The organism is Streptomyces sp. NPDC088746 (genome assembly GCF_044751065.1).
Taxonomy (GTDB): Bacteria; Actinomycetota; Actinomycetes; order Streptomycetales; family Streptomycetaceae; genus Streptomyces.
Window position 1 is genome coordinate 283,252 of sequence record NZ_JBIVLA010000007.1, and the last position, 113,825, is coordinate 397,076.

Here is a 113,825-nt window from a genome sequence, read left to right on the forward strand (position 1 = left end):
CCCGGTTTCTCGGGGCATGTGACCCTGGAGCTGTCGAATCTGGCGACTTTGCCGATAAAGCTCTGGCCGGGAATGAAGATCGGGCAGCTGTGTATGTTCCGGCTGACGTCGTCCTCCGAGTTCCCGTACGGTTCCGAGCGGTACGGATCGCGTTATCAGGGCCAGCGAGGGCCGACCGCCTCGCGTTCTTTCATGAATTTCCATCGGACACAGGTGTGATACGGCATGGCTGGTGAAGTGCGGGAGAATCTGACGTACGAGGTCTTCGGACACGCCGTACGTGAGCTGGCCCAGGCGGTGGCCGACGACGGTTACGAGCCCGATGTCGTGCTGAGCATCGCGCGGGGCGGGGTCTTCGTCGCGGGTGGTCTGGCGTATGCCCTGGACTGCAAGAACATTCACCTGGTGAACGTCGAGTTCTACACCGGGGTCGGGACCACCCTGGAAATGCCGGTGATGCTCGCGCCCGTGCCGAATGCCATCGACTTCACGCGGAAGAAGGTGCTCATCGCCGACGATGTCGCCGACACCGGAAAGACGCTGAAGCTGGTCCGTGACTTCTGCATCGAGCATGTGGCCGAGGTGCGCAGCGCCGTCATCTACGAGAAGCCGCAGTCGCTCGTGAAATGCGAGTACGTGTGGAAGAAGACCGATCAGTGGATCAACTTCCCGTGGAGCGTCGAGAAGCCCGTCGTGCGTCGTGAGGGCCAGGTCCTCGACTCCTAGGACCCCGGCCACAGGAGACAGACGTGGGAAGGGCCCCGGTGCGTCGCACCGGGGCCCTTCCTGCGCGTCGGCTCAGATCGTTCCGAGCTTGATGATCGAGAGCAGTGCGATCAGCTGGATCGCGGAGGCGCCCAGCGCCTTCGGCCACGGCAGGTCGTGCGACTTGCTCACCATCGAGGTGAACAGCGCTCCGGCGGCCAGCCAGGTGATCCAGCCGAGGATCTGGACCAGGGAGTTCTCGCCGCCGAGGAACAGGGCGAAGATCAGGCGCGGTGCGTCCGTGATCGACATGATGAGCATCGACAGGCCCACGGTCGGCTGCCAGGAGCCCGTGCCGCCCAGCTGGCGGGCCAGGGTGTGCGTGACCGCGCCGAGGACGAGTCCGCCGATGACGAAGCCGACGCCCGTGAAGATCACGTACGGGGCGGCCGTGGAGACCTCCGCGTGGATCGCCTCGTCGCGGGCCTGGTCGAAGCCGAAGAGCGCGAGCAGGCCGTAGACGAACGTGACGACGATCGCGGTGCCCCAGACGGGGTAGTCGCGCATCTGCCAGAACGTCGGCCCCGGCCGCATCACGATGCCGCTCAGCAGCTGCTTCCAGTGGAGCCTGGGCCCCGAGGGATGCGCGGCGGCCTGGCCGGCCTGGTAGGTGTTGCCGTCGCCGTACGGGTCCTCGTTGATGCTGAACGCCTGGGTGTGCCCCGGGGCGTTGGCATACGGGTCCTGCTGCGAGGGCTGTTGGTACGGGTCGCCGAAGTACTCCGGCTCGCCGTGCCCGCCTGCGTGCCCGCGTCCACCCCCGTGTCCGTCGCCGCCGTGCCCGCCGCCGTACGGGGCGCCCTGGGGGCCTCCGTACGGTGCGCCGTTGCCTCCTGCCGGGGGCCACGACTGCCCGCCGTACGGCGGCGGTGATGCCTGCGCGCCGTACGGCGGTTGCTGCTGCGGGTGTTGTTGCGGTGTGCGGTTGTCCCGGCCGCGTCCGATCCTGAATCCAGCCACACCTCGAACGTACCTGGTCCGTGTGGGTGCGGTGTGAGGGCCGGGGGAACATGGGGCCCATTGCGGCCTAGCTGTGACATCCCCTAGGGGGACCCCGGGGGGCCCGCACCACCCGTGAGGGGCCCGGCAGCACCCCTGGAACGCCGGAGCGGCCGGTCCTGCCCCCGAGGCAGGTCCGGCCGCTTCCGTGGAGGGAGACAGCTACTGGACGGGTTCCGGTTCCGGCTGGTCGGCCGTCTCCGCGTCGCCCGCCGGGTCGGTGGGTGTCTTCACCGAGTCGAGGAGCAGCTGGGAGACGTCGACGACCTGGATCGACTCCTTGGCCTTGCCGTCGTTCTTCTTGCCGTTGACCGAGTCGGTCAGCATGACGAGGCAGAACGGGCAGGCGGTGGAGACGATGTCCGGGTTGAGGGAGAGGGCTTCGTCGACGCGCTCGTTGTTGATGCGCTTGCCGATCCGCTCCTCCATCCACATCCGGGCACCGCCGGCGCCGCAGCAGAAGCCGCGCTCCTTGTGGCGGTGCATCTCCTCGTTCCGCAGACCCGGGACCTTCGCGATGATCTCGCGCGGAGGCGTGTAGATCTTGTTGTGGCGGCCCAGGTAGCAGGGGTCGTGGTACGTGATCAGACCCTCGACAGGCGTCACCGGGATCAGCTTGCCCTCGTCCACCAGGTGCTGGAGCAGCTGCGTGTGGTGGATGACCTCGTACTCGCCGCCGAGCTGCGGGTACTCGTTGGCGATGGTGTTGAAGCAGTGCGGGCAGGTCGCGACGATCTTCTTCGACGACTTCGGCTTCTTCGTCTCCGGCTCGTCCTCGTCCTCGCCGAACGCCATGTTCAGCATCGCGACGTTCTCCTGGCCGAGCTGTTGGAACAGCGGCTCGTTGCCGAGGCGGCGGGCGGAGTCACCGGTGCACTTCTCGTCGCCGCCCATGATCGCGAACTTGACGCCCGCGATGTGCAGGAGCTCCGCGAATGCCTTCGTCGTCTTCTTGGCCCGGTCCTCCAGGGCGCCCGCGCAACCGACCCAGTACAGGTAGTCGATCTCGCTGAGGTCCTCGACGTCCTTGCCGACGATCGGGACCTCGAAGTCGACCTCCTTGGTCCACTCGACGCGCTGCTTCTTGGCGAGCCCCCAGGGGTTGCCCTTCTTCTCCAGGTTCTTGAGCATCGTGCCCGCCTCGGACGGGAACGCGGACTCGATCATCACCTGGTAGCGGCGCATGTCGACGATGTGGTCGATGTGCTCGATGTCGACCGGGCACTGCTCCACGCACGCACCGCAGGTGGTGCAGGACCACAGCACGTCCGGGTCGATGACGCCGTTCTCCTCGGCGGTGCCGACGAGCGGGCGCTCGGCCTCCGCGAGGGCGGCCGCGGGAACGTCCTTGAGCTGCTCCTCGGTGGCCTTCTCGTTGCCCTCCATGTCCTTGCCGCCGCCGGCCAGCAGATACGGGGCCTTGGCGTGCGCGTGGTCGCGCAGGGACATGATCAGGAGCTTCGGGGAGAGCGGCTTGCCGGTGTTCCAGGCGGGGCACTGCGACTGGCAGCGGCCGCACTCGGTGCACGTGGAGAAGTCGAGGATGCCCTTCCAGGAGAACTGCTCGACCTGGGAGACACCGAAGGTGTCGTCCTCGCCCGGGTCCTCCCAGTCGATCTCCTTGCCGCCCGTGGTCATCGGCTGCAGCGCGCCGAGCGCGACCGCTCCGTCGGCGTTCCGCTTGAGCCAGATGTTCGGGAAGCCGAGGAAGCGGTGCCAGGCGACACCCATGTTGGTGTTGAGCGAGACCGTGATCATCCAGATCAGCGACACGCCGATCTTCACCATGGCGGTGAAGTAGATGAGGTTCTGGAGGGTGCCGAGCGCGAGTCCCTTGAAGGCGAGCACGAGCGGGTACGAGACGAAGTACGCGGCCTCGTAGCCCTCGACGTGGTGGATCGCGCCTTCGAGACCGCGCAGGGTCAGGATCGCCAGGCCGATGACGAGGATGACGTACTCGACGAAGTACGCCTGCCAGGCCTTGGAACCGGCGAAGCGGGACTTGCGGCCGGCCCGCGAGGGCAGGTTCAGCAGTCGGATGGCCATCAGCGTCACGATGCCGAGCACCGTCATGATGCCGATGAACTCGATGTACAGCTCGAACGGCAGCCAGCTGCCGACGATCGGCAGCACCCAGTCGGCCTGGAAGAGCTGTCCGTACGCCTGGAGCAGCGTCGGCGGCAGTGTCAGGAAGCCGATCGCGACGAACCAGTGGGCGAAGCCCACGATCCCCCACCGGTTCATCCGGGTGTGGCCGAGGAATTCCTTGACCAGGGTGATCGTGCGCTGCTTGGGGTCGTCGGTGCGGCTGCCTGCCGGCACCGGCTGTCCGAGACGGACGAACCGGTAGATCTGCGCGACGGCTCGGGCGATGAGCGCAACGCCGACGACAGTCAGCACCAGCGACACGATGATCGCGGCGAGTTGCATTTGGGGACTCCTCGGGCCTGCGAGGGTGGGATCCAGCGCGTACAAGTGATTACTAAGCAGTAACTTAATCAGTCTGTGCTGACACTATCCACTTATTCCGCCACGCTGTAGCCGGACAGGCGGTGATCTGTGTCGCTCAGGTGAGCCTTCCCGGGACGTCGCAGTCCGCGGAGCGCCGCACCCAGGGGGATGCGTACGGACTGCGCCAGGATCGCCAGGTCGAGCCCTGTCCCATGATGCTCTGCGTAGTGCGCGTCCAGGAGGGCGGGTTCGTCCCAGGGCATCCCTGAACGGGCGCGTACCTGGGCCAGCCCGGTCAGGCCGGGCCGGACGCTCTGCCGCCAGTGACCTGCGGCGGGCCCCAGGAGGGCGGCCTCGCCGGGGGTGAGGGGCGCCGGGCCGACCAGGGAGAGCTCCCCCCGTACGACGTGGGGCAGCCGGGACAGCAGGTCGAGCCGGAGCCGCCGGGTGCGCAGCGAGCGCAGCTCGAACGGGTGACCGTCCAGACCCACCCGGATCTCGCGCCTCAGTACGCCTCCCCCTTGGCGGGGCGGCCGGACGGCCAGAGCCAGCGCGGTGAGGGCGAGTGCGGGAACCGTCAGGAGCAGCAGCACCGAGCCGAGTGTCAGGTCCAGGGACCGTTTGGCCGTGAGGGCCGACAGGGGCCCGATGATCCGCCCGGCGGCCATGGATGTCAGGGCACCGGCGGCGCGCCGGGCCGTCACGGTTGCGACGGCGATCCCGGGGAAGGGGCCGGTGGCGGGCCTGGGCACCCCGGCCGCCGACGGGGCAGGGTGACGTCTCCTTCGTTCCGCAGTCTGCTTCGCGTTCCGCATGGCACCTGCCCGGAGTCGATGACGGGACGGTATGACCGTCTCGATGCATTTTGTGACAGAACGATCCCACGGTGCGATGGTGGGTGGGGTGTGTGTGACGTGCCGCGCACTGCGGTGTCGCGGTTCCAGGCGACGGCGGCGAGCTTCTTTCACCACCCGAACGCGGAAAATGCCTGCTCAGAGCGGTCGCGAGCACATAAGTTGAGCGTAAGTGGCTCAGGTCCTTTGACTCCGGGGTGCGTGTCATGCATGCTTGAGTCAGATCCACTCAAGTAGTCAGTTGGAGGAATTGAAATGGCACGTGCGGTCGGCATCGACCTGGGCACGACTAACTCCGTCGTCAGCGTTCTCGAAGGCGGCGAGCCCACCGTCATCACCAACGCCGAAGGCGCCAGGACCACGCCGTCCGTCGTCGCCTTCGCGAAGAACGGCGAGGTGCTGGTCGGCGAGGTGGCCAAGCGCCAGGCGGTCACCAACGTCGACAGGACGATCCGTTCGGTCAAGCGCCACATGGGCACTGACTGGAAGATCGAGCTCGACGGCAAGAACTTCAACCCGCAGCAGATGAGCGCCTTCATCCTGCAGAAGCTGAAGCGCGACGCCGAGTCGTACCTGGGCGAGAAGGTCACCGACGCGGTGATCACCGTCCCGGCGTACTTCAACGACTCGGAGCGCCAGGCGACCAAGGAGGCCGGCGAGATCGCGGGCCTGAACGTCCTGCGCATCGTCAACGAGCCGACCGCCGCCGCCCTGGCGTACGGGCTCGACAAGGACGACCAGACAATCCTCGTCTTCGACCTCGGTGGCGGCACCTTCGACGTGTCCCTCCTGGAGATCGGCGACGGCGTCGTCGAGGTGAAGGCCACCAACGGTGACAACCACCTCGGTGGTGACGACTGGGACCAGCGGGTCGTCGACTACCTGGTGAAGCAGTTCGCCAACGGGCACGGCGTGGACCTGTCCAAGGACAAGATGGCTCTCCAGCGTCTCCGCGAGGCCGCGGAGAAGGCGAAGATCGAGCTCTCGTCCTCGACCGAGACCACGATCAACCTGCCCTACATCACGGCGTCCGCCGAGGGCCCGCTGCACCTGGACGAGAAGCTCACGCGCTCGCAGTTCCAGCAGCTGACCGCGGACCTCCTGGACCGTTGCAAGAACCCGTTCCACAACGTCATCAAGGACGCGGGCATCCAGCTCTCCGAGATCGACCACGTCGTTCTCGTCGGTGGCTCGACCCGTATGCCGGCCGTCGCCGAGCTCGTCAAGGAGCTCACGGGCGGCCAGGACGCCAACAAGGGTGTGAACCCGGACGAGGTCGTCGCCATCGGCGCCTCGCTCCAGGCCGGTGTCCTCAAGGGCGAGGTCAAGGACGTCCTGCTCCTCGACGTGACCCCGCTGTCCCTCGGCATCGAGACCAAGGGAGGGATCATGACGAAGCTCATCGAGCGCAACACCACGATCCCGACCAAGCGTTCCGAGATCTTCACGACGGCCGAGGACAACCAGCCGTCCGTGCAGATCCAGGTCTACCAGGGCGAGCGCGAGATCGCGGCGTACAACAAGAAGCTCGGGATGTTCGAGCTCACCGGTCTGCCGCCGGCCCCGCGTGGTGTGCCGCAGATCGAGGTCGCCTTCGACATCGACGCCAACGGCATCATGCACGTCGCCGCCAAGGACCTCGGCACCGGCAAGGAGCAGAAGATGACCGTCACCGGTGGCTCCTCGCTGCCGAAGGACGAGGTCAACCGGATGCGCGAAGAGGCCGAGCAGTACGCCGACGAGGACCACCGCCGTCGCGAGGCCGCCGAGTCGCGCAACCAGGGCGAGCAGCTCGTCTACCAGACGGAGAAGTTCCTCAAGGACAACGAGGACAAGGTCCCCGGCGACGTGAAGACGGAGGTGGAGACCGCGCTCACCGAGCTGAAGGAGAAGCTCAAGGGCGAGGACACCGCCGAGATCCGCACCGCCACCGAGAAGGTCGCGGCCGTCTCCCAGAAGCTGGGCCAGGCGATGTACGCCAACGCCTCCGAGGGTGCGACGCCGGGCGCCGAGGCGCCGGGCGACGACCAGGCCAAGGCCGACGACGACGTCGTCGACGCCGAGATCGTGGACGACGAGAAGGACACGAAGGGCGGTGCGGCGTGACCGAGGAGACTCCGGGCTTCGACGAGAAGCCTGACGTCCCCTCCGGCGCCGATGCCGACGACGCCGAGCCGAAGGCCGCCACCCCCTCCGAGGAGGAGGCGGCGGCCCCGGCCGGGGACGTACAGCAGACAGCGGCCCTGACGGCCCAGCTGGACCAGGTCCGTACGGCGCTCAACGAGCGCACGGGCGACCTCCAGCGGCTCCAGGCCGAGTACCAGAACTACCGCCGTCGGGTCGAGCGTGACCGGGTCACGGTCAAGGAGGTCGCCGCGGCGGGTCTCCTGACCGACCTCCTGCCCGTGCTCGACGACATCGGCCGGGCGCGGGAGCACGGCGAGCTCGTCGGCGGCTTCAAGGCCGTGGCCGAGTCGGTGGAGACGGTCGTCGCGAAGATCGGCCTCCAGCAGTTCGGCAAGGAGGGCGAGCCCTTCGACCCGACGATCCACGAGGCCCTGATGCACTCGTACGCGCCGGACGTCACCGAGACGACCTGCGTGGCGATCCTGCAGCCCGGGTATCGCATCGGGGAGCGCACCATCCGCCCCGCGCGGGTGGCCGTGGCCGAACCGCAGCCGGGCGCCACGCCCGCGGCGGCGAAGGAAGAGAAGGCAGACGACGAGGAGAGCGGTGGCACCGAAGAGGTCTGACATTCCGTCCGACCACAGCGGTGAACACCGACGGGGCGTGGGGGCGGCCCCCCGGCCCGCCCCCACGGCCGATCGTCCGGAAGGAGGGACGTCGATGAGCACGAAGGACTTCGTCGAGAAGGACTACTACAAGGTTCTCGGCGTCCCCAAGGACGCCACCGACGCCGAGGTCAAGAAGGCGTACCGGAAGCTCGCCCGCGAGTACCACCCGGACGCCAACAAGGGTGACGCCAAGGCCGAGGAGCGCTTCAAGGAGATCTCCGAGGCGAACGACGTCCTCGGCGACCCCAAGAAGCGCAAGGAGTACGACGAGGCGCGCGCCCTCTTCGGCAACGGAGGCTTCCGGGCGGGTCCCGGCGGTGCGGGCGGCAACTTCAACTTCGACCTGGGCGACCTCTTCGGGGGCGCCCCCGGCGGTGGCCAGGGTGCCGGCGCCGGCGGCTTCGGCGGAGGCGGCGGTGGCGGCCTGGGCGATGTCTTCGGCGGCCTGTTCAACCGCGGTGGCGCGGGCACCCGCGTCCAGCCGCGCCGTGGCCAGGACATCGAGTCCGAGGTGACGCTCAGCTTCACCGAGGCGGTCGACGGGGCCACGGTCCCGCTGCGGATGTCCAGCCAGGCACCCTGCAAGGCGTGCTCGGGCACCGGCGACAAGAACGGCACCCCGAGGGTCTGCCCGACCTGCGTCGGCACCGGTCAGGTGTCGCGCGGCACCGGCGGCGGATTCTCCCTGACCGATCCCTGCGTGGACTGCAAGGGCCGGGGCCTCATCGCCCAGGACCCCTGCGACGTCTGCAAGGGCAGCGGCCGGGCGAAGTCGGCCCGCACGATGCAGGTCAGGATCCCCGCGGGGGTCTCGAACGGCCAGCGGATCCGGCTGCGCGGCAAGGGCAGCCCGGGCGAGCGCGGCGGTCCGGCCGGCGACCTCTACGTCGTCGTCCACGTCGACGCCCACCCGGTATTCGGCCGCAAGGGCGACAACCTCACCGTCACCGTGCCCGTCACCTTCCCGGAGGCGGCGCTCGGCGGCGAGGTGAAGGTCCCCACCCTCGGCGGGCCTCCGGTCACCCTGAAACTCCCGGCCGGCACGCCCAACGGACGTACGATGCGGGCCCGGGGCAAGGGCGCCGTACGCAAGGACGGCACCCGCGGCGACCTCCTGGTCACCGTCGAGGTGGCCGTGCCCACGGACCTCGGCGCGGACGCCCAGGACGCGCTGGAGGCCTACCGGAAGTCGACCGCGGGGGAGGACCCGCGGGCGGAGCTGTTCCAGGCTGCGAAGGGAGCTTGAGATGGACGGCCGTCGACGCAATCCGTACCAGCTGACCGACGAATCGCCGGTCTACGTGATCTCGATCGCGGCCCAGCTCTCGGGCCTGCACCCGCAGACACTGCGCCAGTACGACCGCCTCGGCCTGGTCTCGCCCGACCGCACGGCCGGGCGCGGCCGGCGCTACTCGGCCCGTGACATCGAACTGCTGCGCACCGTGCAGCAGTTGTCGCAGGACGAGGGCATCAATCTCGCGGGCATCAAGCGCATCATCGAGCTGGAGAACCAGGTCGCCGCGCTCCAGCAGCGCGTCGCCGAGCTCTCGGCGGCGGTGGACGGCGCGGCCGTGGCCATGCAGCAGCGCGAAGCCCAGGTGCACGCCTCCTACCGGCGTGATCTGGTGCCGTACCAGGATGTGCAGCAGACGAGCGCACTGGTGGTCTGGCGGCCGAAGAGGCCGAAGGACTGAGCCGGCCGGGAAGGGTCCGCCCCTGAGTCTCACGACTCGGAGGCGGGCCCTTCCCGCGTGCCCGTGGCGTCGTCCACGGCACCGGACCGCACGATGCCGGACCGCACGATCAGGACCCCGAGATGGGTCCGGCTGGTGGCGCCCAGGGCCTGCATCAGCCTGGCGATGTGCGAGCGGCAGGTGCGGACGCTGATGCCCAGCTTGCGGGCCACCGCGTCGTCGACGTGGCCCTCGCTGAGGAGCCGGGCGATGCTCTGCTGGACGGCCGTGACCTGGATCCCCGGGGTGGTCGTGGGGAGCTGCCGGGTGAGCGGGACGGCCTGGGCCCAGAGGACCTCGTAGACCTGGACGAGGTAGCGGACGAGGGCGGGGTGCCGGATCTCCAGCGCCACGTCGTGCTCGGGGCCGGCCGGTATGTAGGCGATGCTGCGGTCGAAGATGATGAGCCGTTCGACGCTCTCCTCCACGGTACGGATCTGGAGGCAGTCGGGCGGCACCTGTGCCACGTACTCCTTGACCCGTGCGTTGTAGCGCGCCGGATGCTGGTAGATGTGCCGCAGGCGGGCTCCTCCCGCGATGGCCGCACGGGCGTTGTCCAGGCCCTGCCGCATGTTGTGCTCCAGCCGGTTGCCCCCGGGCTGCGCCGTGAGTACCTCCTCCCGCGCGCGGAGGGAGGCTTCCTGGAGTGCCGACACGATCACCGGTCGCCCTTCGAGCACGGTGATCGCCAGATTGGGGTCCTCGTCCGCGACGGACGCCAGCGGGGTGAGCGCCTGGCTCAGTGCGGTGCTCAGCTGTATCCGCTCGTCGATCTCGCGGGTGATGGGCTGGAGCAGGTGGGCCAGTGCGGCGGACGGCGGGACGGGGCGCAGCCAGGCGTCGTCGGCCGTGTCGGGGTGGACGAGGGCCATGTCGATCAGGCACGGCGCCGGTGCCAGGGCCGCGCGGGAGACGCCGCCCGCGCGGAGCGCCTCCTCGTACAGCTGGATCGCCGGGGCGCACAGCTCTCGGGGGCCGTGCGAATGCGCCGGGTTTGTCTCAGCAGACTCCATTTGATGACCCCTCACTTTGTGCAGTGCAGAAAGATGACGGTGGCGGAAGCGGCGCCGGCGGGGGAGTGTGGACAGGCCGGGCGAGGGGGGAACTCGCCCGGCTCGACGACGGCGTGGCCGCGCTCTCCCTCAGGGCGCGGACAGGTCCTCCGGGTTCCGGGGCGGGGAGCCGTGGACCTCGCACGCTCAGGAGTCCTGGTCCAGGATTCCCGAACGTGCGATCAGGTAGCCGAGTTGGGCGCGGCTCGTGCTTCCGAGGGTGGCCGACAGCTTGGCGACGTGGGCACGGCAGGTGCGGACGTTCATGCCGAGACGGCGGGCGATGGAGTCGTCCACGTGGCCTTCGACGAGGAGTTGTGCGATGGAGCGCTGGACCCCGCTGATCCCCTCGGGGGTCGGCTCGTACTTGATCTCCTCCAGGAGCGGCGCGGCCCTGGTCCAGAGCTGTTCGAAGACCTTGGCGAGGTACTCGACCAGGCCGGGGTGCCGTAGTTCCAGGGCGACCATGCGGTCGTCCTGGGCGGGGATGAAGGCGACGGTGCGGTCGAAGACGATCAGGCGTTCGATGAGCTCTTCGAGGGTGCGGATCTCCACGTGGTCGCCGGCCATGCGTTCGGCGTAGGCCAGCGTGCTCTGGCTGTGGCGCGCGGTGTGCTGGTACAGGGTGCGGATCCTGATGCCGCGGTCCACGACGGACAGACCGCGCTCCAGTGACCTGCTGAGGATGTCCTCGGGCCTCCCGCCTCCCGGCTGGACGGTGAGGACTTCGGACCGGCACTCGGCGGTCGCGAGATCGAGGGAGGCGTTGATCCGGTTGACGCCCTCCAGCACGGTGATGGCGTGGTTGGCGGACGGGCCCTGTGCGCTGATGTCCATGAAGGGCTCGAAGCACTCGGCCAGCGCCAGCGAATGCCTGCGGCGTTCCTGGATTTCGCGTTCTATGGGATGCAGGTGCTGCGCCAGGGCCGCCGACGGTGCGACGGGCCGGAGCCAGTCGGCGGCGTCGGGATCGGGGTGCAGCAGTGCGAACTCGATCAGGCAGGGCGCCGGCTCCACTTCGGCGCGGGCGATGCGTCCGGTGCGCAGCGCTATGGCGTAAAGGCGTGCTCCGTCATCACATAGTTCGGCAATCCCGTGAGGATGTGTCGGTTTTGTGGTACTTGCGGCCATATCTCCACCCCCCAGGTTCCTGAACTTGCAGGAACATGATGCATCGACGCAGTGGTGTTCGAGTGCCCAGGTGAGACATCGTCTTCAGTGCGGGGGAGAAGAATCCACAAGTGAGGACGAAGCCGACTATGTACAAGCGAATGCTTCGCTCGGCGCTTGCCGCCTCGTTCGTCGCGGCCATGGGTTTGGGGCTGTCGAGCGCAGGCGACATCGGCTGGAGCAGCGAGGCGACTGCTGCGCCCAGCGACATCGGCTGGAACGTGCAGGCAGCCGCGCCGGAGGACATCGGGTGGGTTGCTCCCGCGAGCGGCCAGGGGGACATCGGCTGGGTCGCACCCGCGAGTGGTCAGGGAGACATCGGCTGGGTCGCACCCGCGAGCGGGCAGGGAGACATCGGCTGGTCCGCCCCGGCCGACATCGGCTGGTCCGCTCCGACCGGCACCGCGGCATGACCACTCCACCGGACGACCGCACCTTCCGGCGGGAGATGGCCACGGCATATCGCTCAGGGTGGCATTTCATCGATCTGCTCACGGCACTTACCCGCCAGGGCGATTCGTTGATGGTCACCCTGTTCGGAGAGCCGATTGTCGTCGTGATGGAAACGGATGACGATATCCGCGCCTATCGCTGTCTTCGCCGGCCACGCGGAGCGCCGCAACCGGTTCGCTGTGCCGTGAGGTACGGCATGATTTTCGTAAATCTCGATCAGCGTGACCATGAACTGTTCGAGCAAGAAGCCATTTCCGCCACCCCCCGCAGTGCCTGAACGATTCCCCCGTCGTTCCATATCGTTCCGGCACTTCCCCCACACAGCGGCGCCATCGTGACCTGAACACGATGGCGCCGTTGTGCTGCCCGGAATCATTTCGGCATTCCTAGGCGTTTCCGAGCGCCCTGTCGACGGCGATCTCGATGACGACCCGCTCCGGGTTGTGCCGCGGGGTGCGCTCGTAGCGCTCCGCGTAGCGGCGTACCGCGTCCTGGACCTCCTCGGGCTCCGTCCGGAGCACCGCCCGGCCCTCCAGGGTCGCCCAGCGGCGGCCCTCCATCTGGCAGACCGCGACCCGCGCGCCCTCGGGGCCCGCCGCCCGGACGTGGGCGGCCTTTCTGGTGTTCCCGCCGGTGATGACGCGGGCGAGCCGCGTCCGAGGGTCGTAGGTCACGCCCACGGGCACCACATGTGGTGTGCCGTCCGGGCGGAGCGTGGTCAGGGTGCACACATGGCGTTCCCGCCAGAAGGCGAGGTATCCGGGACCGGGGTTGCGTACGTCAGGCATGCGGTCAGCCTAGAGAGGGGGTATGCGGAGGGGGAGGGAAGGCGCGTTTCGGCCTTGAGTGGAATAGACTCAACTTTGTACCCGTTGTTCGAGTCATAGTTCCGTAAGCACCAGCACGAGGAGGAGACAGCGCCCGTGGACGCCGAGCTGACCAACAAGAGCCGGGACGCCCTGAACGCGGCCACCAGCAGGGCCGTCAAGGACGGTCATCCCGATCTGACCCCCGGGCACCTGCTGCTTGCGCTGCTCGCGGGCGAGGACAACGCGAACATCACCGACCTGCTGGCCGCCGTCGACGCCGACCAGGTGGCCGTACGCGAGGAGGCCGAGCGGCTCCTGGGCTCGCTGCCCAGCGTGACCGGCTCGACCGTCGCACCGCCGCAGCCGAGCCGCGACATGCTCGCCGTCATCGCCGACGCCGACCAGCGCGCCAAGGAGCTCGGCGACGACTATCTCTCCACGGAGCACCTGCTGATCGCCCTCGCGGCGAAGGGCGGCCGCGCCGGTGAGATCCTCGACGGGCAGGGAGCCAGTGCGAAGAGGCTGCTGGACGCATTCGAGAAGAGCAGGGGAGGGCGCCGGGTGACCACTCCCGACCCCGAGGGCCAGTACAAGGCGCTGGAGAAGTTCGGTACGGACTTCACGGCCGCCGCCCGCGAGGGCAAGCTCGACCCGGTCATCGGCCGTGACCAGGAGATCCGCCGTGTCGTGCAGGTGCTGTCGCGCCGTACGAAGAACAACCCGGTGCTCATCGGCGAGCCCGGCGTCGGCAAGACGGCCGTCGTCGAGGGCCTCGCCCAGCGCATCGTCAAGGGCGACGTCCCGGAGTCCCTGCGGAACAAGCGGCTCGTCTCCCTGGACCTCGGCGCGATGGTCGCGGGCGCCAAGTACCGCGGCGAGTTCGAGGAACGCCTCAAGACCGTCCTCTCCGAGATCAAGGAGAGCGACGGGCAGGTCATCACCTTCATCGACGAGCTGCACACCGTCGTCGGCGCGGGCGCCGGCGGCGACTCCGCGATGGACGCGGGCAACATGCTCAAGCCGATGCTCGCCCGGGGCGAGCTCCGCATGGTCGGCGCCACCACGCTGGACGAATACCGCGAGCGCATCGAGAAGGACCCCGCTCTGGAGCGCCGCTTCCAGCAGGTCATGGTCGCCGAGCCGTCCGTCGAGGACACCATCGCCATCCTGCGTGGCCTCAAGGGCCGCTACGAGGCGCACCACAAGGTCCAGATCGCCGACTCCTCGCTGGTGGCCGCCGCGACGCTCTCGGACCGCTACATCACCTCCCGCTTCCTCCCCGACAAGGCCATCGACCTCGTCGACGAGGCGGCCTCCCGGCTCCGCATGGAGATCGACTCCTCCCCCCTGGAGATCGACGAGCTCCAGCGGTCCGTCGACCGTCTGCACATGGAGGAGCTGGCGCTCAAGAACGAGAGCGACGAGGGCTCCAAGCAGCGCCTGGAGAAGATCCGCCGCGACCTCGCCGACAAGGAGGAGGAGCTCCGCGGCCTCACCGCCCGCTGGGAGAAGGAGAAGCAGGGCCTGAACCGCGTCGGTGAGCTCAAGGAGCGCCTCGACGAGCTGCGCGGCCAGGCCGAACGCGCCCAGCGCGACGGCGACTTCGACACCGCCTCCAAGCTGCTGTACGGGGAGATCCCCGGCCTGGAGCGGGAGCTGGCCGAGGCCGACGAGGCCGAGCAGGAGGCCGCCCAGGACAAGGACACCATGGTCAAGGAGGAGGTCGGCCCGGACGACATCGCCGACGTAGTCGGAGCCTGGACCGGGATCCCGGCCGGACGCCTCCTGGAGGGCGAGACCCAGAAGCTGCTGCGGATGGAGTCGGAGCTGGGCAGGCGGCTGATCGGCCAGACCGAGGCCGTGCGCTCCGTGTCGGACGCCGTACGCCGCACGCGCGCGGGGATCGCCGACCCCGACCGCCCGACCGGCTCGTTCCTCTTCCTCGGCCCGACCGGGGTCGGCAAGACGGAGCTGGCCAAGGCGCTCGCGGACTTCCTGTTCGACGACGAGCGGGCCATGATCCGCATCGACATGAGCGAGTACGGCGAGAAGCACAGCGTCGCCCGGCTCGTCGGGGCCCCGCCCGGCTACGTCGGCTACGAGGAGGGCGGCCAGCTCACCGAGGCGGTCCGCCGCCGTCCGTACAGCGTCGTGCTGCTGGACGAGGTCGAGAAGGCCCACCCCGAGGTCTTCGACATCCTGCTCCAGGTGCTCGACGACGGCCGGCTCACCGACGGCCAGGGCCGGACGGTGGACTTCCGCAACACCATCCTGATCCTCACGTCGAACCTCGGCAGCCAGTTCCTGGTCGATCCCCTGATCGAGCCCGAGGTGAAGAAGGAGCGGGTCCTGGGCGTCGTGCGGGCCTCGTTCAAGCCGGAGTTCCTCAACCGGCTCGACGACCTGGTGGTCTTCTCCGCCCTGTCCGGAGACGAGCTGGCCCACATCGCGGGGCTCCAGGTGGCCCGTCTCGCCGGCCGGCTGGCCGACCGGCGGATCCAGCTCGACGTCACCCCGGACGCCCTGGCCTGGCTGGCCCAGGAGGGCAACGACCCGGCGTACGGCGCCCGGCCGCTGCGCCGGCTCATCCAGACCGCGATCGGCGACCGGCTCGCGAAGGAGATCCTGGCGGGCGAGGTCAAGGACGGCGACACGGTCCGGGTGGACCGGGCCGGCGACGGACTGACCGTGGGCACCACGACCGCGGCGAAGACGCTGTAGGCGGTAGCCGGCGACCTGTGTCCCCGGCCGGAGGACCTCGTGTCCCCGGCCGGGGACACACGTGTGTACGGCCCTGTCCGCATTGATGTGTGCATCCGGCACGCATCATCGGTGGAACCGCCCGCCAAATTGAGCCGAAAATTTCCATTCCGTGGCTGAATGGGGGACGCGATAGGGTCCGGACCTCGCTTTTTGTACCGCGGCGATACATATCTGTGCGCTCGGGCGGAACCGGCGGGCCGGCCGTGCGGACGATCGTGTTCCGCGCAATATCAGGACACTCCGGGCCCATTTACTTTGCGACGGGGGTGGCCGGTCCGAATTCCGAAGCCGGTAAGGTACGCGCATGACGGAGCGGATACCCGGTGAGCAGAGTGCGGAGCCGAAGGATTGCACGAGTGACAGCCTCATTCGGCTGAGCGAATTTCGTACGCTGTGGGCGGCTTTTGCTCAGTCGGTGCTGGGTGACCAGCTGGCGCGGGTGGCGCTCTCGCTGCTGGTGTTCGAACGCACCGAGTCGGCCGGCTGGACCGCGGCGACCTACGCCCTGACGAGTCTGCCCGCGCTGCTGTCCGGGGTCCTCCTCACCGGTCTCGCCGACCGTTTCCCCCGGCGCACGGTCATGATCAGCTGCGATCTGGTGCGCGCCGTCCTCATGGGCCTCATGGCCCTGCCCGGTACCCCCTTGCCGCTGCTCGCAGGGCTCCTGGTGCTGGCCCAGCTCGCCGAGGCACCTTTCGGGGCGTCGCAGGGCGCCCTCCTGCCGGCCGTCCTGGGCGAGCGCCTGTACGAGCGGGGGCAGCGGGTGATGCTGATCACCCATCAGGCCGGACAGCTGGTCGGCTTCGCCGTCGGCGGGGTGCTCGTCGTCTGGCTGGGCAGCCATGTCTCCCTCGGGCTGAACGCGGTGACGTTCCTGATCTCCGCGGCCCTGATCAGGCTGGGTGTGAAGGCCAGGCCGGTGGACAAGGAGGCCGACGCCCCGCCGAAGCGGATGCACACCCAGGTGGGGAAGGCCGCCGCACTGATCTGGTCGGACCCCCGGCTGCGGTCGCTGGTCGCGCTCGGCTGGCTGGCCGGGTTCATCGTGCTGCCGGAGGGCCTGGCCGCCCCCTTCGCCGAGGAGGCCGGCGCCGGCGCCGCGTCGGTGGGGCTCCTGCTCGCCGCGCATCCCACCGGCATGGTCCTGGGCGCGGCGTTCCTGGGGCGCGCGGGCTTCGACGTGGAGCGGCGCCGTCGGCTGCTCGGGCCGCTGGCGGTGGGCGCGAACCTTCCGCTGGTCGTCTACTGGGCGGGGCCCGGTGTGGGCGTGGCCCTGCTGGTCCTGCTGGTGTCGGGCCTCTGTTCCGCCTACCAGATCACCGCGGGTGCGACCTTCGTGCTGCTCACCCCGGCCGATCAGCGCGGTCAGGCACTGGGCCTGGCCAGGTCGGGGCTGACCGCCATGCAGGGGATCGGCGTCGCGGCGGGCGGCCTGGCCGCGGAGCTGTCGGGGTCCTCGGCGCAGACGATCGGAGGGGCGGGCCTCGTCGGCACGCTCTGCGCGGTCCTGGTCGCGGTTTCCTGGTCGCGTGCCAGGGGAACGAGCGCGGGGACGATTCCCCTGAGCGCGTAGGACCACCGGCCGCGATGGCGGCTAGGGTCGAAGCCAGGAAACCACGTGCGATCCACAGGAGTACCCAGCGATGTCTATCGACCCGTCCTCGATCCCTAACTTCGGGGGCCAGCCCGAACCGCAGACGTCAGGCCCCGAGGGCCCCGTGGTCCCCGACCAGGACCTCGTCAAGCAGCTCCTCGAGCAGATGGAGCTGAAGTTCGTCGTCGACGACGAGGGCGACCTCGCCGCGCCGTGGGAAGACTTCCGGACGTACTTCATGTTCCGCGGCGAGGAGGAGCAGCAGGTCTTCTCCGTCCGGACCTTCTACGACCGCCCCCACGCCCTGGACCAGCGGCCCGTTCTCCTCGACGCGATCGACGACTGGAACCGCCGCACCCTGTGGCCCAAGGTCTACACGCACGCCCACGAGGGCGAGGAGGGCACCGCAGCCTCCGTGCGGCTGGTCGGTGAGGCGCAGATGCTCATCGGCACCGGTGTCAGCCTGGAGCACTTCGTCTCCTCGACGGTCAGCTGGGTGCGGGCCTCGATCGAGTTCGACAAGTGGCTCGTGGAGCGTCTCGGCCTGGAGCCCGCCGAGAAGAAGGACGCGGGCGAGGAGCCCACGGAGGCCTGATCCGGCCCGACCGCGGAGGCCCGGTCCGGAGCGCGGCCCACACGGCCGGCGCCCGGACCGGGCCTTTGTCATGGGCGGTCAGGAGACCCGGAGGCTCTTCAGCCGGGTGACCGCCTCGGTGAGCACGTCCGTGCGCTTGCAGAACGCGAAGCGTACGAAGGGGGCGCCCTGCTCGCGGTGGTCGTAGAAGACCGCGTTCGGCACGGCGACGACCCCGCAGCGTCCGGGGAGCGCCCGGCAGAAGGCGAAGCCGTCGCCCCCGTCGCCGAGTGGGCGGATGTCGGCGCTGACGAAGTACGTTCCGGCGGGCCTGTAGACCTCGAAGCCGGCCTCGGCGAGGCCGTCGGCGAGCAGGTCGCGCTTGGCGCGCAGGTCGGTGCGGAGCCCGTCGAAGTAGCTGTCGGGCAGCCGCAGGGCCTCGGCGACGGCGTACTGGAAGGGACCGCCGGAGACGAACGTCAGGAACTGCTTGGCGGAGCGGACCGCGGTGACGAGTTCCGGGCTCGCGGTGATCCAGCCGATCTTCCAGCCCGTCAGCGAGAACGTCTTGCCCGCGCTGCTGATGCTGACCGTGCGCTCCCGCATGCCGGGGAAGGACGCGAGGGGGATGTGCTCGCCCTCGAAGACGAGGTGCTCGTAGACCTCGTCGGTGACGACCAGGAGGTCCCGTTCGCACGCGAGTGCGGCGACGGCCGCGAGCTCGTCACGGGTCAGGACGGTGCCGGTCGGGTTGTGCGGGGTGTTGAGCAGGATCAGCCGGGTGCGGGGCGTGACGGCCGCGCGCAGCTCGTCGAGGTCGAGCCGGTAGGCACCCTCGTGCGGCCTGAGCGTGACGGGGACGCGGGTACCGCCCGCCATGGCGATGCAGGCGGCGTACGAGTCGTAGTACGGCTCCAGAGCGACGACCTCGTCGCCGGGCTCCAGGAGGGCCAGCAGGGAGGCGGCCACCGCCTCCGTGGCGCCCGTCGTGACCAGGACCTCGGCATCGGGGTCGTACTCCAGTCCGTAGTGCCGCAGCTGGTGCTCCGCGACCGCGGAGCGCAGCTCGGGGACGCCGGGGCCCGGTGGGTACTGGTTGCCGTGGCCGGCGCGCAGGGCGCGGACGGCGGCTTCGCGGATCTCCTCGGGGCCGTCGGTGTCGGGAAAGCCCTGACCGAGGTTGATCGCCCCGGTCCGTACGGCCAGCGCCGACATCTCCGCGAAGATCGTTGTGCCGAACTCGGTGAGGCGGCGGTTGAGCAGCGGTCGTCCCTGTGTCATGGGCGCCATCCTGTGCCGAAGCTCTGGAGTTGCTCAAGTCTGCTTTGGCCGCGGCGGGGCGCGGGAATCCAACGGTCAGTCGAGAAGCGGGGACCTCGCTTCGGGGGACAGAAGGATGTGAGGTCGGTGGAGACGTTCTTCTTCATCGTGTTCCTGGTGATCGTGGTGGTGGGCATCGCCGCCCTCGCCTCGGGATCCGGGGGCCGCAGGAAAGCGCCGTCGTCGCGCGCCGGGCGCAGTGGGCGCCGTAGCCCGGACAGCGGCTCGGGGGACAGCTCCGGAGGGAGCTCGGGCAGCTGGTGGGCCGGGGACAGCGGCGGCGGTGACTCCGGCGGGCATTCCTGCGGCGGCGGCAGCAGCTGCGGCGGTGGTGGCGGGGGCTGCGGCGGTGGCGGCGGCAACTGAGACGGGTTCGCCCGCCCCGTACGGGGGGCGGGGCGGGTGCGCCTGAGGTGTCCGGTGGGACCGAACTCCCGCCGGACACCTTTTTGTTGGGCACGCGGGAACAGGTGAACCGTCCTGCCCCCTGAGGGATGGAAACCACGGCAAGTTGGGTAAAAACGCTGTGAGTGCGACGTACTTCGTGATTGCATCGATGTAGAGAACATTCAGCCCCCGGGCCCCAGTTGGGCGTTCCCCAGTTGGGCCGGATCGGGCTCCTCCTCCCCCGCGTGCGCCGGCACGGGGGTGCCTCCTGTCCGTGTATCCCTGTGCGTTTTGCGGAGCCGATCCATGCTCACCACCCTCCAGACCGCCTACTCCGATACCCGAGCCGCCGATCTGGCATGGACGCTCGGGCGGGAACCGCTGCCCGCCCTCGCCGTACTCGACCTCGAACTAGCGGGCGCGAAGGTGCAGTTGAGGCTGCTCGGCGCCTCTCATCAGGTGCTGCTGGAGGAGGAGCGCCGTACGTGCTCCGAGACCGTGGCCTGTCTGCCGGGCAGCAGCACGCCGCTGCCGCTGGGTGTCGCCGAGAGTCTGGGTGACTGGGACTACGAATTCGCGGCGCGCGTCGAGACGCTCTCGGAGGGGTCGTTCGCCGGGCGTGCGCAGGAGCTGCTCGCGCTGGTGGCCGACCATCCGCACGGACTGGCGGGGACGTTTCCCGGCAGCCCGTACGCCTTCACCGCGATGCTCGCGCAGCGGACGGAGGGTCAGGTTCACTGGCGGACCTGGCACGCGTATCCGCAGGAGGGGCAGTTGGTGGTCACCCGGTCGCGGGTGGGGGCGCGGGTGCCCGCAGGGGTGTCGTGACGGGAGTGCGCGGGTCCGGCCGGCGTGGTGTGCGGCGCGTCCGGAGCGCGACACTTGCACCCGTGTGGGTGACAAGCGGCGACCTCCCCGTCACGTAGCGTTCATTTCATGATCGACCAGCAGATGTCGCTGCGAGGGGGCGCGGCAGGAATCCCCGTGCGGCCGAGGACCGGCCGGTTCCTGGTGCTGGCCGTGGTCTTCATCTGTGCCGCGTGCGGTCTGGTGTACGAGCTGGAACTGGTCGCGCTGGCCTCGTACCTGATCGGTGACTCGGTCACTCAGGCGTCGGTCGTGCTCTCCGTGATGGTGTTCGCGATGGGCATCGGCTCGCTGCTCGCGAAACGTTTACGCGGCCGTGCCGCCGTGGGGTTCGGGCTGATCGAGGCCGCGCTGGCGCTCGTCGGCGGCACGTCGGCGCTGATCCTGTACGCCTCCTTCGCCTGGCTCGGGGAGTCGCGCTACGCGCTGGTCGGTTTCTCGCTCGCGATCGGGATCCTGATCGGCGCGGAGATCCCGCTGCTGATGACGCTGATCCAGCGGGTCGACCGTCAGGACGCGGGCGGGGCGGTCGCGGACCTCTTCGCCGCCGACTACGTGGGCGCGCTGGTCGGCGGGCTGGCCTTCCCGTTCCTGCTGCTGCCGATGATGGGCCAGCTGACCGGGGCGCTGTTCACCGGCGCGGTCAACGCGGCGGCGGGCGGAGCACTGGTGCTGTGGGTGTTCCGGCGCGACCTGGGGACCAGGGCGCGCTGGCTGCTGATCCTGGTCAACTGCGCGGTGATCGCCCTGCTGGCCACGGCCTCCGTCCTGGTCGACGACTTCGAGCGCGCGGCACGGCGCGCGGTGTACGGGGACGAGGTGCGGGTCGCCGTGCAGACCGAGGTACAGGAGATCGTCCTCACGGGGCCGGGGCGGGGCGCCCTCGACCTCTACCTGGACGGCCGGCTCCGGGTCAGCTCCCGGGACGAGCGCCGCTATCACGAGGCACTGGTGCACCCCGCGATGAAGGGCGCCCACCGGCGGGTGCTGATCCTGGGCGGCGGCGACGGGCTGGCGGCCCGCGAGGTGCTGCGCTACCCGGATGTCGCCTCGGTCGTGGTGGTCGAGCTCGATCCGGCCGTCACCCGGTTGGCCCGTACGGACCCGGCGCTCTCCCGGCTGAACGGGCACGCGTACGACGATCCCCGGCTGACGCCGGTCGCCGGGGACGCCTTCACGTGGCTGCGCACCGCACGCGAGCGCTACGACGTGGTGATCTCGGACCTCCCCGACCCGGGGATCACGGCGAGCACGAAGCTCTACGCGGCCGAGTTCTACGGGCTGGTCGTCGGGGCACTGGAGCCCGGCGGCCGGCTGGTGGTGCACGCGGGCCCGCCGGGCAGCAGACCGACGACGTTCTGGACGGTGGAGGCGTCGGTACGGGCCGGCGGACTCACGACCCGGCCCTACCGCGTCGACGGGCGTCTCATCGGGTTCGCGGCGGGGCCGGACCGGGCCGCGGCGAGCGGGGCGGAGGCACCGCGGGACTGGGGGTTCGTGCTGGCCGCCCGGCAGGAGGCGGGCCCGCTCGGGCTGGACCCGGGGGCGCCCGCCCTGCGGACGCTGGGGGAGCGGGAGCTGCTGGCCGGCCGGCGCTCGGCGGAGCGGGTGAGGCAGTACGGGGTGCTGCCGTCGACGCTGGTCCACCCGCGGTACTGGGAGGAACCGTGAGCACGGTGGTGCGGCGCGGTCCGCGCGGTGTCCGGGGTGGAAGCGCTGACGGGACGGCCGGGGCTGAGTAGGCTCGGTCGGTATGGAGCATGAGGTGTTCGTTCCGGTTCCGGTTCCGGCCCTGCGGCGGACGCTGGGTGATCCCGCCCGCGTCGCGCGCTGCGTGCCAGGACTCCAGCAGGATGCCGACGCGTCGGCGGGGCCGCTGGCGGGCCGGCTGAAATTCCGGGCCGACGGCCACACGATCACGTACCGCGGGGCGCTGACGCTGCTGCCTTCGGGCGGGGGTGACTCCTTCTCCGTGACCGGGGAGGGCGTGGAGGCCCGGGGCACGGGTTCGGCGAAGCTCGCCCTGACCGTCGGCCTCAAGGCGACGGACGGCGGCACGACGATCGGATTCACCGGCACGGTGAGCGGTGACGGCCGCATCGTTGACCTGGACACGGCCGCGGCGCTCGCTGCCGCGCAGCGGCTGCTGGACCGCTTCACGCAGCAGCTGGTGACGGAGACCCTGGCGACGCGGGGCGGGGCGGGTGAGTCCGGCGAGTCGTCCGGGGAGCCCGGAGCGGCGTCTGCCGAGGGGGCGTCACCCGAGGCCGCTGCTCCCGAGCCGTCCGCCGAATCGCACGCTCCCGAGTCGTCCGCCGAATCGCAGGCCCCCGAGTCGCCGTCCGCTTCTTCTGAGCCGTCTCCCGAGCCGACGCCCGCCGACCAGGGGTCCGTCTTCGACGCGCCCGTGCCGCCGCCGTCGCTCGACCCGTCCGCGGAGATCGAGTTCACCGTGCCGGACGAGCCGCCCGCCGAGGCCGCGCACGCCCGCCGCACGATGATCGGCCGCAGCACGGAGGAGGTCGACCACGCCCCGCCGCGTGGCCGGTACGCACCCGTCCCGGCGCCCGAGGCGGGTGCCGCGGGCATCACGCTCCGCTGGGCCGCCCCGGCAGCCGCCCTGGCGATCGCCTCGGCCGTGGTGGTGGGCAGGGCACTGCGGCGCAGGCGGCCGTGAGGAGCCGCCCCGCGCCAGTAGTGTCGGGGGGTGAGCAGAGTTGCGAAGAACGCCCGGCTGACCGCCGGCGACGTCGAATTGACCGTTGACCCCGTGAACGGCTGCCGGATCAGCAGCCTGCGGATCGGGGACACCGAACTGCTGCGCCAGGGCGAGCGGTACGGCTGCTTCCCCATGGTGCCGTGGTGCGGCCGCACCGAGAACGGCCTGTTCCGCAACGGTGGTGAGCCGCACCAGCTGCCGCTCAACTCGCCACCGCACGCCATCCACGGAACCGGCCGCGACACCTCCTGGCGGCCGGCCCGGGAGGGCGACACGGAAGCCGCCTTCTTCTACGACCTGGCCGACCCATGGCCGTACGAGGGCCGGGTGACGCAGTCCTTCGAGCTGACCGAGGAATCGCTGACGCTGAGCCTCGGCATCGAGACGTACGGGGACTCCTTCCCGGCGCAGGCCGGGTGGCACCCCTGGTTCCTCCGGAACCTCGGCGGCCAGGACGTGCGGATCGACTTCGACGCGGCCTGGCAGGAGGAGCGCGGCGAGAACCACCTGCCGACCGGCCGCCGGATCGACCCCCGGCCCGGGCCGTGGGACGACTGCTTCGGGATGCCCGCGGGCGTCGACGTGAAGCTCACCTGGCCGGGGCAGCTGGAGCTGACCGTCAAGAGCCGGGACGAGTGGGTGGTGATCTACGACGAGCAGGCGGAGGCGGTCTGCGTGGAGCCGCAGTCCGGGCCGCCGAACGGGCTCAACACGGCCCCCCGGCTGGTCACCCCGATCGAGCCCCTGGAGATCACGACGACCTGGAGCTGGGCGCGGCTCTGACCCTCCGCGGCAGCCCTTACCCTCGTTGACATGACTGACGTACGCGCTGAGCTGCTCCAGCAGATCAAGGACAAGGCCGTGGTGCACGGCAAAGTGACCCTCTCCTCGGGTCTGGAAGCCGACTGGTACATCGACCTGCGCCGGATCACGCTGGACGGCAAGGCCGCGCCGCTCGTCGGGCAGGTGATGCTCGATGCCACCGCCGAGCTGGACTACGACTGCGTCGGCGGTCTGACGCTGGGCGCCGACCCGGTGGCCACCTCGATGCTGCACGCCTCGGCGGCGCGCGGGAAGAGCCTGGACGCGTTCGTCGTCCGCAAGGCGCAGAAGGCCCACGGGATGCAGCGCCGCATCGAGGGCACGGACGTCAAGGGCCGTCGCTGCCTGGTCGTCGAGGACACCTCGACGACCGGCGGTTCGCCGCTGACCGCCGTCGAAGCCGTGCGTGAGGCCGGCGGCGAGGTCGTGGCCGTCGCCGTGATCGTCGAGCGCGGGGCCGCTCCGGCGATCGCCGAGGCGGGTCTGCCGTACGTACATGTCTACTCGGTGGCTGACCTCGACCTGGGCTGACCTGGGGCTTTCTTGGGGCGCTCCCCGTTTCACGTGAAACGGGGAGCGGCTGTTCGACGGGCAGCGTGGAGCCGAGGCGAGAGTCTGGGAAGATGTGGGCGACGATGACGTCGCCCCCAGGTCAGGGACCCAGCACTGCACACCCGCACATCCCAAGGAGCGGACAGATGCCCATCGCAACCCCCGAGGTCTACGCCGAGATGCTCGACCGGGCGAAGGCAGGCAAGTTCGCCTACCCGGCCATCAATGTGACGTCGACCCAGACCTTGCACGCTGCACTGCGCGGCTTCGCGGAGGCGGAGAGCGACGGCATCGTCCAGATCTCCACCGGTGGTGCCGAATTCCTGGGCGGCCAGTACAACAAGGACATGGTGACGGGCGCCGTAGCCCTGGCCGAGTTCGCGCACATCGTCGCCGCCAAGTACGACATCACGGTCGCGCTGCACACCGACCACTGCCCCAAGGACAAGCTGGACGGTTACGTCCGTCCGCTGCTCGACGTCTCCGCGGAGCGCGTCGCCAAGGGTCTGAACCCGCTGTTCCAGTCGCACATGTGGGACGGCTCGGCCGAGACCCTCGCCGACAACCTGTCCATCGGCCAGGAGCTGCTGGCCAAGGCCGCCGCCGCCAAGATCATCCTTGAGGTCGAGATCACCCCGACCGGCGGCGAGGAGGACGGCGTCACGCACGAGATCAACGACGAGCTGTACACGACCGTCGACGACGCGCTGCGTACGGCCGAGGCGCTCGGCCTGGGCGAGAAGGGCCGCTACCTGCTGGCAGCGTCCTTCGGCAACGTCCACGGCGTCTACAAGCCGGGCAACGTCGTCCTGCGGCCGGAGCTCCTCAAGGACCTCCAGCAGGGTGTCTCCGCGAAGTACGGCAAGCCGGCCGGCAGCCAGCCGTTCGACTTCGTCTTCCACGGCGGCTCGGGCTCGACGGCCGAGGAGATCGCCACCGCGCTGGAGAACGGCGTCGTGAAGATGAACCTCGACACCGACACCCAGTACGCCTTCACCCGCCCGGTCGCGGACCACATGTTCCGCAACTACGACGGTGTCCTCAAGGTCGACGGCGAGGTCGGCAACAAGAAGACCTACGACCCGCGCACCTGGGGCAAGGCCGCCGAGGCGGGCATGGCCGTGCGCGTCACCGAGGCCTGCGCCAACCTGCGGTCCTCGGGCACGAAGCTGAAGTAGCACGGTTCGTACGGGCGGGCCCGGTTTCCCTTCGGGGGAGCCGGGCCCGTCGCGTGTCCGCTGCGCGGGGCGCTTCCCCTGCCCGCCCCTTCCCGAACCGGGGCTCCGCCCCGGGCCCCGCTCCTCGAACGCCGGAGGGGCTGGAGCGTGAGGGCTCGGGCGGGCTGGAGGCGGGGGCTCAGCGTGGGGCGTGGGGCTCGGAAGGACGGGGGCGTCGGCATGGGGCGTGGGGCTCGGAAGGACGGGGGCGTCGGCGTGGGCGCAGGGGTGGCCGGGGGGTCGGGTAGCGGTGATGCTGCTCGTATGACTGACACGGACGGCGCGGACGGCGACGGGATCCGGGTCGCCTCGCCCGTGGGCCGGTGGGTCGTCCTGACCACGGTGCTCGGGTCCAGCATGGCTCTGCTCGACTCCACGGTCATCAATGTGGCCCTCCCCCGCATCGGCGAGGACCTCGGCACCGACATGGCCGCCCTGCAGTGGACCGTCAACGCCTACATGCTCACCCTGGCGGGGCTGATCCTGCTCGGAGGTGCGCTCGGGGACCGGTTCGGACGGCGGCGGGTGTTCGTCCTCGGGGCGGTCTGGTTCGCCGTGGCCTCGCTGCTGTGCGGGATCGCGCCGAACGCGGAGGTGCTGGTCGCCTCGCGGGCGTTGCAGGGGGTCGGGGGCGCGCTCCTCACCCCCGGTTCCCTGGCCATCATCCAGGCGAGCTTCCACCCCGACGACCGGGCCCGTGCCGTGGGGCTCTGGTCCGGGCTCGGCGGGGTCGGTGCGGCGGTCGGGCCGTTCCTCGGGGGATGGCTGGTGGACGGGCCGGGGTGGCGGTGGGTGTTCCTGCTCAACCTGCCGCTCGCCGCCGTCTGTGTGCCCGTGGCCCTGCGCCACGTACCGGAGTCCCGGGACCCGGACGCCCACGGCCGGTTCGACGTGCTCGGTGCCGCCCTCGCCGCGCTGTCCCTCGCCCTGGTCACCTACGCGCTGATCGAGGTGCCCGAGCAGGGCGCGTCCGTCACCGTGATCGGCGCGGCGCTCGGGGGTGTGGTTCTCGGCGCGGCCTTCGTACGGCTGGAGCGGCGCCGGGCCGACCCCATGGTGCCGCCGTCGATCTTCGCGTCACGGCAGTTCACGGCCGTCAACATCGTCACGTTCTGTGTGTACGCGGCCCTGGGCGGGTTCTTCTTCCTCTCCGCGATCCAGCTCCAGGTGGTCGCCGGCTACTCGGCGCTCGGCGCGGGCACCGCGCTCCTGCCCACCACGGTGCTGATGCTGCTCTTCTCCGCGTCGGCGGGCGACCTCGGCCGGCGTATCGGGCCCCGCATCCCGCTCACCGTCGGCCCGCTGGTGGCGGCCGCCGGGATCCTCCTGATGCTGCGGGTCGGCCCCGGCGCCTCCTACCCGCTGGACGTCCTGCCCGCCGTGCTGGTGCTGGGCCTCGGCATGGTCACCCTGGTGGCGCCCCTCACCGCGACCGTCCTGGCCGCCGTGGAAACCGGCCGGGCCGGGCTCGCCAGCGGCGTCAACAACGCGGCGGCGCGGGCGGCCGGGCTGCTCGCGGTGGCCGCGCTCCCGCTGCTGGCCGGGATGGGCCCGGAGGCGTACCGCGACGCGGGGGAGTTCGCCTCGACGTTCCGGCGGGCCATGCCGATGTGCGCCGGTCTGCTGGTGGCCGGTTCGGTGATCGCCTGGTGGGCCGTGCGGAAGGCTCCCGAGGCCCGGCCGGAGCCCCGGCCGGCGTGTTCGACGCACTGCGGGGTCTCGGCCCCGCCCTTGGAGCCGGAACCCCGGCCCAGGCACACTTGAACCATGTCCATCCACGAGAACCTTCTCGGGGGCCCTGCCCCGACCCACCTGCCCGACGACCCGGAGCCGCGCGAGCTGCTCGCGAGCGGCACGGCGCCCGCCGATGTCGCGGCGAAGTACCCCACCTCCTCGCTGGCCTGGGCGCAGCTCGCCGACGAGGCGTACGAGGGCGGCCGGGTCGTCGAGTCGTACGCGTACGCGCGCACCGGCTACCACCGCGGCCTCGACGCCCTGCGCCGCGCGGGCTGGAAGGGCCACGGCCCCGTCCCGTTCGAGCACGAGCCGAACCGCGGCTTTCTGCGAGCCCTGCACGCCCTCGCGCGCGCCGCGCAGGCGATCGGTGAGCAGGAGGAGTACGAGCGCTGCTCCTCGTTCCTGCGCGACTCCTCGCAGACCGCCGCCGACATCCTGGGCTGAGACGACGCCTTCCTCCGGGGCCCCGCGGGCAGCTGCCCGCGGGGCCCCGGCGCGTCCCGCGGAAGGCCGTTAGGATGCCGGGCAGGGGACCGGAGCTCCACCACCTCAGAGGAAGGGGCGGACCGCTACCCGGAAGCTCGTGTCGAGGAGACAGAAATGTCGACGAACCACCCCGACCCCGAAGCCACCGGTGCGGACAACCCGCACCTGGACTTCGCGGGAACGACTCCGTACGAGGACTACGTCCAGGCGGATGTCCTGACCCACCTCCAGCACCTGCGCTCGGACGATCCCGGCGAGATGGTCTTCCTGGTCACCACCCAGGTCATGGAGCTGTGGTTCACGGTCATCGTCCATGAGTGGGAGACGGCGGCGCACGCCCTGCGCGAGGACCGCATACCGGTCGCCCGTGACGCCCTGAAGCGTTCGCTGCGGGAGCTGGAGGCGCTGAACGCCTCCTGGAAGCCGCTCGCCGGCCTCACCCCCGCCCAGTTCAACTCCTACCGCGGGTCCCTCGGCGAGGGGTCCGGCTTCCAGTCGGCGATGTACCGCCGGATGGAATTCCTGCTGGGCGACAAGTCCGCCTCCATGCTCGTGCCGCACCGGGGCGCGCCCCGCGTCCACGCCGAGCTGGAGAAGGCGCTCCACGAACCCGGTCTGTACGACGAGACGCTCGCCCTGCTCGCCCGGCGTGGATACGCCGTGCCGCAGTCGGTGCTGGAGCGCGACCTCTCGCAGAAGTACGAGCCGTCCCCCGCGGTCGAGGCCGTCTGGGCGGAGATCTACGCGGACGCCGACCAGAACGCCGAGCTGGTACGGCTGGGCGAGGTGCTGACCGACGTCGGCGAGCTGGTGTGGCGCTGGCGCAACGACCATCTGACCGCCACCCGGCGGGCGATGGGTTCGAAGACCGGAACCGGCGGATCGGCCGGGGTCGCCTGGCTGGAGAAGCGGGCCACCAAGAGCGTGTTCCCCGAGCTGTGGACGGCGCGCAGCCATGTCTGACCTCAAGGAGCGCGCCGAGGCGCTCGACGCCGCCGACGGACTGGCCGCCCTGCGCGAGCTGTTCACCCTCGACGACACCGTCTACCTCGACGGCAACTCGCTGGGGGCGCTGCCCCGCCACGTCCCCGCGCGGATGCAGGACGTCATCACCCGTGAGTGGGGCTCCCTGCGCATCCGCTCCTGGGACGAGAGCGGCTGGTGGACCGCGCCCGAGCGGATCGGCGACCGGATCGCCCCGCTGGTCGGGGCGGCCGCGGGACAGATCGTGGTGGGCGACTCCACCAGCGTGAACGTCTTCAAGGCGGTCGTCGCGGCGGCCCGCCTCGCGGGAGAGGGCCGCGACGAGATCCTCGTCGACGCGACGACCTTCCCCACCGACGGGTACATCGCCGCTTCGGCGGCCCGGATGACGGGCCACCGTGTCGTCCCGGTCGCCCCGTCCGGCGTACCGGCCGCGCTGGGCCCCCGTACGGCGGCGGTCCTCCTCAACCACGCCGACTACCGCACGGGCCGGCTGCACGACCTGCCCGGCCTCACCGCCGCAGTCCACGAGGCGGGGGCCGTCGCCGTGTGGGACCTGTGCCACACCGCAGGCGCGCTGCCCGTGGGTCTCGACGCGCACGGCGTCGACCTGGCCGTCGGCTGCACGTACAAGTACCTCAACGGCGGGCCCGGTTCGCCGGCCTACCTGTACGTCGCCGAACGCCATCAGGCGGCCTTCGACTCGCCCCTGCCCGGGTGGACCTCGCACGCGGACCCGTTCGCGATGACTCCCGGATACACCCCCGCGGACGGTTCCGTACGGGGCAGGGTCGGCACCCCGGACATCCTGTCCATGCTGGCCCTGGAGGCTTCGCTGGACGTGTGGGAGGGCGTCGAGGTGGAGGCCGTGCGGGCCAAGTCCCTGGCGCTGACGGACTTCTTCCTGGAGTGCGTCGCCGCCTACGTCCCCGAGGGCCGGGTCACGCCGGTCACCCCGGCCGCCCACGCGGAGCGCGGCAGCCAGGTCTCCCTGCGGTGCGAGAACGCGGACGAGACGGAAGCGGTGATGCGCGGGCTCATCGAGCGTGGCGTGGTCGGCGATCTGCGCCGCCCGGACGTCCTGCGCTTCGGTTTCACCCCGTTGTACGTCGGTTTCGCCGACGCGGAGCGGGCGGCGCGGATCCTCGCCGAAGTGCTGGCGGGCTGACCCTCCGCCGCCGTGCGGGTCCACACTCCGGGCCCGTACGGCGGCGGTTCGTCGTACTGGTACCGTCCCCGCAGGTCAGTCCAGTTGGGCACGGGCCCAGGACGGTTGGAGCAGCATGTCGGATTCTGCCGCGCGTGATCGTGACGCCGCCGAGACCGAGTCGGCGTTCGCCCATCCGGTGGTCGCCCCGGACGGGTCCGCGGCCTACGGGAGCCACCCCGACCAGGTGATCGACTTCTTCGCGCCGCGGGACGGCCGTGCCGGTGCGCCGCTCGTGGTCCTGCTGCACGGCGGTGCCTGGCGGGCGCCGTACGACCGGCAGCACGTGTCGCCGTTCGCGGACTTCCTCGCACGGCGCGGCTTCGCGGTGGCCAACGTGGAGTACAGGCGCGGCGGCGAGATCCCGCGGCAGGGCACGGCGGGTCCGGTCGCCGGGCGCTGGCCCGAGACCTTCGACGACGTGGCCGCGGCGATGGACGCCCTGCCGGCACTGGCCGCCCGGGAGCTGCCGGCGGCGGATCTGCGCAAGACCGTGGTCACCGGGCACTCGGCCGGCGGGCAGCTCGCCCTGTGGGCGGCCGCCCGGCACGTGCTCCCGGAGGGGTCGCCATGGCGGCTGCCCGCCGCGCCGCCACTGCGCGGGGTCGTCGCGCTGGCGCCGATCGGGGACTTCGCGAGCGCGGTGGAGCTCGATGTCTGCTCGGGTGCGCTGCACCAGCTTCTTGGCGGCGTGGACGACTTCGAGGCGCGGAGCGCGCACGTGGATCCGGCCCTGCTGCTGCCGACGGGGATCGCGACCGCCGTCGTTCAGGGGGTGGACGACATCACCGTGCCGCAGGCCGTGACGGAGGCGTTCGTGGACGCCGCGGCGAAGGCCGGGGAGATGGTGGGAATGACGCTGCTGGACGGGGTGGGGCACTTCCCGCTGATCGACCCGTCGGCGGACGCCTGCGCCGTGGTGGCCGAGGAGATCGCCCAGCTGGCCTGGTAGTACTTGCGACGGACGGCGAAGGATCCGTATCACTGCTGACGACCGGGGCCCGGGGCGGCGCCTACCGTGTGAGCGTGACCGAGACGAAGACCAGAAGCCCGGAATTCCGGCTGGCCGCAGGGGCGATAGGCGGCCTGCGGCAGGACCTGTTCCACCACGGGTTCGATTACCGTCCCCTGCCCCCTCTTGGCACCGGCGGTCCCGTGATCAGGAGGCTGCCGGAGGCGATCCGTACGCGGGCGGTCTGGGCACCGCACGCGGTGGTCGGGGTGGTCGCGCTGATCTGCGTGCTGGCCGGCACCTTCGAGGCGAACACCTACTCGGTGTTCGGTATCGGAACCGTCATCACCGCCGGCGTTCCGGCCGCCGCCCTGCTGATGACGCTGGTCCGCCCCGTCCTCGGGTTCTGGGTGTCGATCGTGAGCACCCCGCTCGTGGCCGCCGCGGGCCAGGGGGACTGGCCGTGGGGTCCGAACGCCTTCGTGTGTCACCTGGGCGTGCTGATCGTCGTCGCGGCGAGGACCCGGCCGCGTACCGCCGCCTGGATGTGGCTGATCACCTTGTTCGCCGGGTCCTTCCTGGGCAACTTCGCCGGCCCCTACTCCTCCACCACCGCGCCCATGGCCGTCGCCTCCGCGTTCGCCCTGCTCCTCGTCACCGTGGTGCAGGTGCGCCGCGAGGCCGAGCGGGAGGTGACCGTGCAGCGCACCGTCACGGCCGTCGAGCGCGACCGGCGCACGCTCCTGGAGGAGCGCACCACCATCGCCCGTGAGCTGCACGACGTCGTCGCCCACCACATGTCCGTCGTCGCCATCCAGGCCGAGGCCGCCCCGTACCGGGTGGAGAATCCGCCGCCCGAGCTGGAGCAGGCGTTCGTGACCATCCGGGAGAACGCCGTCGCCGCGCTCACCGAGCTGCGTCGCGTCCTCGGCGTCGTACGGGCGGAGGACTACGAGGCGCCGGACGCCCCGCAGCCCACGCTCGCCGAGCTCGACCGGCTGCTGGACAACGTCCGGGAGACGGGCCTGGAGACGGAGAAGACCGTCACCGGCGCGGTGCGGGAGCTTCCGCCGGGCGTCGAGCTGTCGGCGTACCGGATCGTCCAGGAGGCACTGAGCAACACGCTCCGGCACGCGCCGGGCGCCACCGCCCAGGTGGAGATCGGCTATGTGCTCGGCGGGCTCGGGGTGCGGGTCGTCAACGGCCCCGCGCGGGGGCTGGTCAAGCCGTCGCCGGGTGCCGGGCACGGGATCACGGGGATGCGGGAGCGGGTCGCGATGCTGAACGGGGAGATGACAGCGGGGGCGTACGGGGACGGCGGTTACGAGGTCGCCGTGTTCCTGCCCGTACCGGCGCAGCGCTCCGGCGCGGAGGACGGTGAGGGCGCGTGAACGAGTCGCCCATCCGGGTCCTGATCGTCGACGACCAGATGATGGTCCGCGAGGGCTTCTCCGTGCTGCTCAACGCCATGCCGGGCATCGAGGTCGTCGGTGAGGCCGTCGACGGGCGGCAGGCCGTCTCGCAGGTCGCCGCGCTACGGCCCGACGTGGTCCTGATGGACATCCGGATGCCCGAGCTCAACGGCATCGAGGCGACCCGGGAGATCGTCGCCGCCGACGCGGACGCCAAGGTGCTCGTCCTGACCACCTTCGACCTCGACGAGTACGTCTACCAGGCCCTCCGGGCCGGCGCATCCGGCTTCCTCCTGAAGGACGCGTCGGCGCGGCAGCTCGCCGAGGGCGTACGGGTGGTGGCCTCGGGCGAGGCGCTGCTCGCTCCGACGGTGACCCGGCGGCTGATCACCGAGTTCTCGAAGATCGCCGAGGCGCCGAGACCGCCCGCCATGGCCAGGATCGGTGACCTCACCGAGCGGGAGACGGAGGTGCTCGTGCTGATCGCCCAGGGGCTGTCCAACCTGGAGATCGCCTCGCACCTGGTGGTCGCCGAGTCGACCATCAAGACGCACGTCAGCCGCATCCTGGTGAAGCTGGGGCTGCGGGACCGCACCCAGGCGGCCGTGTTCGCGTACGAGGCGAGGCTGGTCACGCCCGGATAGCGTCTGCTCATGCACGTGTCCTTCGACCCCTGGTCCCCGGCGTTCGTCGCCGACCCGTACCCCGCCTACGCCGCGTTGCGCGCCACCGGCCGGGCGCACTACTTCGAGCCGACGCGGCAGTGGCTCGTCCCGCACTACTCCGACGTGTCCGGGCTGCTGCGCGACCGGCGGCTGGGGCGGACCTATCTGCACCGGTTCAGCCACGACGAGTTCGGCGTCACCGCCCCGCCCGCGGAGCACGAACCGTTCCACACGCTCAACGGGCACGGAATCCTCGACCTGGAGGCCCCCGACCACACCCGGATCCGGCGGCTGGTCGCCAAGGCGTTCACGCCCCGGCGGGTCGAGGCGCTCGCCCCGGCCGTGGAGCGGCTGGCCGCCGGGCTCGTCGACGACTTCGTCGGGGCGGGCGGCGGTGATCTGCTGAGCGCGGTCGCCGAGCCGCTGCCGGTGGCCGTCATCGGCGAGATGCTCGGGGTCCCGGAAACCGACCGGCCCCTGCTGCGGCCCTGGTCGGCCGCGATCTGCGGGATGTTCGAGCTGAACCCGCCGGAGGAGACCGCGCGGGCCGCCGTGCGGGCGTCGGTCGAGTTCTCCGGCTATCTGCGTGAGCTGATCGCCGCGCGGCGTGCGGACCCGGGGACCGATCTGATCTCCGGACTCATCGCCGCCCACGACGACGAGGACCGGCTGACCGAGCAGGAGATCGTCTCCACCTGCGTGCTGCTGCTCAACGCCGGTCACGAGGCGACCGTCAACGCCACCGCCAACAGCTGGTGGATGCTCTTCCGGCACCCCGAGCAGCTGGCATCCCTGCGCGGTGACCACAGCCTGCTGCCGACGGCGGTGGAGGAACTGCTGCGCTACGACACCCCGGTGCCCATGTTCGCGCGGTGGGTCCTGGACGACATCGAGGTGGACGGCACCGTCATCCCGCGCGGTGCGCAGGTCGCGCTGCTCTTCGCGTCGGCCAACCGTGACCCGGAGCGCTTCGCGGACGCGGAGACGCTGGACCTGTCCCGGCGGGACAACCCGCACATCTCCTTCGGCGCGGGCATCCACTACTGCCTGGGCGCCCCGCTGGCCCGCCTCGAACTGACCGCCTCGTTCGCTGAGTTGCTGCGCAAGGCGCCTGGCATGCGGCTGACCGCGGAGCCGGAGTGGAAGCCGGGCTACGTCATCCGGGGGCTCCGGGAGCTACTGGTCGAGATCTGAGGGGAGCGGGCCCGAGAGCCGTATGCGATCCGGGTGGTGCGGGTTCGCCCAGGCGTGGAGGCCCCATGCGGACAGCGCGAGGACTGCCGCCGTGCACACGCCGGCGACGAGGGCCCGGGACCGCAGCGACCGGGGTCCGCGCAGCAGACGCAGGGTCAGCAGCCAGGTGAGCGGCGGGATCAGGGCGCCGGCGAGCAGGACGAGGGGCAGCTCCGTCCAGAGGACGGAGAGGTCCCTGCCGTGTCCCTCCAAGCCGGTGCCCATGTGCAGCCCTGTACGCGGTGACGAGCCCCAGACGTACAGGGCGGTCGCCGCCCCGAGGGCCGCCGACGCACACCCGCCGTACCCTGCCGCGTCACGTTGCTCCATACGCGTCCAGACGTGCGCGCACCACGGCCGGTTCCCTACGTGGTCCGCAGGTCCCGCCGCCGGAAGCCTTCCAGACCGAGCAGGATCAGGGCGGCGGCGATCAGCGTGAGTACGGCCATGGGCGTCCAGCTCATGGGGGCCGCGGGCAGCTGCGGCACATGGCCGAAGGGCGACACGTTGTTCATCCAGTGCGGGAACCGCAGCAGTTGGCCCAGGTAGCCGACCACGAAGGCGTACACCGGTACGGCCCAGGCCGCCGGTGCCGCCCGGGGCAGCCAGCCGAAGAGGACGGCCGCGACTCCGACCGTGACCCAGAGCGCCGGAGCGTACGCCAGCGCGGCGCCCACCAGCTTCAGGATCAGCCCGGAGTCGCCGGCCGAGGCGGCCCCCGCGACGCCGATGCCGAGCCCCGCGAGGAGCAGCATGACCGTGCCGCCCGCCAGCGCGACGGCGAAGTGGCTGCCCGCCCAGCGGGCGCGGGACAGGCCGGTCGCGAGCAGGGGCTCCACCCGGCCGGCGTTCTCCTCGGACCTCGGCCGCAGGGCGGCCGTCACCACGTACACGGCGGCGACGACGGCGAGGACCACCATGACCATCGAGGCGAAGGACTCGGCCATGGACGTGCCACCGATGTCCTCGAGGGCCTCGTGGAGCTGGTCGACGTTCTTCAGCATGTCGTCCGCGTCGCCGAGGATCGATCCGTACATCACGCCCATCAGGAACAGTCCGGCGCCGAAGCCGGCGAGCACGGAGCGGTGCAGCCGCAGCGCGAAGCCCAGCGGCCGGGTCAGGGACCTGGACGCGACCGGGCTGCCGAGCCGCGCGGCACGCAGCCCGGCTCCCACGTCCCGCCGGGTGGACAGGACGAATCCGGCGCCGGAACACAGGGAGGCGAGGGCCGCGCAGAGCAGCAGCGGCCACCAGCGGTCGTCCACGTACGGGTAGGTGCGCTGGACCCAGCCGACGGGGGAGAGCCAGGAGAGCGCGTCGTCACCGCCCGCGTCACCGGCGGCCCGCAGGACGTACGCGAGGCCGATGACCGCCATGGCCATGCCGGAGGCGCCCCGGGTGTGCGCGGTGATCTGTACGGTGACCGCCGCGACGCCCGCGAAGACGACGCCCACGGCCGCGTGCGAGAAGCCGTAGAGCAGGGAGCCGCCGGAGTCGATGGAGTCGATACCCATCGAGCCGAGACCGACGGCCAGCAGCAGCGCGAGCGCGAGGTTGGCGAGCACCGCGACGGACAGGGCGGCGGCCAGGTGGGCGTGCCGGCCGACGACGGTGGAGCGGACCAGCTCGGCGCGGTTGGTCTCCTCCTCGTCCCGGGTGTGGCGGGTGATGATCAGGACGCTCATGAGGCCGACGAGCACGGCCGTGAAGCCGAGCAGCTGGTGGCTCGTCATCGAGCCGAAGGTGTAGTCGTCGAGATAGCGCCCGGGCCCTGTCATGGCCAGTCCGGCCGGGCTCTTCATGGTGGTGACGACGGAGGCGCGGTCCGCCGGATCGGCGTACAGCGTCGTGTAGTTGCTCGCCGTGGAGGCCGTGCCGACGAACAGGGCGAGGATCCAGACGGGCAGCCGGACACGGTCCCTGCGCAGGTTGAACCGGATCAGGGTGCGGGTGCCGGCCAGTGCGCCGCCGCTGTGCGTGAGGGGCCGGGCGGGTGCGGGTGCCCGGGTGGCGGCGGCGGTCATCGGCTGCCCCCGTCGGGGTGGCCGCCCACGGCGAGCTCGTCGCCGTAGTGGCGGAGCATGAGCTCCTCGAGGGTCGGCGGATGGCTGGTCAGGCTGCGTACGCCGCACTCGGCGAGCCTGCTCACGGCGTCGTGGAGGTGGCCGCCGTCCACGGCGAACCGCACCCGGCTTCCCGTCCCGTCGTCGCCGACCTCCACGGAGTGCACCCCGGGCAGGCCGTCGAGCCCGGTGGCGGGCCGGTCCGTCTCGGCCTCGACCGTCGTACGCGTCAGATGCCGCAGCTCGCTCAGAGACCCGGACTGCACGGTCCTGCCCAGCCGGACGATGCTGATCCGGTCGGCCAGTTTCTCCACCTGGGCCAGGATGTGGCTGGAGAGCAGCACGGTCCTGCCCGCGGACTTCGCCTGAAGGATCACGTCCTGGAAGACCACCTCCATCAGGGGGTCGAGGCCGGAGGTCGGCTCGTCCAGGAGCAGCAGCTCCGCGTCGGAGGCCAGCGCGGCGACGATGGCCACCTTCTGGCGGTTGCCCTTCGAGTAGGCGCGGCCCTTCTTCGTCGGGTCGAGGTCGAAGCGCTCGATCAGCTCGTCGCGGCGCCGCTCGTCGGCCCCGCCGCGCAGACGCGAGAGCAGGTCGATGGCCTCGCCGCCCGTGAGTCCCGGCCACAGCTCCACGTCGCCGGGCACGTAGGCGAGGCGCCGGTGCAGCTCCACGGCGTCGTGCCACGGATCCTTCCCGAGCAGCTGGGCCGCGCCCGAATCGGCACGGAGCAGGCCCAGCAGGACCCGGATGGTGGTGGACTTCCCGGCGCCGTTGGGCCCCAGGAAGCCGTGAACCTCGCCGGTTTCGACGGTGAGGTCGAGGCCGTCCAGCGCGTGTGTCCGTCCGAACGACTTGTGCAGTCCGGACACGGTGATTGCCTTCGTCATGTTTCTGAAAGTACGCTGATTTCACAAAGTTGTGAAGTTAAGGAAGCGTATAAAGTTGGGCCGTGACCGGAGAAGGGGAGGCGGCGGAAGCTATGACCAGCGGGACCGGCGAGTCCGGGAGGACGGAGGACGGCGCGGGCGGGCGTGACGAGCACGCGGTGTCCCGTTTCGTCGAGCGCTTCGCGGCGGATATGACCGAGGCGGGGATGCAGCGGATGGCCGCGCGCGTCTTCGCGGCGCTCCTCGCGGACGACGACGCCTCCATGACCTCGGCGGACCTCGGGCGGCAGTTGCAGATCAGCCCCGCCGCCGTTTCGGGCGCGATCAACTACCTCACCCAGGTCAGCATGGTCGGCCGCGAGCGGGACCCCGGCTCACGCCGCGACCGTTACCGCCTGCACGACGAGATCTGGTACGCCACCTTCGCCAACCGTGACCAGGTGTTGACCCGCTGGGAGCGCACGCTGAGGGACGGCGCGCGCTCCCTCGGCGAGGACACCCCGGCGGGTGCGCGCCTCGCGGAGACGGCGGAGTTCTTCGAGTTCATGCAGACGGAGCTGGTCGGCGTCCTGGACCGTTGGCGGGAGAGCCGCACGTCCTCGGGGTGAGGCCCGGGGCGGGTCTCAGGCCTCCGCCGCCGGGAGCACCAGCCCCCAGGCGCCCGCCCGTACGGTCCATGTGCGGGTCCTGACGGGGCCCGCCACCTGTATGTCCGCCCGGTAGCGGAAGTCGGGCCCGGAGACCGTGACCGCCTTGGCCTCCGCCGTGCGGGTCGTGCCGGAGGCCGTGCGGATGACCACGTCGGCCAGACCTCCGTCACCCTGGGCGGTCACGGAGACGCCCTCGACCGGCCGGTCCAGGTCGTTCAGCAGGACCCCGTCCGCCTCGACTCTCAGCCGGTGGGACCGGGAGGGGCCCGAGGGCGAGGGCGGGGCGGGGCGGACCAGCGAGGCCACGAGGGTGCGGCAGGTGTCCCACACCGTGTGGGGCGGGCCGGGTGAGGGCCAGGCCGCGGGGATGCGCAGCTCGCCGAGGACGACCCCGTCGCTGTCGTCGACGAGCAGGTCCAGCCGGCGCACGGCACCGTCGAGCGCGGTACGCGCGGCCGCGACCGCGCCCCGGGGCACGCCGAGCGCGTGGGCGAGTTCCAGCGTGTGCGCCGCGCCGACCGGGATCAGGGAGAGCGCGCTCTCGGCCAGCTCCCGCTCACGGTGGAGCTGGGACACCGCCCGCAGCAGCGCGTGATCGTCGCCGACGACGACCGGGCGCCTGGATCCCCGCCGGTGCAGGGCTCTGGCGAACTCGTCGGGGCCGTCCGCGAAGCAGATCTTGGCGTGCGCGCCGGCGCTCAGCACATCCTTCGCGATGCGCACGGACTCGCCGTCGTAGCGGCGGGCAAGGGGGTCGATGAGCACGAGTAGCTGGTGGTCGCCGTCGCCGGGGGGCTCTGCAGCCGACACCTCGGTCCTTCCTCGGGTAGCATCTTGGTGCAAGAGCCCCTTGCGCTATTGCGCCAGGGGCTTCGTCTATTCCGGGGCACCCGGTTCGACGGCTCAGGCTTTGCCGTACATCGTCGTGCGGCAGGTACGACCTTTACGTACGCCCCCTGACCTTGGACATGCCCCGCCCGGAAGGGGTGTACGCCTGTGCCCGCACTTGTGCTGCTCGGTGCTCAGTGGGGTGACGAGGGCAAGGGGAAGGCCACCGACCTCCTCGGTGGATCCGTTGACTATGTGGTGCGTTACCAGGGCGGCAACAATGCCGGCCACACGGTTGTCGTAGGCGACCAGAAGTACGCACTGCATCTCCTCCCCTCCGGAATCCTTTCGCCGGGGTGTACCCCGGTCATCGGTAACGGTGTCGTCGTCGACCCGGCGGTCCTGCTCTCCGAGCTGAGCGGTCTGAACGAGCGTGGCGTCGACACGTCCAAGCTCCTGATCAGCGGCAACGCTCATTTGATCACTCCGTACAACGTCACCGTCGACAAGGTGACGGAACGCTTCCTCGGCAAGCGCAAGATCGGCACGACCGGGCGCGGTATCGGCCCGACGTACGCCGACAAGATCAACCGCGTGGGCATCCGCGTCCAGGACCTCTACGACGAGTCGATCCTGGAGCAGAAGGTCGAGGCGGCGCTGGAGCAGAAGAACCAGCTCCTCGCCAAGGTCTTCAACCGGCGCGCGATCGAGGCCGACAAGATCGTCGAGGAGATGCTCCAGTACGCGGAGCAGATCAAGCCGTACGTCGCCGACACGACGCTGATCCTGAACAACGCCATCGACGAGGGCAAGGTCGTCCTCTTCGAGGGCGGTCAGGGCACTCTGCTGGACGTCGACCACGGCACGTACCCCTTCGTCACCTCGTCGAACCCGACCGCGGGCGGCGCCTGCACCGGTTCCGGCGTGGGCCCGACGAAGATCAGCCGGGTCATCGGCATCCTCAAGGCCTACACCACCCGCGTCGGTGCCGGACCCTTCCCGACCGAACTTCTCGACGAGGACGGCGAGGCGCTGCGCCGGATCGGCGGCGAGCGCGGTGTCACCACCGGCCGTGACCGCCGCTGCGGCTGGTTCGACGCCCCGATCGCGCGGTACGCGACCCGGGTCAACGGCCTCACCGACTTCTTCCTCACCAAGCTGGACGTGCTGACCGGCTGGGAGCAGATCCCGGTGTGCGTGGCGTACGAGATCGACGGCAAGCGCGTCGAGGAGCTCCCGTACAGCCAGACCGACTTCCACCACGCGAAGCCGGTCTACGAGATGCTGCCGGGCTGGTCCGAGGACATCACGAAGGCCAAGACCTTCGGCGACCTGCCGAAGAACGCGCAGGCTTACGTGAAGGCGCTGGAGGAGATGTCCGGCGCCCCGATCTCCGCGATCGGTGTCGGCCCCGGCCGTACCGAGACCATCGAGATCAACTCCTTCCTGTAGGAGACCTCAGCGCGACGGCCGGACCTTCCCCCGTGGAAGGTCCGGCCGTCGCCGTTGCCAGGGGTGGAGGGCGCCCGTCAGGGGAGCTGCCGGAGGAACGCGAGCACGAACAGCGCCCCGGCGGCGGAGCAGAGGAGCACCGCCGGCAGCACCCAGCCGGGCCTGCGCTCCCCGCGCAGCGGCGCCGTCAGCCGCTTCTGCAGCCGGGCCACGCCGTGGAGCGCGGCGACCGTGGCCACGGCGCAGGGGACGGCGACGGCGAAGTGCGCGAGCCAGGCCCCCGCCCTGCCCGGGCCGCCCCAGGAGTGGTCGTAGGGGCCCTGGTCCACGAACCCGTAGAACAGCCCCCGGGCCACCGCCATCAGGAGCACGCCGGTCAGGACCAGGGAGAGCGCGCCCAGCAGCACGGTCGCGACGGCGTGCCCGGCCGCCCGTACGGCTCCCGGGCGCGGTGTGCCGGGTCCCGCGCCGGCCCGCAGCAGGGAGCGCGCGGACCCGCCGCGGCCCGCGGTGGCCGCGGCGAGCGCCGCCGCCCCGCGGGGCAGCAGGGCGACCGCGTCCCAGGCGCTGAGCGCGACGCGGCGTGCGGTGGGGGTCATCCGTCGGGTGTTCATGGGCGCGGACGCTAGGAGCGGGGCAGGCCGCGCCGCCAGATACCGGGGTGCTGTCCCCGCCCCCTACCCCGGTACTGCTCAGCCCTCCCCGCAGAGCCGCATCCCCTTCGGGGTCGCGCAGGGCAGGTGGCCGTTGGTGCGCATGATCTCCTCGCCGTAGTGGTCGAGGTAGTTCAGGAATCCGGCCACCAGGGATTCCGCGGGCGGTGATCCGTAGGTGTAGGCGTACTCGATCTCCCGGTACGGATAGCCGGTGCTCCCGATCGCGTCGACGGACGGGGTCGTGCCGTCGATCGCCAGCCGGTGCGCGCCCTGGGGCACTTCGCCGTTCCGCAGTTCGGTGTAGCCGATCGCGCCGTCCAGCTCGGCGACTTCGGACAGGACCTGGTCCGTGCCGTCGAGTTCGCACCGCATGACCGGGGCGTCGGCGTAGTCCTTGGTGGTGCAGTCGCGCGAGGAGGTGGCGAGCTCGTTGGTGTTCAGGACGCGGCGCTGGAAGACCTCGCGGGTACCGGAGTTGGCGTCCCGGCTGACGAGGCGGATCTCCAGGTCGGGGCCGCCTTCGACGATCTCGTTCCAGTTGCGGATCTCACCGCGGTAGATCCCTCTGATCTGGTCGAGGGACAGATCCTTCACCGGCACCGTGTCGTTGACCACGAGCGAGAACAACGAGATCGCGACGGGCTTCCCGTGCAGCTTGGTGAGCGCGGCGGGCCTGGGACCGTCGGACAGGGCGATCATGGCAGGCGATCCTGCCGATCCGGCCTTCGCGCCCAGGGCGTCGAGCTTCCGCACCCCGGCGTTGCTGCCATGGATGTCGAGGCGGATCTCGGCGCCCTCGCACTCGTCCTCGTACTTCTCCTCCAGCTCCTCCAGGACCGGCTCGAACGCCGTGGAGCCGGTGAGCGTGAGGGTGCCCACGGCACAGTCCATCGGGGGAGGGGAGTCGTCCCGTACGACGATGATGCCGGCGAGGGCGATGACACAGGCGGTGAGGGCCACGGTGATGAGCCTGGCCCCCCGCCCGAAGATCGGGGGCTTCTCGTCGGGGCGGGCCGCCTTGTTCCGCTCCACCTTTCCGTCCCGGATGCTCCCGGTGACGGTGACGGTGATGGGGCCGCCCACGTTCGAACCCGTGAGGAGGACCAGGAGCTTGAAGTGCTCGTTGCGGTTGAGCGGGACGCGGGGCAGCCAGATGAGGGAGCCGCTGTGCTGGACGGCGTCGTCCGGCGTGAAGGTGTCCATCAGGTGGTCGGCGCCCGGCGCGTGGGTCACGGCGATACCGCGTACGGTGCGGCCCGAGAATTCGACGGTGAGGCCCGGGTGTACGGCGCGCTGCGGGTAGTCGTCCTCGCCGATCGACTGCGAGCCGTCGTTCTCGATGCGCAGCAGGACCAGGGTGGCGTCGGCCATGCCCGGGGTCTCGTTGAACAGGCCGACCCGGACGTTGACCCGGCCCTGACTGACTCCGCTGCCTATCGGGGTGTCCATCTGCACGCGGTAGCCGATGCGCTTGCGGCGCGGGACACGGCGTTCGTACCAGAGCACACCCGCCGAGGTCAGGATGCCCAGCAGGGCGGTGAGGACGGCGACGACGTTCTCGGGGGTGAACAACGAATCCATGTCGCTCGCGCTCCGTCGTGGGTGCGGTGTGCCGGACGGCGTCACCGTACGGCCGGGGGCCGTGGGGTAGGAGAGCCTCCGGATTGCTTCCGGTGAAGTTCGCCTTCTGTTCAACAAGTCTGCGCCGGGGCGGAATTGAAGGCCCCCCGGCCTGAAGGGCGAGTTCTGGTCTAGACCTTGACAGGTCCAGACCATCGACGCTTGAGTGACCTCAACCCCCCATGGCGGCGCTCGCTCAGTGCGGGCGCCGCGACGAAGGAGTGATCACGTGTTCAAACGTGTCATGAGCCTGATCGCCGCGCTGGGCGCGGTCGTCGCGACGTTCGTCTTCCTCCCGGCCTCCACGGCATCGGCCGCCGCCTGCGCCCCGGCCTGGAGCTCCTCCTCCGTCTACACGGGCGGTGGAGCGGCCTCGTACAACGGGCACAACTGGTCCGCGAAGTGGTGGACCCAGAACGAGCGACCCGGTACGGCCGACGTCTGGGCCGACCAGGGCAGTTGCGGGTCCGGCGGCACGGAGGAGCCGAACCCCACGGGCTTCGTCGTGAGCGAGTCCCAGTTCAACCAGATGTTCCCGAACCGGAACTCCTTCTACACCTACAGCGGCCTCACCGCCGCGCTGAGCGCATACCCCGGCTTCGCCAACACCGGCAGCGACACGGTCAAGAAGCAGGAGGCGGCGGCGTTCCTCGCCAACGTCAGCCACGAGACCGGTGGCCTGGTGCACATCGTGGAGCAGAACACGGCGAACTACCCGCACTACTGCGACACCAGCCAGTCCTACGGCTGCCCGGCCGGCCAGGCCGCCTACTACGGCCGTGGCCCGATCCAGCTCAGCTGGAACTTCAACTACAAGGCCGCCGGTGACGCGCTCGGCATCGACCTGCTCGGCAACCCCTGGCAGGTGGAGCAGAACGCGTCCGTCGCCTGGAAGACCGGTCTCTGGTACTGGAACACCCAGTCCGGCCCCGGCACCATGACCCCGCACAACGCCATCGTCAACGGCGCCGGCTTCGGCGAGACGATCCGCTCGATCAACGGCAGCATCGAGTGCAACGGCGGCAACCCCGCCCAGGTGCAGAGCCGCATCGACAAGTACCAGGCGTTCGTCCAGATCCTCGGTACCACGCCCGGCTCGAACCTGAGCTGCTGAACCCGGCCCCACCCCGGGGAGCGGGGGCGTGTCCGGCAGCGGCCGGGCACGCCCCCGATTCGTGCTCCGGGACCGGTGGTTGGCAGGATCACCGACCATGGACACGGACAGCGACGCCACACCTCCAACGACCACCGAGGGGCGTCTCGCCCTGATCGACGGCGTTCTCGCCCTGCCGTATCCCGCGGGGGAGGAGAGCGAGGACAACGGCGTGCGCAGCAGCGGGCCCGGACACCACCTGCTGATCCTGCGGGCGAGCCAGGACTTCTGGGACGACCGGTCACCCGAGCTCGTCGAACCTGCCGAGCAGGAGATCGAGGACGAGTTCAGCGTCCTGGCGACCGCGCTGAGCGGGCGGTGGGGCGAGCCGGAGACCGTCGACCTCTGGCCGTACCTGGAGGGGGACGAGGACGGCGTGCGCGCCGCCGTCCCCGAGCCGATGGGGCAGCTCTGCAATCTGGCGGGCAGCATGCAGGTCTGGCGTGTGCCCGGCGGTACGCGGTGGCTCGGCCTCTCCGTGGGGCAGGCCGATCCGGAATTCCCCATCTGGCTGCTGGCCGCCGTGGGGGAGACGTCGATCCTTCCGGGGTGAGCGACGGGCGCGCTGCGGCCCACCGCGTCAGAGCGACGGGCGCGCTGTGGCCACCGCGTCAGAGCGACGGGCGCGCTGCGGACCACCGCGTCAGAGCAGCGGCGGTTTCACGGACATCAGCAGGTGCTGGTGCGTGGCCGCCCCGGTGCCCTCCCCTCCGGTGATCATGGCGCGCTGTCCCGGCCCCATCAGCTCCATCCGGACGGTCGCGTCCTCGAAGGAGGACAGGGCGTCCATCAGATACGCGGGGTTGAAGGCCACCGTCATCTCCGTGTCGCAGGGCGAGGCCGTCGGCAGCCGTTGCGAGGCCACGTCGTCCTCGAACCCCGCCTGCAGCAGCACCGAGCCCTCCGGCCCGGCGGAGAAGGACATCTGGAGCGGGCTGCCCCCGTCCGCGACCACGGCGACCCGCTTGACGGCCTCCACCAGGCGGGCCCGGTCCAGGACCACGAGCGCGGGGTCCGTCAGCGCGAACAACTTGTCGTGGCGCGGCAGTCTGCCGTCCAGCAGACGCACCGTCGTACGCGTCCCGGCGTGCTCGAACCCGACCGACCCTCCGTCCACGGCGACATCGACCTGCCCGGACCTGCCGAGCGACCGGGCGATCTCGGCCAGCCGGCGGGCCGACACCACGACATCGGCCGTCACGTCGGGCCCCGTCGCCTTGAACGGCAGGGTGCGCACCGCGAAGCGGTACCGGTCCGTCGCCGCCAGCGTCATCGTGGAGCCGTCGAGCCCGAGGCGGATCCCGGTGAGCGTCGGCAGGGTGTCGTCGCGCCCCGAGGCCACCGCGACCTGTGCGACCGCCGAGGCGAACTCCCCGGCGTCGACCGCCCCGCGCACCTCCGGCAGGGACGGCAGGGCGGGGTAGTCGTCGAGGGGCAGGACCGAGAGGCCGAAGCGGGAGCCGTCCCCCGTGACTGTGAGGCGAGAACCCTCGACGGCGCACTCCACGGGCCCCTCGGGCAGCACCTTGCAGATGTCGAGCAGCCGCCGCCCCATGACCAGCACCTTCCCCGGGCGGACCGTGTGCGCCTCCGTCTCGACGCGTGCGGAGGCCTCGAAGTCCAGTCCGGACACGCGGAGTCGGCCGGCGTCAGCTTCGAGGAGGAGCCCGCCGAGGACGGGAACGGGGGAACGCGCGGGCAGCACCCGCGCCGCCCGGGAGACGGCATCGGTCAGTGCACCACGTTCCATGCGGAATTCCACAGCAGGGGCCCTCTCCGGCGTACGACACGGTCGAGAACCACGCTAGGCGGCACCACTGACAGGCCCCGCGGACCGACGACAGCGACCACCCCCGTGAGCCGCTGCCGCCGTGCCTTCCGGACGTCCCCCGACGTCCTCAGGCCCCCGGATCCGGGACGTCCTGACGTCCCCCGACGTCCCCCGAACGTCCCGGAACACGCTGGGGACTCTAGGTGGGCGGGACGGCGTGCGGGGAGATTCAGATCGCACTGTGTGGCCTCCGACGGGTATCAAACCGCACAGCCGGACCGGTACTCTGCACTCCGGTTTCGGGGAGGAACGGAGGACACGTGCGTGCGCGTGAACGGGCCGACGACGTACTGCTGATGTACCGGCTGGCGCGGACCGGCGGGTCGCCGGAGCTGCTGCGCCGGCTGGCCCAGCGGGCCGAGGGCTGGGCCGGGATCCTGGACGGGGGCGGCACGGTGCTCCAGGCCGTCGCCGGGAACGCCCGGTGGCCCGGACACGAGGCCGCCGGACTCGCCGCCCGGGCGGCGCGGGAACTGACGGCCCGGAGCGCCGGTTCGTACGCCCTCGACACCGACGAGTGCTCCGCGCTGCTGCTTCCCCTCGACCGGACACCCGAAACCGACGGCGCGGTCCTCGCCCTCGTCGCGCCCAAGCCGCTGCCCGGCGGACTGTCCACGCTCATGGCCGACGCGGTGATGCCGCTGGCGCTGTCCTGGGCGTCGGAGAGCGTCGAGCGCAAACGGCGGCGCGTGGACCTCGCGGAGTCCCGGGGCCGCGAGGCCGTGCTGCATCTGCTGATGACGGGCCAGCTCTCCATCGCCCACCAGGTGGCGGGCGCCCTGCGGCCCAAGCTCCCCGATCCCGTACGCGTCTGCGTCGTCGAGTGCTCCGGCGGACAGCGGGACGAGGTGGCCCGGATCTGTACGGACGTCTCCGGCGGCCGTACCTGGATCGTGCGCTGCCCGGTCTACGCCCGGCATCTGATCCTGATCGTGCCGGCGGACGAGGAAACGGAGGCGGAGGGGCCGGAGAGCGGGCGCACACTCGGTCTCGCCGTCGCCGGGCTCGTGGACGACTGCGTCGTGGGCGTCAGCGAGGAAGTGCGGCTGCCCGACACGGCGACCGCCTACCAGCAGGCCTTCCACGCCCTCGCCGTCGCCCGCGGGCTCCCCGGACGCCATGCCAGATTCGGCGCCGCCCCGGAGCCCGCGCTGGTGGCGGGCGCCGCCGGTGCGCGGTGGGCCGACGCCCTGCTCGCACCCCTCCTCGCCCATCTGCCGCGCCGCTCGCAGGACCCGGGCAGCCAGGAGCTGTCGGCGACCGTCGCGTCCTGGCTGGCCTTCTCCTCCCACGCCACACAGCACCTGAAGATCCACCGCAACACCCTGGCCGCCCGCCTCAGGCTCGTCGGTGAACTCCTCGACCTGGACCTGAACCAGGTGTCGGACCAGGCCGCCGTCGACCTGGCGCTGCGGATCAGGGCCACTCCGGCCCTGCACCCGAAGCACCGCTCCGGCCCCGAGGGGTCCGCGGCGCCCGAGGACCTCGACACCGTCCTGCGCGCCCCGGGAATACAGGACTGGGCCGCCCAGCAGCTGCGGATCCTCGCCCAGGCCGGACCCATGGCCGAGGAGACCCTGCGGACGTGGCTGCGCTGCGAGGCCCAACTGACCCCGACGGCCGCCGAACTGGGTATCTCCGTGCCCGGCGCGCGCAAACGCCTCACCCGGCTCGAGGCGTTGCTGTGCCGGTCGCTGCTCCAGACACCCAGCGCGCGGTACGACCTGTGGCTCGCGTTCCGGGCGGTCGACCTCGCGGCGTGAGCCGGGCCGTCCGCCACGTGGGGTGAGCCGGACCGTCGACCTCGCGGCGTGAGCCGGGCGGTCCGCCGCGTGGGGTGAGCCGGATCGGTCCCGTACCGCTCAGCCTGTTTTCGTGTACGTCAGGCTCTGGCCGGTGGCGGTGATCTCGCGGCGCAGGGAGCCGTCCGGCAGGAGCGTCAGGACGGTGGGCTCCCCCGGGGTGCACGACGACCGCGGTTCGCCCTCGGTGACCCGGGAGGGACCGACGCGGACGGGCCCGCCGGAGGAGGGCTCGCTCACCAGGTCGGCCTGGAACACGCAGCGGTAGGTGCCGCCGGTGTCGAGCGGGCCCTCGGCGGTGAGGGACAGGACCGTGTCTCCCACCTCGCCCTGCTGTACGACGAGTCGGCGGGCGGACGCTCCCACGCCGCCCTCGACGGTCCCGGACCAGGTGCCCAGGAAACCGGCCGGGACGGCGCCGTCGTCGGTGCCGTCCCCGCCGGTGCCGTCGGAGTCCGTCTCGTCGGAGTTCGTGCCGTCCGGGCTCCTGCCGCCCGCTGTGGAGCCGTCGGCGGAAGGGGAGACGCTGCCGGTCGGGGAAGCCGTGGGGTCGCCGTCCCCGCTCCGCATGAAGGCGTAGACCCCCCATCCCGCCCCCACCGCGACGATCAGGGCGACGGCCACCAGCAGCAGGGTGGAGCCCGCCCCGCGGCGCTCGGGTGCGGGCGGGACGAAGCCGCCCGGCGGGCCGTACGGGGGCGTGGGCCCGTACCCGTAGGCGGGGGTGGGCTGTTGCGGGTAGCCGTACGACGCCGGCCGCGGCACCGGGGCGGGCGGCCCGACCGCTGTGGGGAGCCCGTGCGTGGCGCCGGGAGGCCGTACCGGCGGCGGTGGAGCGGGCCTGGTGGGGGCGGCGGGCGGCACGGGCGCGGGCGGCACGGGCGGCGCCGCTCGCGGGCCCTGCGTGGGGCCCTCCTCCGGGTCCTCGGAGTCCAGCAGCTCCACGGCGTGCCGGCCCAGCTGGGCGATCAGCGCGCCCGGAAGCCACGGTTCCGCCGTGTCCGTGTCGCCGAGCCGCTCCAGGACGCTGTCCGTGGAGGGCCGCGCGGCCGGATCCTTCGCCAGGCAGTCCCGGATGAGCTCGACCAGGTCGACGGGTACGCCGGTGAGGTCGGGATCCTCCTGCGCGATCCGGAACATCAGCGCGTGGGCCCCGCTGTCCGCCACACCGAACGGCAGCCGTCCGGTGGCCGCGTACGCCAGCACGGAGCCGAGGCAGAACACGTCGCACGCGGGCGTCACGCGCTCGCCCCGCACCTGCTCGGGCGACATGAATCCGGGGGAGCCGATCATCGCGCCGGTGCGGGTCAGGCCGCCGTCGGTCACGGTCTCCAGGGCCCGGGCGATCCCGAAGTCGATGACCCTGGGGCCGTCGATCGTGACCAGGACGTTGGACGGCTTCAGGTCACGGTGGATCAGCCCGGCCCGGTGGATGTCCTGGAGGGCGCTCGCGAGCCCGGCGCCCAGGATGCGGACGGAGCGCTCGGGAAGCGGACCGTACGCCCCCGATTCGGCCACCGGGGCGCCCGGAAGGCCCGAGACGATGCGGTGGAGCGAGGGGCCCGCGACGTAACCGGTGGCCACCCACGGCACCGCCGCGTCCACTCCGGCGTCGAGCACCGGCGCGGTCCAGGAACCTCCGACCCGCCGGGCTGCCTGTACCTCCGCACGGAAACGGTCGCGGAAGTGCTGCAGTTCGGCGAGCTCGGGGCGGACCAGTTTGATGGCGACGGTGCGGCCCCGGTCCGAGCGGGCCAGGAACACCTGGCCCATCCCGCCGGCGCCGAGGCGCCCCAACAGGCGGTAACCGCCGATGCGTTGTGGATCGCCGGAGCCCAGCTTCTCCATGGTGCGCTTCCTCCCCCGTACGGCCGTGGCGGGCCGTGGGTCGAGAATAGCGGCGCGGGTGTCCGTGGGCCGCCCCTCAGCCCGCGGAGGATTCCCGCCGCCGGCCGGCCGGGGACGACAGGGTGTCCATGGCGTCCGAGAGCCGCTCCAGCACCTGGACGGTCCGCGCGAACTCCTCCTCGCCCAGCGCCTCGGCCAGCCGCCCCGCGAACTCCGCGTGGGCGGGGGTGATCCGGCTCACCGCCGTCCGGCCCTCCTCGGTGGGCCGGAGCAGCTTGGCCCTCCGGTGGGCCGGGTTCGGGACGTATTCGGCGAGGCCCCGCACGACCAGCAGGTCGGCGATCCGCTGCACGCTCTGCCGGGTGATCCCCATCGCGCGGGCGATGCCCGACACGGGAAGCGGCTCGGCCAGGACCGCGCCGAGGACCTGCCACCGGGCCGCCGTGAGCCCGGCGGGCCCGGCCAGCTCCTCGGCGACGGACAGGAACCGGCCGTTGAGCCGGAAGACCCCGAGCGCGGTGCGGCTGAGGAGGGAGGGGATGCCGACGTCGCTGTCGGCCGTACCGCTCATCCGTTCAGCTCCTCGTAGGCGCTCGCGTCCGAGTCGTGGAAGAGCCGGTACCAGGCGTCCAGCTTCTTCGGTCCGAACACCCCGAGCAGCTCGAAGATCTCGCGGGCGAAAGCGATCGGCTCGGTCGGCCCCGCCGTGACGAGAGCGCCGCGCGACGCCCCGGCGGGGTCCGTCACCGCGTCGGCCTCCACGTAGTGCGCGCCGCCCGCGTATCCCGTGGCGGCGAGATAGAAGGAGACGGCGCTCGTGTGGGAGCGGTCGTCGAGCAGCCCCTCGCGGGCCAGCCCCGCGGTCGCCCCGCAGATGGCCGCCACGGGCACGCCGGCGTCCAGGAAGTCCCGTGCCGCGCGGGCGAAGGGGGCGAGCGCGTCGCCGGTGTCCCAGAGCGAGGCGCCGGTGAGGATCAGCAGCTCGCTGTCGCCGGGCGCCAGGCCGGCGAGCGCCAGGTCGGGCTGGACGCGCATCCCGCCCATGGTGGTGACGGGCGCGGTGGTGAGGCCGACGGTCCGCACGGTGTGGCCGTGGTCGGTGAGCCGGGCCGTGGCGAAGCCGGGCTCCCAGTCGGCGAAAGTGTCGTAGACGGCCAGGTGGACGCTCGTGCCGGTCATGGTGACCTCCGTCGGGAGACTGGCGGGAACCTTGTGCATACGAACTCTATGACAGAAGGCTGTCATGAGGACAGTATGCTGTCAATTGATCGGCCGGTCGCGGCCGGGAACCCGACACCCTGCCGAGCCGTGCGGCCCACGCCATACACAGTGGCCATGGAGGACGCCCCGCACCGCCGCATACGCTCGCCGCATGAGCACCGATGCCCCTCGCGCCCCGTACGTCGACTCCGCAGCGGGCGCGGCCGTGAAGGCCGCCGACCGCGCGCACGTGTTCCACTCCTGGTCCGCCCAGGGCCTGATCGACCCGCTCGCCGTCGCCGGCGCCGAGGGGGCGTACTTCTGGGACTACGACGGCAACCGCTACCTGGACTTCACCAGCGGTCTCGTCTTCACCAACATCGGCTACCAGCACCCCACCGTCGTCGCGGCGATCCAGGAACAGGCGGGCAGGCTCGCCACCTTCGCCCCCGCCTTCGCCGTCGAGGCGCGTTCGGAGGCGGCACGCCTCATCGCCGAGCGCACCCCCGGCGACCTGGACAAGATCTTCTTCACCAACGGCGGTGCCGAAGCCGTCGAGAACGCCGTCCGCATGGCCCGGCTGCACACCGGGCGCCACAAGGTGTTCTCCGCCTTCCGCTCGTACCACGGAGCCACCGCCACGGCGATCAATCTCACCGGCGACCCGCGCCGCTGGGCGTCCGACACCGGTTCGGCGGGCGTCGTCCGTTTCTGGGCGCCGTTCCTCTACCGGTCCCCGTTCTACGCGCGGACCGAGGCCGAGGAGTGCGCCCGCGCGCTCCAGCACCTCGAGGACACGCTCGCCTTCGAGGGCCCGGCGACCGTCGCGGCCGTCGTCCTGGAGACGATTCCCGGCACGGCGGGCATCATGACGCCGCCGCCCGGCTATCTCGCGGGCGTCCGCGAGATCTGCGACCGGTACGGGATCGTGTTCGTGCTGGACGAGGTGATGGCCGGTTTCGGGCGCACCGGGAAGTGGTTCGCCGCGGACCACGACGGCGTCGTACCGGACCTGATCACGTTCGCGAAGGGTGTCAACTCCGGTTACGTGCCGCTCGGCGGCGTCGCGATCAGCGCCGAGATCGCCGCCACCTTCGAGACCCGGCCCTACCCCGGCGGGCTCACCTACTCCGGCCACCCGCTGGCCTGCGCCGCTGCCGTCGCGACGATCAACGTCATGGAGGACGAGAAGGTCGTCGAGAGCGCGGCACACCTCGGTGAGCACGTGCTCGGCCCCGGTCTGCGCGAGCTCGCCGAGCGCCATCCGTCCGTCGGCGAGGTGCGGGGACTGGGCGCCTTCTGGGCGCTGGAGCTGGTCCGCGACAGGGAGACCCGCGAGCCCCTGGTCCCGTACAACGCGACCGGTGAGGCCAACGCCCCGATGGCGGCCTTCGGCGCGGCCTGCAGGAAGCACGGTCTCTGGCCCTTCATCAACATGAACCGCACCCACGTCGTCCCCGCGTGCAACATCACCGAGGCCGAGGCGAAGGAGGGCCTCGCGGCCCTGGACGCGGCCCTCTCGGTCGCCGACGAGCACACGCTGTAGAGCGGACGCGTGCACGGTGTGAGCGGCCCGTACGTGGCGCCGTCCCCCGTCCGACGGTCGGTCTAAGGTGACCCAAGCCGAGAACGGGAGGGGCGCCATGGGTGCGAGCGGAGGTGTGACCCGCAGTACGCTGCGGCAGCAGATCGCCGACGCACTGCGTGACGAGGTGCTCGCCGGGCGTCTGCGGCCGCGGGTGGAGTTCACCGTCAAACAGATCGCCGAGCAGTACGGGGTGTCCGCGACGCCCGTCCGGGAAGCGCTCTTCGATCTCTCCGCGCAGGGACTGCTCGAATCCGACCAGCACCGCGGCTTCCGCGTCCGCGAGTTCTCCGTCGCCGACTACCGGGCGATGGTGGAGGCGCGCGCGCTGGTCATAGACGGGGTGTTCCGGCGGATCTTCGACGGCTCCGGTTCGGCGCCCGCCGTGATCGGCGCGCACCGGGCCGCTCTCGTCTCCGTACGCCGCCGGGGCGAGGAGGCGGCACGGGCGGCGCGCAGCGGCGACCTCGACATCCTCATCGGCTACGACCTGCGGTTCTGGCGGGAGCTCGGCGCCGTCATCGGCAACGCCTACATCAGCGACTTCCTGCAACGCCTGCGGATGCAGGCCTGGGCCTTCGCAGTCCCGTACCTGCGCGGGGACGGCGACGTGTCCGACCGGCTGTGGAACGGCCATCAGGAGCTGGTGGAGGCGATCGCCGCCGCCGACGGGCCGGCGGTACGCGCGGTGCTGGACGCCTACTACACCCACGGGCTGGACTGGGCGGACCGGCTGGCCGCCGACGACCCCCCGCACCCGGACCACAGCTGAGCGCGGTCCGCTCCGACGCGGACCGCGGCCGGCCCGCACCCTGTGCGCGGGGTCGCGGCCGCATTACGCTGTCCCGACCATCGCACGAACCCGTTGGAGAGCGAGACTTCGTGGCCTGTGACCTGTGGCTGGTCCCCCTCGTCGATGTGCTGTGCCACAGCCCCGACAATCCGTTCGCCGAAGAGATCGCCGTCTACGACAAGGCGTTGACCGAGGCGGGGCTGCCGCCCGTGCCGGTCTACGCCTACATGCCAGGACTCACCGGGGACGTCGCCCCGGTCGCGGGCTTCGACTACGACGCCCTGCACTTCCTGCGCCGCGCCTACCTGCTCCAGCTGAGCGGCCTCGCCGTCACGCCCGTGGACGAACTGGGCGGGGACTACGAGCAGTTGCTGGAGATGTTCGAGCAGAGCGCACAGGAGTCCCACCTGGTCTGGCACTACGACCACGCGGGAGCGTATGTCCCGGTGGACTTCCCCCGGCCGCTCGCCGACGACCAGCTCCTGGAGGGCGGCGGACCGCTGGGCTCCTCCCACGGGCTGCTGCGCGAGCTGGAGTTCGTGGCCCCGTCGATCGGCATCGACCCGGCCAACCCGCCGGCCGCCCCCCTTCCGCCCGCCGGTCCCACCTCACTGGAGGAGCCGGCCGCTCCGGTCCCGTACGACGAGAGCCCCTTCGCCCGGGAGCGGCACGTCTGGCTGGGCCTGCACGCGGCGGCCACCCGCAGCCTCGCGCAGGGCTCGATGATCATCTTCAGCTGACCGGCGCCGGCCGCCCTGCCCGCCTCGGCGGGGCGGCTCCGGAACCGGCGGGGTGCCCGCGGCTTCAGCGGGTGGCTCCGGCTTCAGCGGGGTGGCTCCGGCGGCCGCTGGCGCGGCATGTTCGGCCGGACCGCCGCAGGCATGGTGAGCCGGCCGGGTGGGAACCCCGGCTCGGGGCGGCCGCCGGGTCCGCCCGTCACGAGCGACTGCATGCCCATGGGCGCGGGCCCGGCCCGGAACTCCACCATCCAGTCCGCCGTCTCCATGCGGACGAGTTCGGTGATGTCCTCGGAGAACCGCCGCAGCACTCCCAGGCACCGCTCCGCGGCCTCGCTGGCGGTGCCCTCCGTCGGCCCGAGCACCTCGCGGACGCACTCGGAGGACCAGTCGAACTGGAGCACCTGCAGGCGCCGCTGCACGGCCTGTGCCGTCGCGAGGTTCCTTATCCAGCCGGAGGTCAGGCCGAAGTACCGGTCGCACGCCATGCACGCGGCGCCCAGCAGCAGCGACAGGTAGCCCCAGCCGGCCGACCCGTGCAGCTCCCCGGTCAGATCGAGCAGCGGGAGGGCCGCGCCCGCTACCACCCCGGCCGCCGTGCCGAGCCGGAGCAGCCTGGCCGTGCGCCGCTTGCGGACCCGGTCACGCAGATACCAGTCGGCGGTCTCCATGGCACCGGCCTCGACCCACCGGTAGAGCTCGTCGAGCCGCTCGGCGGGTTCACCCCAGTCGCCGAGGGGGAAGGCGCGGCCGGTCAGGTCCCGGGGGCTCGAACCGTAGCGTGAACCGGACCGTTCGGTTCCGGTGCCTGCACCGGATCCCGCGCCGGACTCCTTGCGGGGCGGCCCCTCGGGCTGCATCTCCGGCTGACTCACCGGGGCACTCCTCTGCACTCTGCGTTCGGCGCGTATCGACGCGGATCGGCACGGTTCTCGGTCACGGAGGGGGCCGGTGACCGGCATATGACCGGGGCCCCCCCGTGTAACTCTGCGTTACCTTCGCTGTGCGTATGGGTACGGATACGCATGCTCTTCCTACCGCCGAATGGTGGGCCGCGGGGTCGAAATCGCGGGATTCCCGCCTGGACACGGCCTCTGGTCAGGTATAGGAGCACGGCAGGCACTTTTCAGAACTCACCCGAAAGAGTTGGTCCCCGGCGGGTGGGGCGCGGCGTCGGGCGAGCACGTAGGCTCGGCATACCGAAACAATCCGTCGTCGAAGTGCCAGGAGTGACCGTGATTCCCGGTGGTGGCCAGCCCAACATGCAGCAGCTGCTCCAGCAGGCCCAGAAGATGCAGCAGGATCTTGCCGAGGCCCAGGAGGAGCTGGCCAGGACCGAGGTCGACGGACAGGCGGGCGGTGGTCTCGTGAAGGCCACCGTGACCGGGTCCGGCGAGCTCCGCGCCCTGGTGATCGATCCCGGAGCGGTGGACCCGGAGGACACCGAGACGCTCGCCGACCTCGTGGTCGCGGCCGTCCAGGCGGCGAACGAGAACGCCCAGCAGCTCCAGCAGCAGAAGCTGGGCCCGCTGGCCCAGGGCCTGGGCGGCATGCCGGGTCTCCCGTTCTGACCCTGTGGCCACCCACCCGTACCGGATACGGTACGAGCAGGAAGAAGGAGAGGCGTTCCGTTGTACGAAGGCGTGGTTCAGGAGCTGATCGACGAGCTGGGCAGGCTGCCGGGCGTCGGTCCCAAGAGCGCGCAGCGGATCGCCTTCCACATCCTGCAGGCCGAGCCCACCGACGTACGCCGTCTGGCCCATGCCCTCCTCGAGGTCAAGGACAAGGTCCGCTTCTGCGAGATCTGCGGCAACGTCGCGCAGCAGGAGCAGTGCGGCATCTGCCGGGACGCGCGCCGTGACCGCTCGGTCATCTGCGTGGTCGAGGAGCCCAAGGACGTCGTGGCGATCGAGCGGACCCGTGAGTTCCGGGGCCGCTACCACGTGCTCGGCGGCGCGATCAGCCCGATCGAGGGCGTCGGCCCCGACGATCTGCGCATCAGGGAGCTGCTGGCCCGGCTCGCGGACGGCTCCATCACGGAGCTGATCCTGGCGACCGACCCCAACCTGGAGGGCGAGGCCACCGCGACGTACCTCGCCCGGATGGTCAAGCCGATGGGCCTGCGGGTCACACGGCTGGCCAGCGGGCTGCCCGTGGGCGGCGACCTGGAGTACGCGGACGAGGTCACTCTCGGCCGCGCCTTCGAGGGGAGGCGGCTGCTCGATGTGTGACCCGGCATCTGACTGCGGCTTTATGCGCGGCGGCGCTATGTTCTACCCACCGTTCGCGACCGTGCCCACGGGAGGTCCCCTCGATGTCTGACGCCACGCTGAACTCCGTCACGCAGGATCCGGACGACTTCGCCGTCCAGATCGCGGACCAGATCAAGACCTTCATCGTCGCGGTCACCGAGGTGTCCAAGGCGGAGGAGCCCGAGGAGGCCGTCCCGGTCCTGCTCCTCCAGGTCTCCCAGCTCCTGCTGGCCGGCGGGAGACTCGGTGCGTACGAGGACATCCTCCCGGACGAGCGCTACGAGCCGGACCTGGGCGCCGAGCCGGACGCCGACGGGCTGCGTGAGCGCTTCGCGGAGCTCCTGGAGCCCATCGACGTCTACTCCGAGGTCTTCGACCCGTACGAGCCCCGCAAGGCGCCCGTGCCCCACCGCATCTCCGACGACCTGGCCGACCTGATCACGGACCTCGGCCACGGCCTCGCGCACTACGAGGCGGACCGCACGGCGGAGGCCATGTGGTGGTGGCAGTTCTCGTACTTCTCCAACTGGGGCTCCACCGCGTCCTCGGCCCTGCGCGCGCTCCAGTCGCTGATCGCCCACATCCGACTGAACCAGCCGCTCCAGGAGCTCGACGGCCTGGACATCGACCAGGACCCCGGTGACGGGGACCTGGCCGAGGAGGCGGGGCGTGTGATGGCCGAGGAGATCGCGGGGCCGCTGGGCCTGCGGCCGGTGCTGTAACGGTCCTCCGTGGCTTGTGCGACGGCTGGGCCTGTTGTGTCCTGGGACACAAAGAGGCGTGCGGACCGGGGCAGCGGGCAACAGCCCGGTACGAGCAGTTCGGAGCGACATGCCGTTCCAGGTGGTGGGCGGGACATCTCACCATCCGGTACCGACGGGTCGATTCCGGACTGCTCGTTAAACTGAGCCGACCGCACCATTATTGAGCGAGGAGCGCACGTGGGCCTTGTCGTGCAGAAGTACGGAGGCTCCTCCGTAGCCGATGCCGAAGGCATCAAGCGTGTCGCCAAGCGAGTCGTGGACGCCAAGAAGAACGGCAACCAGGTGGTTGTCGTGGTGTCAGCGATGGGCGACACGACGGACGAGTTGATCGATCTCGCCGAGCAGGTATCCCCGATGCCTGCCGGGCGTGAGTTCGACATGCTGCTGACCGCCGGAGAGCGGATCTCCATGGCCCTCCTGGCGATGGCGATCAAAAACCTGGGCCACGAGGCCCAGTCGTTCACGGGCAGCCAGGCCGGTGTCATCACCGACTCGGTCCACAACAAAGCGCGCATCATCGATGTCACGCCCGGCCGCATCCGGACCTCGATCGACGAGGGCAACATCGCCATCGTCGCCGGGTTCCAGGGTGTCAGCCAGGAGGGCAAGAACATCACGACCCTCGGCCGCGGTGGCTCCGACACGACCGCTGTCGCGCTGGCCGCCGCGCTGGACGCCGAGGTCTGTGAGATCTACACCGATGTGGACGGTGTCTTCACCGCCGACCCCCGGGTCGTGAAGAAGGCCCGGAAGATCGACTGGATCTCCTTCGAGGACATGCTGGAGCTGGCGGCCTCCGGCTCCAAGGTGCTGCTGCACCGCTGCGTCGAGTACGCACGCCGTTACAACATCCCGATCCACGTCCGCTCGTCCTTCTCCGGACTGCGCGGCACCTGGGTCAGCAACGAGCCGCAAGGGGACCAGCAGGTGGAGCACGCCATCATCTCCGGAGTCGCCCACGACGTCTCCGAGGCCAAGGTCACGGTCGTCGGGGTTCCCGACAAGCCGGGTGAGGCCGCAGCGATCTTCCGCGCCATCGCGGACGCGGAGATCAACATGGACATGGTGGTGCAGAACGTCTCCGCCGCCTCGACCGGGCTCACGGACATCACGTTCACCCTGCCCAAGGCCGAGGGCCGCAAGGCCATCGACGCCCTGGAGCGCAACCGCGCCGGCATAGGCTTCGAGTCGCTGCGCTACGACGACCAGATCGCCAAGATCTCCCTCGTCGGCGCGGGTATGAAGACCAACCCCGGTGTCACCGCGGGCTTCTTCGAGGCGCTGTCCGACGTCGGTGTGAACATCGAGCTGATCTCGACGTCCGAGATCCGCATCTCGGTGGTCACCCGTGTCGACGACGTCAACGAGGCCGTGCGCGCCGTGCACACCGCGTTCGGACTCGACAGCGACTCCGACGAGGCCGTCGTCTACGGGGGCACCGGCCGATGACAGGACGCCGCCCTTCGCTCGCGGTCGTCGGCGCGACCGGTGCGATCGGCGGCGTCATGCTCCAGATCCTCTCGCAGCACGAGGACGTCTGGGGCGAGGTCAGACTGGTCGCCTCCCCGCGTGCGGCCGGCACCAAGCTGGTCGTGCGCGGTGAGGAGACCGAGGTCCTCGCGCTCGCCGAGGACGTGTTCGACGGCGTGGACGTCGCCCTGTTCCTGGTGCCGGACGAGGTGTCCGCGCGGTGGGGGCCGGTCGCCGCCGCCAAGGGCGCGGTGGTCGTGGACGACTCGGCCGCCTTCCGCCTGGACGACGACGTTCCCCTCGTCGTACCCGAGATCAACCCCCATGCCGTGCGGATGCGACCGCGCGGCATCGTCGCGTCGCCGAACTGCACGACGCTGTCGCTGATCGTCGCGGTCGGCGCACTGCACGCCGAATTCGGGCTGCGCGAGCTGATCGTCTCCTCCTACCAGGCGGTGAGCGGCGCGGGCCGGGACGGAGTCGCGGCGCTCCGCGAGCAGCTGGCCCTGGTGGCGGGTACGGAGCTGGGCACCCGCCCCGGCGACGTACGGCGGGCCCTGGGCGACGGCGAGAAGAGCCCCTTCGCGGCCCCGGTGGCGCTGAACGTGGTGCCCTGGGCCGGGACCGACGCCGGGGACGGCTGGTCGTCCGAGGAGCTGGCGATCCGCGGGGAGTGCCGGAAGGTCCTGGGTCTGCCGGACCTGAAGGTCACGGCGACCTGCGTGTACGTGCCCGTCGTCGCGACGCACTCCATGTCCGTGCACGCCCGCTTCGAGAACGAGGTGTCGGTGGCGCGGGCGCACGAGGTCCTGGCGACCGCGCCCGGGGTGGTGCTCTTCGACAGCCCGGCGGCCGGTGACTTCCCCACGCCGTCCGATGTCGTGGGCACCGACCCGACCTGGGTGGGCCGGGTGCGGCAGTCGATGGACGATCCGCACGCCGTCGAGATGTTCGTCTGCGGCGACAATCTCCGAAAAGGCGCGGCTCTCAACGTGGCCCAGATCGCCGAATCGGTGGCCGGCGAATTTTCTCGTACCTGATCGAACCTGTTTTGTAGGATCTGTGAGCGCCCTGTGGGTAACTTGCTGGTCTGAACCTCTTGAGCTGGGGCGTTGTCATATCCGACGATGATCTCCTCGCCCTCCGCAACCGCCAGGCGGGCGCTGCGCGTCTCTGTCGTCACTTCTTGCGTGGCTGGATGCGTTTTCGGGGCATTTGGGGAAGAGCAGGTACGAATGAGGGCATGTCGCACAGCATCGAACGCGGTGCCGTACGCGTACAACCCTGACGGGGGGAAGCGTGTCCAACTGGCGTGGCAGAGGTTCTCGACATCACAGTGGTGGGCCCGTTGCGAGGCGCTTCGGTGCGTCCGCTCCGGAGGCCCCGCGCGGCCGGCGGTATGCCGGTGATCGCGCCCATGCCCGCCGCGCGCTCCACCCGGCTGCCTTCGCAGCGCGAGGGCGCTGAGGAGACGGTGGCGGCAGGAACGACGGTCGACCATCTCACCGAGACCTATCGCGCGCACTACCGCTCGCTGCTGGGCCTCGCGGCGCTCCTGCTGGACGACACCGCGTCGTGCGAGGACGTCGTGCAGGAGGCGTTCATCCGGGTGCACTCGGCACGGAACCGGGTGCGCGATCCGGAGAAGACGCTGGCGTACCTGCGTCAGACGGTGGTCAACCTGTCGCGCTCCGCGCTGCGTCGGCGCATCCTCGGGCTGAAGCTGCTCTCCAAGCCGATGCCCGACATGGCGAGCGCGGAGGAGGGCGCGTACGACCAGCTGGAGCGGGACGCGCTGATCAAGGCCATGAAGGGACTGCAGCGCCGTCAGCGCGAGGTGCTGGTGCTGCGCTACTTCTCGGACATGACGGAGGCCCAGGTCGCCGAGACGCTGGGGATATCGCTCGGTTCGGTGAAGGCGTACGGTTCCCGGGGCATTGCGGCACTGCGCGTGGTGATGGAGGCGCAGGCATGAGCAGGCCCGAGCACAGGCACGACGATGACCGGACTGGAAACGGAATTGTGAACCACGGGCCGGAAAGCATCCCGAACACCGATCCGGAGCAGGACGGTGAACGGACGCAGGACGCGGTCGACGGCGCGGAAGCCGCCTCAGGGACCGCCACCCCGGAAGCGCAAGCGGAAGCGGACGGCCGTGGCTCGGACGGTCGCGGCGTGGACGGTCACGGAGACGCGGGCGGTCATGGCGCGGACGGTCGCGGAGGCGCGGACGGTCACGGCTCGGACGCTCGTGACGCGGATGGCCGTGACGCGGGTGGCCGTGACGCCGGAGCCGGCCAGGGCGGCACGCTGACCGAACTCTTCGGCGGCGGGGGCGGCCAGGGCGGCGGTGCGTCCGGTGGCGGCTTCGGCGGCCTGGCCGGAGGTGCCGAGGGCGAGGGCATGGACGAGGTCGCGCTGCGCCGCATGCTGCGGGGCGCCGTCCAGGACCTGGAGCCCTCCGACGGCACCCTCGACCATCTGCACCGCGCGGTGCCCGCCCGGCGCGCCAGGCGGCGGCAGGGCGTGGTGGGCGCCGCGGCAGCGGCGCTGCTGATCGGGACAGCGGTTCCCGCGTTCGTCCACGTGGCGAATTCGGAGGGCTCGGCCACCGCCAGCCCCGCCATCGCCGGCCACGGCGAGCAGGCGCAGGGAGGCAGCGGCGAGGACGCGGGCGCCGAGGCCGACGGCGGAAGGACGGCGGGCCCCGAGAACCGCCGGAGCGAGGGCGCCGAGGGCGAGTCGGGTAACTCCGCGGCCCCGTCGCGGGGATCGGACCCGGGCGCGGAGAGCAGCGGGGCCGGGGGCCTGGACGACCCCCCGGGTTCCGATGTGGCAGCGGCCACGACCTGTTCCCCCGACCAGCTCGGTGTGGCTTCCGCCGACGCGGGCGCGGCCCGCGCGGACGGCACGGTGTACGGGTCCTTCAGGATCGCGAACGTCTCCGGCGACGCCTGCTCGGTGACCACCAACGGCACCGTCGGCTTCCAGGCGGTGGGCGCCGCCGACCCGTTGAAGATCACCGTGGTCCAGCACACCGCGGGCGACCCGGCGGCCGGGCTGCCCGATCCCTCGCTGGAGCCGGGGGCCGTACTCCTGAAGCCGGCGATGACGTACGAGGTGCGCTTCGCGTGGGTGCCGTCGGACACCTGCCCGACCACCGGTGGTTCGCCCAGCCCGACGCCCACGGACGGCGGCGGGGGCGGCGGCGAGGGCACGACGGGGAGCGACACCGGTACGACGGACGCGGCGGCGCAGTTCGGCAGCGCGGACGAGGGACCGGCGGACGGCAGCATCGCGGTCACCCACACCCCGGAGGCGGGAGCGCCGACGGCGGAGACCACGATCGCCAACGCGTGCGCCGGCACGATCTACCGCACGGGCGTACTGGACGCCTCCTAGGGACCCTTGCTCGGACCCGCCGGGAACTCTCGGGTTCCGGCGGGGCCCTGTCCACCGCTGTCGCCGAAGCCGCCGCGTCGGTCCTGTCGTTCCCGCCTGTCGCGGTCGTTCCCGCCTGCCGCGGGAGCCCGTCAGTCGGCGTCGGCCGCGAGCCCCAGCTCGATGTCGCGCGCGGCCTCCGCCTCGCTGCGCATCAGCCGGAACCACATGAAGAGCACGAAGCCGGCGAAGACGAACCACTCGCCGGTGTAGCCGAGGTTCTGGAAGGCCTTCAGATCGAGCCCGCTGCCCTGCGCCGCCGCCGCGGGGACGGGCTTCATACCGCCGTCGCCCGCGCCACCCGCCTCCGGCCCGGGCAGCGTCACCCACGCGTCGTAGACGTCGTACGGCACGAGGTTCACGAGGGACGCCGCGCTGATCATGCCGAGCTGGCCCTCGGGGAGACCGCCGCTGAGGTCGACACCTGTGGTGCCGCTGTTCTCGGAGGCCTGCAGATCGCCCGTCACCGTGACCTCACCGGCCGGCGCCTCGGGCACCTCCGTGCTGCCGGGGCTTCCCGCCAGCCAGCCCCGTACGACGGGCAGCGCCTTGCCGCTGTCGGTGCGCAGCAGATCCAGCACGTAGAAACCGTCACGGTCGTCCAGCTTGCGGCCGGGGACCAGGAACTGATCGGCGTACGTCCCCTTCGCCACAGCGGGGCGGCCGGACGTGTCCGTGCTGACGGGGAGCAGCTCGTCGAGCGGCGCCGGGGAGCGGGTGCCCGGATCGGGGCGCTCCTCGGCCTCCTCGTGAGACTGCACACGGTCCTCGAAACGGCCGAGCTGCCATGTGCCCATGAAGACGCAGAAGGGGATGGCCAGCACGACGAGGAGGTTGATCCCCCACCACCGCGGGGTCAGCAGGAACCGGTACACCCCTCCAAGGTACGGTCCCCGCTCCGGGCCCCCGGAGCGGGGGTGCACCATTTATCCGGACCTTACGCGTCCGGCTTCCCTCCCGCCTGTCCCTGCCCGAGGTGGCGGAGGGCGAAGTCCAGCTCCAGCCGTACCTGCTTGATCCGCTCCTCCACGACGAGCGAGCCGTGCCCCGCGTCGTAGCGGTACACCTCGTGGACCGCGCCGCGGGCCGCGAGGCGGTCCACGTAGTTCTCCACCTGGCGGATCGGGCAGCGCGGGTCGTTGACGCCGGCCGAGATGTAGACCGGGGCACGCACGGCGTCCACGTAGGTCAGCGGGGACGAGGCCTCGAAGCGCTCCGGCACCTCCTCCGGGGTGCCGCCCAGCAGGGTGCGGTCCATCGCCTTCAGCGCCTCCATCTCGTCGTGATAGGCGGTGACGTAGTCGGCGACCGGGACGGCGGCCAGCCCGAGGGCCCAGGCATCCGGCTGCGTGCCCAGCCCGAGCAGCGTCAGATAGCCGCCCCACGACCCACCGGCCAGCACCAGCCGCTCCGGATCCGCGAGCCCCGACTTCACCGCCCAGGCCCGGACGGCCTCGACGTCCTCCAGCTCGATCAGCCCGACCCGGTGCTTGAGCGCGTCCGTCCACGCGCGTCCGTACCCCGTCGACCCGCGGTAGTTGACCCGCACCACCGCGAAGCCGTGGTCCACCCACGCGGCGGGGCCCGACGCGAAGGCGTCGCTGTCGTGCCAGGTGGGCCCGCCGTGTATCTCGAAGACCGTGGGGAACGGCCCGTCGCCGGCCGGGGTCTGCACCAGGGCGTGGATGCGCCCCCCGGGGCCGTCCACCCAGGCGTCCCGCACCGGCACCGAGGCCGGGGCCTTCGCGCCCGGCGGGTCGAGGACGACCGAGCCCGTCGTGGACCGCACCGCGGGCGGCTGCGCGGCCGACGACCACAGGTACTCCACCGTGCCGTCCGGACGGGCCGTGGCGCCCGACACCGTCCCCGCGGGTGTCTCGACCCGCACCGGCCCGGCGGCGCCCGGCTCGAACCGCCACAGCTCGCTGCGGGCCTCGAAGCTGTGCTCGATCAGCAGCGCGGATCCGTCCGGATACCACTCGGCGCCCGCGTCACCGGGCAGGTCGACCGGCAGGTCCGTCTGCGTGCCCGCGACAGGGTCCCAGATCATCGGTTCCCACCGCCCACGCCGCTGGTGCCCGACCAGCAGCCGGGTGTCACCCGCCACGGGGGCGAAGCCGAGCACCGACAGCCCGAGCTCCTTCGTGCCGCCCTCGGTGTCGTCCAGCTCCGCGACCGTCGAACCGTCGGGTCGCACCACCCGCAGCGCCGAGTGCATCGCGTCGCCGTGCTCCGTGTGCTCCAGGGCAATCAGTGTCCCGTCGTGGGAGAGGTCACCGACCCCCGCGGACTCCCGGTGCCGGTAGATCTCGACCGGCTCCGCCCCTGCGCGCACGAGATGAACCGTCGTCCCCTCCTCGTCGGTCGAGCGGCCGACCACCGCCGTACCGTCGCGGCCGATCGCGAGCCCGGCCGGGTAGGAGGGTGCGAGGCCGGGCGTGGCCTCCTCGTCCGCGCCGCCGTCGAAGGGCTGCCGCATCCACACCCCGAACTCGTCGCCGTCGGTGTCGGCGAACCACCAGACGGCCCGGCCGTCCGGCGTCAGCACACCGTCGGTCGTCCCGTTGGGCCGGTCGGTGACCTGGCGCTGCTTACCGGTCGCCCGGTCCCATGCGTACAGCTCGTACGTGCCGGTGGCGTTCGAGACGAAGAGCGCGCGGTCGGGGGCGTCCTCGGCCCAGTCGGGCAGGGACACCCGCGCGGCGCGGAACCGCTGCTCCCACTGCGGCGGCTCCTGCTCCCGCTCCGGTACGGACGCGTCGTTCTGTGTGTCGCTCATGACCCCATCCAACCCGATGTGACCACGAAGCCGGGCGGCCTGTGGATAACCGCTCGCAGGCGCCCCCAGCCTGTGGGTAACTTTCACGGCATGTACGCACCGACGCCCGACGACTGGCACGAGGTCAACCGCGCACGCTGGGACGAGCGCGTGGCCATCCACGCGGCCGGGGACTACTACGACCTGGACGCGTTCCGGGCAGGCAAGGACGCGCTGCGCGGCTTCGAGCTCGCGGAGGTCGGTGACGTGACCGGCCGGACCCTCCTGCACCTGCAGTGCCACATCGGCCTCGACACCCTCTCGTGGGCGCGCCACGGTGCCGCCCAGGTCGTGGGCCTCGACTTCTCCGAACCCGCCGTCGAGACCGCTCGCGACCTGGCCCGTTCGCTGGGTCTGACGCCGGAACGGGCCACGTTCGTCACGTCCGACGTGTACGACGCCGCGCAGGCCGTCCCGGACTCCGCGTACGACATCGTCTACACCGGCATCGGTGCCCTGAACTGGCTCCCCGACGTGGACCGTTGGGCGGAGGTCGTGGCCTCGCTCGTCGCACCCGGCGGATTCCTCTACCTGGCGGAGTTCCATCCGCTGACCGACTGTCTCGACGACGACACCGGCTCGACGATCACGTATGACTACTTCAGCCGCGATCCCTGGGTGGAGGAGTCGCCGGGCACGTACGCGGACTTCGATGCCGCCACCGTCCACAACCGCAGCGTCGAGTGGCAGCACCCGGTGGGCGAGGTCGTCTCGGCGCTGGCGTCGGCCGGGCTGCGGATCGAGTTCCTGCACGAGCACGACGCCTCGCTCTTCGCACGCTACCCGGCGCTGGTGCGGCATGCCGACGGCTGCTACCGCTTCCCGGCCGACCGTCCGCGCATCCCGATGATGTACTCGGTCAAGGCGTCCCGGCCGGTCAGCGGCTGACCGGGGCCGCGCCGCGGCCGATTGTCAGTGGCGGGGTCCACACTCGGGAACATGACCGATATCGCTGACAGTCCGGGCGCGGCGTGGGGCACGGCCGAGGTGCGAGCCGCCGTGGAGGCGTACTGGGCCGCGGCGGACGCCCGCGACTGGGGCGCGTTCGCCGACACCCTCGCCGACGACGTGGTGTACGAACTCCCGCAGAGCCGCGAGCGCATCCTCGGCAGGGAGCGCTACGTCCGGTTCAACCAGGAGTATCCGGGGGATTGGCACGTCCGGATCGAGCGGACAGTGGCCGACGGGGAGGGCCGGCAGGCCGCTGTCCGGACGCTCGTCACCGTCGGTCCGGAGGAGACGCACGCCATCCACTTCTTCACGTTCGACGCGGACGGAAGGATCTCCGGGGTGACGGATTTCTGGCCCGAGCCCTACCAGCCCCCGGCCGGCCGGGAGCACCTGGTCGAGCGGTACTGACCCCGGAGCGCACCGAGCGCGGACCCGCCCGCCGTGCGGCGCGACCTCCGTGGGCGGGCCCGCCGGCGGCGTCCGGGCGGGCCCTCTTTCACGCGTTACGCCACGGAGTCGAAGGCAGGAAGGTAGCCGTTCGACTGCCCGATGGCCTTCGGGTGGTACGAGTTGGTGATCGGGATGGACACGCTGTGGATCCACGCGTCACCCGAGCAGAGTTCGTGCCCGGTGAATTCGTCCACCACGCTCGAATACGTGAACCCCGCGTCCGCCGCCCGCTTGGCGAGCACCCCGTTCAGCACGTCCGACGCGTTGTTGATGGCCCCGCGCTCGGTCTCCGTGAGGCCGGCGATGCAGGTGCCGGACAGTTTGTAGAAGCGCGGGTAGCCCAGGACCACCACATGGGCCTGCGGCGCCCGTGAACGGATGCCCGCGTAGAGGGAGTCGAGCCTTCCGGGCAGCGCGTTCTCCATCTCGGAGACCGCGGTGTTCACCCGTGCGACGCAGGTGGCCTCGCTCTGCAGGACGCAGGTCTGCATGACGTCCGCGAACCCGACGTCGTTGCCGCCGGCGGTGAGGCTGACGAGCGTGGTCGACGAGCTCAGTGCGCCCAGCTGACCGCTGGACACGGAGGCCGTCGTCGCACCCGAGCAGGCGACGAACGTGAACGACGACGGGGCGTTCGCGTTCTTCCAGAGGTAGGGGTACGCGTTGGTGCTGCGCTTGCAGTCACCGCTCTCGGAGGTGTAGCTCCCCGCGCCGACGCCGGAGGAGTAGGAGTCACCGAGAGCGACGTAGTTGTCGCCTGCGGCGGATGCCGGTTGCGCGAGGCCGAGTGCGGCCACGGCCGTGATCGCGAGGGTGGTGAGGGACGCCCGGAAGGTTCGTACTGACATGGCTGCCAGCCCTTCGAAATGTGGGGGATGAGTGGGGAGTTCGTGGGGCGTGCACGTTTGTAGCAGCTCCCGGTACTCGGCGGTAATGGCTGCGGGGAAAGTCGTCTGATATGCCCGAAGGATCGTTCGGTCGTCGATGCTCCGCGCGTAGATAAACCTCCAACAGGCCCTCGAACGGGTGAAGTTGTGGATCTCTCCGACACCCGGGACGACTCCTCTGAGTCACCTCCGGGGGGGCGGCACCTGTTCGAACGACAGCCGCCTCCCGCCGTCGCCCCGCCTTCACAACCGCCCCCGCGCCACCCCCGTCGCCCCGTACCGCACACGACTGCGGCCGCCAGGAATCCTGGCGGCCGCAGTGGGTCGGTGGGCGGTCCGTGGACTAGAGCGTGCGCTCCAGGCGGTCCGCCATCAGCCTGCTGAAGCGCGAGGGGTCACTCAGCTCGCCGCCGTCCGAGAGGAGCGCGAGCCCGTGGACCAGCTCGGCCGTCTCGGCCAGTTCGGTGCGGGTGCCCTCCTCGCCGCTCTGCTCGGCGTACGCCTTGTTCAGCCCGCTGATCAGCGCGTGCGAGGGGTTGAGTTCGAGGATGCGCTTGATCTGCGGCACCTCCTGGCCCATGGCGCGGTACATGTTCTCCAGCGCCGGGGTGACATCGTGCGTGTCCGAGACGATGCAGGCCGGCGAGACGGTGAGCCGCGAGGAGAGTCGTACCTCCTTGACGGTGTCACCGAGCTGCTCGGTCATCCAGGTCAGCAGACCGGCGTAGTCCTGCTGCTGCTTCTCGCGCTCGGCCTCGACCTCCTTCTTCTCCTCGTCGGTGTCGAGGTCGACCTCGCCCTTGGAGATGGACTGGAGCGGCTTGCCGTCGAACTCGGGGACGGACTGGACCCAGACCTCGTCGACAGGTTCGGTCAGCAGCAGGACCTCGAAGCCCTTGGCGCGGAAGGCCTCCATGTGCGGCGAGCTCTCCATCGCCGCGCGGGACTCGCCCGTCATGTAGTAGATCTGCTCCTGGCCCTCCTTCATCCGCTCGACGTACGAGCGCAGGGTGGTCAGCCCCTCCTCGTCCTGGGTCGAGGCGAACGAGGAGATCTCCAGGATCGCGTCGCGGTTCTCGAAGTCCTGGAACAGCCCCTCCTTGAGGACCCGGCCGAACTCCTTCCAGAACGTCTCGTACTTCTCCAGGGCGTTGGACCTCATGTCCTTCACCGTCGAGAGCACCTTCTTGATCAGGCGGCGCCGCATCATCTCGATCTGGCGGTCCTGCTGAAGGATCTCGCGCGACACATTGAGCGAGAGGTCCTGCGCGTCGACCACACCCTTCACGAAGCGGAGATACGTCGGCATCAGCGCTTCGCAGTCATCCATGATGAATACGCGCTTCACATAGAGCTGAACTCCACGCTTATGGTCCTGCATGAACAGGTCCTGCGGTGCGTGGGACGGCAGGAAGAGAAGAGCCTGGTATTCGAAGGTGCCCTCCGCCTGCATGCGGATGGTTTCGAGCGGATCGGTCCAGTCGTGACTGATGTGCTTGTACAGCTCGCTGTACTCCTCATCGGTCACGGAGTCCTTCGACCGGGCCCAGAGGGCCTTCATCGAGTTGACCGTCTCGGTCTCGGGCTCCGCTCCCTCCTCGCCCGCCACCGCCGCCATGCGGATGGGCCAGGTGATGAAGTCCGAGTAGCGCTTGACGATTTCCCTGAGCTTCCAGGGCGAGGTGTAGTCGAAGAGCTTGTCCTCGGAGTCCTCGGGCTTGAGCCGCAGCGTGACCGAGGTGCCCTGCGGTGCGTCGTCGACGGACTCGACGGTGTAGGTGCCCTCGCCGCTGGACTGCCAGCGCGTGCCCGTCTCCTCGCCTGCGCGCCTGGTCACCAGGGTGACCTCGTCGGCGACCATGAAGCTCGAATAGAACCCGACACCGAACTGTCCGATGAGTTCCTCGGATGCGGTGGCGTCCTTGGCTTCCTTCAGTTCCTGGAGGAATTTCGCCGTACCGGAATTCGCGATCGTCCCGATCAGCTGCACGACCTCGTCGTGCGACATTCCGATGCCGTTGTCGCGCACGGTCAGGGTGCGCGTCTCCTGGTCGGCCTCGACGGCGATATGCAGGTCGGACGTGTCCGCCTGGAGCGTGTCGTCACGGAGCGTCTCCAGCCGCAGCTTGTCCAGCGCGTCCGAACAATTGGAAATGAGCTCACGCAGGAATACATCCTTGTTCGAGTAGATCGAATGGATCATCATCTGCAGGAGCTGGCGAGCTTCTACCTGAAACTCGAATGTCTCGGCCGGCATGGGTACGGGTTCCCTTTCCTGGGGTAAGTCATCTGAGCCGTTCCATATCGTAACCAGGCCCTGGGCACGTCATGTGCCGGTTCCGCCACGGGCGTTGGCCGCCGGCCCGCGGGGCGGACGGCGGACACGCGCACCCGTCGTGGGAGGAGCGGCTTCCCCAGCAGGCAGACTGGGCGGATGGGCGATACGCGAGCGACTTCCCGGGCCGTGGGAGACCTCGGCCTCCCTCCTGTGATCACGTGCCGGGAGCCGGGCAGTTTCGCCCGGGGCGTGATGGCCGAGCGCCATCCGGCCCTGATCGGGCAGGTGCGCGCAGCCTTCCCGTACGGCCCCCGCCAGCACCGCGCCCTGGACACCCTGCTCCACGAGATCGTCCACGGGGTCGTCGAACCGCTCGCTCCCGGCAGCCCGGACCGCGAGCTCTGGCTGGGGTGGGGGCGGGAACACTTCGGGCGTCCGTGGTTCGACGCCCCGTTCCTCTGGGGCGAGAGCTACTTCTACCGCAGGCTCCTGGGAGCCGTCGGCTACTTCGACGAGGGCCCGTGGCAGGGCGTCGACCCCTTCGCCTCCTTCAAGCGCGCGGAACTGCGCGGTCCCACGGTCGAGGAGGAACTCCGCGCGCTGGACGACCTCGCCGGTGCCCCCGCCGATGAGCGGGCGGCGGCTCTGCTCCAGGCCTCGCTCTGGGGGAACCGTGCCGATCTCGGATTCCGTGGCCCGGCCGGCGAACGCACCCCCGGCGAGGCCGATCCCGGGCTGGTCGCCGATGACAGAGCGGCGCTGTGGTCGCTCCTGCCCGCCGGCTCCCCGGCGACCGTCGCCGTCATCGCGGACAACACGGGGCGCGAGCTGATCCCCGACCTCGTCCTCATCGACCACCTGCTCGAACACGGTCACGCCGACCGGGTGGTGCTCCATGTGAAGCCCGGCCCGTATTACGTCTCCGACGCCATGACGGCCGACGTCGTCGACTGCCTGCGCCGCCTGAACAGCGCCCCCGGTGAGGCGGGAGCGATCGGCGTCCGGGTCTGGGAGGCCATGGGGGCCGGCCGGCTCGAAATCCGTACCCACCCGTTCTTCTGCGCCCCGTTCCCGTACGAGCGGATGCCGGGGGATCTCCGGGCGGAGCTCGGTGCGGCCACGCTGACGATCCTCAAGGGCGACCTCAACTACCGGCGGCTGGTGGGCGACCGGCTGTGGCCGGCGACCACACCGTTCGCCGACCTCACGGCGTACTTCCCGAGTGCCGTCGCCGCGCTGCGTACGCTGAAGTCCGACGTCGTCGTGGGCCTGGAGCCGGGGGTCCTGGGGAGCCTGGACCGGTCCGGCCGGGAGTGGCGTACGAGCGGCACGCACGCCCTGGTCCAGGTGCGGTCACGGCCCGGTGGGGCCGCCCTCAGCGCGCCACCCCGTACCGGTTGAGGAGGTCGTGCCAGCCCTGCTCCAACCGGTCGATGCCGATGCCGCGTTCGCAGGTCAGATGGTGGACGAGGGGCGTGTCGATCGACCCGAGCAGCGTGTGCGCGAGCAGTTCGGGCTCGCCCGCCGCGTGCGCCTGGCGGAGCAGCAGCGTGACATGGCTGAGCCTCAGCCGCTGCGCGGGGACCTCGTAGGTGCGCAGGGGGTCGGTGCGGGAGGCCAGGATCAGCTCGTGGTGATCGCTTTCGTGGTGCATCAGGGCGGGGCCGAAGGCGTGCAGCCGCTCGGCCGCGGGGGCGCCCGGGCCCATGGGGGGCGGCCCGGAGAGGAAGGCCGCCTGCAGCAGGGCCTCGCGATGGTCCAGGAGGGCGATGAGCAGGCCGGTGCGGTCCTTGAAGCGCCGGAAGACCGTGCCCTTGCCGACACCGGCGGCTGCCGCGACCGATTCCATGGTGAGGTCCGCCGCCCCGCAGCGGGCCAGGAGGCGCGAGGCGGCGTCCAGCAGGAGCGCCCGATTGCGCGCCGCGTCCGCCCGCAGCATCTCGGGTCCGCCGACGGCGGCGAGCGTGAGATTCGTCCGCGTCTCGCCGGTGTCGGGCGGCCCGGGAGGCGGGGGGAGGGGAGCGGTCATGGCTTCAGGGTAGCCCCGGACGGACGGAAGTGGACCACGGTCCGTTTAGGTGGTACAACTTTAAACGGACTATGGTCCGCTTACTTCTGCAGTCTCCGTCTTCCCGGGAGCTTCCCTCATGTCTGTACGCATCCTCGCCCTCGTCGGCAGCCTCCGCGCCGGCTCCCACAACCGCCAGCTCGCCGAGGCGGCCGTCAAGCACGCGCCCGAGGGTGCCGAGGTCGAGCTGTACGAGGGCCTCGTCGAGGTCCCCTTCTACAACGAGGACATCGACGTCGAGGGCAGCGTTCCGGCTGCCGCCGCCCGGCTGCGCGAGGTCGCCGGCCGGTCCGACGCGTTCCTCCTGTTCTCGCCGGAGTACAACGGCACCATGCCCGCCGTCCTGAAGAACGCCATCGACTGGCTGTCCCGCCCGTACGGTGCCGGTGCCATGACCGGCAAGCCGGTCGCCGTGGTCGGCACCGCCTTCGGTCAGTTCGGTGGCGTGTGGGCCCAGGACGAGGCCCGCAAGGCGGCCGGCCTCGCGGGCGGAGCGGTCCTGGCGGACGCCAAGCTCTCCATCCCCGGCTCCGTGACCCGCTTCGCCGAGCTCCACCCGGCGGACGACGCCGAGGTCGTCACCTCGCTGACCGAGGTGCTCCGCCAGGTCACCGAGGGTGCCACGGCGGCTGCCGCCTGATACCCCGCCGACGGCGGTGGGCCGAGGATGCCGCACCGCCGTCCCCGTGCCGCCCGGCATGACTTCCGTGGGCCCGGTCCCCTCTCGTGGTGAGAGGAGACCGGGCCCACGTGTCGTTGCGGGTCTGCTCCCGTGGGCCCCTCCTCACGCCTCCGGCAATATGGCAAACAGAATCGTTGACAATCTTGTTGCCCTAGATTTAGGTTCGACAGGCACGCACTCAGGGGGCAACGATGCCGAATCAAGCCGGTCCGACCAGTGGGGAGCAGGCCAGGCAGCTGGCCCTGACCCGACTGCGGCAGGCGATTCTGCGCGGCGAGATGGCACCGGCCCAGCGGCTGGTGGAGAACGAGCTCGCCGAGCAGTTCGGTGTGACACGGGCCGGCGTCAGAGCGGCGCTGATCCAGCTGGAGTCGGAGGGACTGGTCGAGCGGATCCGTAACCGCGGATCGCGGGTTCGTGTGGTGAGCGTCGACGAAGCCGTCGCCATCACCGAGTGCCGCATGGCCCTGGAAGGGCTCTGCGCGGCCAAGGCGGCCGTCGCGGCCGACGCCGAGCAGCTCGACCGGCTCACGGCGGTCGGCGAGGCCATGGCCAAGGCCGTAGCCGACGGAGACCCCATGCTCTACTCCGACCTGAATCATGAGCTCCACGCCATGGTCAGGGAGTTCTCCGGGCAGCGGACGGCCGTGTCGCTCCTGGAGCGGCTGAACGGCCAGTTGGTGCGCCACAGGTTCCAGCTCGCCCTGAGGCCCGGACGCCCGCAGCAGTCCCTGAGTGAACACCTGGCCATGATCGAAGCGATCAGGGCCAGGGACCCGCAGGCGGCCGAAGCGGCCGTCCGCTCCCACCTGGCGAGCGTGATCGAGGCACTGCGCGGGTGACGCGCGGCGCCTGATCGACGCACTGCGCGCATGGCGCGCCGCGCTGGTGGGCCGACGCCCTGTCCAGCAAGGAGAGTTCAGCCATGACAACCGAGACGGCGCGGATCACGGAGCTGCCGGCATGAGCGGCATCGTCGTCACCGGACCGCCGAAGGCGGATGCGCGGGACATCGAGGCGCTCGCACCGTACGGGGTCGCCACCGTGAGCGAGGCGATGGGCCGCACCGGTCTGCTCGGCCCCGAACTGCGCCCCGTTCAACAGGGCGTGCGGATCGTGGGCAGCGCGGTCACCGTGCTCAGCTGGCCCGGCGACAACCTCATGATCCATGCGGCGGTGGAGCAGTGCGGTGAGGGTGACGTCCTCGTCGTCACCACCACGTCCCCGTCCACCGACGGCATGTTCGGAGAGCTGTTCGCCACCGCGCTCCAGAGGCGCGGGGTACGCGGGCTGGTGATCAACGCGGGCATCCGCGACACCCAGGAGCTGCGGGACATGGGCTTCGCCGCGTGGGCGAAGGCCGTGTCCGCCCAGGGGACCGTCAAGGCGACCGGTGGTTCCGTCAACGTCCCGGTCGTCATCGGGGGCCAGGTGATCCACCCGGGCGACGTCATCGTCGCCGACGACGACGGTGTGGTGGCCGTTCCCCGTGAGCGGGTCCGCGAGACCGCCGAGGCGTCCGAGGCGCGAGAGGCCAAGGAGGCCAAGGCGCGCGCGGCCTTCCTGGAGGGGCAACTCGGGCTGGACCGCTACGGACTGCGCGAGAAGCTCGAAACCCTCGGCGTGCGGTACACCCCGTACGAGGTCCACGCGCGGGAGACCGGGGCGTGACGGGCGGACCGGCGGAGGTCCGCTGCCTCCTGATGCGGGGCGGTACGTCCAAGGGTGCCTACTTCCTGGCGGACGACCTGCCACAGGACCCGGCCGCCCGCGACGAGCTGCTGCTGCGGATCATGGGCAGCCCGGACCCGCGGCAGATCGACGGTCTCGGCGGGGCGCACCCGCTCACGAGCAAGGTCGCGGTCGTCTCCGTACCGGACGATCCGGATGATCCGGACGTCGACGTGGACTACCTCTTCCTCCAGGTCGCCGTGGACACCGCGGACGTGTCCGACCGGCAGAACTGCGGCAACCTGCTCGCCGGGGTCGGGCCCTTCGCCGTGGAACGGGGCCTGGTCCCCGCCCGGGAAGGGCAGACGTCCGTACGCATCCGCATGGTCAACACCGGTGATCTGGCCACCGCGTCCTTCCCCACCTCCGGCGGGCGCGTCGACTACACCGGGGCGGCCCGGATCTCCGGGGTGCCCGGGACCGCCGCACCGGTGGTCATCGAGTTCGCCCAGGGCGGCGGACCGCTGCTGCCCACCGGCCGGGCCCGTGAAGTGATCGCAGGCACCCGGGTGACCTGCGTCGACAACGGCATGCCGACCGTTCTCATCCCGGCTCAGGCCCTCGACATCACGGGCTACGAGACGCCGGGGGAGCTGGAGGAGAACAGCGCCCTGCGTGAGCGCCTCGAGCGGATCCGCCTCGAAGCGGGCCCCCTGATGGGCCTCGGGGACGTACATGACACCACGGTCCCCAAGCTCAGCCTGCTGGCCCCGCCCGTCCAGGACGGCGCGGTGACGACCCGCACCTTCATCCCGCACCGCTGCCACACCTCCATCGGCGTCCTCGGCGCCGCCGGCGTCGCGGCGGGGCTGCGCGTCTCCGGCAGCATCGCCGAGGACATCGCCCGGCTCCCACCGGACGGCGGCCGGCTGCGGATCGAGCACCCCACCGGGTTCATCGACATCGAGGCCGCTGTCGGAACGGGCGGGGACGGCAGCCCCGTCGTCAGGCGCACCGCGGTGGTGCGTACCGCACGAAAGATCTTCGACGGCACCGTCTTCCCGCGGCCCGGGCAGACAGCTCCTCCGTGCCCCGGACTCCCCCAGCAAGGAACCGCAGGTGACTCCCCCTCTCGGTGACATCGCCCATGTCGGCCACGCCGGACTGCTCACTCCGGACCTGGAGGGCAGCGTCGGCTTCTGCACCGACTACCTCGGCCTGACGGTCAACGGGCAGGACGGCGACTCCGTCTACCTGCGCACCTTCGAGGACTACGAGCACCACAGCCTCGTGCTGACCGCCGCCGGGAAGCCGGGCCTGCGCCCTACCACCCTGCGCACCTCCAGCGAGGAGGCCCTGGACCGCAGGGTCACCGCACTCGAAGCCACAGGCCGTACGGGGCGCTGGGCGGAGGAGGAGCCGGACATCGGCAAGCTCTACCTCACTGCCGACCCCGACGGCCACGAGATCGCCTGTACTGGGAGAGCGAGTACTACCAGGCGCCCCCGGAGCTCAGGGCGGCGCTTCGACACGGCCCGCGGTGGCCGGCGCGACAACCGCGCCCGCGTCCTCGGCCGACGGACCTGATCGCCCCGCACCTCTCGATCAGCGGCTCCACGGAGCTGGAGGTCAACGAGACCAAGCACCTCGCGCGGTCTGCCCCTCGGCCCCCAGGGCGACCCCGGAAACAACTCAGGGCCTGATCCACTGAGTGGATCAGGCCCTGACCTGGTGTTTCAGCTGTCGGGGTGGCGGGATTTGAACCCACGACCTCTTCGTCCCGAATGAGGGTCGGTTACCGATCTTGCCACGGGCGATGGTGTTTTCCCTGGTCAGAGGGTAGGTCTGTCGTGGTCTCGGACGGTCTCGAAGGGGGTTGGGGAGCGGGTTGGCTCCCAGATGGCTCCCAAGGAGCCCTGTTGCAGGACGGGGGTCAGTCTGCGGTCCTATGTGTTGTCCGCGGCTCGGCGCCGAAGGCTGTCGACGTAGTCCGGACGGAACGTGGGGCGGCATCGCGGACGCTTCCCTGCGTTGATGTCTCCCACGTACTTGGCGAGGCGCTCGGGGTTCTTGCCGGACCACCCATGTGCGAGAGCCCACCCCTGCATGGCTTCATCATCCATAGGGATGCCGGCGTCGTGCAGGGCAAGCAGGCAGCTCACGACCATGTCCTTCTCGTAGCCGGCCGAGATGGTGTTGTTGTGGTTGACGGCCAGTGTCAGGCTTTTCAGGGCTTCGACGACGACGGGGTCGAGCTCTGGCGTCAGCTCTTCCCACACCGAGCCGTCACCCAGGATCGATGGCCTCACGGCTGTCACCCACGGCCTGACCTCGTCTTCGTTCCACGTGATGACGCAAAGCGCTCGGATGCGGTTGCCGCCATACTGCAGCAGCTTCCCGATGTCTGCCATGTTCGGCCACGCCATGAGCACCGGGCCGTTTCCACGGATGATCCCGCCGCCCCTACCGGTGACGTGTTCGACGTTGGAGTGTCGGGACACGAGCTGTTCCAACTCCGAGTCGTTCTGCAGGTTGGACTTGAGGGCGGTCCAGACGGTGAGCATGTCGCCGTCCTCCACGTGTTCGCAGCACCAGTCGATGGCTGCGTTTACACCTTCGGTGTCGTTGCTGGCGACAGCGCACGGATAGTTCACGTTGCGATCGAACATCCCGGCTCCCTGTTCTCGGTCGGACCGGGCTCACGCTACGCGCAGGCACTGACGGAGCGACTCGCACGTTCATCAGCCCCCGATGCGCGGCCTTTCGCGCCAGCCACGATCCAGCTGGCAAGGACTGACCCCGTAGATCAATCGGCTTCACGTACGCACCGCGTGAGACACCGCCTCAGGGACAGCTGGCGGGTGGGCGCGAGGCGGACCGCCATGTTCCTGGAGCACGCTGCCTAGCACAATCGCGCGGCCAACAGATTTGGAATCAAAGGATAATGAGGGGTTGTCACCCCTGCTGCTAGCGTTTTTCGAGCAGTCACATCAGCAGACTCAAGCTCCTCACCTTCGCCATGTTGGCGGTGGGCGGCAACGCCGGCAGCGGAAGCCGGTACGTCTCGGAAGTGCGGTCGAGCGTGTTGATGCCGTCTCGGACACATCGGGTCTTGCCCGGGCGAGCCGAGGGGGAGAACGGGAAAAGCGTGACCGATCTCCTTGGACGACCACGGCGTCCAGGTACGTGCCTGGATGGACACCGGGACGAAGATCGGAGAACACCTGATGGAGCCGTCATCCGGCGCGGGCGAGACCGTGCTGCCCCGCCCCGTCGAAGCGCTGCCACTACCTGCATTGGCGACCGCGACACGGAAGCTCGCCGACAAACTCATCGAACACTTCACCATGGGCGAGCCCGCCGCATTGGCCCTCGCACAGGCTGTCGTCGACCCATCTGCCGCCCGGCGGGCGGCAGAGTCCCCGGAGCGGCTGCGGGTGCCCGGCGGCGTGATTCTGGCCATCAGGACGGACGTGTGGGCGCGCTACATCATCCCGGACCCGCGAAATCCGCGGATCGGTCCGTCGCGCCGGCACCCGGCCTCGAACCTGATCGGCACTGGTGAGAGCACGCGCTTCCGTCCGTTGGCCGAGCCGATCGCGGCGTCAGGGAGTCGCCCGGAACTCGTGCAGAGGCTCGCGAATCAAGAACACCTCGCGTGGGCAGCGCAACTGTCCAAGGAGTACGTGCTTGACCACAACGACTGGCGCGAATCCCTCCGGCACCAGGGGGTGATGACAGAGGTCTGGCTGGCCGCGACGGCCTTTCAACACGAGGACAGCACACCCGGGGTAACGGTTCCGGTCACCGTAGAAGGGTCGAGCCGCGTGACGTGCGCCCACGACCTGCTCGACCTTAGGTCCGCCGACGTTCCCTACCTGCGCGACACGGTGAAACTGCGTTCCCACATCCGCAAGCTCAACGAGGCAATCACGACTGCGGGCGACCCGGCGCAGGTTGATCCCGAGATGGCGATCACCGTGCGCTGCGAACGGCTTCCGGCGCTGATGCTCGTCGGTTTCGAGCCTCATGACGGCACCACTTCTGACTTCGGCGTTGCCGTCAAGTCGTTGGTCGCGCTCCGGCACGTCGACTCCCCCAAACCGTGGGGTGAAGCCGCGGAGAACGAGGCTCTCGCCGACGCCGTGGTGGACGAGATCGAGCGGCGAAAACTGATCACTCCCGCCAAGGCGGACTGGCTACGTGGTGCTCTCAACCCCGACCAGGCGAAGGCAGCTGGATTCAACGACGATCCGTCCGTCCGGGCGGCAGCAATCGTCCGGCTATTCGCCGAGCGTGATCAGCCGATCCACGCCGCTGTGCGGGTCGCCATCACCGGACAGAGCACTCGCAAGAACATCACCACCAAGCTGCTGCTCGACGTAGCTTCCTCTCTGGTAATGCGTTCGGTTTCGGAAGAGGACTCCCGTAGGCGGGAACGGATGCGGAAGTACCTGAAGTCGGCGTTCCCGGGTGAGCTGGCCAAGGACTGGGAGGCCACGTTGCGTGGAACGGAGGAGCTGGCTCAAGCCGCGCTTGAGGAGGTGGATAAGGGGGAGCCAGGCGTGGCGACCCGGGAACTCGCGGCCCGCAGCGCCTATCCCCTGGTGATCAACGGCCAGCTCACGGGTGACCGTGGCACGAACAACAACGATCAACCCGATCGTCGGCACCCAGGCGAGGTCATCGACCGCATGCGCAGTACCCAGCACGGCGTGCACCAGCTAAAGCAGACGCTCCTCGACGCTGGGGCGGGTCGCAGGGGCCGCAAGGTGGACGAGACAGGACGGGTCACTCAGAACGACGACGGTCGCGACATCCTCGTCACCGACGCGGACCTCCGCCGCACCTTCCCACCAGCTGGCGAGGGCCCTTCGCCCACACCGGCTCCTCGGAACGCAGCTGAGATTCTCGGGAATGCCCTGCATGACCTAGCCACTTCGATCCAGGCGATCGAGGGTGCGGTCAAGGTCGTGGAGGCGGTCAGGGCCGACGACGGGACCCGTGCTATCGATTCGCTAGGCGCCGACCGAGCCGACTGCGATGCGTGGCGGAACGTCCTGCAGGACGTCCTATTCAAGCTGCCCGTCTGGCAACAGCGGAGTGTCCAGCGACACGGGATTGTTGCCGAGGACCCATACGACCTCGATGCGGACCGTGACGACGAGGAAGATGAGGAACCGGACAACGAGTTCGACGGTCAGCCGACTGGCGAAGACCCCCCTCCTCAGGGCGAGGTCGTTTGAATCGCTCGCGCCTCCGGGTTCTCCGGGCGGGCATAGAAACCCGGCCGCGCGCCGGGTAACGCGACGCGGATAGACAGTGAGGCCCACCCACCGACCAGGGTGAGGGCGGCAACGCCGGCTTTCCGGGCTTGTGCTCGGGAAGCCGGTACGCCTCGGGGCCGAACCGCTATCCGCCGCCGCTTGCCGTCACACCGGGCGTGACCCGGAAGACATCAAGTGGGTGCGCCGGGCAGTCCCCAGCTCACCCAGCTATTTGCTGTGGACCAGACATGGCCACGAGCTGGAGCACTCGATGGACAGCCTGCACTTTCTCGCCGACCGCGGACAGGAACTTCGCGATCTGATTCACTCGCCTGAGAACCGGGACTCAGTCCGTGCGGCATGCACGGACGTGGACGTGAGTCTCTACCATCCGGAGGATGGAGAGCGACCCGCCGATGGGCTCTTGGCAGTATGCGTCGGCTGCGAGGGCCGCTTGGAATGCCTAGCCCTGGCGTTGCGGGCGGAGGACCCGGAAGCCCGTCACGGTTGGTACGGCGGCCTCGGCCCGGCAGACCGCGACCGCATCGCCGCAGTAGTCCGGCTTGACGCGGTGGCAACGCCTCTGTCGGACAAAGCCCTTGCGGCCATCCGCCTGGGCCAAAACGGATGGCGGATCAACGACATCGCACAAGTGCTTGGTTGCTCCAGACGAACCGTGCAGCGATACCTCCGTTCCGTGCGTTGACACCAAGGTGGCACTGCTGTAACCGCAGGTGGTGCTCGCCGGGCTGCCGAGATCGGCGCAGAGAGGACACCGCGTCCGCGTCGAACTTCACTGTTGGGTTGGCGGGAATTGACCCACGACCTATTCGTCCCGAATGAGGAACTGCCTACTCGGCAGTGGTCCGCAGCGGCAGACGGATGCGGAAGGAGGCGCCTCCGAGCTCTCCATAGGCATCTGCTGAGAAGCCAGCCTCGTCAACACCAGGCCGCGTTCCGCACATGTCAGCCACTGCGTCTCGGACAACTGTCAGCCCGAGGCCAGCGCCCCTGGACTTTGCGCCACTCACGCCCGGACGCCACATCTGCGCGATGTCGACGTCAATGATTCCGGTGCCCGAATCCGAGAAGTCAACCACCGCGTGGCCGCCATCTACCCGAGTACGAACCAGTACTGAAGGCTCCCCCAAGTGGTCACCAGCACCTGCCAATGAGCTCATGGCGTTGACGGCCAGGTTGAAAACGATCGCCTCCAGGTCCGACACCGCACCCGCTACGCGGATCGGGTCGCCCCAGAGCTCTTCGCTTAGGGCGATGCCACGCCGCTCTAGGTGAGGCCGCACCACACCCAAGGCATTCCCGATTACCTCGTTCAGGTCCAGGACCGCAACTCGACAACCTTCTGCTTTGGTAGCTCGGGTCGCGATTGCTGGAAGCTCGCCTGCCCTAGCGGCCTGGCTGGCCTCACCGACGGCTGCTGTCTCATACGCGAAGGCGGTAGCAAGAATCCCGGTTGTGGCAAGCGCTCGGTAGAGAAGACGCTCCTTTGGTACCAGAGGCAAGCTGGCCTCATGGCGCTGGGCAGGCAGGCTGGGCGCCAAGGTCGGCAGTTCCGGTTGGGCCACAGGCTCAAATACCTGACCGTCGCCTGTGGGGTCGGGGTCCTTGGGTGCCTTGCTGCGTTCAACGGCAGCAGCGGGCTCAATCGGCCGAGTTGGTGCAGGCTTCACCAGCCGATCGCCGTCACGAATCCGCTTCCTTTCCCTCGCCGCCCAGTCTGTGGCGCTTCGGGCAAAATTCCGAAGTTCGATGAACGCGGCGTTCTCCTGGAACCCCATCCGGTCGGTCTTGGGGATGAGCAATGCATCGGGGTCCTCGACCGATACCCGCCCGATGCTTGTGTTGGTCGAAGGGCGTAGTTCCGGACTCCGTGCTCGGAGGAGGTTCAAGCTGAGCCAATCGAATCCCTCGTCCCCATAAGGGTGCACACGCAACCCCCGGTGGAAGAGGTGAACGCCTCCGACGACGCGCAGCCAAGGGCGTAGATCAGCAAATCTGCGCTTCGACTCGCGCAGCTCGAACGAACGCTTGTTCAGGAGGAACATCCACAGCTCGAAGGATGCTGCTGGAGCCTGATAGCGGAGAGGGGACTGCAAGCGCCCGCCGCGGCCATCCGGCGCCACATCGATGTGATCGCCGCGCGTGACTACCTGTCCTCTCCAGTCGTAGAGGACTGTGCTCGCATAGCCCTGTTCATCAAGATGAGCTTCGAGTTTGTACTCGTACTCATCGAAGAAGCTGCGGTTCACCGCGTCAGATACCTGCTCAAACTGCGGGGCGATCAGCGTCGCGGTGAATCCGGTTTCCTCGTCGTGGAAGAAGCCCGTGAGTAGTCGCATGGCCCGCGCCAGACGCTCCATCTGCTCCTTGTCGAAGCCGTGCCTCAAGCGGTGGACAGTCAACGAGGTACCGGGCTTCTTCATGGTTGTCCGGCTGACAACCGTGAGCTCGACCTCCTCGACCGAGCGAACCGTGTCGTAGTCAGCCCAGTCGATGACGAGCGTGTGCTCCACGCCGGGCTCGCTTCGCGGGCGCGACACCAGCTCTACCCGCCGCCCCAGTCGCAGCGCAGCCAGTCGGCCCAGGCCCTTCTCTCCGATCCGACGGCGGCTGGTCTTGCTATCCGGCGTTCCTGGCTTCGAGGACCTCCCGATTAGAAGGAACCCCTCGCGGATCTCCTCAGCCGTCATGCCGTCACCGTCATCTTCGACGACAAGGGTGCCGCCGGGCTGAGTAGCGTTGTGGAGCTGGACGATGCTCTTCGTCGCATCCGCGTCGTATGCGTTGCGGACCAGCTCGATCACCCCCAGGTCTGGATGGGGGATCAGCTCCTCACCCAGGCGGATCAGGATTTCCGGGGCAAAGCGCAGATGAGTCCTCAAGCGTCCTCCTTCGGGCCAAATCCGCCTGCGTCACAAGATCTCTGGAGATCGGCCAGCGTAGCTACGCGCAAGGGCGGCGCATGGCCAGTGGCTGGATGATTGTCTTCGTGGGGGGCAATCTGGCTGGTTCGCACCTACGCCTACGCCGGTGACTGTGACCTGGGCTGGGCGCCCGGACGTGGCGCCCAGTGGCTGGTACAGGTGCCGGCCGGGACCAGTCGACGGCTCCTGGCTCGGAGCCTGCTGCCACGGCAAGACTCGTGCGCCCTGCGATATGCAGGCGGCGTCTCGGATGGGCTCGTCGGCCCCCCAGCCGAGTGGAATCAGCCGAGCGGTCACCTGTATGCTGATCCTCGAAAAGTGCTTCTCCACTAAGGGGCGCTCATCAGTTTTCGGTGACCATTGCGGTGGGGAAACGCCCGGCAACATTCCGAACCCGGAAGCTAAGCCTGTCAGCGCCGATGGTACTGCGAGGGGGACCTCGTGGGAGAGTAGGTCGTCGCCGATATCTCATTTGAGGGCCGCCCGCCTTGTGGGGGCGGCCCTCAACTGCTTACTCGGATTTATCGTATGGGCCGAGGAAGCGTTCGCCATTGAAATGCACCATGTGTGTTTCTTCTTCCGCGATCCAGACTTCAGTCTCCCAGGCGATATCAGCCATGAATTGGCGGAACTTCCCTCTGGTTAGGAACGCTGTCACGAAGACCAGGCCAGGACGGGCGCCCGCGAAGAGCTCCTTGAGGTGTGAGATCCGCTGATTGTCGACTGGTCCGGTGGAGGTGACTGCCTCTACGAGGACTAGCCAGTCCTTATCGGTAAAGTGGATGACCACGTCAGGCATCTTGCCGTGGGGGTCCACCACGACTCCCAGCTCAGCCAGGTACTCCGGCTCGTTCACGATCCATTTGGAGCCGGTGTCACCCAGGTAAACCACAGTGCCCTTGGGTGTGAACTGTGATCCGAAGCGCTCGACGACCGCTTTGATAAGTTCACTATGTGCCCCGGGGCTCAGGTTGGCCGTGTCGACTTTGCCTCCATCGGGCAGTGTGACGGGCACCCTGTGAACCTGCCTCTCGGCGGCGTTCACTTCGATCAGCTTCGGCTGCTCCGCGTGGAACTCTCTCAGGCGCTCATCCCATGTCGCTGATTCAAAAGCTGCTATGGCCTTTATAGCAATATCGCTAGGGTGGTATCGGTTATTTTGGTCGTTGGTGGCCCGGTTTGGTGAGTCAGAGTTCTTGACGAGGATTCCGGCACGCATCAGCGGGTATACAGATTTCTTGCGTACGGACTCGCGACTATTCGGCGCGTACCTATCCTCGCCATTCCTCCCCTTGGGGATGTCCGGATAATTTTCGGCCATCCAATCCATGCATGGGGTCACTCCGAGAGTGTGCGGAATAACCTCATCCCAACTTTGTGTCGGTCGGAGATTAAGCATCGCAAGCAATACGAGTGCGGTCCGCTTTCCCTGCTGCTCTTTCGGCATCCCTATTGCGGCAAGAATCCTCCTCGCCTCGTCGAGCTTCTTCTCCTGCTGTTCTTTCGTCACCCGTCAGCCCCCGCCAGTCGTCTCGGTACATTGAGTGAGGGTTAGGCTACAAGTCGTCTAGGTAGGTACCGGCGGTCACCCAGGGCGGTCATGGCGGGGGTGAGAGCTGCGTCCCCGTCCACGCCGCCCGGCTCGCCGGCGAAGGCCAGTTAAGAGGTTCCCTCAGCCTGACTGCGAGCGGCCAGGTGTTCGTAATCCGCAGCGCCCATGCGTTACGACATGGCTTCGTAGCGATGAATCCGGGGACGCCCTGCGCTCTCTCGCCCTTCAGTGCCCGCCTCAAACGTTGCCACGGGGTGCGGATCTGGTAGGCATCTCCACCAACAACTCCACGGGGGTCTCCGTGAGAGGATCGCGGACGTGAAATTGATCGAGAGCACCGAGGCACGACGGGTGGAGGCGCTCAGTGTCCTTGCGCCTGATTCCCAGGCCGCCCTGGGGCAGTACTTCACTCCTGCACCAGCCGCCAACCTGATCGCCTCGATGCCTCGCCTAGACGTGCTGAGCAATACCGTGCGCGTTCTGGACCCCGGCGCTGGGGCCGGCTCGCTGACCGCCGCACTGGTGACCCGACTGCACGAAGAGCACCCTGACCTGCACGTACACGTCGTTGCTGTGGAGATCGACCCTCAAGTCATTCCCTACCTGCGGGCCACGCTCGAGGAATGCAAGGCAACCTACGGCACTACGTTCGACCTCGTGCAGGGCGACTACCTAACCGACGATGACGCACTCATCGACGGGCCGTTTGACCTCGTCGTTGCCAACCCGCCCTATGGAAAGCTCGCCGCAGGTAGCCTGCATCGGACGCGCACTGCGCACCACCTGGTCGATACCAGCAACATCTACACGGCCTTCTGGGCCAGGGCCGCAGCCGCCCTCGCCCCCGGCGGCCAGATCTCGATCATCGTGCCCCGCTCCTGGGCCAACGGCACCTACCACCGCGCCTTTCGTCAGTGGATGCTCGATCGCACCAGCCTCGACCTCCTACACGTCTTCGAGAGCCGTAACACAGTCTTCGCCGACACCGGCGTCCTCCAGGAAAACGTCATCGTGGTCGGCACACGGGGTGACCAGCAGCCTCAGGTCGTCCTGTCGGCGTCGATCGCGCACGATGACGCTCCGCTGCGCCGCACCATCCCGTTCGACGCCGTAGTCCTGCCCGGGGACCGAGAGCGGTTCGTCCGTTTCGATGACTCCGCTGTTGTGCCGCCGGCCGTGGCGTTCACATTGGCTGACCTGGGCTTGGGCGTCAGCACGGGGAAGGTCGTGGACTTCCGCAACCGCGAACACTTGACCGAAGACCTCGGCGCCGACGGTGTCGTGCCGATGGTCTACCAGGCCAACGTACGCAGCGGAGCGATCGAGTGGCCACTGCGCACTGCGAAGAAGCCGCAGGGCTTCTCCCCCAGCAACGAGGCCGCGCGCAAACTACTTCTCCCCGAAGGGCACTACGTCGTCATCAAGCGTTTCTCCGCGAAGGAGGAGAAGCGGCGCGTGGTCGCGGGCGTCTGGAAGCACAACGGCCCGATTGCCCTGGACAATAAGACCAACTATCTGCACGAGAAGAAGGGGCCTATCGAGCCTCAGCTTGCGCACGGGTTGATGCTCTGGCTGAACTCCTCGACACTCGACGCGATCTTTCGCACCTTCTCCGGGCACACCCAGGTCAACGCCGGGGACGTCAAGACGCTCCCCTTCCCCTCCCGTGACGACTTGGTGCGCCTGGCGCAGAGCGCACCGGAATGGCTCCCGGAGCAGTCGAAGCTCGACGCCCTCGTGGCTGACTTGTTCCCCGCTGTCGTAGGCTCCGCAGAGTGACCAGCACTTTACGAGCATCCGTCGACAACGCCAGCGCCCTCCTGGAAGCCTTCCGCTTCGACAAGGTTCGCTGCAATGACAGGTCCGCCCTGACAGCCCTCGTGCTGCTCGGCCTGGAGCCCGGCGAGCCGTGGGACGTGGCGACCAACCCGCGCCTCGGCGTCACAGAAGTCATGGGCATCATCGCGAACAAGTGGGGCAAGGGGTACGCCCCGAACTCGCGCGAGACGTTTCGCAAGCAGACGCTCCACCAGTTCGTCGACGCGGGTTTCGCTGAGCACAACTCCGATGCTCCCGAAGGGCGCGCGGTCAACTCCTCAAAGAACAACTATCGGATCGCTCCGGCTGCTCTGTCGGTAGTGCGTCTCTTCGGCACTCCGGGGTTCCAGGACGCCCTCGACGCCTGGATAGTCGAAGCTCCCACCCAGCAGGCTGCTCACAAGGCCGCCCGCGAAATGCAGATGCTCCCGGTCACGCTTCCCGATGGGTCTCCGTTCCGCCTCTCTCCCGGTGGCCAGAACCCCCTGATCCGGGACATGGTCGAGGAGTTTTGCCCTCGCTTCGCCCCTGGCGGGCAGGTGCTCTACCTGGGGGACGCCAAGGATCACCGCTACGACATCCGCAAAGACGATGTCCTCGCACGTCTCGGACTGACCTTCGACGAGCACGGCAAGAACCCGGACCTCGTGGTCTACGACGAGCAGCGCGGTTGGCTCTTCCTGATGGAGGCCGTCACTTCTCACGGACCGATCGACTTCGGACGGCGTCAGCACCTGAAGAACCTCTTCGCGACGGACAAGGCAGGGCTGGTGTTCGTGAACTGCTTCCCGGACCGCGCCACGATGCGCAAGTGGCTGGCCGACCTCGCATGGGAGACCGAAGCCTGGGTGGCTGACGCGCCTGATCACCTGATCCACCTGAACGGCTCGCGGTTCCTCGGCCCCTACGAGTGAGCCTTTCAGCTCGCGCTCTGATTGAGTGAATTCCCAGGTCGCGGTCGTCATAAGTCCGGTGTAACCCGAGGACAAAGTTGCGGTCAGCGGTGCACGCAGCTTCTCCTCTCTCAGAGTTTCGGCGAGGTACGGGAACCTCCTGACCTGCGGAGCAGCAGAGGCGCATAGGGCTCCTGAACGGTGCCGTACGCCGGTGAACGCAGCCAAAACTGCAACCACGGAGCCGCCTCTTGCGGCACGTATGCTGCCGGCTCGTGTTTGCTCGTCGATCGCGTCAAGCCGCAGTGGCGGGGGCGTCGACTGGTGTCTCTTTGGGTCGGTACTGATCGAGCAGGCGCAGCATTTCGTCGTAGACGCTGTCCGGGTCGTCAGTCTCAAGGATCAGCATGGCCACCACGTCGAGAGCATGGTCAATTTTGCCCTCGGAGCCCTTCTTGGCCTGTTCGAGCATTCTCAGCTGGCGGGCCGCCTCAGGTCGGGCGTCGGCGAAGGCGGTGGGCAGCCCGCCGAGTGCGTCGAGCAGATCCCATTTCTTGGGGATGAAGTACGTCGCCTGCATGGGGTCCTGGCTGACGACCCTCACGACGGGCTTCGTGATTCGCGGCCCTCGTGTGATCTCTACGTCCAGAAGGAGCTTCGAGGCAGCGTGGTACAGGTTCGTCAGAGCGGGATCGTGGCCTTCGAGGACCACCTCAGAGACACTGACGCCCTCGGAGGAGAGAAGCGCACGAGTGAGCACGGCTGCTGTGCCTACGTCGGCGCGCTTGGGGTCGTAGGTGGTGATGAAGCGGTCACCGTCACGACGTAGCAGAAAGGGTTTCGCTTGCCCGGTGTCTCCTCGGTAGATGTGGACCGAGGTAGCGGAAAGGTGTTCGCGGGTCAGGAGCGTCATCCCAGAATCTCCGCTCGTTGCCAGACCCGCCCGAGGGCGTCACGGTGGTGGTCGCTGTGGCCGTGCTGGTGGGTGCACGGCAGACGGTCGTACCAGGTGTTGTCGGTGTCCGGCTGGCCGTCCGCCCGGTCACCTGTCAGTGCATCGCGGCCCGGGCGTCGCTCCAGACACTCGGACCCAACGATGCTGTTCAGGGCACCGCGCAGCGGGCTGGGTTCGACGTTGCTGTGTCGGCTGGCGATCTCTGCCATGTGCTTGGGGATGAGCTGCAGGACCAACTCGATCGCTGCCTGCGGGTCGTCAGCCCCCAGGCAGGCGGCTGTCAGGTCGTTGGCCACCTTCGCGATGACCACTTTCCCTATCGGCGTCACCTGGCCGTCTCTGACGACGAGGGTGCGTGGAGGGAGTGCGTCGAGGTCGATATCGGCGCTGGATATGCGCGTTCCTTGTGGCACCGTCGTGACTTCTTCCGGGGCTATGAAGGGGGTAATCGTTCTTCTCCTCGGTCGGCGGCGGAAAACCCAGGGCCGGCTCCAGGCCGGCGCTGGCTGTCCTGTCTTTCTAGCGGCCCGCCGAGAAATAGGGCCAGGTATTTCCACCCGTTCGAGAGACATGGGCCCAAGGGCACCACACGGCAGTGCGATTTGTGGCACCCTTGGCTGGCGATTGCCCGGCCGGTTTCTTCTGGCCTACTTCGCTCAATCCAGTGTCGGGAAACGTAGTTCAGGTTGTCGCTTGACGCGCTGAACGGCTCGCGACAAGGGGACCGGTGGCACACCGGGGGCGGTGGAAGCAGACGTACGAGTAGAAGGCGACGGCGGCCGGAAAACGAATGCGCGGGTGTAGGCGCAGTGGTCCGGGGCGCGCGTCCGGCGTCGGTATCCTGGAGCGCATGTCTACTGCCCCGGTTCGCGTTCGTTTCGCCCCGTCTCCGACCGGCATGTTCCATGTCGGTGGCGCACGGTCCGCTCTCTACAACTGGGCCGTGGCACGACAGTCCGGCGGCACGTTCGCCCTGCGCATCGAGGACACCGACGCGGCCCGGAACAAGCCGGAGTGGATCGACGGCATCATCGGCGCGCTAGCGGCGATCGGCATCCATGGCGAGGACGCGGCCTTCGATGGGCCGTACTTCCAGTCGCACAACGCGGCCCGGCACAGCGAGGCCGCCCAGCAGCTGTACGCGGCGGGCAAGGCGTACTACTGCGACTGCACCCGGGAGCAGCTGAAGGAGCGCACCGGGTCGGAGCACCTCGGGTACGACGGGTTCTGCCGGGACCGGCGGCTGGCCTTCGAGGCGGGGCGGGCGCTGCGGTTTCAGACACCGGATGAGGGCGAGACCGTTGTGGTCGACCTGATCCGCGGGGAGCCGGCATTCCCGAACAGCGCGATCGAGGACTTCGTGATCGCCCGCGGTGACGGGTCCCCCGTCTTCCTGATCGCGAACGTGGTCGATGACCTGGACGAGGGCATCACGCAGGTCATCCGCGGCGAGGAGCATCTGTCGAACACGCCGAAGCAGCAGCTGCTGTGGGAGGCGCTCGGTGCCCAGCCGCCGGTGTGGGCGCACCTTCCCGTGATCGTGAACGAAAAGCGGCAGAAGCTCTCCAAGCGCCGGGACAAGGTCGCGCTGGAGGACTATCTCGCCGAGGGCTTCCTTCCCGAGGCGATGGTGAACTACCTGATGCTGCTTGGCTGGGGACCCGGCGGTGACCGGGAGCTCATGCCGTACGAGGAGCTGGAGCAGCTCTTCCGGATCGAGGATGTCAACACCGCCCCGGCGTTCTTCGACGTGAAGAAGCTGACGGCGTTCAACGGTGACTACATCCGTGCCCTGGCGCCCGCGCAGTTCGCCGCCGCCTGTGCGCCGTGGCTCGTCGCCCCGTACGCGCCGTGGCAGCCGGAGGCGTTCGACCAGGCCGTCTTCGAGACGGTCGCTCCGCTGGCCCAGACCCGGCTGGCGCTGCTGTCCGAAATCACCAACAACGTGGACTTCCTGTTCCTCGACTCGCCGGTCGAGGACGAGGCGTCGTGGAACAAGGCGATGAAGGTGGGCGCCGACGGCATCCTGGCCGATGTCCGCGCCGAGTTCGCCACCGTCGCGGACTGGGAAGCGGACGGTCTGAAGGCCGTCACGCTCGCCGTGGGAGAGAAGCACGGGCTGAAGCTGGGCAAGGCCCAGGCACCCATCCGGGTCGCGGTCACCGGCCGGACGATCGGACTCCCGCTGTTCGAGTCCATGGAACTGCTCGGCCGGGACCGCGTGCTGGCCCGTCTGGACGCCGCGGCCGAGAAGCTGGCCGCCCAGGCGTAGTCGCTCTGGTCAGGCGACCTGTGCGAGAAGGTCGCCCCAGGCGTTTCCGAAGTAGTTCAGGTCGAACCGAGCCAGGGACTCGTACGCCGCCTTGGCTTCGGTCCGGCGTGCCGCAGCGTGTTCCCGGACCTGCGCCGGCAGACGGTCGAGATCCGGCGTGGGCTGGCCGGTCAGGGCGGCGAGGTCGCCGAGGCCCGCGATCGGGCGGATCAGGCAGGGCAGGCCGAGCAGCAGGGCTTCGGCCGCGCAGCGGCTCCAGCCCTCCTGCATGCGGGGCAGGAAGACGCCGACGTCGCAGGCCCGCAGCAGCCGTAAGTACCGCTCGCGCTCCACGTCGTAGTGCGCGCCGTCGAGGCCGATGGTGTTGCTACCGCTGGTAATCACCCGAAGCCCGGGTACGCCGGTCAGGGCCGCTGTGACCTCCTCGGCGCCCTTCCAGTGGACGGCCTTGCCCGCGTACACGCCGATCGTGCCCGGGGCCAGGCCGAACTCGGCGCGGCACTCAGACCGGTCGAAGCCGCGTGCCCGCTCGACCTCGGCCATGTCGAAGGCGTTATAGATCACCTGTATGTTGCGGACGCCGCGGGCTCGGAGGAAGTCTGCCCAGTACGGGGATACGCAGACCACGGCCGCACACTGCGGCAGCACCCGGAACAGCCGCTCCCAGAGCACGGCCTCGACGGGGGCGGAGTCGTGCTGCAACGGTTCGTAGTGGTGCAGGAGGAACACGGTGCGGGCCCGCATCTCCGGCGTGAAGATCAGCAGGCTGATGTCGTCCCACACGAAGGTACCTGGGGCGGAATGCAGCGCTCGGACGGTTGGGGCCAGCTGCGCGAGGTGGCGGAGCTTCCGCCAGCGGCGGATGCGGTAGGTGCGCTTGTGGTCCGGGACCGTGCGCCATTCCACGTCGTCGGCGGTTGCCTCGTGAAGCATCCGAAGGTAGACCCGGCCGCCGGTCCGGCCGACCGGTTCCATCGAGTACGCGATCCGTCTCACGGACGTACCTCCTGTTGGTGGTGGACGTACTCGGCGTTGAGCAGTGTGTGCGCGGCTTCCAGGTAGGGGCTGAGGTGGCGTGCGGCGCCGGCGAGGGGGAGGTGGAAGTCGCTGAGGTTCCGTACGAACTTCCGTCGGCGCTCTTGGTTCGGCGAGGCGGCCAGGTCGCGCAGGTTGTGGATGCGGTCGGCGAGCCGTACCAGGAGGCCCTCTGCGGGGAGGGCCGCCGTCTTCATGCGCCATCGGGTCTCGTCACCGGGGGCCTTGGGGCGGTGTTCGAGCCGGTGGTCGGGCGTCATCGCACGCAGGCGCTCGGCGAAGGCTGTCCCGAGCTGATGGGTGACGAGGGCCTCTGAGCTCGGATCGACCTCCAGGGCATCGTGCAGAAGGCCGAGAAGGAGAGTCTCGGGCTGTGTGACGCCGAGCTCGTCCCGCAGGATCGCGACGACGGCGAGTGGGTGCTGGAGGTACGGGGTGCCCTGATCCCGCATATGGCCGGCGTAGATCGTGAAGGCCACCCCAGCGGCTACACGGGCGCGGGCACGCTCCCTGGCAGGCCATGCGGTGGTGCCGAGCGTGGTCAGGGTGTGTGACAGATCGTTGGTGGCCATTTCCGTCATCCCTCTCGTAAGGACGGCTGGGACTGCGAACTGGGATCGGGGATGTGGTCGGCGATCAGGAGGTTGTCCCCGACAGCGAGGGCGTCGAGGCCGAGGTCTGCCGCCGCCTGTGCGGCCTGCTGGGAGGTCCGCAGGATCGGGGTGCCTTTGCGGTTGAAGGAGGTGTTCAGGAGCAGCGGCAGTCCGGTGTGCTCGTGGAACTGCTGCAGGAGCTCGTGCAGGCCCTGGTGGTCGGCGGCCACGGACTGGACGCGGGCGGTTCCGTCGTGGTGGGTGACTGCCGCTATGCGGTCGGCTCGGCATCGGCGGACGTGGGCGACACGGTTCATGAAGGGGTCACCCTCCGACATGAACCATTCCGTGGCGTGCTCGGCGAGGACGGCCGGCGCGAACGGGCGGTACGTAGCTCGTTGCTTGATGGCGTTGAGTCGGTCCCGGGTGGCGGCGTGACCAGGGTGGGCGAGGATCGAGCGGTGGCCGAGGGCCCGAGGCCCGAATTCGAGCGGCCCCTGTACCCAGCCGATAATGCGGTGCTCAGCGAGCAGCGTGGCTGTTGCGGGTGCCAGGCCCGCCCCGAGGCCAGTCAGAGCGCGGTAGCCGGATGGCACCGCATCAGGCATCAGCGTGCCAGGGTTCGGGCCCCAGGCCGCATCGGTCGGTACCGGAAAGCGCTCCTGCCCGAGCTGGTAGTGCCAGGCGTACAAGGCGGCGCCCACGGCGGTGCCCGCGTCGTGTGGCGCCGGCGCCACGAAGAGGCTGTCGAAGCCGCTGTCGGCGGCCAGCCGGCCGTTGAGGTGAGAGTTCAGGGCGCATCCGCCCGAGAACACCAGGGACGAGGCCCTTGTAAGCCGCTGTAGATGGCGTGCGATGTGGACGACCGATTCGGAGAAGATCTGCTGGACTGCGGCGGCCAGGTCGGCCCGTTCGTGTTCGGGCTGCTCCAAGACGTTGGCGGCAGTCCAGACGTGGCCGCGGAGCAGAAGTGGTGTGGTGCTGTCCGCAGAGCCCCAGGGATGGTCGATACGGACTTCGCCGTCGTCGCCGAGCCGTACGAGTTCGCGGATCTGCGGCCCGTAACGCTGGGGGTCGCCGAACGCGGCGAGCGCCATCATGCTGCCTTCGGGCTCGTCGCCGGGTGGGATCACCCTCCGGGCGAGGTTTCGGTAGAAGTGCCCGAGGGAGGAGTGGACGCGCCGAGGTCCGACAGGGCCGGGAACCACGGCCGGCATGCTCTGGTGGAGGCGGTCGATGTGATCCGGCCGGAGGTCGTAGCCGGTGATGCGTTCCCGCCCCGGGCCGAAGTCGGCGCCGAGGGCGGAGCCGCCGGCGTCGATGACGAGGCCCGCCGCGTGGTCGTGTCCGGAGAGCAGGTAGCCGGAGAGCACGTGGGCAGTGTGGTGGGACAGAAGGCGGAGACGTTCATCGAGCGGGGCGGGCAGGAGGACGGAGAGCTCTTCCCTTTCCTCGGTAAGCCACCAGCCGGCGGCGGGGTTGGGTCGCATGGAGGCGGCCCAGACGGCGTCGACGTGCTGCGGTTCGATGCCGGCGGCCTCCAGGCACCACTGAAGGGCGCGGACCGGTGCGGCGAGCGTGCCCTTGCGGGTGGGGTGATTGTGCTTGACACCGCTCCAGCGTTCCTCTTCGGCCGCGTAGAGGCGGCCGTCGACGATCAAGGCGGCGGCGGTGTCGTGATGGAAATTCAGCCCGAGGACTGCGGGCATGGTCGTGTACCTCCGGTCTGGGGTCAGGCGGTCGGAATGCGGGCGGGTAGGAGAGCGGCGCCGGAGTCGGCGTACTCGTGGCAGCGCAGGCAGAACCGGAAGTGGTGGCCTCGGGGGGCGAACACTTTGGCCGCGAAGTCCGGGTCCCAGATGCTGAACTCGCTGTCGTCCTTCGCCATGGCGTTGAAGCAGCGGTAGCAGGACCCGTCCATCTCGATCATCAGGTGCTGGTCGAGGTAGCGGTCGCAGATGCCGCGCAGCGCGTTCGACGGCTGGCCGACGTCGACGTGGTGCACGTGGTTGGTGACGTGGATCGCGCCGTACGCGTCGCACAGGCTCGCGAGCTCCACAAGTCGGGAGGAACTGATGCCTTCCAGAACGCTGTTGATGACGACGGTCTTGCCGGCTTCGCGGAGTCGGGGTACGACGGCGTGTACTTCGGCGTAGTTCTCGTGCTCGTCGTCGCAGCCGATGAGGATCTGGTCGTACGAGCGGAGGGTGGCTTCCATGATCCGCTGGTTGCGAGCAAGGGTGATGGCGTTCGTGCCCAGGACCATGACCTTGTCCGGCAGGCGGGTGCGGGCGGCGTCGCTGAGCGCGGGGAAGTCGCGGTGCACGGTGGGCTCGCCGCCGTTGATGTGCAGCTGCTGGAACGGGATGGTCTCCAGCCGGGCCAGGATGGTGGAGAACAGCTCCAGGGACATGTTCTCGCCCTGGGCGCCGTCGGCGAAAATGCAGAAGTCGCAGGACCGGTTGCATTTCGTCGTGATCTTGATCTTCGCCGTTTTCAGGACGCGGGGCTGAGACGCGCGCGCGGGCATGGCGAGGCTCCTTGTGTCAGGGGTTGACGTCATCGGGCGTGAGGCTGAGGAAGTCCCGCACGATGGGCTTCTGCCGATGCCAGTGGGCGAGGGTGGCACGCAGGGTGTCGGCGGTCGTGGGGCCGGTGGGGATCAGTCCGGCCATCCGGGCGGCCAGACGTTGGGTGGGACTGGTCCCGTCCTCCGCGAGCGTGTACAGGGTCTGGGCGGCGGAACGAAGCTCTTTCGCCTCCCGCCGGATCAAGTACTCAGTCGCGACGCCGGACGGCGGATCGAGGTAGTACAGCCAGCGGGCGACGCGTACGCGGAGCATTCCGGCGGTCATGACCCAGTCGGTCCCCGTGGACTCCTTGCACGTGTCGGGAGGACGGCTCGCATCAGGAATGCGGCGCATGGCTGCCTCCAGGGAGACATGCGCCGCGCGGAGCAGGTGGCGCGGGCTGCGGGGTCGCCCGTCGGGCCCGCTCTCTGAGTGCCGGAGGAACAGCTCGGCGTACGCGTCCAGCCCGTCAGGGCGCCACTGGGTGAGCGCGGCCGTCTTGCCCGGGCAGCGAGTCCGTGTCGCGAGCGCGGCGGCGGCGAACCAGCAGGGGGCGAGGTAGTGCCAGGCCACGCAGTGGCGCCGGTACGCCGTGATGTCCTCGACCACGTTGTCCGTACTGTCCGCCGCCAGCTGGTACCGGCCGCCGAGCCGTGTCTGGAGGATCCCTCGGTAGAAGCGTTCGTCGACCTCGCACCAAGGAGCCATCTGGGCCCGGGACCTCCAGCGTTGGAGGTCCCGGGCGCTCCCGCTGATCAGCGACCAGGTCGCGAGCTCGGGTGCGGAGATGAGTCGTCCGTCCGCCTCGGCCACGGTGAACGCGGATCCGGGCGGATGCTCCAGAAGCCGTCCGTGGGAGACCTCTCGGCGGACCGCGGACCTGTGCGCGGAGGCCAGGTGGTGGTTCCACTCCTCCCAGTCCTCTGGCGCCTCCGGCAGGAGAACACGTACGTCCATGTCCGAGTGGGGAGCCAGCAGGTCGGTCGACTGCCACTTGTGGGTGAGCATCACGGCCCCGACACCATGGGCGTCCAGCTCGCGTTCGTACAGCCTTCCGAGCCCCAGGTACAGGGGCGGCGCTTCGGCTACGACCATCACCGCTCCCCGGTGGAGGCTCGGGTGCAGGAGGACTGAGCCGCGCCTGTGGTCAGGACGGGGAGCAGGGGCAGGACCGGGGCGCCCTCGGGGCGCTCCATCCGGTCCCAGCGCAGGTCGTAGTCGACGTAGTGGAAACCCTGCCAGGCGTCGTTCGTGTTGCGGTCGAGCATGGCCTGGAAGAGGTGGGCGAAGGCGTCATCGAGGGTGTCGTCGGCGAGGTGGGGCTTCAGGGGGATGTCGCGGTTGTGGAGGATGCAGGGGCGGGCTACACCGGTGGGCGTGATCTTGATCCGGTTGGCGTCGGAGCATGTGGCGCAGCTGGAGTTGGAGATGAAGCCGATCGAGCCCGCCCAGCCGTCGGGGCGGAGGTACTGCCCGGGGCTACGGACCCCGAGCTGGTCACGAGAGACCTCCCCCGCGCCCGCGAACCACTCGTGGAGACGGTCGCGGACGTCCGCCTCGCTGATGACCTCGGTGTCGAACAGCGCCTGCGCGGGCCCGATGTTCTGGAGTTCGATCAGGCGGACGGCGACAGGCAGCTCGCGGGCGAGCTCGGCCACGGCGAAGGCGTCGTCCAGGTAGGTGCGCTGGAGAACGCAATTGATCTTCACCTGCAGGCCGAGGGCGAGGGCGTCGTCGAGGGTGCTCAGGGTGGTGCGTGGGTCGCCGCCTCCCATGATCGTGGAGGACCGTTCCGGGTCGAGGCTGTGCAGGCTGAGGTTGAGGTACGTCAGGCCGACGTCACGGAGCTTCTCGACGCTCAGCCCGCGGCGCAGGTTGCCGTGGCTCGTCATGCCGATCGCGGCGCCGGACCCGAGGCCGTCTGCGAGTCCCGCGATCACGTCGAGGATGTCCGCCCGCAGGGTCGGCTCGCCTCCGGAGCAGTGCGCCTTCCGGATCTTCCAGGTGCCGGCCTCGGCGGCGATGGCCGCGTAGTCGGTGGTTGTCAGAGGACGGTCCTTGTGCCCGTAGTCCGGCATGCAACGGGGCTTGCAGAAAACGCAGTCGAGGTTGCACAGCGAGTTCAGGGTGAAGGCCAGGTAGGGGTGGTTGCGGCCGGTCGCCGCGAAAGCGGCGGCCAGGTCGTGGCGGGTGGTGGGCATCGGTCAGCCTCCAGCGAGGGAAGAGCGGGCGTCGGGCACTTCGGCCAGGCCGTTGAGCGGCTGACCGGCGAGGTATCGGCGCAGGTTGGCGGCGAAGAAGTCGACCGCCTCATTCATGTACGTGCGGCAGAGCGTCGAGCTCTTCGGTGTGAGCACGACCCGTGGGTGGAGCCGGAGTGGATGGCGAGCCGGCAGCGGTTTCGGGTCCGAGACGTCCAGGGCGGCGCCGCGTAGGTGGCCGGCGTTGAGGGCGGCCAGGAGGGCCTGCTGGTCGACGGTTGTCGCACGACCGAGGTTGAGGAACAGCGCTCCGGGCTTGCAGGCGGTGAAGAGGCGGTGGTCGAAGAGGCGGTCCGTGGCACGGGTGGCGGGCAGCAGGTTGACCACCACGTCTGCGACGGCGACGGCTTGGTGGACCGCTGAGGCGTGCATCCAGGTGATCCCGGCCCTGGGTACCGCAGGCGGTGTCCGGCGCACTCCGATCACGTTCATGCCGAAAGCGCGGGCGGCGCGAGCGAGATGGCCTCCGATGCTGCCGCAGCCGACGATGGTCATCGTCGACCCGGCAAGGTCGAAGAACTCTGCGGCGAGGTCGTCCTTCCACCACGTCCGGTTTCGCTGGACGCGCTGGCTCATGAACAACCCGCGGGAGAAGCCGAGGATCAGCCCCATGGCGTGCTCGGCCATGGGTCGGCCATGGAACCCGTACGAGCGGGTCAGGGCCACCCCGGCGGAGTGGGCCTCGGCGACGGGCAGATGGTCGGTACCGGCTGCCGGGGAGGCGATCCAGTTCAGGTGAGGCGCGTTGGTCAGCCACGACGGCTCGAACCGCCAGCCGAGGTAGACGTGTGCCTTGGCCAGCCGGTACGGCACGTCCTCCTCTGCGGCTGTATGGAAGTCGACAGCCGGGAAGGCGATACGTAGGGAACGCTCGTGTTCGGCGGACAGCCGCCAGAAGGAGTGCGGGGATTCCAGGCTGACGAGCACCACCGGCCTGCTCATCGGACCCCGCTTTCCCCGGTGGACGACGGAACCAGAACCCACGGAGCGATGCGGTCGATGACGGAGCCGATGCTGGCCTCGTAGTCGTGGCGCGAACGCACCAGAGCCGCTCCGGCGTTCCGGAGTAGCTCGCGCTCTCGGGGTAGCACGGTCAGGGCTCGGTGCAGAGCGGATGCCAGAGACTTGGCGTCCCGGGGTGCGGAGGTGAAGCCGGTCTCGCCCTCGATGACGGTCTGGGCCAGCCCGCCGGCGTTGGTCGCGACCACCGGCCCCGCGCCTGCCGCGAACGCCTCCAGGGGTATCCGTCCGAAAGGCTCCTCGCGTGAGGGAACGACGACCGCGCGCAGCGCGGGACTGTGCAACCAGGAGCGGACGGAGGGGCTGAAGCGGGTGATCAGCGTCGCGTCCAAGCCGTAGGCGCGGATGCCTGCCGCCAGGTCCTTCTGGTGCGAGGTCAGGCGCTCGTGCCCCTGTGAAGTGACGGCCGCCAGGAGCAGGTGCGGAACGCGCACCCCGCGCACCTTCAAGACATGCAGCGCCTCCAAGAGGTCTTCGAACCCCTTGCTGGGCACCGCGCGCCCCATGGCAAGCAGGAATCCGGCTCGGGCCTTGAGTGGCAAGGGGAGAACAGTCGCTGGCCGGTTCATCTCCTCCCGGATCAGCCCGTTCGGGATGTTCACGATGCTCGCGCGAGGGACACCGCAGCTCGTGACGAGCTGGTCTCGCATGTGGGTGGAGATGGCGCCGATGCGCCCGCCCCGGGCGATCGCCGCCCGCAGGGCTTCACGTTCCCAGCGGATTCGCGACCGGTCTCCTGGTCGTGTGAGGGTCGCTGCCGAGCGGGGGACGAGGAGCAGGTCCATGGTTGGGGACGTGTACGGGGCGAGGCCGAGGAGTGGGACGTCGAGGCCGATGAGCAGGCAGCGGCTGGTGCGATCGGCGACGCGTAAGGCAGCCTCCCCTGCCAGGTCACACAGCTGCATGGAGGCGTGGACCGAGCCCGGCGGTGCTTGGACCGCAGGGATCGCGATCACCTGGGCCTCGGCCTTTTCCAGCATCTGCTGGACCTCGCGGGTCCACCGCCGATCGTGCGCTCCCGCTGTTTCGGGGACGTGCGGGGTGATCACGGAGAGGCGGCCCGTCGGCAGGATGCGGGCGAGGGCTGTCAGGAAGGCGCGGTTGCTGAAGCCGGTGCCCGACGCGGCACCGTAGACGCCCTCGTGGACAGCTACGACGATGCGGGGCTGGCGACCGGCCGCCGGCGCGTCAGTGGGCGAGGGCGGGGTCGCATGGTCGATGCGCACCGTGTGGTGCCTCCTTGGAAGACGGGTCTCGTGGGCGTGAGCATCAGTGCGTACTGGGAGGCGACGGGCTGGCCTGGCGCTTCAGCCGGCACCAGGCACGGGTTCCGTGGGTACCGGTGCTCAAGGACCAGGCATCGGCCAGTGCGTCGACGATGACCAAGCCTCGTCCCGATTCGGCTTCCTCCTGGGGACCCGGGGGAGACGTAGGTGCCAGGTCAGGGCAGCCTCCGTCGGTGACGGTGATCTCGACCTCCAGGCCGTCGACGGCCGAGGTCTTGACGTCTACGCACAGGACCAGAGGTGGGTTTCCCGAGGCGAAGGCGTTCGTTGCGAGTTCCGACCCGATGAGTCGGGCGTCGTCGAGGAGATCAGTCTCGGTGCCGTGGAGTGCCACCGCGACGGCTTCCCGAGCAACCTCGGCCGCCCTCAGTCCGTACGGCAGATCCGTGATCAGCGTGGTCGTGCCGCCGCAGTCGGAGTGCTTGGGGGGTGGCGCTGAGCCCGGGTGCCCGGTGCCGCGCTCCAACACGCTGCCCGGACGGTCTCGGGAGGTGCTCGTGTGGTGTCTCAAGGCCCACCTCTTTCTCCGCCGGCGTCGAAGGCGGCGCCTTCCGTCGTGACTCAAGAACACCGGAGGAGGCCGGTCGGGCAGCACCTGATCAGTCGGTCAACTCGGTCAACTTCTCTGAGAGGCAGGTGATTCGGCTGCGGTCTGCATCACCATGAGGAGCGCGGGGCGGCCGACGAACCGCTGGGGACGTGAGGTGGGCACACGTGGGGCAACAAGCAGGGGGACCCAACGCCGCGCTGTCGCGGTGCCTCGACGAACTCGGATGGAGCCCCAAGGCGCTCGCGCGAAAGCTCAACAGGGTGTTCGGAGCGGGGACCGTCGCCGAGTCGGCGCCGTACCACTGGAGGGACGGCGGCTCGCTGCCGCGTTCGCCGTTACCGATGATGGCTGCCTATGTGCTCTCCCAGGAACTGGGTAGAGCTGTCTCCGTAGCCGAACTGTGGCAGGGCCGCGCGGGTGACTCCTCGGCGCTCGTCCCGGCGGACACGGATCTCGCACGGCCCTGGACCGTGCAGGGCATGGAGGCGATCGTGGAGGACTGGGTGATGGGAGGGCTTGTCGACCGGCGTCGATTCCTCGCGATCTCAGGCGCGGGGCTTCTGGCGATCGTCGCCCAGTACCTCGACGGAACCGCGGGGCGAGGCCAGTACACGTCCCGGATGGCCCCGCCGCCCGGCGCCGATCCGCTCGTCGACCAGGTCGAGCAGCACCTGCCCATGCTCCAGCTGCTCGACGACGAGCATGGAGGTGCGAGACATCTCCCCTACGTCGGTGCTCAGTTCCGTGCTGTGGGGCTATTGATTCACGAGGGCGGGCATCCGCCCGCTGTGGCGAGCAGGCTCATCCGCGCGCTGGCGGAGATCGGTCAGCTCGCCGGCTGGATGGCCTTCGACGCGGCAGATCACGGTCTGGCCCAGCGCTACTTCGCCACTGCGCTGCGAGCCGCACATCAGGTCAATGACCTGCCCCTGTGCGCGCACATTCTCGGCGACCTCTCCTTCCAGGCGGCGAGCCGGGGACATCCGGCGGATGCCATCGCCCTCGGCGAGGCAGCCCGCCGCGCCAGCGAAGCCGCTCCGCCTGCCGCCCGGGCATCCGTCCTTTCCCGGCTCGCCTACGCGTATGCGGCCGCCGGCCGTGACAACGACTTCGCCCACACCCGCGGCTCCGCGCGAGAACTGATCGCGGGTCGGGACGGCAGCCGGGAGGAGCCCCGCTGGATGTACTTCCTCACCGACAACCACCTCGACTGCCAAGCCGGCTATGGCTTCGTTCAGATGGGGCGCGCCCGGCAGAAGGAGGACGGCGGTACCAAGGGCCGTCGCTTTCTCGCTCAAGGGACCGAGATGCTCCGTTCCGGGGCGTACGACGTTCCGCGTGGTGACCCCAGCCAGCGCAGAGCCATGTTCGAAGGGGCCTGGCTGGCCTTGGGACACAGCGCCCACGGAGACCTGGAGGCGGCCTGCGAGATCGGCCAGATCGCCGCTGACCGCCTTGACGTCGTACGTTCGCCGAGGAGCGCGGCGCTGCTCCACCAGCTTGCGGCGGACCTACGCCGCCGCCAGCGAAACCCGCACGTCCGCAGCTTTCTGCCGGTCCTCGAAGACGCACTCGCCCGACATGCTCCGTCGACGCCACCCGGCCGTTAGGGTCGAGATCATGACCGCAGGGGAGCGCGTTGTCGTTGTCGGCGCTGGGGTGGCAGGGCTGACCTCCGCCGTTGTTCTCGCCGAGGCCGGGGTATCGGTGCACGTGATCGCCGAGCAGGTGCCCGGTGTCACCTCGCTGGCCGCCGGCGCGATGTGGGGCCCGTACCTGGTCGAGCCTAAGGACGAGGTCGACCGATGGGGACAGCGGTCCCTGGAAGTCTTCCGGGAGCTGGCCCAGGACCAGGCCACAGGCGTCCGGCTCACCACCGGCATCGAAGCATCCCGTACTGCCGAGGCCCCACCGGACTGGGCCACCACGCTGCCCGGGTTCCGACCGTGCGAGTCGACCGAACTGCCGGATGGGTTCACGGCCGGTTACCGGTTCACGGTGCCGCTGATCGACATGCCCGCCTATCTCGACTATCTCCTGCGCCGGCTGCGAGCGGGCGGCGGAACGGTCGAGCAGCGACGTCTGACCTCGCTCGCGGACGTCGGCCCGGCCCCTCTGATCGTCAATTGCGCGGGCTTGGGCGCCGGTGACCTGGCCGTGGATTCAGACCTGCGGCCGATTCGTGGCCAGCACGTAGTCGTCGCCAACCCGGGGCTGACCGAGTTCTTCTCCGAGGACACCGGCACTTCGCCGGATCTGCTGTGCTTCTATCCGCATGGAGAGACCGTCGTCCTGGGTGGCACAGCCATCGACGACGAAGGCGACCTTGCCCCGGACGACACAGCGGCGGCCCGCATCCTCGCCCGATGCGCCGAGGTCGAACCCCGCCTCGCCCGTGCCCGCGTTCTGGAGCACCGGATCGGCGCTCGGCCGACTCGTTCCGTTGTCCGCGTGGAGGCGGAGCGACAGGATGGAGTGTTGGTCGTACACAACTACGGGCATGGAGGCGCCGGCGTCACGCTGTCGTGGGGGTGCGCCCAGGAGGTTTCGGATTTGCTCGCTTCGCGGTGACCCTAGATCTATTGCCGTTACATCTCCCGCCGCGCGGCGCTCTTGGAGGGCATACGTGACGCAACAGAACAGTAGGCGGCGACCGGGCATCGCTGCGGCGATCGTCGTCCACGGGGGGCGGGTCCTCATGGTGCGCCGCCGGGTCAGCGAGGGAGAGCTCTCCTGGCAGTTCCCTGCTGGCGAGGTTGAGCCCGGCGAGTCACGCGAGGGCGCCGCTGTCCGTGAAGCCCAGGAGGAGACCGGCCTGACCGTCTCCGCAGTGAAGCTGCTCGGCGACCGGATCCACCCGAAGACGGGCCGGCTGATGTCGTACACGGCCTGCGACGTGGTGAGCGGTACCGCCCATGTCGCAGACACCGAGGAGCTGGCCGAGCTCGCATGGGTGACCCATGGCGAGATCGCGCGGTACGTGCCGTACGGGCTGTTCGAGCCCGTACAGGCTCACCTTGACGCCGCAATGCTGTAAAGGGTTGGCGCGCGGGCCTGGAACCTGGTCGTATACGCGCCATGAGCCGTTTGAGTAGGTCCGTCACCAGAGTTATGCACATCCTCGATGGAGCGGACCTGGGCGCGGACTACGTGGTTTCGCAGCTGCTCGACGAGACAACAGCCCGGCGCTCCCTGGACCTCTCCGACCTCTCCCCCCATGAGCAGGCCGCACTGGTCGAGGGGCGCGCCATCAACCTGATCCCCTCGGCCGCAGTCCTCGCCGAGAAGATCGAAGCCGCGCGGACGGAGGGGCGCCAGTTCGTCATCAAGTACGGCATCGACCCGACCTCGCCCGACGTCCACCTCGGCCACGCGGTGCCGATCATCATCACCAGCCGGCTGCAGCGTATGGGGCACCACGTCGTCTTCATCATCGGCGACGTGACGGCGAAGATCGGTGACCCCTCGGGCCGCTCCTCGGAACGACCGGCTCTCACGGACGAGGACATCGCCCGCAACCTGAGCACTTACCAGCAGCAGGTCACCCCGTTCATCGACTTCGAGCGTGCCGACCTGCGCTTCAACGGTGAGTGGCTCAACAAGGTAAGCCTCCCGCAGCTCGTCGAGATCCTCGCCCGAGTGCCCGTCTCCATGTCGCTCCAGCGTGAGGACTTCCGTACCCGGATCGCTGAGGGGCAGGGTCTGTCTATCGCCGAGTTCGTCTACTCCGTCGTCATGGCGATGGACTCCGTAGCCATCACGGCTGACGTCGAACTGGGCGGAGTCGACCAGCTGCTGAATCTCCAGATGTGCCGCAAGGTCATGGAGATCTCGGAGCAGACGCCCGAGGTCGTCATCACCACCCCGCTCATCGAAGGGACCGACGGCACGGGCTCCAAGATGAGCAAGAGCAAGGGCAACTACGTCGGTCTGACGGCAACGCCCGATGATGTCTACGGTCGGCTGATGTCCATCCCCGACCACCTGACCGAGCCGTACCTCCAGCTCCTCACGGAGTGGACGGACGACGAGATCCGCGTGGTGACCAAGCGCTTGGAGGAGGGGACCGCGCACCCGATGGCCGTCAAGCGGATCCTGGCCGGTGAGGTAGTGGCCGCGCTCCACGGCCCGGACGTTGCGGCCGCCGCCCGCGCGGAGTTCACGGCCCGCTTCTCCAAGCGGTCCTTCGGGGACACCCAGAACCTCCCCGTCGTATCCCTGAAAGATCACGCCGAGGACACCCTCGGGGCCCTGATCAGCCGCACGCTGGACTTCGCCCCCAGCATCTCCGCAGTGCGCCGTGTGGCGCAGCAGAAGGGCCTGCGTCTCATCCACGAGGCCGACGGAGAGCAGCAGACCACTCAGCTCACGGAGGCATCCGTCCAGCAGGCGCTTGGCGCAGTGGTGAGCGAGGTCGGTGCACTCGACGGCATCGAGCTGTACCTCAAGGTGGGCCGCAAGGTGGCCCGCATCGACGCCTGAGATTGAGTCCGGCGCCGGCCCACATCGGTGGGCCGGCGCCGCCCCGTGGCCCTCTGTGCGTCACCTTGAGGATGGGCGCTACGCGTCGATGCGGACCTACGCCGCCGGGGCCTGCCGCCGTACAGCGAGCTCGTTCATGGGGTTCCACCGCGCTGGTAGCCGACCCACAGCCGGCCGCCGACCTGCTCCAGCACCTCGTCCACGACTGCCGCCAGAGGCTCAATCCGCCCCGCCAATACGTCACGCAGTCCATCGTGCAGGCGCATATTGAGCCCCGGCGCCGTGGGCTCGAGGCGGCGGGCCAGCCACTTCCCGCCCCCGTTCCAGGACCCGCCAGCGGTCAGTGCCAACTCACCCGTTCGTCGCACCAGCTCGGTGGCAATGAACAACCGTTCGGCCTGGTCGGTGCTCCCCGCGAGATCGTCGAGCAGGTCGGTGATCGCGTAGCGGCGGTCATCGATCTCTTCGGCCGACGCCCCAGGTGGCCCTGCGGCGGTCAGCTTTCGCGCCGCAGCGGCGAGTTGTGTCCCGACTCCATCCTTGTCGAAGAGGAGAATCCCGTCGGCACACATCCAGAGCAGCGGTGACCGGCGCTTGCGTACCTCCCGCTGGATGTAGGCGTGCCACGTCGCTTCGGTGTGCACGAACATTTCCACCGGCCACGCACCGCTACGGAGGCTTGCCCGATAGGGGGCTGGAGATCCATGGAGGAGCACCACGATGTCGAGGTCCGACATCGTCGTGCGGCGGCCCGTCACGACACTGCCTCCCAGGAACGCAGCCCGAGCGACAGGGTGACGTTCCTCTACAACGGCACGCGCAGCATCAATCGCATCCATGCAGCAACTATCAGCACTCTGCCCAACGTGCGCACGGGGTTTCTTCGGGCACACGGGCTCAGTCCGACGTCGGCGGGTTCCAGTTCGCCGGAGGCAGACAGAAAAGAGTCGCGAAAGACTGGCCAGCGGGTGCAAGGGGATGTCAACGTAGACGACCTTCCGAAACCCCAGGTCAGAGAGGTGACCGCCGTGACCGTGGCATCTATGAGCCCCGGTTTCTCCACCGCCGCCGAGGTCCTGAAAGTGCACACCTGGCAGCTTGGCCCGGGCCAGCCCACGCTCGTGATGGATCAGTTCTCTGCCGAGGATTTCCACATGGTTGTGGACGACCGCGCTGATGTCCACGTCAATTCGAAGGACAGCCGGTTCTACTTGGGCTGGTTTCCGCTCGGCCGCCCTGGGGGCGACGGCGAAGGCTGGAAGATCGCTGTCACCGGCACCACGAAGGTGCCTGGCTACAGCATCTCCTTCGACGCCGAGACGCCGGCCGACATCGTCGCCGCCGCTGTGACGCGCGTGCTGGAAACCGCCCATCCTCGGTAGGCAGGGCAGCCGGCGTCAGCCGACCCGGCGTCCCTTGGCTCATGGACGGGTGGCGATCCGAGCCCGTCAGCCGACTACCCGGAAGCAAAACGATGTCAGTAGCTCCGCACCCAGCCCTTGGAGGCGCCCTGTATTCCAACCCGCGGCTCAACCCGTCCACCCCGAACCAGGGCGCACTGCCTGCGTACTGGGTCGGCCCCCGGCACCTGGCCGGCGACGACGGATGTCTCTACGACGTCGTCGCGGACACTCTCGCCGGCTTCGGCTGGACAAGCCTGACAACCGTCCGCGGGCGACGTGAGCTCGACGAGTCGCTGGAGGACCGCCAGGTCCTGCGCAGCACCGTCCTGCACATCAGTCCCGACGCCCGTCGGTGGGCTCAGTGGACGCTGTCGGACGAGCCGCTTCACCTCGGTGGGCTGCCGATCGCGTGGCAGATCTCTGCCCGCTCGGATGCGAGCAGGTCGCTCGCGGACTGGTCCGCCTACTTCACCTCCGGCATCCCCGGGGAGGCCATCGCCGACTTCCTTCTCGCGCTCGATGTATGCGGTGAGCCCACCGACGTGGCCGCCAGTCCCGAGACCGTTCTCGATGCGGCGTCCGCGCATGGTTGGCTCCGTGACGCCGACCAACCGCATGCGGCGGCGATGCACCCCACCTTCACCTCACGCCTCGGCCTTGGCGAGCTGCCACCGCTCATCCAGGATGCTGATCCTTGTGCCCTGATCGTCGAGGGCGATGTGCCGGGGGTGGCGGGATGGCAGGCGTGGGCCGAGCTCGGCGCGGATGCTCCGTGCTTGTGGGCTGCGTCGTTCAGTTCCAGCGTGCCGCACGGCCTCGTTGCCGCGTTCGCCTCCTCGCTCAGCTCCACCGCACCGGTTCTACGCCGGGTGTTGCCGGAGAGCTCACGGGACCGGCTCCTGTGTGCCCCTGCCTGCTGAGCAGTACTCCCGCGCGATGAAGCCGGGCCCCAGTTCGGGAGGCCCGGCTTCGCGCTGCACTGGCAGCTTCTGCATCTGGCGGACAGTTACCGGGGCGGGCTGGCGCAATGCGGTGTCTGTTGCGCCCGCTTTTCCGGGTCAGGGCCGACGGCTGGAGTGGTTCGCTGCCCTGGCCGCCGGTGGTGTGGCGGGGTTTGACGGCGAGGCGCGTCGGCTGTCTCTGGCGGACGTCGCCGGAGGGCTTTCGGGTGCGGCAGGCAGATGGGCGCTTCGGCGCAGGCGCCAGACGAGGACGTCGCTGATGGAGTCGGCGGTGTCGAGCTCGCGACGTCGGGTGACTTCGGCGAGCAGCGCGGCCGGGTCGTGGCCTGCCTGCCGGGCGTCGGCGAGTGTGGCGGACAGGGCGGGCCAGCCGGGCTCGCCCTGGATTCGATCCGCGAGCTCCGGCAGCGCGTGGTGCAGAAGATCGGCGTGCCGCTGCCGGATCCGCGGCGTCAGACGCTGGCCACGCTGGCGGAGGGCCGCGATGGGGTCGGCTGCGGCGGCCTGGTAGGCGGCGCGCAGGTGCTCGGCGGCTTGCTGGGCCGCGGCGGCCTGCTGGCCGTGGTGCTTCTTGGCGTGCCAGTTGGCCGCGGTGATGGCGAGGAAGACGGCCATGTCGATGACCATCGCCGTGGTGGCTCCGTCTTCGCCGCGGCCGAGGGCGGGGCCGCTGTGGACGAGATCGTGGGCGGCCTGTCGCAGCGCCTGGTCATGCCCGCGTACGGCACGGATGTGGGAGCGGCTGGCCCGCTCGAACACGAAGGCCGCCTGCCGGAGTTCAGCGCGGGTATGGGCGGCAGAGGTCTTGGCGAGCGCGTCCAGGACTTCCCCTGCCGCAGCGATCTGCGCTGCTGCCATGCCGTCGTCACCGTGATCGATGATCAGCAGAGCCTGCCAGGTGGCAGCAGCAGCCCGGCGCCGAGCGAACGCGGGATGGGTCACCGGCGGCAGAGCGGGCTGCGCCGGCTCACGCTCGCCCTCGGTGACCTCCTCCGCTTCAAGGGCCCAGCGTTCGCGTATACGAGGCAGGGACAGGTCGGGTGCGAGTGTGGAGCCGGCATAGAAGACCGGCTCGTCGTCTTTGTTGCGGTCGTCAGGCAGCGCGACCTTGTAGCCGAGCAGGTCGCCCGACGGTGCGATCCGCTTGCGGATCAGCAGACCGTCGGCGGCCAGACGGTCGAAGAACTCATCCGTGGAGGCAGCGCCGGCCGAGGCAGTGCGTACGGTCTCGCGCAGCTTCTCCCTCGCCGTGCGCTCTCGTTCTTGCCGTTCGGCCTTGTGGCGCTCGGCGCTGGTGGGGCGCTTGGCCGCAGTCCCGTCGCCGGGGGCGACACGGTGCAGGTCGTAGTCGGCTTCGATGATGCGGGCAGCGGCCTGTGCGCGTTGGCCGGAGCGGTGGTGGTCCGGGCGGCGGCCGTCCTCGCGTACGAGGGTGGCGATGATGTGGATGTGGTCGTCGGCGTGACGGACGGCGGCCCAGCGGCACCCGGCGTCGTCTACGCCGCCGGGGTCGATGCCGGTGGCGGCCACGATGCGTCGGGCGATGTCGCCCCACTCCTCGTCGCTGAGAATGCGGTCGGTGCCTGCTGCGCGTACGGAGCAGTGCCACACGTGCTGGTCGGGCCGCTGGCCTTCGTCGAGCAGGTGCAGTGGCTGGTCGAGAAGCAGCTGGAGATCCTCTTTCGTCGCGGAGGGGTCGCGGCCGGGGTCGGGTGCCATGGAGTCGAAGGAAGCGACCAGGTGCGGGTCGACGTGCTCCTCGCGGGTGCCTTTGCCGTAGAGGTAGTTGAGCAGCCCGCGGGTGCTGCTGCCTTGCTTGTGGATGCGGGGGATCAAGCGGTCTCGTCTTTCTGCTGGTTGTTGATCCGCTCGACGGCCGTTCTGGTCGCGGTGGCCGCGTGGCGGACGGCGGTGAGGGTCTCCTCAATGCGGGCGATATCGCCGCCGGAGTTGAGGGCCTTGGTCATCTGGTTGAGGTTGCTGCCGGCCCAGCCGAGCTTGCGTCCGGTGGCGAAGAGCTCGGTGAGGATGTCCTGCTCGGCGGCGATGGTTGCGGCGGTGCGGGTCTGGTCGCGGGCGGCGGCCAAGGCGGAGTGGGCGAGGAAGCCGGCGACGCTCATGCCGACGGCGTCGGCGCCGGCCTGGATGACTGTGTGTTCGCGTTCGTTGAGGCGGACGCTCTGGGCGGGACGCTGCTTCTTGTCGCGCGGTCGCGATTTTCCCTTGGGGCGGCGCTTGCGGACGGCCGTTGTTGGCTGCGATCCGCCCTCGGTCGCAGCCTTTCCGTCCGGCGCCCCCTGGCGCTGGTCGGACCCCGTCACCCCCGGGGCGGGGCTGGGTTCGGACGCTCCCCCTGCGGGGGAGTGTCCGAACCTCCAACTTGCTCCGCTTTGGGTTGGCGTGGTGTGGGTCGCGTTCTGGTGCACGGGGCTGTTGGGGTACGAATCCTGTATGGAGATCAGCTCCTGGTAGGGGAGGGGAGAGCGCACCAGGCCGACGAACGTGCAGCAGCCCCGCCTCCCGCTGGTTCGAGTGGGAGAGCGCGGGAGAGGGGCGTGCGTGCCTGGCATAGCGGTGCGAATGAGGCGGGCCCGTGGACCAGACGGAGTGGCTGGTCCACAGGGCTCCGTGCGGGCGTCCGGGGGCTGACCGGATATCCGGTCAGCCCGACGGGATGCCGCTCTTGGCGTCCGGCTCTGCGGCTAGGAGGGCCTTGAGTTCGGTGAGCCGGTCTTCGGAGATGGTGAGCTCGGCCGCGCGAATGGCGTTCCGCAGCACGGCGCGAGTGGCTGTTCCGTGCGTAGCGATGGCCCTGCGGCCGATCGCGAGCAGTTCCTCCATTTCGGCGCCGGGAGGACGTCCGTAGCGTTGCGCGGCGGGGACGTCGACCTCGGGGGCCGGCTCGGTGGTCTCGCGATCGGGGGCAGAATCGTGCAGGGGAAGTCGGTTCTGCACGGATCGAGGAGGCAGGAGCTTGGAGCGAAGGCGGGAGGCGGGGTGTTCCGTGGCCTTCTCGCCCTGCAAGGCGTAGTCGGCACTCGGCTGGCCGCGCTGGAGCGTCGTTGTCTCGCCGCGATGCGTCGCGCCCTCATCCAGCGTGGAAGCAGTCCAAGGCGATGCGAGTTCGATGGTGGCCAGCGCTGCCGCGTGACGGCGGACGGCGAGCTGCTGCAGCAGCACTTCGCGTTGATGCTGGTCGATGCCCACCGCAGCTTGGGCGATGGCCTGTGAAAGCCGTCGTGAAGTGCGCCGACCTCGCCAGCCGGCGCGCTGCTTCTGGGTTCGCTCCGCGAGATGAGAGGCCAGGGCGACGGCCTTGCGGGTGGCCCGGTCGCGGGTGATCTGGGAGGCATCACGATCGCGTGCGGCGATGCCGAGGCGCGAGAGAAGGCGCTCGCGTGCTTCGCGTCCGACCCGGGCAAGCACGCTGTGGGAGGCGCCCTCGGGTGTGCGGATGCGCAGTTCGATGCCCATGGCCTGATGCCAGAGCAGGGATGCCATGATCGGGCCGACGAAGGCTCGCACTGTGCCGCCGACCACGCCTGACTCGGCGTACGCGGGGATCACCTGCACAGCGGTGATCACCCAGGTCAGGGTTCCGGGGAGGCCGGGCGCCTGCTTGGGCCCGTGCAGGTTCTGCCGCGCGAGCAGCGCCGTGGCGAAGAGGGCGAGTTCGGCCGCGGCGAACATCGCGATGCGCTCGGTGGTACCGCTCATGTCCAGGTAGTCGGCGGCGAACCGCCAGCTGGTGTCGGCGCTGTAGGCGGTACAGCCGACCGCGGCCAGTGCGGCGACCCTGACCGCAGGCGCTCCGGGCTGGTGCCTGCTGCGTTTTCGGGTAGGGCGCCGACTGATCAGGAAGCCGAGCAGCAGCATCGTGCAAGTGCCCAGGAGGGCAGTAAGGGCGAGAGACGTTGAGGTCCAGTTCCCGACTGTGGGCAGGGCGAGTTGCGTCATGCAGGGGTCTCCAGGGAGGCCGCCGCGCCGTTTGGGCAGGCGTGGGCGCGGGCGAGCGGAGTGAGGAAGGGGCGAGGCGGGTCGGCGCCGTGCGGTCAGGCGCGGGGCCGGCGCCTGCGGTCTGCGCCGGTGAGGACGACGGTTGTGGTCATCTCGGCGAGACGGGAGGCGACGCGGTCGCCGACGGCGTCGCGCAGCGCGGCGGTCGGCAGATTGGTCGTGAGGAGCGTGGGGAGCAGGTCGGTGTAGCGGCGGTTGATCAGCCGGTACGTGATCTCCTCGGTCCACTCCGACTGCTTGGCCGCGCCGAGGTCGTCCAGGATCAGCAGCGGGCAGGTGCTGAGAGTGGCGAGGTCTCGCTCGGCGTCGTGGCCGGCGCGTGGGCGCAGGCGGGCGTACAGGTCGGCCGTAGTGGCGGCTTCCCACCGCAGTCGCACTCCGGCGGTCAGTAGCGATCGCACCGCGCCGTACGCCTGGTGCGTCTTGCCGGTGCCGGTGGGGCCGGCGATCAGCAGGGACGGTCCGAGCGCGATGCCCCGGGTGCCGCTCGGGCCGGGCCGCGCGCCGAGGGCCACTTCGTCAACCCAGGCGGCAACCTGCTCGTGACCGGCGAGGGCGTCGCGGTAGCGAGGTGGGATGCGAGCCTCGGCCAGCTCCAGTGCGGTCACCCGCTCCGAAGGCGCCTCGGCGGGTGCGGCGGTCGTGTCGATGCCCCGGTCGGCGAGGATCGTGTCGAGGCGGGCGGCCAGGGAGCTGATGCGCTGCGGTTCCCGGCTGGTGGTGGCTGTGGTCACAGCTGGCCTCCGTAGGCCGCCTCGACGTCAGAGGACGCCGGGTTGGTCCACGCGCGGTGCGGGGCAGTAGCTGCCTGAGGGGCGTTCATGGCCTCGTTGACCAGGCTCGGCAGCAGGTTCGCGGACAGGCCCTTGGCCCGCATGCGGCTCATCCCGGCGCGGATGTGCTCGGCCGAGATGCCCTCGCCGAGCAGTTTGCCGGTCATTTTGCCGAGGCGGCCCAGTACGTCGCTGGGCGGGCGGTGTTCGCAGGAGGCGACGTACTCGCCGACCAGGTCCCTGGCCGAGATCGCGCCCGAGACGGTGGGTGGCGCGGGGGCGCTTGCGCTCCCCACCGGAGGTGATCCTAGATCCAGGATCCTAGGTCCTAGATCCGGACCCTGATCCCTCACCACCATCTCCCGGCGTTGTGGTGAGGGCTCACTGAAACTGCCCTGACCTGCAACTTCCCCGTTCACGGACGGCTCGCTGCATTCACCGGACCCCTCAGGTGCTCCGCGGTGAGGGCTCGCGGCATGTTCACGGAGGACACCGTGAACAGGTGTGGCCGGCTCGGCAGACCGGCTTCCCTGATGACGCGGGCAGGACGGGCAGCGGCTGCCGCTCGGCCGGTTGATCTTCTGGTGGCGGGCCCAGGTGACGATGTGCAGGTAGCGCTTGCCGTCGTCACCCTCGTACCGGCAGACGAGACCGGCGCCGTCGAGCTGTGTGAGGTCGTCCTCGACCTCCAGGGGGCCGTGTTCGGGGCGGAGGGACCACAGGGCGCCGGCGATGACAGCAGCCTGGTCGCGGAAACGGCCGTGGTCGTCTGCCTGGGTGAGGAGGCCGAAGAAGGTCCGCTCGGCGTGGACGCTCACCGCAGCGAGCGACTCGGAGATGAAGGCTTCCGGCTTGATCGTGCGTATCCGCGCCATACCTATCGCCCCGCCTTCGTGGGTAGAGCAGGCGACTTCGGCGACGAGGATGCGACTACGGCCGCGAGGGCTGTAGCTTGTTGGGGCATAGACGGTTCCTCACCTGGTGGCGTTGTGACCGCCACCGTCTTGATCGTTCAGGTACGGGCGATATCGGTAGGGACTCCCTGACCCCCGGCGTTGGCCCGCCGGGGGTTTTCATGTGCTCGGAGTCGCAAGGTGTTCCGGGTGCATGGCCAAGACAGCCACACCCTCCCCGCACAAGTCCAGCATTCCGCCGAGAAAGCAAACAGCTCTCGGCGAACGCGTCGTGCGCGGCTTCCCTATAACGGTAGACCCGAATTAGCGGTTGACCTAGAAGCGGCACAAATGGGGCGACTGGTGAATCGCCGTCTGCCTGTATCGGCGATCGGCCTGACGTGGCCGTGTGATGCAACGACCCACGTCAGGTCAGTCGGAGGCGGTGCGCATCCCGGACGAGCGCAGGGATTCGGTCAGCGGCGGATTCCGGTCTATGTTGCGTCGCCCGCAGGATCCGGGGACCCAGATCTGACAAAAAAGACGTGGAACATAGCAGCAGATCGCCGGTTACCCAAACCGGCAATGCGGAGCTACAACAGACGCATGCCTGAAATCCCCCTGGGAATTGGTCCGGCCGGCGTGCTGACCGCCCAAGCCATTACCCGTTCCCGCGCAGCGCGCGGATTCGCTCAGCGCCAGTTGGCCGAAAGGGTGACCGCGCTCGGCCGCCCCATGACCATCACGATGCTGTCCCGCATCGAATGCCGGCAGCGGCGCTGCGACGTCGACGACCTCGTCGCCATCGCAGCCGCCCTCGACGTCTCGCCGCTCACGCTGCTCGCCGAGACGAGTTAGCGAAGCACTCGCAGCGCTTTCCGGATGGGCCAACACCCGGCAGCGTCCGCTCACATCACCTCGCCCGTACCAAGCGATCAACCGGCGCGTCACGGGTCACACCATCGCGCCAGAGAAGGAACCCCCTTGCGCCAAGAGGCCATTCCCCCTGCCTCGTCGCCCTTCCGCCGACAGACCGCGAAGGAGGCGATCCCGCGTGGCTGAGCAAACAGGCGCCGAGTTCGCACCGGCCCGCCTCTACCGCCCCGACGAGGTCGCCGCCGTGCTCGGCTGCTCTGCCTGGTGGGTCAAGGACCGCGCCCGCCGTCGCCAGATCCCCTTCGCCCGAGTGGGCCGTGCCTACCGCTTCACCGCAGCCCATCTCGCCGAGATCATCCGCCTCCACGAGGAGCGACCGACCGTCGCTGCGCGGCCACCGTCCCCCGGCGCCCCGCCTGCGGCCCCTGCCCGACGCTCCAGCGCCCCCGAGCCGGGTGCACCCTCCGGCCGCCTGCGCGCCAGGCCGCCCCGCCGATCCGACCGAGCCGCATTCGACACCGCCGCGTAGAACACCGCACCGAAGAGGAAGGAAACGTACTTGGGTTTCGCGGAGAAGCGCGGAAGCTACTGGCGTGCCCGATACAAGACCGCTCCCGGCAAACACCTCACGGTCGTCGACGAGCAAGGCAAGACGATCAAGTTCGCCACTAAGGGCGAGGCCCAACGCTCGGCGAGCGAGGCCGAGAACAAATACCGACGCGGCGACTGGCGCGACCCCGCCCTGGGGCAGGAGACGTTCGGCGAGTACGCGAACCGCTGGTACGAGGCCCAGGACCTGGCCGCCTCGACCATGCAGAACTACAAGCGCCACATCGAGGAGCACCTCCTCCCCGACTTCGAGGACCATGCGCTCGCCGGCATCCTGCGCTCGGATGTCGACCGGTGGGAGAAGAAGGAAAGGGCCCTGTACGCGGCCTCCAGCGTGAAGACCTGGCGCTCCACGTTCCACCTGATCTTCGAGGACGCGATCGACGAAGGTCTGATCACGTCGAACCCGGCGACCAGGCGACGTGGGCGGGGCAAGCGCGCGGGCCGCTCCCGTGACCGAGGCCCCGAGAAGGTCGTCACCGATCCGCTCGGCATCCTGCTCACCGCCGAACGGGCAGCCCTGCTCTCCGGTCGCGATGACGAGTTCGCCGCCGTGGTGCTCAAGGGATACACCGGCATGCGCTGGGGGGAAGTCGTCGGCCTGGAGACCGAGTTCGTGCGCGCTGGATCCGTCCGTGTCGAGTGGCAGCTGTACGAGCTCGACTCGGGTGAGATGGTGCGCTGCCCGCCCAAGGACGACAGCTATCGCACCCTCGACTCGATGGACTGGCTGTCCGCCCTGGTCGCCAACCACGTCGCCCGCACGAAGCCGACGCCCTGCCCCTGCCACGGCAGGACCTACGTCTTCCGTGGCCAAGGCGCGGCTCGTACCGGAGGGCACCAGGGCGCGAAGCTCGTCGACGTCGCACGCCGGGCTGAGGTCTCCACGGGAACGGTGTCCAACGTCCTCAACCACCCTGACCGCGTCGCCGACGCCACCCGCACACGGGTGGAGAGGGCCGTCAGCGACCTCGGGTTCGTGCGTGGCGGAGTTGTGGCGGAACATGCGGCTCACTGGCGCAGGACCGGCTTCGGGACCTGGCTGTTCACCCCGGCGGTGTCAGGCTGGTACCCGAAGAAGGCCCCGCAGGAGGCGCGCCCCGTTCCTCTGCTCGGCGAGCCGTGGCCCGGCGTCCCCGTACGGGGGCGCGGCGCCGGCAACCGGGCCGACGTCTGCTGGCTCCCGATCGCGAAGGGCCTCACACCCCACGGCCTGCGCCACACCCATAGAACCGTGATGGAAGACCTCGGTACCGAGAAGGTCCTCATGGACCAGCGCATGGGCCACATCGACGGCTCCGTATCGGCGCGCTACGCCCACGTTACCCCGGGCATGCGCATGCGGCTCATGGCCGGGATGACAGAGCAGTGGGAGTCGGCC

General features: G+C 69.8%; 105 protein-coding genes, 1 rRNA gene and 1 pseudogene (2 of these 107 only partly in view). 64 read left to right on the plus strand and 43 right to left on the minus strand.

The features are described from left to right. Both dcd and ACIP63_RS28815 read left to right on the plus strand, forming a co-directional pair. Positions 1-219: the 3' end of a dCTP deaminase gene (gene dcd, locus ACIP63_RS28810; protein WP_099173424.1), read on the plus strand. Its footprint begins 357 nt before the window's first position; only the last 219 of its 576 coding nucleotides appear in the window; its start codon lies off the left edge, out of view; its stop codon occupies positions 217-219. A gap of 6 nt (positions 220-225) precedes the next feature. Continuing rightward, positions 226-726, plus strand: coding sequence for a phosphoribosyltransferase (locus ACIP63_RS28815; RefSeq protein ID WP_401521303.1), 501 nt, complete (start codon positions 226-228; stop codon positions 724-726). A gap of 72 nt (positions 727-798) precedes the next feature. Here the strand turns inward: ACIP63_RS28815 and ACIP63_RS28820 are convergent, their stop codons facing one another. The 3 genes from ACIP63_RS28820 to ACIP63_RS28830 all read right to left on the minus strand — a co-directional run bounded on the left by ACIP63_RS28820 (position 799) and on the right by ACIP63_RS28830 (position 4,883). Further along, complete coding sequence (locus ACIP63_RS28820; RefSeq protein WP_401521305.1) at positions 799-1,725, minus strand: Yip1 family protein; 927 nt, start codon at positions 1,723-1,725, stop codon at positions 799-801. Between the two features lie 201 nt (positions 1,726-1,926). Next, positions 1,927-4,194, minus strand: coding sequence for a heterodisulfide reductase-related iron-sulfur binding cluster (locus tag ACIP63_RS28825; RefSeq protein ID WP_401521307.1), 2,268 nt, complete (start codon positions 4,192-4,194; stop codon positions 1,927-1,929). 92 nt (positions 4,195-4,286) lie between these two features. Then, positions 4,287-4,883, minus strand: coding sequence for a sugar transferase (locus ACIP63_RS28830; protein WP_401521309.1), 597 nt, complete (start codon positions 4,881-4,883; stop codon positions 4,287-4,289). A gap of 441 nt (positions 4,884-5,324) precedes the next feature. On the opposite strand from ACIP63_RS28830, the gene dnaK reads away from it, so the two are divergent. The 4 genes from dnaK (at position 5,325) to ACIP63_RS28850 (ending at position 9,558) form a co-directional block, all read left to right on the plus strand. After that, positions 5,325-7,175: a molecular chaperone DnaK gene (gene dnaK / locus ACIP63_RS28835; protein WP_393756176.1), complete on the plus strand. Its 1,851-nt coding sequence runs from the start codon at positions 5,325-5,327 to the stop codon at positions 7,173-7,175. Further along, on the plus strand, positions 7,172-7,822 hold the full coding sequence (grpE, locus tag ACIP63_RS28840) for a nucleotide exchange factor GrpE (RefSeq protein WP_104787139.1): 651 nt from the start codon (positions 7,172-7,174) through the stop codon (positions 7,820-7,822). Before dnaK ends, grpE begins: the two co-directional genes overlap by 4 nt. A gap of 94 nt (positions 7,823-7,916) precedes the next feature. Then, positions 7,917-9,110 carry a molecular chaperone DnaJ gene (gene dnaJ / locus ACIP63_RS28845; protein ID WP_401521313.1) on the plus strand — a complete coding sequence of 398 codons (1,194 nt, stop codon included), beginning with the start codon at positions 7,917-7,919 and terminating at the stop codon, positions 9,108-9,110. A 1-nt stretch (position 9,111) separates the two neighbouring features. Further along, the gene (locus tag ACIP63_RS28850) at positions 9,112-9,558 is read left to right on the plus strand and encodes a heat shock protein transcriptional repressor HspR (protein WP_014155378.1); all 447 of its coding nucleotides are present in this window, start codon (positions 9,112-9,114) and stop codon (positions 9,556-9,558) included. A 29-nt stretch (positions 9,559-9,587) separates the two neighbouring features. Here ACIP63_RS28850 and ACIP63_RS28855 read toward each other — a convergent pair whose 3' ends face one another. Beyond that, positions 9,588-10,610, minus strand: coding sequence for a LuxR C-terminal-related transcriptional regulator (locus ACIP63_RS28855; protein WP_401521316.1), 1,023 nt, complete (start codon positions 10,608-10,610; stop codon positions 9,588-9,590). 186 nt (positions 10,611-10,796) lie between these two features. Further along, positions 10,797-11,780, minus strand: a complete 984-nt coding sequence (locus ACIP63_RS28860; protein WP_362943514.1) for a helix-turn-helix transcriptional regulator — start codon at positions 11,778-11,780, stop codon at positions 10,797-10,799. Between the two features lie 128 nt (positions 11,781-11,908). Here ACIP63_RS28860 and ACIP63_RS28865 point away from each other — a divergent pair, with 128 nt between their 5' ends. Further along, positions 11,909-12,232, plus strand: a complete 324-nt coding sequence (locus ACIP63_RS28865; RefSeq protein ID WP_401521319.1) for a 5'-nucleotidase — start codon at positions 11,909-11,911, stop codon at positions 12,230-12,232. Then, on the plus strand, positions 12,229-12,549 hold the full coding sequence (locus ACIP63_RS28870) for a (2Fe-2S)-binding protein (protein ID WP_033296620.1): 321 nt from the start codon (positions 12,229-12,231) through the stop codon (positions 12,547-12,549). Before ACIP63_RS28865 ends, ACIP63_RS28870 begins: the two co-directional genes overlap by 4 nt. 109 nt (positions 12,550-12,658) lie before the next feature. Here the strand turns inward: ACIP63_RS28870 and ACIP63_RS28875 are convergent, their stop codons facing one another. Continuing rightward, a complete protein-coding gene (locus ACIP63_RS28875; RefSeq protein ID WP_401521322.1) occupies positions 12,659-13,060 on the minus strand; it encodes a pyridoxamine 5'-phosphate oxidase family protein in 402 nt (133 codons plus the stop codon). Between the two features lie 135 nt (positions 13,061-13,195). Between ACIP63_RS28875 and clpB the strand changes: the two genes are divergently transcribed. The 3 genes from clpB to ACIP63_RS28890 all read left to right on the plus strand — a co-directional run bounded on the left by clpB (position 13,196) and on the right by ACIP63_RS28890 (position 18,033). After that, positions 13,196-15,802, plus strand: coding sequence for an ATP-dependent chaperone ClpB (gene clpB, locus ACIP63_RS28880; RefSeq protein ID WP_401521324.1), 2,607 nt, complete (start codon positions 13,196-13,198; stop codon positions 15,800-15,802). Between the two features lie 346 nt (positions 15,803-16,148). Further along, positions 16,149-17,417, plus strand: a complete 1,269-nt coding sequence (locus ACIP63_RS28885) for an MFS transporter (protein ID WP_401521327.1) — start codon at positions 16,149-16,151, stop codon at positions 17,415-17,417. 70 nt (positions 17,418-17,487) lie between these two features. Next, positions 17,488-18,033, plus strand: coding sequence for a YbjN domain-containing protein (locus ACIP63_RS28890; RefSeq protein WP_401521330.1), 546 nt, complete (start codon positions 17,488-17,490; stop codon positions 18,031-18,033). A gap of 78 nt (positions 18,034-18,111) precedes the next feature. Here the strand turns inward: ACIP63_RS28890 and ACIP63_RS28895 are convergent, their stop codons facing one another. Continuing rightward, entirely contained in the window at positions 18,112-19,293 is a 1,182-nt protein-coding gene (locus tag ACIP63_RS28895; protein ID WP_401521333.1) for a pyridoxal phosphate-dependent aminotransferase, read from the minus strand. Between the two features lie 126 nt (positions 19,294-19,419). On the opposite strand from ACIP63_RS28895, the gene ACIP63_RS28900 reads away from it, so the two are divergent. From ACIP63_RS28900 to ACIP63_RS28970, 15 genes are all read left to right on the plus strand, one after another. Continuing rightward, on the plus strand, positions 19,420-19,698 hold the full coding sequence (locus ACIP63_RS28900) for a hypothetical protein (protein ID WP_401521336.1): 279 nt from the start codon (positions 19,420-19,422) through the stop codon (positions 19,696-19,698). A gap of 327 nt (positions 19,699-20,025) precedes the next feature. Next, positions 20,026-20,547 (plus strand): DUF2617 family protein, encoded by a 522-nt coding sequence (locus tag ACIP63_RS28905; RefSeq protein ID WP_401521339.1) that lies wholly within the window; start codon positions 20,026-20,028, stop codon positions 20,545-20,547. A 108-nt stretch (positions 20,548-20,655) separates the two neighbouring features. Continuing rightward, on the plus strand, positions 20,656-22,257 hold the full coding sequence (locus ACIP63_RS28910) for a polyamine aminopropyltransferase (RefSeq protein ID WP_401521341.1): 1,602 nt from the start codon (positions 20,656-20,658) through the stop codon (positions 22,255-22,257). Positions 22,258-22,339: 82 nt separating this feature from the next. Next, positions 22,340-23,263 (plus strand): carbon monoxide dehydrogenase, encoded by a 924-nt coding sequence (locus ACIP63_RS28915; RefSeq protein ID WP_401521344.1) that lies wholly within the window; start codon positions 22,340-22,342, stop codon positions 23,261-23,263. A 30-nt stretch (positions 23,264-23,293) separates the two neighbouring features. Further along, a complete protein-coding gene (locus ACIP63_RS28920; protein WP_401521345.1) occupies positions 23,294-24,088 on the plus strand; it encodes an aldose 1-epimerase in 795 nt (264 codons plus the stop codon). 30 nt (positions 24,089-24,118) lie between these two features. Further along, complete coding sequence (pyrE, locus tag ACIP63_RS28925) at positions 24,119-24,658, plus strand: orotate phosphoribosyltransferase (RefSeq protein ID WP_356717009.1); 540 nt, start codon at positions 24,119-24,121, stop codon at positions 24,656-24,658. 167 nt (positions 24,659-24,825) lie between these two features. Then, positions 24,826-25,857: a class II fructose-bisphosphate aldolase gene (gene fbaA / locus ACIP63_RS28930; RefSeq protein ID WP_401521347.1), complete on the plus strand. Its 1,032-nt coding sequence runs from the start codon at positions 24,826-24,828 to the stop codon at positions 25,855-25,857. Positions 25,858-26,160: 303 nt separating this feature from the next. Continuing rightward, positions 26,161-27,660 (plus strand): MFS transporter, encoded by a 1,500-nt coding sequence (locus tag ACIP63_RS28935; RefSeq protein WP_401521350.1) that lies wholly within the window; start codon positions 26,161-26,163, stop codon positions 27,658-27,660. 3 nt (positions 27,661-27,663) lie between these two features. Then, positions 27,664-28,077 carry a DUF3151 domain-containing protein gene (locus tag ACIP63_RS28940; protein WP_033296606.1) on the plus strand — a complete coding sequence of 138 codons (414 nt, stop codon included), beginning with the start codon at positions 27,664-27,666 and terminating at the stop codon, positions 28,075-28,077. A gap of 156 nt (positions 28,078-28,233) precedes the next feature. Next, positions 28,234-29,082: a tryptophan 2,3-dioxygenase family protein gene (locus ACIP63_RS28945; RefSeq protein ID WP_104787114.1), complete on the plus strand. Its 849-nt coding sequence runs from the start codon at positions 28,234-28,236 to the stop codon at positions 29,080-29,082. After that, on the plus strand, positions 29,075-30,271 hold the full coding sequence (gene kynU, locus ACIP63_RS28950) for a kynureninase (RefSeq protein ID WP_401521353.1): 1,197 nt from the start codon (positions 29,075-29,077) through the stop codon (positions 30,269-30,271). The genes ACIP63_RS28945 and kynU overlap by 8 nt, the downstream gene beginning before the upstream one ends. A 115-nt stretch (positions 30,272-30,386) precedes the next feature. Further along, positions 30,387-31,262: an alpha/beta hydrolase gene (locus ACIP63_RS28955; RefSeq protein WP_401521356.1), complete on the plus strand. Its 876-nt coding sequence runs from the start codon at positions 30,387-30,389 to the stop codon at positions 31,260-31,262. A gap of 74 nt (positions 31,263-31,336) precedes the next feature. Next, positions 31,337-32,653, plus strand: a complete 1,317-nt coding sequence (locus tag ACIP63_RS28960; RefSeq protein WP_401521358.1) for a sensor histidine kinase — start codon at positions 31,337-31,339, stop codon at positions 32,651-32,653. After that, positions 32,650-33,318: a response regulator gene (locus ACIP63_RS28965; RefSeq protein WP_401521360.1), complete on the plus strand. Its 669-nt coding sequence runs from the start codon at positions 32,650-32,652 to the stop codon at positions 33,316-33,318. The genes ACIP63_RS28960 and ACIP63_RS28965 overlap by 4 nt, the downstream gene beginning before the upstream one ends. Before the next feature lie 9 nt (positions 33,319-33,327). Continuing rightward, complete coding sequence (locus tag ACIP63_RS28970) at positions 33,328-34,533, plus strand: cytochrome P450 (protein WP_401521362.1); 1,206 nt, start codon at positions 33,328-33,330, stop codon at positions 34,531-34,533. Here ACIP63_RS28970 and ACIP63_RS28975 read toward each other — a convergent pair. The 3 genes from ACIP63_RS28975 to ACIP63_RS28985 all read right to left on the minus strand — a co-directional run bounded on the left by ACIP63_RS28975 (position 34,516) and on the right by ACIP63_RS28985 (position 37,525). After that, positions 34,516-34,797, minus strand: coding sequence for a hypothetical protein (locus ACIP63_RS28975; RefSeq protein WP_401521364.1), 282 nt, complete (start codon positions 34,795-34,797; stop codon positions 34,516-34,518). The two genes, ACIP63_RS28970 and ACIP63_RS28975, sit on opposite strands and share 18 nt — an antisense overlap. A gap of 140 nt (positions 34,798-34,937) precedes the next feature. Continuing rightward, complete coding sequence (locus ACIP63_RS28980) at positions 34,938-36,596, minus strand: ABC transporter permease (RefSeq protein WP_401521367.1); 1,659 nt, start codon at positions 36,594-36,596, stop codon at positions 34,938-34,940. Then, the gene (locus ACIP63_RS28985; protein WP_401521369.1) at positions 36,593-37,525 is read right to left on the minus strand and encodes an ATP-binding cassette domain-containing protein; all 933 of its coding nucleotides are present in this window, start codon (positions 37,523-37,525) and stop codon (positions 36,593-36,595) included. The genes ACIP63_RS28980 and ACIP63_RS28985 overlap by 4 nt, the downstream gene beginning before the upstream one ends. A gap of 92 nt (positions 37,526-37,617) precedes the next feature. Here ACIP63_RS28985 and ACIP63_RS28990 point away from each other — a divergent pair, with 92 nt between their 5' ends. Beyond that, positions 37,618-38,133 (plus strand): GbsR/MarR family transcriptional regulator, encoded by a 516-nt coding sequence (locus tag ACIP63_RS28990; protein ID WP_401521651.1) that lies wholly within the window; start codon positions 37,618-37,620, stop codon positions 38,131-38,133. A 15-nt stretch (positions 38,134-38,148) separates the two neighbouring features. On the opposite strand, the gene ACIP63_RS28995 is transcribed toward ACIP63_RS28990, so the two are convergent. Next, positions 38,149-38,985 (minus strand): diacylglycerol kinase, encoded by an 837-nt coding sequence (locus ACIP63_RS28995; protein WP_401521371.1) that lies wholly within the window; start codon positions 38,983-38,985, stop codon positions 38,149-38,151. A 186-nt stretch (positions 38,986-39,171) separates the two neighbouring features. Between ACIP63_RS28995 and ACIP63_RS29000 the strand changes: the two genes are divergently transcribed. Continuing rightward, positions 39,172-40,455: an adenylosuccinate synthase gene (locus tag ACIP63_RS29000; protein ID WP_401521373.1), complete on the plus strand. Its 1,284-nt coding sequence runs from the start codon at positions 39,172-39,174 to the stop codon at positions 40,453-40,455. A 77-nt stretch (positions 40,456-40,532) separates the two neighbouring features. Here the strand turns inward: ACIP63_RS29000 and ACIP63_RS29005 are convergent, their stop codons facing one another. Both ACIP63_RS29005 and ACIP63_RS29010 read right to left on the minus strand, forming a co-directional pair. After that, positions 40,533-41,069 (minus strand): hypothetical protein, encoded by a 537-nt coding sequence (locus ACIP63_RS29005; protein WP_401521375.1) that lies wholly within the window; start codon positions 41,067-41,069, stop codon positions 40,533-40,535. Positions 41,070-41,147: 78 nt separating this feature from the next. Beyond that, positions 41,148-42,692 carry a substrate-binding domain-containing protein gene (locus ACIP63_RS29010; protein WP_401521378.1) on the minus strand — a complete coding sequence of 515 codons (1,545 nt, stop codon included), beginning with the start codon at positions 42,690-42,692 and terminating at the stop codon, positions 41,148-41,150. Between the two features lie 268 nt (positions 42,693-42,960). On the opposite strand from ACIP63_RS29010, the gene ACIP63_RS29015 reads away from it, so the two are divergent. Beyond that, on the plus strand, positions 42,961-43,845 hold the full coding sequence (locus tag ACIP63_RS29015) for a glycoside hydrolase family 19 protein (protein ID WP_401521380.1): 885 nt from the start codon (positions 42,961-42,963) through the stop codon (positions 43,843-43,845). A 97-nt stretch (positions 43,846-43,942) separates the two neighbouring features. Then, positions 43,943-44,437, plus strand: coding sequence for a hypothetical protein (locus tag ACIP63_RS29020; RefSeq protein ID WP_401521383.1), 495 nt, complete (start codon positions 43,943-43,945; stop codon positions 44,435-44,437). Positions 44,438-44,527: 90 nt separating this feature from the next. Here ACIP63_RS29020 and dnaN read toward each other — a convergent pair whose 3' ends face one another. Then, the gene (dnaN, locus tag ACIP63_RS29025) at positions 44,528-45,646 is read right to left on the minus strand and encodes a DNA polymerase III subunit beta (RefSeq protein ID WP_401521386.1); all 1,119 of its coding nucleotides are present in this window, start codon (positions 45,644-45,646) and stop codon (positions 44,528-44,530) included. 365 nt (positions 45,647-46,011) lie between these two features. On the opposite strand from dnaN, the gene ACIP63_RS29030 reads away from it, so the two are divergent. Then, a complete protein-coding gene (locus tag ACIP63_RS29030) occupies positions 46,012-47,478 on the plus strand; it encodes a helix-turn-helix domain-containing protein (RefSeq protein ID WP_401521654.1) in 1,467 nt (488 codons plus the stop codon). Between the two features lie 99 nt (positions 47,479-47,577). Here ACIP63_RS29030 and ACIP63_RS29035 read toward each other — a convergent pair whose 3' ends face one another. From ACIP63_RS29035 to ACIP63_RS29045, 3 genes are all read right to left on the minus strand, one after another. Further along, a complete protein-coding gene (locus ACIP63_RS29035; RefSeq protein ID WP_401521388.1) occupies positions 47,578-49,365 on the minus strand; it encodes a serine/threonine-protein kinase in 1,788 nt (595 codons plus the stop codon). A 76-nt stretch (positions 49,366-49,441) separates the two neighbouring features. Then, positions 49,442-49,936 (minus strand): MarR family winged helix-turn-helix transcriptional regulator, encoded by a 495-nt coding sequence (locus tag ACIP63_RS29040; RefSeq protein ID WP_401521391.1) that lies wholly within the window; start codon positions 49,934-49,936, stop codon positions 49,442-49,444. Then, on the minus strand, positions 49,933-50,544 hold the full coding sequence (locus ACIP63_RS29045; RefSeq protein ID WP_401521393.1) for a DJ-1/PfpI family protein: 612 nt from the start codon (positions 50,542-50,544) through the stop codon (positions 49,933-49,935). The genes ACIP63_RS29040 and ACIP63_RS29045 overlap by 4 nt, the downstream gene beginning before the upstream one ends. A 193-nt stretch (positions 50,545-50,737) precedes the next feature. Here ACIP63_RS29045 and ACIP63_RS29050 point away from each other — a divergent pair, with 193 nt between their 5' ends. The 3 genes from ACIP63_RS29050 to ACIP63_RS29060 all read left to right on the plus strand — a co-directional run bounded on the left by ACIP63_RS29050 (position 50,738) and on the right by ACIP63_RS29060 (position 53,683). Further along, positions 50,738-52,111 carry an aspartate aminotransferase family protein gene (locus ACIP63_RS29050; RefSeq protein ID WP_401521394.1) on the plus strand — a complete coding sequence of 458 codons (1,374 nt, stop codon included), beginning with the start codon at positions 50,738-50,740 and terminating at the stop codon, positions 52,109-52,111. A gap of 97 nt (positions 52,112-52,208) precedes the next feature. Further along, the gene (locus ACIP63_RS29055) at positions 52,209-52,922 is read left to right on the plus strand and encodes a GntR family transcriptional regulator (protein WP_401521397.1); all 714 of its coding nucleotides are present in this window, start codon (positions 52,209-52,211) and stop codon (positions 52,920-52,922) included. 110 nt (positions 52,923-53,032) lie between these two features. Beyond that, entirely contained in the window at positions 53,033-53,683 is a 651-nt protein-coding gene (locus ACIP63_RS29060; protein ID WP_401521399.1) for a hypothetical protein, read from the plus strand. 83 nt (positions 53,684-53,766) lie between these two features. On the opposite strand, the gene ACIP63_RS29065 is transcribed toward ACIP63_RS29060, so the two are convergent. Further along, entirely contained in the window at positions 53,767-54,555 is a 789-nt protein-coding gene (locus ACIP63_RS29065) for an SLATT domain-containing protein (RefSeq protein ID WP_401521402.1), read from the minus strand. Positions 54,556-54,915: 360 nt separating this feature from the next. Between ACIP63_RS29065 and ACIP63_RS29070 the strand changes: the two genes are divergently transcribed. The 7 genes from ACIP63_RS29070 (at position 54,916) to ACIP63_RS29100 (ending at position 61,568) form a co-directional block, all read left to right on the plus strand. Continuing rightward, on the plus strand, positions 54,916-55,251 hold the full coding sequence (locus ACIP63_RS29070; RefSeq protein WP_356713924.1) for a YbaB/EbfC family nucleoid-associated protein: 336 nt from the start codon (positions 54,916-54,918) through the stop codon (positions 55,249-55,251). 60 nt (positions 55,252-55,311) lie between these two features. Continuing rightward, the gene (recR, locus tag ACIP63_RS29075) at positions 55,312-55,911 is read left to right on the plus strand and encodes a recombination mediator RecR (RefSeq protein ID WP_099173476.1); all 600 of its coding nucleotides are present in this window, start codon (positions 55,312-55,314) and stop codon (positions 55,909-55,911) included. 83 nt (positions 55,912-55,994) lie between these two features. Continuing rightward, positions 55,995-56,654 (plus strand): DUF5063 domain-containing protein, encoded by a 660-nt coding sequence (locus ACIP63_RS29080; protein ID WP_401521406.1) that lies wholly within the window; start codon positions 55,995-55,997, stop codon positions 56,652-56,654. Between the two features lie 219 nt (positions 56,655-56,873). Next, positions 56,874-58,145 carry an aspartate kinase gene (locus ACIP63_RS29085; protein ID WP_307126276.1) on the plus strand — a complete coding sequence of 424 codons (1,272 nt, stop codon included), beginning with the start codon at positions 56,874-56,876 and terminating at the stop codon, positions 58,143-58,145. Then, positions 58,142-59,206 carry an aspartate-semialdehyde dehydrogenase gene (locus ACIP63_RS29090; protein ID WP_401521408.1) on the plus strand — a complete coding sequence of 355 codons (1,065 nt, stop codon included), beginning with the start codon at positions 58,142-58,144 and terminating at the stop codon, positions 59,204-59,206. Before ACIP63_RS29085 ends, ACIP63_RS29090 begins: the two co-directional genes overlap by 4 nt. A gap of 359 nt (positions 59,207-59,565) precedes the next feature. Then, positions 59,566-60,141, plus strand: a complete 576-nt coding sequence (locus tag ACIP63_RS29095) for a SigE family RNA polymerase sigma factor (protein ID WP_099173480.1) — start codon at positions 59,566-59,568, stop codon at positions 60,139-60,141. Continuing rightward, entirely contained in the window at positions 60,138-61,568 is a 1,431-nt protein-coding gene (locus ACIP63_RS29100) for a hypothetical protein (protein ID WP_401521411.1), read from the plus strand. Before ACIP63_RS29095 ends, ACIP63_RS29100 begins: the two co-directional genes overlap by 4 nt. A gap of 131 nt (positions 61,569-61,699) precedes the next feature. Here the strand turns inward: ACIP63_RS29100 and ACIP63_RS29105 are convergent, their stop codons facing one another. Both ACIP63_RS29105 and ACIP63_RS29110 read right to left on the minus strand, forming a co-directional pair. Then, entirely contained in the window at positions 61,700-62,482 is a 783-nt protein-coding gene (locus tag ACIP63_RS29105; RefSeq protein ID WP_401521413.1) for an SURF1 family protein, read from the minus strand. A gap of 62 nt (positions 62,483-62,544) precedes the next feature. Then, positions 62,545-64,386, minus strand: a complete 1,842-nt coding sequence (locus ACIP63_RS29110) for a S9 family peptidase (protein ID WP_401521415.1) — start codon at positions 64,384-64,386, stop codon at positions 62,545-62,547. Between the two features lie 90 nt (positions 64,387-64,476). Here ACIP63_RS29110 and ACIP63_RS29115 point away from each other — a divergent pair, with 90 nt between their 5' ends. Both ACIP63_RS29115 and ACIP63_RS29120 read left to right on the plus strand, forming a co-directional pair. Continuing rightward, positions 64,477-65,313 carry a class I SAM-dependent methyltransferase gene (locus ACIP63_RS29115; protein WP_401521417.1) on the plus strand — a complete coding sequence of 279 codons (837 nt, stop codon included), beginning with the start codon at positions 64,477-64,479 and terminating at the stop codon, positions 65,311-65,313. A 51-nt stretch (positions 65,314-65,364) separates the two neighbouring features. Further along, a complete protein-coding gene (locus ACIP63_RS29120; RefSeq protein WP_401521420.1) occupies positions 65,365-65,784 on the plus strand; it encodes a nuclear transport factor 2 family protein in 420 nt (139 codons plus the stop codon). A gap of 95 nt (positions 65,785-65,879) precedes the next feature. Here the strand turns inward: ACIP63_RS29120 and ACIP63_RS29125 are convergent, their stop codons facing one another. Both ACIP63_RS29125 and htpG read right to left on the minus strand, forming a co-directional pair. Continuing rightward, positions 65,880-66,674: an SGNH/GDSL hydrolase family protein gene (locus ACIP63_RS29125; protein WP_401521422.1), complete on the minus strand. Its 795-nt coding sequence runs from the start codon at positions 66,672-66,674 to the stop codon at positions 65,880-65,882. Positions 66,675-67,056: 382 nt separating this feature from the next. Next, the gene (gene htpG, locus ACIP63_RS29130; protein WP_401521425.1) at positions 67,057-68,970 is read right to left on the minus strand and encodes a molecular chaperone HtpG; all 1,914 of its coding nucleotides are present in this window, start codon (positions 68,968-68,970) and stop codon (positions 67,057-67,059) included. 177 nt (positions 68,971-69,147) lie between these two features. On the opposite strand from htpG, the gene ACIP63_RS29135 reads away from it, so the two are divergent. Then, a complete protein-coding gene (locus tag ACIP63_RS29135) occupies positions 69,148-70,392 on the plus strand; it encodes a damage-control phosphatase ARMT1 family protein (RefSeq protein ID WP_401521427.1) in 1,245 nt (414 codons plus the stop codon). Here ACIP63_RS29135 and ACIP63_RS29140 read toward each other — a convergent pair. Continuing rightward, the gene (locus tag ACIP63_RS29140) at positions 70,367-71,020 is read right to left on the minus strand and encodes a TetR/AcrR family transcriptional regulator (protein WP_401521430.1); all 654 of its coding nucleotides are present in this window, start codon (positions 71,018-71,020) and stop codon (positions 70,367-70,369) included. The genes ACIP63_RS29135 and ACIP63_RS29140 overlap by 26 nt on opposite strands. Positions 71,021-71,138: 118 nt before the next feature. On the opposite strand from ACIP63_RS29140, the gene ACIP63_RS29145 reads away from it, so the two are divergent. The 5 genes and pseudogenes from ACIP63_RS29145 to ACIP63_RS29165 all read left to right on the plus strand — a co-directional run. Continuing rightward, entirely contained in the window at positions 71,139-71,699 is a 561-nt protein-coding gene (locus ACIP63_RS29145) for an NAD(P)H-dependent oxidoreductase (RefSeq protein WP_401521433.1), read from the plus strand. 233 nt (positions 71,700-71,932) lie between these two features. After that, a complete protein-coding gene (locus ACIP63_RS29150) occupies positions 71,933-72,583 on the plus strand; it encodes a GntR family transcriptional regulator (protein ID WP_401521435.1) in 651 nt (216 codons plus the stop codon). A gap of 121 nt (positions 72,584-72,704) precedes the next feature. Further along, complete coding sequence (locus ACIP63_RS29155; protein WP_401521438.1) at positions 72,705-73,412, plus strand: 4-carboxy-4-hydroxy-2-oxoadipate aldolase/oxaloacetate decarboxylase; 708 nt, start codon at positions 72,705-72,707, stop codon at positions 73,410-73,412. Further along, on the plus strand, positions 73,409-74,551 hold the full coding sequence (locus tag ACIP63_RS29160) for a 4-oxalomesaconate tautomerase (RefSeq protein WP_401521441.1): 1,143 nt from the start codon (positions 73,409-73,411) through the stop codon (positions 74,549-74,551). Before ACIP63_RS29155 ends, ACIP63_RS29160 begins: the two co-directional genes overlap by 4 nt. Continuing rightward, positions 74,532-74,953: pseudogene (locus tag ACIP63_RS29165) on the plus strand (catechol 2,3-dioxygenase); the annotation flags it as partial. The gene ACIP63_RS29160 and the pseudogene ACIP63_RS29165, both read left to right, overlap by 20 nt. 405 nt (positions 74,954-75,358) lie before the next feature. On the opposite strand, the gene ACIP63_RS29170 reads toward ACIP63_RS29165, so the two are convergent. Then, a complete protein-coding gene (locus ACIP63_RS29170) occupies positions 75,359-76,081 on the minus strand; it encodes a hypothetical protein (RefSeq protein WP_401521444.1) in 723 nt (240 codons plus the stop codon). A gap of 525 nt (positions 76,082-76,606) precedes the next feature. Between ACIP63_RS29170 and ACIP63_RS29175 the strand changes: the two genes are divergently transcribed. Beyond that, complete coding sequence (locus tag ACIP63_RS29175) at positions 76,607-78,658, plus strand: hypothetical protein (RefSeq protein WP_401521447.1); 2,052 nt, start codon at positions 76,607-76,609, stop codon at positions 78,656-78,658. A gap of 292 nt (positions 78,659-78,950) precedes the next feature. Then, positions 78,951-79,385 (plus strand): helix-turn-helix domain-containing protein, encoded by a 435-nt coding sequence (locus tag ACIP63_RS29180; protein ID WP_401521449.1) that lies wholly within the window; start codon positions 78,951-78,953, stop codon positions 79,383-79,385. Positions 79,386-79,530: 145 nt separating this feature from the next. On the opposite strand, the gene ACIP63_RS29185 is transcribed toward ACIP63_RS29180, so the two are convergent. After that, a complete protein-coding gene (locus ACIP63_RS29185; RefSeq protein WP_401521452.1) occupies positions 79,531-81,582 on the minus strand; it encodes an ATP-binding protein in 2,052 nt (683 codons plus the stop codon). Positions 81,583-81,973: 391 nt separating this feature from the next. Between ACIP63_RS29185 and rrf the strand changes: the two genes are divergently transcribed. After that, positions 81,974-82,090 (plus strand): 5S ribosomal RNA (rrf, locus tag ACIP63_RS29190). Positions 82,091-82,135: 45 nt separating this feature from the next. Here the strand turns inward: rrf and ACIP63_RS29195 are convergent. Continuing rightward, entirely contained in the window at positions 82,136-83,134 is a 999-nt protein-coding gene (locus ACIP63_RS29195) for a BsuBI/PstI family type II restriction endonuclease (RefSeq protein WP_401521454.1), read from the minus strand. Between the two features lie 360 nt (positions 83,135-83,494). On the opposite strand from ACIP63_RS29195, the gene ACIP63_RS29200 reads away from it, so the two are divergent. Together ACIP63_RS29200 and ACIP63_RS29205 are read left to right on the plus strand one after the other, a co-directional pair. After that, a complete protein-coding gene (locus tag ACIP63_RS29200) occupies positions 83,495-84,955 on the plus strand; it encodes an Eco57I restriction-modification methylase domain-containing protein (RefSeq protein WP_401521457.1) in 1,461 nt (486 codons plus the stop codon). After that, positions 84,952-85,908 carry a BsuBI/PstI family type II restriction endonuclease gene (locus ACIP63_RS29205; protein ID WP_401521460.1) on the plus strand — a complete coding sequence of 319 codons (957 nt, stop codon included), beginning with the start codon at positions 84,952-84,954 and terminating at the stop codon, positions 85,906-85,908. Before ACIP63_RS29200 ends, ACIP63_RS29205 begins: the two co-directional genes overlap by 4 nt. Before the next feature lie 274 nt (positions 85,909-86,182). On the opposite strand, the gene ACIP63_RS29210 is transcribed toward ACIP63_RS29205, so the two are convergent. Together ACIP63_RS29210 and ACIP63_RS29215 are read right to left on the minus strand one after the other, a co-directional pair. Next, positions 86,183-86,800, minus strand: a complete 618-nt coding sequence (locus tag ACIP63_RS29210) for a hypothetical protein (RefSeq protein ID WP_401521463.1) — start codon at positions 86,798-86,800, stop codon at positions 86,183-86,185. Continuing rightward, positions 86,797-87,255, minus strand: coding sequence for a hypothetical protein (locus ACIP63_RS29215; protein WP_401521465.1), 459 nt, complete (start codon positions 87,253-87,255; stop codon positions 86,797-86,799). Before ACIP63_RS29215 ends, ACIP63_RS29210 begins: the two co-directional genes overlap by 4 nt. A 485-nt stretch (positions 87,256-87,740) precedes the next feature. Between ACIP63_RS29215 and gltX the strand changes: the two genes are divergently transcribed. Further along, positions 87,741-89,114, plus strand: a complete 1,374-nt coding sequence (gene gltX / locus ACIP63_RS29220) for a glutamate--tRNA ligase (protein ID WP_401521657.1) — start codon at positions 87,741-87,743, stop codon at positions 89,112-89,114. A 9-nt stretch (positions 89,115-89,123) separates the two neighbouring features. Here gltX and ACIP63_RS29225 read toward each other — a convergent pair whose 3' ends face one another. From ACIP63_RS29225 to ACIP63_RS29265, 9 genes are read right to left on the minus strand one after another with little or no spacing between them, the layout of a single operon-like run. Next, entirely contained in the window at positions 89,124-90,110 is a 987-nt protein-coding gene (locus ACIP63_RS29225) for a glycosyltransferase (protein WP_401521467.1), read from the minus strand. Further along, positions 90,107-90,721, minus strand: a complete 615-nt coding sequence (locus ACIP63_RS29230; protein ID WP_401521469.1) for an HD domain-containing protein — start codon at positions 90,719-90,721, stop codon at positions 90,107-90,109. Before ACIP63_RS29230 ends, ACIP63_RS29225 begins: the two co-directional genes overlap by 4 nt. 5 nt (positions 90,722-90,726) lie before the next feature. After that, positions 90,727-92,451, minus strand: a complete 1,725-nt coding sequence (locus ACIP63_RS29235) for a carbamoyltransferase C-terminal domain-containing protein (RefSeq protein WP_401521472.1) — start codon at positions 92,449-92,451, stop codon at positions 90,727-90,729. Positions 92,452-92,474: 23 nt separating this feature from the next. Further along, complete coding sequence (locus ACIP63_RS29240; RefSeq protein ID WP_401521474.1) at positions 92,475-93,272, minus strand: radical SAM protein; 798 nt, start codon at positions 93,270-93,272, stop codon at positions 92,475-92,477. Positions 93,273-93,288: 16 nt separating this feature from the next. Beyond that, the gene (locus ACIP63_RS29245) at positions 93,289-94,407 is read right to left on the minus strand and encodes a hypothetical protein (RefSeq protein WP_401521476.1); all 1,119 of its coding nucleotides are present in this window, start codon (positions 94,405-94,407) and stop codon (positions 93,289-93,291) included. Next, on the minus strand, positions 94,407-95,513 hold the full coding sequence (locus tag ACIP63_RS29250) for a radical SAM protein (RefSeq protein ID WP_401521478.1): 1,107 nt from the start codon (positions 95,511-95,513) through the stop codon (positions 94,407-94,409). The genes ACIP63_RS29245 and ACIP63_RS29250 overlap by 1 nt, the downstream gene beginning before the upstream one ends. Positions 95,514-95,516: 3 nt before the next feature. Further along, on the minus strand, positions 95,517-96,515 hold the full coding sequence (locus ACIP63_RS29255; RefSeq protein WP_401521479.1) for a D-2-hydroxyacid dehydrogenase: 999 nt from the start codon (positions 96,513-96,515) through the stop codon (positions 95,517-95,519). Continuing rightward, positions 96,512-97,819 carry a glycosyltransferase family 4 protein gene (locus ACIP63_RS29260; RefSeq protein ID WP_401521481.1) on the minus strand — a complete coding sequence of 436 codons (1,308 nt, stop codon included), beginning with the start codon at positions 97,817-97,819 and terminating at the stop codon, positions 96,512-96,514. Before ACIP63_RS29260 ends, ACIP63_RS29255 begins: the two co-directional genes overlap by 4 nt. A 43-nt stretch (positions 97,820-97,862) precedes the next feature. Next, positions 97,863-98,390, minus strand: coding sequence for an ATP-binding protein (locus ACIP63_RS29265; protein ID WP_401521484.1), 528 nt, complete (start codon positions 98,388-98,390; stop codon positions 97,863-97,865). 203 nt (positions 98,391-98,593) lie between these two features. Here ACIP63_RS29265 and ACIP63_RS29270 point away from each other — a divergent pair, with 203 nt between their 5' ends. The 4 genes from ACIP63_RS29270 to tyrS are packed head-to-tail and all read left to right on the plus strand — an operon-like array spanning position 98,594 to position 102,911. Beyond that, positions 98,594-100,039, plus strand: coding sequence for a carph-isopro domain-containing protein (locus ACIP63_RS29270; protein ID WP_401521487.1), 1,446 nt, complete (start codon positions 98,594-98,596; stop codon positions 100,037-100,039). 10 nt (positions 100,040-100,049) lie between these two features. Beyond that, positions 100,050-101,000: an FAD-dependent oxidoreductase gene (locus ACIP63_RS29275; RefSeq protein WP_401521490.1), complete on the plus strand. Its 951-nt coding sequence runs from the start codon at positions 100,050-100,052 to the stop codon at positions 100,998-101,000. 55 nt (positions 101,001-101,055) lie between these two features. Next, complete coding sequence (locus ACIP63_RS29280) at positions 101,056-101,466, plus strand: NUDIX hydrolase (RefSeq protein ID WP_401521493.1); 411 nt, start codon at positions 101,056-101,058, stop codon at positions 101,464-101,466. Positions 101,467-101,507: 41 nt separating this feature from the next. Next, positions 101,508-102,911, plus strand: a complete 1,404-nt coding sequence (tyrS, locus tag ACIP63_RS29285; RefSeq protein ID WP_401521494.1) for a tyrosine--tRNA ligase — start codon at positions 101,508-101,510, stop codon at positions 102,909-102,911. 134 nt (positions 102,912-103,045) lie between these two features. On the opposite strand, the gene ACIP63_RS29290 is transcribed toward tyrS, so the two are convergent. Next, positions 103,046-103,750, minus strand: a complete 705-nt coding sequence (locus ACIP63_RS29290; RefSeq protein ID WP_401521497.1) for a nucleotidyltransferase domain-containing protein — start codon at positions 103,748-103,750, stop codon at positions 103,046-103,048. Between the two features lie 204 nt (positions 103,751-103,954). Here ACIP63_RS29290 and ACIP63_RS29295 point away from each other — a divergent pair, with 204 nt between their 5' ends. Together ACIP63_RS29295 and ACIP63_RS29300 are read left to right on the plus strand one after the other, a co-directional pair. Then, positions 103,955-104,293: a DUF317 domain-containing protein gene (locus ACIP63_RS29295; RefSeq protein WP_401521499.1), complete on the plus strand. Its 339-nt coding sequence runs from the start codon at positions 103,955-103,957 to the stop codon at positions 104,291-104,293. 92 nt (positions 104,294-104,385) lie between these two features. Further along, positions 104,386-105,234, plus strand: a complete 849-nt coding sequence (locus ACIP63_RS29300) for a DUF317 domain-containing protein (RefSeq protein WP_401521501.1) — start codon at positions 104,386-104,388, stop codon at positions 105,232-105,234. 138 nt (positions 105,235-105,372) lie between these two features. Here the strand turns inward: ACIP63_RS29300 and ACIP63_RS29305 are convergent, their stop codons facing one another. The 5 genes from ACIP63_RS29305 to ACIP63_RS29325 all read right to left on the minus strand — a co-directional run bounded on the left by ACIP63_RS29305 (position 105,373) and on the right by ACIP63_RS29325 (position 110,941). Beyond that, on the minus strand, positions 105,373-107,112 hold the full coding sequence (locus ACIP63_RS29305; protein ID WP_401521504.1) for a relaxase/mobilization nuclease domain-containing protein: 1,740 nt from the start codon (positions 107,110-107,112) through the stop codon (positions 105,373-105,375). Then, on the minus strand, positions 107,109-107,597 hold the full coding sequence (locus tag ACIP63_RS29310) for a mobilization protein (protein WP_401521506.1): 489 nt from the start codon (positions 107,595-107,597) through the stop codon (positions 107,109-107,111). The genes ACIP63_RS29305 and ACIP63_RS29310 overlap by 4 nt, the downstream gene beginning before the upstream one ends. 340 nt (positions 107,598-107,937) lie before the next feature. After that, positions 107,938-109,233, minus strand: coding sequence for a hypothetical protein (locus tag ACIP63_RS29315; protein WP_401521509.1), 1,296 nt, complete (start codon positions 109,231-109,233; stop codon positions 107,938-107,940). Between the two features lie 95 nt (positions 109,234-109,328). Next, entirely contained in the window at positions 109,329-110,027 is a 699-nt protein-coding gene (locus tag ACIP63_RS29320) for an ATP-binding protein (protein ID WP_401521511.1), read from the minus strand. Next, positions 110,024-110,941: a hypothetical protein gene (locus ACIP63_RS29325; RefSeq protein WP_401521513.1), complete on the minus strand. Its 918-nt coding sequence runs from the start codon at positions 110,939-110,941 to the stop codon at positions 110,024-110,026. The genes ACIP63_RS29320 and ACIP63_RS29325 overlap by 4 nt, the downstream gene beginning before the upstream one ends. Before the next feature lie 624 nt (positions 110,942-111,565). On the opposite strand from ACIP63_RS29325, the gene ACIP63_RS29330 reads away from it, so the two are divergent. From ACIP63_RS29330 to ACIP63_RS29340, 3 genes are all read left to right on the plus strand, one after another. Next, positions 111,566-111,817 carry a helix-turn-helix domain-containing protein gene (locus tag ACIP63_RS29330; protein WP_032791520.1) on the plus strand — a complete coding sequence of 84 codons (252 nt, stop codon included), beginning with the start codon at positions 111,566-111,568 and terminating at the stop codon, positions 111,815-111,817. 196 nt (positions 111,818-112,013) lie between these two features. Further along, entirely contained in the window at positions 112,014-112,364 is a 351-nt protein-coding gene (locus ACIP63_RS29335; RefSeq protein ID WP_401521516.1) for a helix-turn-helix domain-containing protein, read from the plus strand. Positions 112,365-112,394: 30 nt separating this feature from the next. Further along, positions 112,395-113,825 carry the 5' portion of a LacI family DNA-binding transcriptional regulator gene (locus tag ACIP63_RS29340; RefSeq protein WP_401521518.1) on the plus strand. The gene runs 75 nt beyond the window's last position, so the window shows 1,431 of its 1,506 coding nt (coding positions 1-1,431); the start codon lies at positions 112,395-112,397; the stop codon falls past the right edge of the window.

Coding starts and splice junctions, on each gene's coding strand:
- ACIP63_RS28865 (WP_401521319.1), top strand. CDS start 11,909: ATGTACAAGCGAATGCTTCGCTCGGCGCTTGCCGCCTCGTTCGTCGCG.
- ACIP63_RS29240 (WP_401521474.1), bottom strand. CDS start 93,272: ATGCCCGCGCGCGCGTCTCAGCCCCGCGTCCTGAAAACGGCGAAGATC.
- ACIP63_RS28875 (WP_401521322.1), bottom strand. CDS start 13,060: ATGCCTGACGTACGCAACCCCGGTCCCGGATACCTCGCCTTCTGGCGG.
- ACIP63_RS28855 (WP_401521316.1), bottom strand. CDS start 10,610: ATGGAGTCTGCTGAGACAAACCCGGCGCATTCGCACGGCCCCCGAGAG.
- dnaK (WP_393756176.1), top strand. CDS start 5,325: ATGGCACGTGCGGTCGGCATCGACCTGGGCACGACTAACTCCGTCGTC.
- ACIP63_RS29210 (WP_401521463.1), bottom strand. CDS start 86,800: ATGACGCTCCTGACCCGCGAACACCTTTCCGCTACCTCGGTCCACATC.
- ACIP63_RS29235 (WP_401521472.1), bottom strand. CDS start 92,451: ATGCCCGCAGTCCTCGGGCTGAATTTCCATCACGACACCGCCGCCGCC.
- htpG (WP_401521425.1), bottom strand. CDS start 68,970: ATGCCGGCCGAGACATTCGAGTTTCAGGTAGAAGCTCGCCAGCTCCTG.
- ACIP63_RS28915 (WP_401521344.1), top strand. CDS start 22,340: ATGGAGCATGAGGTGTTCGTTCCGGTTCCGGTTCCGGCCCTGCGGCGG.
- ACIP63_RS29120 (WP_401521420.1), top strand. CDS start 65,365: ATGACCGATATCGCTGACAGTCCGGGCGCGGCGTGGGGCACGGCCGAG.
- ACIP63_RS29245 (WP_401521476.1), bottom strand. CDS start 94,407: ATGGTCGTAGCCGAAGCGCCGCCCCTGTACCTGGGGCTCGGAAGGCTG.
- ACIP63_RS29170 (WP_401521444.1), bottom strand. CDS start 76,081: ATGTTCGATCGCAACGTGAACTATCCGTGCGCTGTCGCCAGCAACGAC.
- ACIP63_RS29035 (WP_401521388.1), bottom strand. CDS start 49,365: ATGGAGAAGCTGGGCTCCGGCGATCCACAACGCATCGGCGGTTACCGC.
- ACIP63_RS29180 (WP_401521449.1), top strand. CDS start 78,951: ATGGACAGCCTGCACTTTCTCGCCGACCGCGGACAGGAACTTCGCGAT.
- ACIP63_RS28905 (WP_401521339.1), top strand. CDS start 20,026: ATGCTCACCACCCTCCAGACCGCCTACTCCGATACCCGAGCCGCCGAT.
- ACIP63_RS29050 (WP_401521394.1), top strand. CDS start 50,738: ATGAGCACCGATGCCCCTCGCGCCCCGTACGTCGACTCCGCAGCGGGC.
- ACIP63_RS29300 (WP_401521501.1), top strand. CDS start 104,386: ATGTCAGTAGCTCCGCACCCAGCCCTTGGAGGCGCCCTGTATTCCAAC.
- ACIP63_RS28935 (WP_401521350.1), top strand. CDS start 26,161: ATGACTGACACGGACGGCGCGGACGGCGACGGGATCCGGGTCGCCTCG.
- ACIP63_RS29095 (WP_099173480.1), top strand. CDS start 59,566: ATGCCGGTGATCGCGCCCATGCCCGCCGCGCGCTCCACCCGGCTGCCT.
- ACIP63_RS28985 (WP_401521369.1), bottom strand. CDS start 37,525: ATGACGAAGGCAATCACCGTGTCCGGACTGCACAAGTCGTTCGGACGG.
- ACIP63_RS29090 (WP_401521408.1), top strand. CDS start 58,142: ATGACAGGACGCCGCCCTTCGCTCGCGGTCGTCGGCGCGACCGGTGCG.
- ACIP63_RS29150 (WP_401521435.1), top strand. CDS start 71,933: ATGCCGAATCAAGCCGGTCCGACCAGTGGGGAGCAGGCCAGGCAGCTG.
- ACIP63_RS29250 (WP_401521478.1), bottom strand. CDS start 95,513: ATGCCCACCACCCGCCACGACCTGGCCGCCGCTTTCGCGGCGACCGGC.
- ACIP63_RS28975 (WP_401521364.1), bottom strand. CDS start 34,797: ATGGGCACCGGCTTGGAGGGACACGGCAGGGACCTCTCCGTCCTCTGG.
- ACIP63_RS28955 (WP_401521356.1), top strand. CDS start 30,387: ATGTCGGATTCTGCCGCGCGTGATCGTGACGCCGCCGAGACCGAGTCG.
- ACIP63_RS29275 (WP_401521490.1), top strand. CDS start 100,050: ATGACCGCAGGGGAGCGCGTTGTCGTTGTCGGCGCTGGGGTGGCAGGG.
- ACIP63_RS28870 (WP_033296620.1), top strand. CDS start 12,229: ATGACCACTCCACCGGACGACCGCACCTTCCGGCGGGAGATGGCCACG.
- fbaA (WP_401521347.1), top strand. CDS start 24,826: ATGCCCATCGCAACCCCCGAGGTCTACGCCGAGATGCTCGACCGGGCG.
- ACIP63_RS29135 (WP_401521427.1), top strand. CDS start 69,148: ATGGGCGATACGCGAGCGACTTCCCGGGCCGTGGGAGACCTCGGCCTC.
- ACIP63_RS29045 (WP_401521393.1), bottom strand. CDS start 50,544: ATGACCGGCACGAGCGTCCACCTGGCCGTCTACGACACTTTCGCCGAC.
- ACIP63_RS28890 (WP_401521330.1), top strand. CDS start 17,488: ATGTCTATCGACCCGTCCTCGATCCCTAACTTCGGGGGCCAGCCCGAA.
- ACIP63_RS29255 (WP_401521479.1), bottom strand. CDS start 96,515: ATGAGCAGGCCGGTGGTGCTCGTCAGCCTGGAATCCCCGCACTCCTTC.
- ACIP63_RS29140 (WP_401521430.1), bottom strand. CDS start 71,020: ATGACCGCTCCCCTCCCCCCGCCTCCCGGGCCGCCCGACACCGGCGAG.
- ACIP63_RS29005 (WP_401521375.1), bottom strand. CDS start 41,069: ATGAACACCCGACGGATGACCCCCACCGCACGCCGCGTCGCGCTCAGC.
- ACIP63_RS29290 (WP_401521497.1), bottom strand. CDS start 103,750: ATGGATGCGATTGATGCTGCGCGTGCCGTTGTAGAGGAACGTCACCCT.
- ACIP63_RS29055 (WP_401521397.1), top strand. CDS start 52,209: ATGGGTGCGAGCGGAGGTGTGACCCGCAGTACGCTGCGGCAGCAGATC.
- ACIP63_RS29100 (WP_401521411.1), top strand. CDS start 60,138: ATGAGCAGGCCCGAGCACAGGCACGACGATGACCGGACTGGAAACGGA.
- kynU (WP_401521353.1), top strand. CDS start 29,075: ATGTCTGACCTCAAGGAGCGCGCCGAGGCGCTCGACGCCGCCGACGGA.
- ACIP63_RS29020 (WP_401521383.1), top strand. CDS start 43,943: ATGGACACGGACAGCGACGCCACACCTCCAACGACCACCGAGGGGCGT.
- dnaJ (WP_401521313.1), top strand. CDS start 7,917: ATGAGCACGAAGGACTTCGTCGAGAAGGACTACTACAAGGTTCTCGGC.
- ACIP63_RS29155 (WP_401521438.1), top strand. CDS start 72,705: ATGAGCGGCATCGTCGTCACCGGACCGCCGAAGGCGGATGCGCGGGAC.
- ACIP63_RS29295 (WP_401521499.1), top strand. CDS start 103,955: ATGAGCCCCGGTTTCTCCACCGCCGCCGAGGTCCTGAAAGTGCACACC.
- ACIP63_RS28990 (WP_401521651.1), top strand. CDS start 37,618: ATGACCAGCGGGACCGGCGAGTCCGGGAGGACGGAGGACGGCGCGGGC.
- ACIP63_RS28895 (WP_401521333.1), bottom strand. CDS start 19,293: ATGACACAGGGACGACCGCTGCTCAACCGCCGCCTCACCGAGTTCGGC.
- ACIP63_RS29230 (WP_401521469.1), bottom strand. CDS start 90,721: ATGGCCACCAACGATCTGTCACACACCCTGACCACGCTCGGCACCACC.
- ACIP63_RS28825 (WP_401521307.1), bottom strand. CDS start 4,194: ATGCAACTCGCCGCGATCATCGTGTCGCTGGTGCTGACTGTCGTCGGC.
- ACIP63_RS29175 (WP_401521447.1), top strand. CDS start 76,607: ATGGACACCGGGACGAAGATCGGAGAACACCTGATGGAGCCGTCATCC.
- ACIP63_RS29030 (WP_401521654.1), top strand. CDS start 46,012: ATGTACCGGCTGGCGCGGACCGGCGGGTCGCCGGAGCTGCTGCGCCGG.
- ACIP63_RS29110 (WP_401521415.1), bottom strand. CDS start 64,386: ATGAGCGACACACAGAACGACGCGTCCGTACCGGAGCGGGAGCAGGAG.
- ACIP63_RS28885 (WP_401521327.1), top strand. CDS start 16,149: ATGACGGAGCGGATACCCGGTGAGCAGAGTGCGGAGCCGAAGGATTGC.
- ACIP63_RS28850 (WP_014155378.1), top strand. CDS start 9,112: ATGGACGGCCGTCGACGCAATCCGTACCAGCTGACCGACGAATCGCCG.
- ACIP63_RS28970 (WP_401521362.1), top strand. CDS start 33,328: ATGCACGTGTCCTTCGACCCCTGGTCCCCGGCGTTCGTCGCCGACCCG.
- ACIP63_RS28910 (WP_401521341.1), top strand. CDS start 20,656: ATGATCGACCAGCAGATGTCGCTGCGAGGGGGCGCGGCAGGAATCCCC.
- gltX (WP_401521657.1), top strand. CDS start 87,741: ATGTTCCATGTCGGTGGCGCACGGTCCGCTCTCTACAACTGGGCCGTG.
- ACIP63_RS29040 (WP_401521391.1), bottom strand. CDS start 49,936: ATGAGCGGTACGGCCGACAGCGACGTCGGCATCCCCTCCCTCCTCAGC.
- ACIP63_RS29325 (WP_401521513.1), bottom strand. CDS start 110,941: ATGGCGCGGATACGCACGATCAAGCCGGAAGCCTTCATCTCCGAGTCG.
- ACIP63_RS29330 (WP_032791520.1), top strand. CDS start 111,566: ATGCCTGAAATCCCCCTGGGAATTGGTCCGGCCGGCGTGCTGACCGCC.
- ACIP63_RS29315 (WP_401521509.1), bottom strand. CDS start 109,233: ATGACGCAACTCGCCCTGCCCACAGTCGGGAACTGGACCTCAACGTCT.
- pyrE (WP_356717009.1), top strand. CDS start 24,119: ATGACTGACGTACGCGCTGAGCTGCTCCAGCAGATCAAGGACAAGGCC.
- ACIP63_RS29010 (WP_401521378.1), bottom strand. CDS start 42,692: ATGGATTCGTTGTTCACCCCCGAGAACGTCGTCGCCGTCCTCACCGCC.
- ACIP63_RS28860 (WP_362943514.1), bottom strand. CDS start 11,780: ATGGCCGCAAGTACCACAAAACCGACACATCCTCACGGGATTGCCGAA.
- ACIP63_RS29145 (WP_401521433.1), top strand. CDS start 71,139: ATGTCTGTACGCATCCTCGCCCTCGTCGGCAGCCTCCGCGCCGGCTCC.
- ACIP63_RS28815 (WP_401521303.1), top strand. CDS start 226: ATGGCTGGTGAAGTGCGGGAGAATCTGACGTACGAGGTCTTCGGACAC.
- ACIP63_RS28830 (WP_401521309.1), bottom strand. CDS start 4,883: ATGGCCGCCGGGCGGATCATCGGGCCCCTGTCGGCCCTCACGGCCAAA.
- tyrS (WP_401521494.1), top strand. CDS start 101,508: ATGAGCCGTTTGAGTAGGTCCGTCACCAGAGTTATGCACATCCTCGAT.
- ACIP63_RS29080 (WP_401521406.1), top strand. CDS start 55,995: ATGTCTGACGCCACGCTGAACTCCGTCACGCAGGATCCGGACGACTTC.
- ACIP63_RS28940 (WP_033296606.1), top strand. CDS start 27,664: ATGTCCATCCACGAGAACCTTCTCGGGGGCCCTGCCCCGACCCACCTG.
- ACIP63_RS28945 (WP_104787114.1), top strand. CDS start 28,234: ATGTCGACGAACCACCCCGACCCCGAAGCCACCGGTGCGGACAACCCG.
- ACIP63_RS29115 (WP_401521417.1), top strand. CDS start 64,477: ATGTACGCACCGACGCCCGACGACTGGCACGAGGTCAACCGCGCACGC.
- ACIP63_RS29125 (WP_401521422.1), bottom strand. CDS start 66,674: ATGTCAGTACGAACCTTCCGGGCGTCCCTCACCACCCTCGCGATCACG.
- ACIP63_RS28980 (WP_401521367.1), bottom strand. CDS start 36,596: ATGACCGCCGCCGCCACCCGGGCACCCGCACCCGCCCGGCCCCTCACG.